The following is a 115,343-nucleotide window of genomic DNA, read 5'->3' on the forward strand; positions in this document are numbered from 1 at the left end:
TCGGCTAGTCGCCGCTCTGTTTCATTGCGCGGCTCTCCCCCGCCGACAGAATCAGAATAAGTCGGTTGCGGAAGCCGGTTACGGTCAGTCTTACCGCTTGCACTCAGCGGTAGCGCACTCATGAAAACAAATAGCGATGGAACCATATATTCTGGGAGCGACCGCTTGAGTGTATTCTTCAGTTCACGCTCATCAAGTGTATAAGTTGTCACTACGTAAGCGCACAATGCTATCTCACCTACTCGATCCTTCACTGTTGTGACAACCGCATCAGAGACCGTCTCGAGTTGCAGTAACGCATGCTCTATCTCTCCGCATTCAATCCGAAGACCCCTGATTTTAACCTGATGGTCGAATCTGCCCAAATATTCGATATTACCATCTGGTAGCCAACGCGCACGATCTCCTGTCCGATACATTCGCTCGCCAGGGAAGAATGTATCGGGTACAAATTTCTCTGCCGTCAACTCACCACGATTGAGATAACCTCTAGCGAGACCTACCCCTGCAATACAAAGCTCTCCCGGAATGCCGATTGGCTGAAGACTCAGCTGCTCGTCAACAACATATAATCGTGTATTGTCTATCGGCGCGCCAATTGGCACTGACCCTTGTGAATAGTTGGCACAATCATAAGCGCTGACATCCACAGTTGCCTCGGTCGGTCCATACAAATTAATGAGACTAGTGTTCGCCTCTCCACGTGAAATCATTTGATAGAAACCTTCCACATGCGCAGGCTTCAATGCCTCTCCGCTTGTAAACACATAGCGCATATCACCGAGCGGCTTATCCCGTCCCGATTCCGTTGCATATTGAAGAAATACGCTGAGCATGGAAGGAACAAAGTGCATGACTGTCACGGACTGCTCGTCCACAACGCTCATCATGATCTGCGGCTCCTTCTCTCCATGTGGCTCCAACAAATAAACGGAAGCGCCGACAAAGCTCCACCAGAACAGCTCCCATACCGAAACATCGAACGTAATCGGTGTCTTTTGTAGAATAATATCCTGAGAATCTATAGGATATTGACATTGCATCCAATGCAATCGGTTTATGACCGATTCGTGCTCAATCATGACACCCTTCGGTTTGCCGGTAGATCCAGATGTATAAATGACGTAGGCCAAATTCCGCGAGTTGGATATTGGTTCCAGCACTTCCGACAGAAGTTCCACGTTCTCCTCTAAACCTTCGAGATCAACAATTTCTCCTTCGAACGACAACCGATCCATCCATCTGCGCTCTGCGCACAGAAGCGTGGCCCCACTATCTTCGAGAATATAGCGAATCCGATCCTCAGGAAATTCAGGGTCGATAGGCAAGTAAGCGGCTCCGGCCTTTAAAATACCCATAATGCCAATCATCATTGCAAAAGAACGTTGTGCAACAATCGGTATGATCGAATCTGCCTCGACTCCCTTATTACGGAGTTGCAGAGCGAGCCGATTTGCCCGCTCATTCAGTTCCCCGTAAGTAAGCGTCCCTTCCCGAGATCGGATCGCAATGGCATCAGGGGTCTTCGCTACCTGTGTCTCAAACATTCCATGAATAGTGCAGCCTTGAGGATAATCATTAATCGTATCATTCCATTCCCGAAGTAGGACTTGCTCCTCCATATCCGAGATCAAGCGAATAGAAGAAGAACTCTCCGCTGGATGATCTACCACTTGCTCCAGCAGAATCATCAATCGCTGAGCAAGACGCTCCATCGTATCTCTTCGGAACAGGCTTGTGTTAAATTCCAATTCTCCACGTAGACCGCTGCTGCCATTACCATAAATATCTAATTTAAAATCGAGCTTGGACGTAGCATTCCCGCTAATTGGAACGGGTTGTAATCCCCATGTACGGCCCTTCACCTCAGGGTTAGCATCGAACTGGTTATGCAAAATCAGCATCGTATCAAACAGTGCATTACGCGATGGTTCATACGACAATTGTGCCGCTTCGATCATTCGATCAAAGGAAGTTTCTTGATACTCGAATGCTGCAAGCAATTGTTCATGGGCATCCTTTGCAATCTGAATGAAGCTTTCGACTTCCTCCACTTCAAGACGAATAGGTAGGAATCCATTAAACATCCCGACCATATTCGTCGTATCAGGATGGGTCCTTCCAGCCGTTAGGGCGCCAATGACCAAATCCCTCTGGCCCGTATATTTCTGGAGCAATATCGCATAGGATGCAAATAGCACGCTGTTTAGGCTAACGCCAATGGTGTCCGACAAATCTTGTAGGCGATTAGATAGCTGAGCAGGGATGTCGAATACCACTGTCTCGCCACCGAAAGATTGCCGTTCTCCACGAGGGAAATCAAGTGGCATATCTAGAAGTGGTAGCGGTGCTGCAAGTTGAGACTGCCAATAACGATCACTCTCAAGCAGTCGCTCAGTCACATTCTGTTTTGTTCTCCATACGGCATAGTCCTTGTAATGAACAAGAGGTGGCTCTAGGTTCTCTCCATCTACTAGTTGTACAAGTTGCTCCATGATTAACCCGATAGATATGCCATCAGCGATAATGTGGTGCAGATTAAGGAATAGGTAAGCTTCACCCGATTCACAACTTACAAGACGAGCGTCGAGCATTGGCGCTTGCGCCAAGTCGAGTGGCTGTACGAATGTTCGGAACAACTCTTCTAACCCATTCTCTTCACATTTTGTTTCCTGTAGCTCGAAATGGACTCGTTCATGCACAATCTGACATGCCTCGCCGCCAGTCAAACGGAACGATGTTCGTAACGGTTCATGCAGGCTGATAAGCTCCCTAATGCCCCGCGCAAGCTCACTGCGCTGAACTTGCTTCGTTAAACGCAGTACAAGCGGAATATGATAAGTTATCCCAACATCCCCCATTGCTTCAATAAGGAATATTCGCTGTTGTGAAGGACTCAATGGATAAGATGATGACATAGGTACCTGTAAGATTGGATCAAATGCCTCTTTACTCGCTCCGTCGATCCATGCTGCTTGTTCTCTCACCGTCGGACGCTGGAAAATCTCCTTGATCGGCATTCGAACCTGGCATTGTTTATAAATTTCAGATACGAGCGTCGCCGCTTTCAGAGAATGCCCGCCATGTTCGAAGAAATGATCGCATACACCGACAGCTTCTACCTTCAACACCTGTTGCCAGATCCCCGCAACCTTCTCCTCCGTAAGGGTCGCCGGCGCGACATATGCAGCAGCCACTCCTTGTGCGGTATAATCCGGCTCAGGCAACGCATTTTTGTTCAATTTCCCATTCGCGGTGAGCGGAAGCTTCTCCAGTTGTACGAACGCAGCGGGAATCATAAACGTCGGAAGCTTCACAGCCAGCTCTACGCGCAGCCGTTCAATAGATATCGACTCTTCAGCTACGACATAGGCGCATAGTAGCGGATCACTATCACGGTATCTCAAGACTACAACGGCTTCTCTCATACCAGCGCACTCTAGCAGCTTACTCTCGATTTCTCCAAGCTCAATACGGAATCCGCGCAACTTCACCTGCGTATCCATTCGATCCATAAACTCTAAATTTCCATCTGGCAATCGTCTGACCAAATCTCCCGTCTTGTATAACAATTCCCCAGCCTTGAAGGGATGCGGAATAAATTTAGAGTCAGTCATCTCTTGCATATTTAAATAACCTGAAGCTACGCCATCACCTGCAATACATAGCTCGCCAGGAACAATTGCAGGAACCATATTTCCACTCACATCCAAGACATACGCTTCTGAATGTGCAATCGGCTTGCCAATTGGAATGATTACTCCGTCTTGTTCCAACTCTTCGACCTTATAACAGGTTGCAAAGACGGATGATTCTGTCGGTCCATATACATGTAATAGCACCCCAGGGCCTAGAGTACGTAGCGCTCTCTTAACATGCGGGGCAGATGCCCGCTCACCACCGAACAGAATGTGACGAAGCTTAGGTAACTCTTCCAGTCCATGATCGACCAATGTATTAAACAATGCCGTAGTCGTAAAAAACACACTGACATTATTGTTTCTGACCAACCTTATCAACTGATGGATATCTAGCAGATCGTCTTCATTTACAAGAACAAGCTTGGATCCGTTCAACAAAGCTCCATACAAGTCAAAGGTCGAACCATCAAAGGAATAATTGGATAACTGCAGCAAGACATCTTCATCTGTTAAACGGATATAGTCTGTATCCACAACAACTCGGGAAACGTTGCGATGAGTTGTCAAAATGCCCTTCGGAATACCCGTAGAGCCAGAGGTGTACATAATATAGGCAATATCCTGCGCCGTTGATTCAACAAACAGGTTATGGTTGTCTTCCTTCCTCCACTCCCCGCGTTTAGCATCCATATCAATGACATCGATACTCATATCGGATTCGCACAAAAGCTCACGGCACATACTGGTTGTCGAGGCACCCGCAATAAGTGTGGAAATACCAGCATCCTGAAGCATGAATCGAATACGATCTGCTGGATATTTGGGATCGATTGGTACATAAGCCGAACCTGTTTTCAAGACTGCGAGAATGGCAATCGGCATGTCACAAGATCGAGAAAGCACAAGCGCGACACGCGAATGTTGGGTTACCCCACGATTTGTCATCCATCTCGCTAGCGCATTCGCCGCCTCATTTAGCTCGGCATATGTCATGGACTCTTCTTCCAACACAACTGCGATATGTTCCGGCACAAGTGAAGCTTGCTGTTCAAATATCCGATGTAGTGGAATATCCCTAGGGTACGGCGTTTGTTGTGCTTGGCTATTACCCATAAGCATTGAACGTTCATCCGTATCCAGCAGGTTGAGTTCGATCAGAGGCGCATCGGGATACCGAACCGCTTCTCTCGCCAAGGCGATGTAGTGACGAGCAAACTGCTGCACCGTCTCTGAACTATACAAATCAAGCGCATATTCGATGGAAATATTAATGCCTTCTTCTGACGATACACATTCCCAACTCATATCAAACTTCGCTGTGTTCGTGTCCATAGGTGCTGGTTTAAATGTTACTTCCGTCGCTCTGAATTCCGGAAGCTCCATATTTTGCAACGTAAACACGGTATCGAACATTGGGTTGCGTCCATATTCCCGTTTAGCCTGAGCCAGTTCCACAATCTCTTCATAGGGAACCTCCTGATTACCTAGTGATGCCATCATATCGCCGCTCATTTTTTCCAAACATTGGAATAATGGTAGTGTGTGGTCCACCTGGAGTCTAAGCGGCACCATATTGACGAACAAGCCAACAATACCATCCATCTCCGAGCGCGTTCTTCCAGCTGCGACTGTTCCAATGACGACGTCATCAGCTCCCGTATACTTACTTAGCAATATGTAATAAATCGAAACTAATACGGCATATAGCGTACTCCCCGTTTGAGCAGCCAGTAGCTCCAGCTCTGTTGTGAGCTTCGCATCCAAAATAACTTTTTCTGTTGCTCCCCTATAACTAGGGTTTAGCGGTCGCAAATAATCCATTGGGATATTAACCGTTGGAACACCATTGTCGAATAACTTCCGCCAGTACATTTGCTGTTTAACCTTACGTTCGTCTTGTTTGGATGCTTCCTCCCATAAGACAATATCACCGTAGTCTAGCGTCATTGGAAGAAGTTCCTTACCTTCGTACAAGGCAACAAATTCTCCAATCAAAATACCCATCGCCGTACCATCAGTAATCAGATGATGCATGTCGAACAACATAAGATGGCCCTCATCCTCCAGAGTGATCAGTTCAATCCGGAACAATGGTGCCTTGTCTAGCAAATAAGATTGAAGAAATGACTTCATCCTGCTCTGTATTCCACTCTCTAACCATTCGCGACCATCCACATATGCAATTGGCAGTTCTACATCTGTTGCAATGCGCTGTACTACCCGATCATCTTCCATAACGAATGAAGTGCGTAATCCGGCATGCCGTCCAACAAGTAATCGCCAAGCCTGCTGGAATCTATCCAGATCCAACTTTCCGTCAATGGTAATCGATTGTGGCAGGTGATAGTTAAGTAAGCCCGGATTCATCTCTTCGAGAATATATAATCTCCTCTGTGCAGATGAAGCTGGATACCAGTCCCTCGACTCCACCTTCTCAATACGCCCTTGCGCGTTACTTCGAACGTTACCCTCTACCATATCGTCGATAAAAGTAGCCAGTGATCGGACAGTATGATGTTGGAAGAGCTCACCAAGCGAAATGTCTATAGCGAACGTCTCTTGCAGTTGGGCTGCTACGTAAGTCGCCCGCAGAGAATTACCTCCATTCTCCAGAAAATGACTCTCAATTCCGATCCGATCCCTCTTAAGTACCTTATGCCATATAGCTAATATTTTGTGCTCTGTATCCGTGCTAGGAGGAACAATTATTTCTTCAGTAGGCTCCAGTTCCAATGCTTGCTCCAGTAAGTCCAACTCTGCGAGAACAGAAGCAAACTCACCGCTTCGCATACTATCGGCAAGGATATATCGTTGAATTTTTCCGGAGGTTGTCTTTGGAATACGTCGTACCGGAACAATGAGCTTCACATGAAATCCAGTTCTTCGGTTTAAGAGCCTCTGAATTTGATCTCTTAGCGGCATGAATCCGCCCAGCTTGCCACGATACTGAATGAATACCACAATCTCATCCTGTTTTGATACATCATCTTGAACAGCGCAGATGGCCACTTTTCCGATTTCAGCACCGTTAACTTCACTTACGAGTGCCTCAAGATCATGTGGATATACGTTTTGTCCGTTCACGAAGATAATATCCTTTATACGACCAGTCACATATAAACGGCCATAGCGCATAAATCCAAGATCACCTGTATTAAGCCAACCGTCTGGGGATATCGTTACTTCGTTTACATCCGGTCGATTGAAATAACCTTTTGTCACATTGCTACCCTTGATATGTACAAGACCGACGTTGCCATCAGAGACTTCTTTCCCCTTCTCGTTGCAGACTCGCACATTACAATCCAGCACTGGAAATCCAAGCTCTACAATTTCGATATAATCTGGATCCTCAGATGATATGATTTGTATCTCGTCATCGATATTCATACTCTTCCTGTTCAAGTAGAGTGAATTTAACCTTTCCTCCACATGCGGGAACGTCACAGCCAAACTAGCCTCGGCTAATCCATATACGGGAAAAATGCAATTTTCACTAAGCCCATATGGCTTCATGTGCGCAATGAATTGCCGGATATGAGTTGCTGATATTGGCTCCGCCCCGTTGAAGATGAGGCGTACTGAAGATAAATCCCAATGCAGCGCAGCCTCAGCTTTAAAGTGCTGGAGAAAATGAACATAACCGAAGTTTGGCGATGACAAACAAGTAATACGATGTTTATTTGTCAATTCCATCCACTTCATCGGATGAAGCACGAACATCGACGTAGGCATTTGCCATTGATTCATTCCCCCTAGAATTGGGGTTAGATGAAACCCTATTAAGCCCATATCATGGGTTAAGGGTAGCCAGCTTAGAGATGAATCTGCTTCTGTTGATTGGGACCCAGCCATTATCGCCCGCATATTTGACAACAGATTACCATGCGTTAATACAACACCTTTAGGATCTCCTGTTGAGCCTGATGTGAACTGTATAACGGCTACATCTTCTTCTGTTGAATCATAAATGCTACCCAGTCGACTAAGCCCGACTCCAGCTTCCATCATTTCTTCTATATACATCATTCTGCTCTGGAGCTTCTCTACTGCCTTAGGCTCTTCATTCTTCGAACAATAAGCGAGAACAGATTCCCAAATGTCAGGCTCACACAGCAAATACGGTTCACCAAGCTGCTTACTTACTTGGAGTAGCTTTCTCCGCCCTTCATCCGTTCGTCCCGCCGTAAGCGGAACTGGGATCATTCCGCCTAATACACAGGCCCAGAACAGAACAATAAACCGTTCATTGTCTTCTGTCTGGAGTACGACATAACTTTTAACACCCATTCCTCTTTCTTGCAGTTGGCCTAACACCACTTGGGCAGTCTCGAGAAGCTGTCCGTACGACATGAATCGCTCTCTTCCCGCTTCACAAAACGTTATTCCAGCACCATTTCTTTGACTTGCAAGGAGTACTTGCGAGAGATTGTGGACTAAGCTCATTTAGCTCCCCTACTTTCGTCTCAGATATTAAACCGTAGTGGAGTGCAGCTCTTTATAAGAGTCCGTTACGATACGATTATTTTCATCCATAATGACTACATTAGGCTTATAATTCCTTGCTTCGCTCTCCTCCATCATCGCGTACGAGATAATAATCACCAGATCGCCAGGTTGTACCAACCGAGCAGCAGCTCCATTCAGACAAACAACACCAGATCCTCTAGGTCCAACAATGACATATGTCTCCAGTCTTGCTCCGTTATTGATGTTAACGATCTGTACCTTTTCGTTCTCGATGATATTAGAAGCATCTAGAATATCTTCATCGATCGTAATGCTTCCTACATAATTTAAATTTGCTTCCGTTACAACCGCACGATGGATTTTTGACTTATGGATTTCTCTGAACATAAATACACGCTCCCTATGGAAAATTGAGTAGTTTAAATACCCGAGTTTGACGACGCTTTCTTCCATTCATTGATACAGCGTAGGCTCTCGGGTTTTATTATAAATATGTAGACCCTTAATGAAGGAGGTACTATCTTGTTTCTTAATAAAGTCACCCGTCAGCGCCAAATCCAGCACATTGCGCAATGGTTACGGGATTTAAATAACACCTTCCTATAAGCTAATAATTCGCGCAAGTTGAAAAAGGTCAAAAGAGAAGTTTACGCCTCCTTTCGAAATCTCCGTTGTCTCACTAAAGGGAAAATGCGTACGATAAATCGCTTTCAAATTCAGACAACGGAAAACCGAGCTAGTAGAAATAATCTAAGATGAGTGGATGAGTAGATTAAATAGTGACTGCGAGTTGTATAAGTGAGTTGGTCGGATTGTATGTGTGCGTTGAGCGGGTTATATGTGTAAATTGAGTATGCGAGTGATTGAGTAAGTAGGAAATGTGAGTTGAATGACGTGTAGTCTTACTTGTTGGGGGAGACTGACGATGATGCATGTCCAGATACCACAGATGGATAATTCGTGAGTTTGTGTAATTAATCCAGTAAAAGAATTATTAAATTGTTGCGATCAATGGGTCTATTGAATTATCAAGGAACATATTATGACTTATACTTTAACATTTTTCTCCAAAAAATGATACAATTCAATGATTCGACCTCATACCTATAGTAGATGTTTAGCCCCATTAACGTAAGGGTGATTATTTTGTTAAATAGGGGGAAATTTAAGTTGATATACTGACCATAGGTCGATAATGGTTTTTAAGCAAAGTATGTAGAAACATTTAAAAACCGCAGGTGCAATACCTACGGTCAACAGCATAACTATATTTACTAAATCAAATCTATGATGCGGCATAATTTAGAGGAATGAACCTGATCTAGATGATCATATCGTTTGTTTCGTCATTTCGGATGAAGTTACAAATATATTAGAGATTAGATGATCGAACTCCAGATCACTTAAAGACTGTACTCTGTGATACGAAGAATCAAATTCAAGTGCCTCTGTCAACGGGTTAGGCGTGATCACGCAATGCATTCCTGCATTCTTCGCAGCGATTGCACCATTAGGAGAATCCTCAATTGCTACCGCTTCATTAGCCTGTACTCCTAAGCATGCAAGCGTCTGTATATATAGTTCGGGATCAGGTTTAACATTCCTTACATCATCGGCAGTACGAATGCAATCGAAATAATGATGAAGACCCAATTGATCTAAATGTTTATTAACCCATTCCTTAGAAGAACTTGACGCCAATCCGATACGGAGACCCGCAGCTTTAGCAGAATCTAGATAATGCTGGATCCCAGAACGAATCTGCTCGCTCTCCATTAGCTTAGAATGACAAATGTTTATAGAATCTCTAAATAACTGCCGATCGATAGGTAACTTTAACTCCGTTATTAAATACTCATAGGGATCAAAATTTGTTGAGCTAGTCCCAATGCATTCAGAGTACTGTTCAAGAGTTAAATCCACCCCATGTTCCTTATATGCCTCGCGAAAGGCAACATACCATGCTGTTTCTGTATCAATAATCGTACCATCAAAATCAAATATTAAGGCCTTAATCATAATTACGCCTCCATTCGTTAGGTAATTCCCACTTCCAATAAGATTCAGATTGTATCGAAATCTACTACTCTTTCCCTTGCACACGACGAGCGAAATCTACAAATTGAAACTTATCCAATCGGTGTCTAGATTCGGTATATTGAAAAAGTGTCGTATCTTCCAAATATACATAATTACGTACGACTACTACATGTAAGTAGTGATGCAGGTCAAGGAGCTGAGCATCCTCTTCTGTTGATTCTTCTACTGAAATGACCTTCTTAGCATAGCTTATTTTCACATCCAGCTCTTGTTCAAGATATTCATAAATCGATCCTGCAGCTATGGATGCATCCATGAAAGGGACAACGCTCGGAAGAAAACAATCCTTATCTAGAATGATCCGTTCTCCTTCAATTTCACGAACACGGATAACCTTCCAGATGGAATCTCCTTTTATCAGTTGAAGTTGCCTCGAAATTTCAGGCGGCGCTTCGATCAGCTCTGCTTGATGCACAAACGTTTGCGAGGGTCTTCCAATCCGCTCCGACATCTCTTTGAAACTGACTAAGCCAGTGATAGGGAAATCCATCCGCCCAATATCAAGCACGAAGGAGCCTTTACCCTTAATTTTGTGGATATAGCCATTCTCAGACAGCAGTTGGAGTGCTTTACGGACCGTTTCTCGTGAAGTATTGTACGCTTCCGTAAGCTCATTCTCTGAAGGTAACTTGGCACCTGGACTCAACTCATTATTTTGTATTTGGTCAGTAAAGTCTTTATAGATATGCAAAAATATATTCTTCTTCAATGTGATCACCACGCTTATTGTATCATGATTTCACCCATTTATAACAACGACATCATTCATCTTTCAGATTAACCTTAATAATTTCTTCTCGACGGTTCGAAGCACCGTGTAACAGTTCCTCGACTCGTTCCACTCGATCTTGACCATCTGGAATAATGATCGGTGTAACCAAGGAGTATCCCGCTCCTGAAATAGCATCCCGATCGAATTCAAGTAGCAACTGACCTGCGTGAACGTCTTCCCCAGTCTCCACATGACTTGTGAAGCCATTGCCCTTGAGTGATACCGTATTAATACCCACATGGATCAGCATTTGTACGCCCGTGGCATGTTCTAGCATAATGGCATGCTTCGTCTTGAATATAAGCGCTACCTTACCATCGAACGGAGCAAATACCTTTCCTTCACTCGGTTCAATAGCCACCCCTTGACCCATATGACGTTCAGCAAAGGCAGGGTCAGGAACCTGGTCAAGTGAAAGTATCTTCCCCACAATTGGAGCCACAATAGCCAATACGTCAGTAGGAATTTCATTCCTATTAGTAGTAAGTTGCTCTTTATCGTTAACAGTTTCTACTAGTTTTGCAGAACTCTTAACACTCTTCTTCACAGCTGATGTATGCTCTCTCTTGTTCAGAAGTTTGCCGTATAGCATTGTAGCTACAAAAGGAACCACAAGCACAACAGCCATACCTACAAAGAATATGCCCCATTGATTAGAGAAAATGGATAGAAATCCAGGAATGCCTCCCACACCAATCGAGTATGCAAGAACATGGTTCAACGTAAGTACTACCCCAGCAATCGCGGACCCTAGCATACCAAAGAAAAATGGATATTTATACCGAATATTAACTCCAAAAATGGCAGGTTCAGTTACACCGAGAAAGGCAGAAACCGAGGAAGTAAATGCCAACCCCTTACTCTTTTGTTCCTTAAATACAAACATCATAGCTAATGCAGCCGAACCTTGAGCTATGTTGGATAACGCCAGCATAGGCCATAGGAATGTTCCACCCTCACTACCAATCAACTGAACATCGACTGCTAAGAAAGTATGGTGCATACCCGTAATAACCAACATAGAATAGAAACCACCATAAATGAGTCCACCCAAAGCTGGAAAGGCATCAAAAATATATACTAGGCCTGAGGTAATTGCATTACCGATAGCAAACGTCATTGGACCGATCACTATAAAAGCTAAGAATCCCGTAATGAGTAATGTAATCGGAGCGACAAGTAGTAACTTAAAGGAGTCTGGTATTCGTTTGTTCAGGAATCCTTCTATTCTAGCTAATATATAAGCAGATACAAGTACCGGAAGCACTTGACCTTGATAACCTATTTTCTCAATATCGAAGCCAAATAGGTGCCATACCGGAACGTTACCTGCGCTTACCGCATCAGCATAACCATAAGCACTCAATAAATCTGGATGAACAAGAATGAGTCCTAACACGATCCCTAGCAGAGGACTGCCCCCAAATCGCATAACCGCCGACCACCCAATGAGAGCGGGCAGGAAGGCAAAAGCAGTACTTGCAATTGTATTAATAATCGAAGCGAAATCCTTCCACTGTGGATAGACCTGTACAAGGGACTCCCCTTCAAAGAAAATCCCCGCGCCTGTCAGAATATTATTAATTCCAAGTAACAAACCTGCCGTTATAATGGCAGGAAGAATCGGAATGAAGATATCTGCGAGGGCTTTTATAGCCTGTTGCAAAGGATTCTGCTTCTTACCTGCTGCCTTCTTTACATCATCCTTAGATGAACGTTCTCCACCCGTCAATGTAATCATTTCTTCATATACTTTATCAACCAGACCCGGTCCGATTACGACTTGAAATTGGCCTTGGGAAGAAAATTGCCCTTTAACAAGATCATTGCTCTCCAGTGCCTCCACATCCACTTTACTTTCATCATAAAGGGCAAATCTCAATCTTGTTACACAATGTGTAGCTGCCTCAATATTCTCTTTGCCACCGACAGCTCTAACAATCTGTTCTACACTTTTTTTATCGATTGTCGCCATATCTTCTCACCTCACGATATTATTTTTAATTACCTTATAATCCACATATAAGAAGCGTACGGTGATAAAGGGGTATCTTGTGCTAGTTCCGGTGTATGCATCGTATTACCAATCAAGAGTTCAGAGACTTTGGAATCCATACGTTCATTCCAGAATTCATCAGGGATAGAGAAGGACACATCTTGGTCGCTGAAATTGGACATTACGATGAGTGTCTCCTGTTCGTTGATTCTTGCATACGCATAGACTTGTGGATGACACTCATCCAATCTCTCGTACATACCCTCCGTGAATATTGGCAACTCTTTGCGCAGTGCAATAAGTTTCTTGTAGTGATTATATATTGAATCAATATCTTCTAGTTGGGATTGCACATTAATTTCTGGATACCGCTCATCTACCTTAATCCAAGGCGTTCCACTGGTAAAGCCTGCGTTAACCGTGGTGTCCCACTGCATGGGAGTCCGAGAATTATCCCGAGAACGCTCACGTATGATGTCCAGTGCCTCATCCGGTTTCTTCCCTTGCTCTTGCAAAATTCGATACATATTCTTGGATTCAATGTCACGTAGCTCATTGATATCATTCCATACAGGATTGGGCATACCGATCTCTTCACCCTGATATACGTATGGCGTTCCTTGTAATCCATGTAATGTCGTAGCTAGCAATTTGGCACTTTCAGATCGGAATATAGTATCGTTAGTGAATCTAGAAAGTGCTCTAGGCTGATCATGATTGTTGAAAAAAAGTGCATTCCATCCTCCACCTTTATTCATGCCGATCTGCCACTCGGATAGCAATCTCTTTAATTCTTCGAAATCGTAAGGCATCAATTCCCACTTCTGTCCATTCAAGTAATCGACCTTCAAATGATGGAAGTTAAAAGTCATAGAGAGTTCGTTCTCCTCAGGGTTGGAGTAGCGAACACAATGAGCAAGTGTTGTAGAAGACATCTCTCCTACCGTTACTAGATGATATGGACCAAATACTTGGTCATACATTTCCCGAATAAATTCATGTACTCTTGGACCGTCTGTATAGAAGCGGCGACCATCCCCTGGAGATACACTACCATCATCCTCAGGGAAACTTTGATCCTTAGAGATCAGATTAATGACATCCATCCGAAATCCCTTAACCCCTTTTTCAGCCCAGAACCTTAAAAGATCTACCACTTCTTTACGAACCTGTTCATTCTCCCAGTTCAAATCGGCTTGTGTTTTATCAAATAGGGTTAGGAAATACTGTCCAGTTAATTCATCATATTGCCAAGCGGAACCTCCAAACTTAGACTGCCAGTTGTTCGGTACTCCACCATCTGCTGCAGGATCTTTCCAAATATAGTAATCACGATAAGGACTAACCTTTGATTGTCTTGCTTGCTTGAACCATGCATGCTCTGTAGAGGAATGATTTACGACAATATCCAACATTAATACCATACCGCGCTTATCAAGTTCATTCATAAGCTCATCGAAATCCTCCATCGTTCCAAATTCAGGATTAATGCGGCAGTAATCTGCTACGTCGTAACCGTTATCATTCTGCGGGGATATATACACCGGTTGAAGCCATACGATATTAATCCCTAGATCATGTAGATAGTCCAATTTCATCGTGAGACCTTTGATATCACCTGTGCCACTACCATTTGTATCTTTGAAACTCTTGGGATATACCTGATACACGGTGGACTTCTGCCACCAATCTTGTTCAACCATTTCCTTCAACGACATCTCCTCCAGTACTGTTACTTATTTATAATGTTCACGCTTTCAACGCAACCTGTATATACAAGTATATTCTATCATGTATATACAGGTTGTCAAACTCATTATTTTAGTAAATCCTTATTTTCTTCATTACCCCAAAAAAGCTCTTTCGACTTGGACTGAATCGTTTCAAACCAAAAAAAGAAGTACCGAGAACCTGTTGCATGCTCTCGGTACTTCTTTTCAATGTAATATAATGAACTTATAAGTGGTCTTTTTAGAATTGCTTTACCGTCACTCTTTTAATAAATAAAGAAATAATAAAGCCAACAATGGCTACAATTAAGGCAAATATAAATGCATTCTGAACACCCATAGTTAAGGCATTGACATCATTCGTTGGGTCTGAAATATCAGTAACCGTCTTCATATACTTGACAGTACCCGCAGACATAATACTTACAGCAACTGCTGTACCTATGGCCCCAGCCACTTGCTGTAAGGTATTCATAATCGCTGTACCATCAGGATACAGCTCGCGCGGTAGCTGGTTTAACCCATTCGTCTGTGCCGGCATAAAAATCATGGCAATACCAATCATCAGACATGAATGAAGTACAATGATTACCGCAATGGTCGAAGCCGTTGAAATACCCGAGAAGAACCAAAGTGTAACGATGATGATAGCAAGCCCTGGAATAACAAGCCATTTCGGACCATACTTATCAAATAATCGTCCCATGACTGGAGATAACAACCCGTTAATAAGACCTCCTGGGAGAAGCATCAATCCAGCTGTTAATGCGGACATTTCAAGACCTTTTTGTAAATACATAGGTAGAATCAACATCGAGGATAAAATAACCATCATACTAATAAATACCATCAGTAATCCAATAACAAACATAGGATATTTAAATACCCGCAAGTTCATCATAGGCTGTTTCATGGATAGTTGACGTAGGGCAAATAATACAAGAGCAACAATCCCAATAATTAAAGATATTATCACTCGTTGGGTCCCCCAACCTCCATCTTCACCAGCACTACTGAAGCCGAATACAATTCCCCCAAAACCAAGAGTAGAGAGTAGAATGGATAACACGTCAAATTTCGGCTTTGTTATGGTAGATACATTCTGCATAAACATAATACCGAAGATTAGTGCAATAACTAAGAACGGAAGTGACAACCAGAAGATCCAGTGCCAGCTCAAGTTCGCAAGGAGTAATCCGGATATTGTAGGACCTATGGCTGGGGCAAACATAATGACCAATCCAATAATCCCCATGGCAGCACCACGCTTTTCAACTGGAAAAATAAGTAATATCGTGTTGAACATCAACGGAAGTAACAAACCCGTTCCTATTGCCTGAATAACACGTGCTAATAGGAGAAATTCAAAGTTCGGAGCCACAGCGGCAACAAGCGTCCCTAATATAGAAAAACTAAGCGATGCGATAAATAATTGTCTTGTTGTAAACCACTGCAAAAGAAATCCGGTAATTGGAACTAGAATTCCTAGTGTTAGTAAATAACCTGTTGTTAACCATTGAACTGTAGAAGGTCCAATATCAAGAAGTCTCATCAGATCTGTGAGCGCCACATTTAGGGCTGTCTCACTGAACATTCCAATAAATCCGGCGATCAATAACGATATCATAATCGGTAAAACATTGAATTTTTTCTCCTCATTATGATGACTTTGAACATTTGTAGTATGCATTGTTGCTTCCAATTTCCCATCCTCCTGAATAATTCTCTATATATTATTTGTACCTACATATAAAGCTGGACACTGCTTCACTAAAAATGGAATAAATCTAACCGCTGTAAGCAGGGGTTCACTACTTTGTTTGGTGAGAGCTAGAATCAGTGCTCCTTCCAGTAAAGATACCAACACCATAGCGATTTCTAAAGCTTTAGTAGATTCCATTCCTTCGACTCTTAATTGATCAGAAATAATAGTCTGCCAATCCATAAAGACACCTTGGCAAGCCTCTCTTAATTTATTACTGATACATGACGTTTCTACCGCCACCCAAAAACTAAACGGCATAAAATTCGTGAATTGGCTCTCCTCAGCATATGTAGCCATTTCTTGAATGAAGCGCTGCATAGCTTCTGTTACATCTTTGGCATTGGCAAAGCTCGTCTTCAACTTTTTAATAACAATTTGATTACTACTCTCTATACATTCAAGGGCCAGTTCCTCTTTGCCATTAGGAAAATAATAATACAAAGAACCCTTAGGTGAATGACTTTCATTAATAATCTGATTTAAACCCGTAGCATGATACCCTTGTGTGAAAAATAGCTTCATCGCCGTCCGCAGTATCGTATCTCGCGAATTATGTCTATCCTTCAATTCCTCACCTCCTCTTTTTTATAACAATCAGTCTACATAATAAATCACAAATTTTATGTCATTGTCAACATAAATATATTTTCTGTGTCCTACATAAAGGGCATATTCCATCTCGACTTGTATAGATAACAAGTATACCTACCTTAAAGATTATGTAGAGTAAAAAACAAGCAGGAGGCTTATTATAAGCTCTGCTTGTTTTTCTGTTATCACTTAAACCTAACCTTGATTAAACGATAGTAAGTCCAGCACTTGCATAACCTGAAATAGTAGTTGCAACGTCCAGTCCTGCTGTAACAGTCACAGAGAAGACTAATAACAGACGTGTTTGTGGAGTGACTGCTATATTCAATCCAGTGGTTATGCCATTACTAATGGTCCCTAGTCCAAGTATTCCTGTAAATGGCGGCGCTAATGTTACCACGGCACCTGGTATTGCTGTAAAGGTATTATTAGGTGTAGTTGAACTAAATAATTGTGCAGTAATGGTTACTGTTGATCCTATCAAGGATAGTGCTACTGTAGTACTGAAATAAGCTGCTATTGAAGTAATAGCGCCAGCACGTGGAGCAGAGAATGCAAAGTTTAAAAGTGTTCCAGGAGCACCTGTAAGATTGATTGTACCACCCGTAATAGTTATACCCGTAGCGTCATTACCGAATCCTACAAGACTTGAAGTATTCAACAATCCACCTAGCACAGTAGTCAGTGTCGTAGGAAGCCCTGAAGCATATGGAATGATTGCTCCCACGCCGGTTACGCCAGTTGCTCCGGTTGCTCCGGTTGCTCCAGTTTCACCCGTTGCTCCGGTTGCTCCAGTTCCACCCGTTGCCCCTGTTGCCCCGGTTTCACCTGTTGCTCCAGTTTCACCTGTTGCTCCTGTTACGCCTGTTGCTCCAGTTTCACCTGTTGTTCCGGTTACGCCTGTTGCTCCGGTTTCACCTGTTACGCCTGTTGCTCCGGTTACGCCTGTTGCTCCAGTTTCACCTGTTGCTCCAGTTACGCCAGTTTCACCTGTTGCCCCAGTTTCACCTGTTGCTCCGGTTGCTCCGGTTACGCCTGTTGCTCCTGTTTCACCAGTTACTCCTGTTGCTCCTGTTACGCCTGTTGCTCCGGTTTCACCTGTTGCACCCGTTGCTCCTGTTACTCCGGTTTCACCTGTTGCTCCTGTTACTCCTGTTGCTCCTGTTGCTCCTGTTTCACCAGTTACTCCTGTTGCTCCAGTTGCTCCAGTTTCACCTGTTGCTCCGGTTACGCCTGTTGCTCCGGTTTCACCAGTTACGCCTGTTGCTCCAGTTTCACCTGTTACGCCTGTTGCTCCTGTTACGCCTGTTTCACCTGTTGCTCCGGTTGCACCCGTTGCTCCTGTTACTCCGGTTTCACCTGTTGCTCCTGTTACGCCTGTTGCTCCGGTTTCACCAGTTACTCCTGTTGCTCCGGTTTCGCCTGTTACGCCTGTTGCTCCAGTTTCACCCGTTACTCCGGTTGCTCCGGTTTCACCCGTTGCTCCGGTTGCTCCGGTTGCTCCAGTTTCACCTGTTGCTCCTGTTACGCCGGTTTCACCAGTTACTCCTGTTACCCCGGTTACACCAGTTACACCAGTTTCACCAGTTACACCAGTTTCACCCGTTGCTCCTGTTACGCCTGTTGCTCCAGTTTCACCAGTTTCACCAGTTACTCCAGTTTCACCCGTTGCTCCTGTTGCTCCAGTTTCACCTGTTGCTCCGGTTACGCCTGTTGCTCCAGTTTCACCAGTTGCTCCAGTTACGCCTGTTGCTCCTGTTACGCCTGTTGCTCCAGTTTCACCCGTTACTCCTGTTACGCCTGTTGCTCCGGTTTCGCCCGTTGCCCCTGTTACACCAGTTACTCCGGTTTCACCTGTTGCTCCGGTTGCTCCTGTTTCACCCGTTACTCCTGTTACGCCTGTTGCTCCGGTTTCGCCCGTTGCCCCTGTTACACCAGTTACTCCGGTTTCACCTGTTGCTCCGGTTGCTCCTGTTTCACCTGTTGCTCCGGTTACGCCTGTTGCTCCTGTTGCTCCAGTTTCACCTGTTGCTCCGGTTGCTCCTGTTGCTCCGGTTTCACCAGTTACGCCTGTTGCTCCAGTTTCACCTGTTGCTCCTGTTACGCCTGTTGCTCCGGTTTCGCCCGTTGCCCCTGTTACACCAGTTACTCCGGTTTCACCTGTTGCTCCGGTTGCTCCTGTTTCACCTGTTGCTCCGGTTACGCCTGTTGCTCCTGTTGCTCCAGTTTCACCTGTTGCTCCTGTTGCTCCTGTTGCTCCGGTTTCACCAGTTACGCCTGTTGCTCCGGTTTCACCTGTTGCTCCTGTTTCACCAGTTACGCCTGTTGCTCCCGTTTCACCTGTTGCTCCTGTTTCACCAGTTACACCTGTTACACCAGTTACGCCAGTTACGCCAGTTACGCCAGTTACGCCAGTTACGCCAGTTACGCCAGTCACGCCAGTCACGCCAGTTGCTCCTGTTACGCCGGTTTCACCAGTTACGCCGGTTGCTCCAGTTTCACCTGTTGCTCCGGTTTCACCTGTTGCCCCGGTTTCACCCGTTGTTCCAGTTACCCCGGTTGCTCCCGTTGCTCCAGTTACGCCTGTTGCTCCGGTTACGCCTGCTGCTCCGGTTTCACCAGTTACGCCTGTTGCTCCCGTTGCTCCTGTTACACCAGTTGCTCCTGTTGCTCCTGTTATACCTGTTGCTCCAGTTGCTCCGGTAACACCAGTTGCACCCGTTACGCCTGTTGCTCCAGTTACTCCTGTTGCCCCAGTTACTCCTGTTGTTCCAGTTACTCCAGTTGCTCCAGTTACACCAGTTGCTCCGGTTACGCCAGTTGCCCCAGTTACTCCAGTTGCTCCTGTTACTCCAGTTACTCCAGTCACGCCAGTTGCTCCTGTTACTCCTGTTGCTCCTGTTACTCCTGTTGCTCCAGTTACTCCTGTTGCTCCTGTTACTCCTGTTGCTCCAGTTACACCCGTTGCTCCAGTTACACCCGTTGCTCCTGTTGTTCCAGTTACTCCTGTTGCTCCAGTTACTCCTGTTGCCCCTGTTACTCCTGTTGATCCGGTTACGCCAGTTGACCCAGTTACACCAGTTGCTCCTGTAGCTCCTGTAATGCCTGCTTCCTCTCCTAACAATTCTGAAGATACAATACGATGAGCCGTCACTAGTTGACCTGCTGAATTTTTTCCCCAGACTGAAATTTGAGTCTCCTCTTCTGCTGCACCTCCTGTTGTAAAAACAAACTCAAATGCATTGAAATTAGCAAAATAATCCTTCGTAATGACTTGATTCGGATTTACAGTAATTAATTCAAGAATATATAAGGTTCTTGTCCCGTTTAGAGAGTAGCCTTGGATTAATACCGTTGAGGAATTAGCTGAATTTCGATTATCAATCCTTACCGTTACGCGTTGAGTAGGTCTAACACCGCCAACGGGACTATTTTCTATGGGTCCTGTGGATAAAATTGCCATATATCTGATTCTCCTTTTTTAAAATTATGAAATATAAAAATTCACACTTTTATGATTTTGAAATACTATTTTGATATTTATGAGCCACCCTTCAATCAGCTAAAATACTGAACGTTATAGATTGCACTCTCCATCTCTCCATAACTTCCTACTCTGCTCCTAACTCTTCCGACGCTACAACACGATGAGCATCTATCAGATGGCCAGCGGCATCTTTCCCCCAGACAGAAACTTCCGTCTCAACTGCGGCAAGGTTTCCAGTTGTAAAAACGAACTCATAAGCATCAAAATTAGCAAAGTAATTTTTTGTTACCACTTCATTAGGACTAACATTGAAAAGCTCACTTACATATAACGTTCTGATTCCATTTAAATAGTATCCTAGTATTAAAATATTGGAGATATTGATAGCATCGCGATTGACAATTTTAACTGTCACCTGCTGTGTAGGTCGAACACCGCCTACAGCATTATTATCAATGGGCCCTGTAGATAAGATCGCCATTCAATTCATTCCCCCTTCCATTAGTTTATCGAACGTAAAATCTTGACGACAAAACTATTATTTATTAAAAAATAATCACCTCTGTATACCAATATTCAAAAAAATAGTTAGAGGTGTGGACGTAGTAATAACAAAAGCTCAAAACATTAGCACATTTATATCATTACAATCATCAAGTGCTGTTAAAACTAAGGTTGAATACACTATTAAAATTTTATTAATAGATTAAAACTGAATCTTCGTATAATGAATATCCCTTTGTCACATACCGGATCTAGATTTGGTAAACCAAGGATTCAAAGCAATGAATCCCAATTAGAATATTAGAAAGGTTGGTAATCGCGGTCCATCAACACTAGAAAACTATCATTTCATGGAGAAAAATTCCCACTTTGATCGGCGAACGTTGGTCATAGTAGAGGAGCCGATGCCATGGCTATTTCGAAGATTATGGCAAGCTCGGTAACGAATCGATTGCGAAGTAGAGCGCGCAAAGTTATTTCAGGAAGCAGGCAAACAGACGCCCGTTTTCGTGAGATTCTTTAGTGTTATCCTAGGCGGTCATTCACCGATACGCTTCGTGATCCGCGAGGGTTCGCCACGAAATTGTATACGGAGGACGGAAACTGTGATTTGGTAGGAAATACTTGAAAATATTTTTTTGTCCATGATGCCACCAAATTTCCTGATATGGTGCATGCCTTTAAGCCCGATCCGATGACCAACGTACAAAGCATGGAACGTTTTTTCGATTTCGTAGCTAATTCTCCTAAAGGCTACGCATATGATCACATTTCTGTTTTCCCCCTCGCAACCTGACACAGAATGAAGCAGAGAAACTGCAGGAAAAAAACTTCAATCATGCAATACAAAATTTATATGAAGCGATTGAGCGCGGCGATTATCCTGAGTGAGTGCTTGCAGTGCAGTGGATAAGTGATGATGAGCATCTTGAGCTCGATTTCAACCCGCTTGACGATACAAAGCTCTGGGACATCGACTTATTCCCGAAGCTACCGGTGGGTATAATGATTTTGAACAAAAATCCGAAAAACTACTTTGCCGAGGTTGAACAGGCAGCATTCGGTACCGAAGTTTTTAGTTGATGTCCTCGATTTTCCGATGATAAAATACTGCAAGGCCGAACGTTATCCTATTCGGACACACAACGTTATCGGATCAGCACCAATTACCTGCAACTGCCTATTAATGCACCAAAGAAGCATGTGGCAACTAATCAGCGTGATGTTGTACCCGGTCAAAATCCCCCCGTTAATTATGTGCCTTCCTCCTTAGCGGACTCATGGAAGCTGATCGGTCAGGCACACCGCACGAGCGGATTTTGAGGATACATTGTTCCTAAATGAGTTTCTTTAAGAAGATAATAAAAGAAGCAGCTCTAATGAGCTGCTTCTTTTATTATCTTCTTATTTTAACAACAGCTAGAACCGCTATTAATCTTTAATCCAGTACCATATTCATCTTGCTCAATATCCACAATATCATTTTCTTGAGGTTCATTCAGCATCAACCAATAACTTGGACGGCAAAATCCACCTTCTTCTGATGCAAATCGAAGAAGTCGAAATGCCTGCCTCTTTCATCATTTGTCGAAATTCGACCTTCGGGTTTTACCAACTCTCAGTTACTCTAAATACCACATCAACTGTGTTTATACCCACCCCACCAATATTTGCCACAGCTAATGTCACGACCTGATTTTCAGGAAGAGTGAAATCCAAAAGTTCTGAAGAAGCTAGTATTCTGGAATCACCTGCTCCACCTCCTGTAACACCTTGAAACACCACTTGCCCCCCAGTAATTGTTGCGGAGGTATTGTTTACCAAAAGAGCCGTTTCGCTATCAGGAATGATCGTGGTAGCTGTCGGATAATTAACAAATGCTCCATTTAGCGTTCCGCCCACAAGTACTTGATAGCTTAGATCTACGGATGAAATAATGTTGATTTCTTCTAGATCCACTTGAACTGAATTCGTTCTAGCTGAACCAGTTGGGAAAACCACTTTTCTTGTAAATGAAATGACAGGAGTTAGAGTTGATGTAACATTTGTAATTCTCCTTCTTTCTGAAGTAACTCTAAAGGTAGGATCATATTTTCCTATAATACTATATTGTCTTCCTCCGACAAAAAGGCTATAGGCAGTAGCGGTTCCATTATTATCGATTTGTGCTCTTAAAGGAAGATTTGGATCAATAAAACTAGTTTGACCTGTTGGGGAGAATCGATGAACGGTAATAACCTCTTGCGCTGAAGTCGTAGGATCAGGGATGACCACTCTAAATTCGATCACTCCATACCCATACCAAGTAAACACGATTTGAAATATATTCCCTTTAGATAAATTAAGTGTTGCTCCGCTTGCTCCTGTTCCGTCTAATCGATCTACGTTCCATGAGCTTTGAGGAAATGTTGTATCGGTTCCTCCTCTGCGTATTGCCACAAACACATTTGCACTATTGACTCCAAAAAAGGCTCCGTTCTGACTGTCAAATAACCCCCAGCGTCCAACCTGATTGCCTGTGGGCAAAGTAGGTATACGGACACCTATTCCTGCTTCCCCTGCGAAGCCTGGTTCATATCTACCTCTTAATACACTTTCTAAAATGGCCGAATCTATTCCACTAGCGGTATTACTTAAATTATATTCAGTTGCATTATTTGTAACCGTCCCGCCCCCAGTAGTCGTAACAGCATCTCTTAAACTCGATAGACCGTATACAGAAGTTAACTCCACAATTGGGGTTTTTTGCGATACTCTTAGCTCATCAAATTGCGAACTGACATTCGGGCCAATATTCGAGATAATAATATCTGACACGATATTTCCTCCTTTGCAGAAAGTGGGAGAAAAAACATATATTCTTCTCCCTATAATGTTATTTTTTTACCATTCTTCTGTAAGGCTAAAGGTTGCAGTAACAGGATTAGTACCGCCACTTAAATTGGCTACCGCTAGAGAGACAAATTCAGTATCTGGCAATTGGAAATCCAATAATGAAGCAGAAGCTAAAATTCTAGCACTTCCGTTAACTCCAGCTGCTAAGCCTTGTAATAGTACTTGACCACCCGAAATTGTCGTTAGAGTACTATTAACTTGAAGAGCTGTCTCCGAGGATGGGATATTAGTCGTCGCAGTTGGAAAGGTTGCAAATGCTCCATTAATCGTTCCACCTAGTATAATTTGATAGTAAATATCATCTGAGGTTACAAGGTCGATACCTTCTAGTTTTACACTAACTGAATTCACTCTACCTGAACCTGCCGGAAAGACTGACTTTCTTTGGAAGGACAAAATTGGTGTCAGAGTTCCTGTTGCAGTTACTGTTCTTCTTTCAGATGTAACCCTGAAAACTGGACTATATTTGCCCAAAATGCTATATTGTCTTCCTCCAACAAATAAATTGAGTCCAGATGCCGTGCCACTATTAACGATTTCTGCACGAAGAGGAAGATTAGGATCAGCAAGACTGGTTTGCCCATTCGGTGAGAATCGATGAACGGTAATCACTTCTTGTGCTAAAGTCGCAGGATCAGGGATGACTACTCTAAATTCGATTACTCCATACCCATACCAAGTAAAAACGATTTGAAATATATTACCTTTAGATAAACTAAGCGTCGCCCCACTTGGCCCTGTTCCATCTAATTTATCTACATTCCAAGCTGTTTGAGGAATAATAGTGTCAACATTTGCTCTTCTGATAGCTACAAATATTCCATTCGCTACACTCTGGCCAAAGAATAAGCCATTTTGATCGTCAAAAACACCCCATCTCACCACTTGGGTTCCTGTTGGTGCAAGCGGTAAACGGATACCTATTCCTGCTTCTCCAGCAAAACCTGATTCATACCTTCCTCTCTCCGAGCTTTGCAGGATGGCAATATCTCCTCCAGCTGCTGTCGTAGTTAATTGAAACTCCGTATTATTACTTCCAACTGTAGCACCGCCCAATGTGGAAACAATGTCTCTTAGGTTAGATAAACCATATACCGAAGTTAATTCAATGATCGGTGTTTTTTCATTTGTTCTTAACTCGCTAAATTGAGAGCTAACATTGGGTCCTACTCCCACTATGGTTACAGTAGGATCAATAGTACCAGTTGCTCCTGTAACTCCAGTCGCTCCCGTAACCCCAGTTGCTCCTGTAACTCCAGTCGCCCCTGTAACCCCAGTTACACCAGTAACCCCAGTTGCTCCCGTAACCCCAGTTACTCCGGTAACTCCAGCTTCACCTGTAACCCCAGTCGCTCCAGTAACCCCAGTTGCTCCCGTAACCCCAGTTGCACCTGTAACCCCAGTTGCTCCTGTAACCCCAGTTACACCAGTAACCCCAGTTGCTCCCGTAACCCCAGTTACTCCGGTAACTCCAGTTTCACCTGTAACCCCAGTCGCTCCAGTAACCCCAGTTGCTCCCGTAACACCAGTTGCTCCCGTAACACCAGTTGCTCCCGTAACACCAGTTGCTCCCGTAACCCCAGTTGCTCCCGTAACCCCAGTTGCTCCAGTCTCCCCAGTCGCTCCGGTAACTCCAGTCGCTCCCGTAACACCAGTTGCTCCCGTTACTCCAGTTGCTCCTGTAACACCAGTCGCTCCCGTTACTCCAGTTGCTCCGGTAACCCCAGTTGCCCCTGTAACCCCAGTCGCTCCCGTTACTCCCGTTACTCCAGTTGCTCCCGTAACCCCAGTTGCACCTGTAACCCCAGTTGCACCTGTAACCCCAGTTACACCAGTAACCCCAGTTGCTCCCGTAACCCCAGTTACTCCGGTAACTCCAGTTTCACCTGTAACCCCAGTCGCTCCCGTAACCCCAGTTGCTCCCGTAACCCCAGTTACTCCTGTAACTCCAGTTTCACCTGTAACACCAGTCGCTCCAGTAACCCCAGTAACCCCAGTTGCTCCCGTTACTCCAGTTGCTCCTGTAACACCAGTCGCTCCCGTAACCCCAGTTGCTCCTGTAACCCCGGTCGCTCCCGCTACTCCAGTCGCACCGGTAACCCCAGTTACACCAGTAACCCCAGTTGCCCCTGTTTCTCCAGTTGCTCCGGTAACCCCAGTTGCCCCAGTAACCCCAGTTGCTCCGGTTTCTCCAGTTACCCCTGTAACACCAGTCGCACCTATAACCCCTGTTGCTCCAGCAATCCCAGTTGCTCCTGTTTCTCCAGTTGCTCCGGTAACCCCAGTCGCCCCTGTAACCCCAGTCGCTCCAGTTACTCCAGTTGCTCCCGTAACCCCAGTTGCTCCTGTAACACCAGTTGCTCCAGTCTCCCCAGTCGCTCCGGTAACTCCAGTCGCTCCCGTTACTCCAGTTGCTCCCGTTACTCCAGTTGCTCCTGTAACACCAGTCGCTCCTGTAACACCAGTCGCTCCCGTAACACCAGTCGCTCCCGTAACACCAGTCGCTCCCGTAACCCCAGTTGCTCCTGTAACCCCGGTCGCTCCCGTTACTCCAGTCGCCCCTGTAACCCCAGTAACCCCAGTTGCTCCTGTTTCTCCAGTTACCCCTGTAACCCCAGTCGCTCCCGTTACTCCAGTCGCACCGGTAACTCCAGTCGCTCCCGTTACTCCAGTTGCTCCGGTAACTCCAGTCGCTCCCGTTACTCCCGTCACTCCGATAACTCCAGTTGCTCCGGTAACTCCAGTTGCTCCGGTAACCCCAGTCGCACCGGTAACCCCAGTCGCACCGGTAACCCCAGTTGCTCCCGTTACTCCAGTCGCTCCGCTAACTCCAGTTGCTCCGATAACCCCAGTCGCACCTGTAACCCCAGTTGCTCCCGTAACTCCAGTTGCTCCCGTAACCCCAGTCGCTCCGGTAACCCCAGTTGCTCCCGTTACTCCAGTCGCACCGGTAACCCCAGTCGCTCCCGTAATCCCAGTTGCTCCGGTAACTCCAGTTGCTCCGGTAACCCCAGTCGCTCCCGTTACTCCAGTCGCTCCGGTAACTCCCGTTGCTCCGGTAACCCCAGTCACTCCCGTAACCCCAGTTGCTCCCGTTACTCCAGTCGCTCCCGTTATTCCCGTCACTCCGATAACTCCAGTTGCTCCCGTAACTCCAGTTGCTCCCGTAACTCCAGTTGCTCCCGTAACCCCAGTCACTCCCGTAACCCCAGTTGCTCCCGTCACTCCGATAACTCCAGTTGCTCCGGTAACCCCAGACGCACCTGTAACCCCAGTTGCTCCCGTAATCCCAGTTGCTCCGATAACTCCAGTTGCTCCCGTAACTCCAGTTGCTCCCGTAACTCCAGTTGCTCCGGTAACCCCAGTCGCACCCGTAACCCCAGTTGCTCCGGTAACCCCAGTTGCTCCGGTAACCCCAGTCGCTCCGGTAACCCCAGTTGCTCCCGTAACCCCAGTTGCTCCCGTAACTCCAGTTGCTCCCGTAACCCCAGTCGCTCCCGTAACCCCAGTCGCACCTGTAACCCCAGTTGCTCCGGTAACCCCAGTCGCTCCCGTTACTCCAGTTGCTCCCGTAACTCCAGTTGCTCCCGTAACCCCAGTCGCTCCCGTAACCCCAGTCGCACCTGTAACCCCAGTTGCTCCGGTAACCCCAGTCGCTCCCGTTACTCCAGTTGCTCCGGTAACCCCAGTTGCTCCGGTAACTCCAGTCGCTCCCGTTACTCCTGTTGCACCGGTAATCCCAGTTGCTCCCGTAACTCCAGTTGCTCCCGTAACTCCAGTTGCTCCCGTTACTCCCGTCACTCCGATAACTCCAGTTGCTCCGGTAACCCCAGTCGCACCTGTAACCCCAGTTGCTCCCGTTACTCCAGTTGCTCCGGTAACTCCAGTTGCTCCTGTAACTCCAGTCGCTCCCGTTACTCCAGTCGCCCCTGTAACCCCAGTTACACCAGTAACCCCAGTTACACCAGTAACCCCAGTAACCCCAGTAACCCCAGTCGCTCCGGTAACCCCAGTTGCTCCCGTAACCCCAGTTGCTCCCGTAACTCCAGTTGCTCCCGTAACCCCAGTCGCTCCCGTAACCCCAGTCGCACCTGTAACCCCAGTTGCTCCGGTAACCCCAGTCGCTCCCGTTACTCCAGTTGCTCCGGTAACCCCAGTTGCTCCGGTAATCCCAGTTGCTCCCGTAACTCCAGTTGCTCCCGTTACTCCGATAACTCCAGTTGCTCCGGTAACCCCAGTCGCACCTGTAACCCCAGTTGCTCCCGTTACTCCAGTTGCTCCGGTAACTCCAGTCGCTCCGATAACTCCAGTTGCTCCGGTAACTCCAGTTGCACCTTTAACCCCAGTTGCTCCCGTTACTCCCGTCACTCCGATAACTCCAGTTGCACCGGTAACCCCAGTCGCTCCGGTAACTCCAGTTGCTCCGATAACTCCAGTTGCTCCGGTAACCCCAGTTGCTCCCGTAACTCCAGTTGCTCCGGTAACTCCAGTCGCTCCCGTTACTCCGATAACTCCAGTTGCTCCGGTAACCCCAGTCGCTCCGGTAACCCCAGTCGCTCCCGTTACTCCGATAACTCCAGTTGCTCCGGTAACCCCAGTCGCTCCGGTAACCCCAGTCGCACCTGTAACCCCAGTTGCTCCCGTAACTCCAGTTGCTCCGGTAACTCCAGTCGCTCCGATAACTCCCGTTGCTCCGGTAACCCCAGTCACTCCCGTAACCCCAGTTGCTCCGGTAACTCCAGTCGCTCCCGTTACTCCAGTCACTCCGATAACTCCAGTTGCTCCGGTAACCCCAGTCGCTCCGGTAACCCCAGTCGCTCCGGTAACCCCAGTCGCACCGGTAACTCCAGTTGCTCCGGTAACTCCAGTTGCTCCGGTAACTCCAGTTGCTCCGGTAACTCCAGTTGCTCCGGTAACTCCAGTTGCACCTTTAACCCCAGTCGCTCCTGTTACTCCTGTAATACCTACTTCCTCTCCTAATAATTCTGAAGATACAATACGATGAGCCGTGACTAGCTGACCTGTTGAATCTTTCCCCCAGACTGAAATTTGAGTTTCATCTTCTACTGCACTTCCTGTTGTAAATACAAACTCAAATCCATTGAAATTAGCATAATAATCCTTTGTAATCACTTCATTAGGATTTACTACTATTAATTCAAGTACATATAAAGTTCTTGTCCCGTTTAGATAGTATCCTTGGATGAGTAACGTCGAAGGATTGACAGCATCTCGATTATCAATTTTTACCGTGACTCGTTGAGTAGGCCGAACACCACTGACAAGATTATTTTCTATAGGTCCTGTTGATAAAATTGCCATATTTTCCGATTCTCCTTTTATCTAAATTAACGAAGCCATACTGTTCCACGCTCCTATGAATTTGAATTATCTATTATTACTTAGTGAATTCCACACATTTCCTATGTCTGTTACAGCATCTTCATAATGATTCCAACACCAATGCTACCTCTCTTAAATGACATAACTGTGGGATAGAGTCATTACCTTTGTGTAGAACGCACACCGCTTAAAGGTGTATTGTGGATAGGGTGTACCCAATATCTACTTCAAACATTCTCCTCATCCTTCCAATTACTAGACGGGTAAATTTTCAAGAAACAAAAGAAATTAGTATTGAAATTTGAAAATTCACTCCTATTTATACCTATATTCAAGATCTATATAAACGCGTGGACATATCATATGTAATGTAAAAAAGATTACATTTAACACATAGATTAATAGATTTAACTTAGAGGATTGAATCAGGATAAATAGATTACATCCGTTATTTGAGGTTGAACGATACTCGTGTCATTGCTGGCAAACATATATCCTTACAAAAACACCTATAGAAAGCTCTGCAAAACAAATACAGATTTCGTAAAAAATAACCCAATACCCCGTAGGCATTGGACGTTCATATTTTGGCTATCAATGATTTATTCATACATAATCAGACACATATTCATAATCTTCGTCTTGCTTAGGTTGCAACTTAGGACGGTCTTGCTGATATATTAATTAGCGAATCGGTGTAAATCAGGAGCTTCTCGCCATTCATACCTCTGTATATAATGCAAAAAGTTTTCTTCTCCTCCTATCATTCTCCATATATAATAACTTGTTGGTTTTCTCCCTTTATAATTGGTATCATTATTTCCCTTCATCGGGGTACTTTTTAAATCTTCAAAATACTCTTCCATATCATTTCATTCCTGTTAACATCCTTAAGATCTTTCCAGGTTTTCTTATATTGGTGGAGTTGAACGTACCGAGGAAATCATAACGATTGTAAATATTCAAAAAATTACAGATGCACTTTATATCCCTTTAAATGACTTATTCGTTTGCTCAGCCGCAATGTTTTTTGGGGTATCACGAGCCGTAATCAGACTATATCCTTGTAAGACTCTTGTTCTACCAAATACTTTTTCGAAAAAGATGGCCTTATTATGTGTCACATTATTTATTTCTTCATGTTCCGATAACTGTGCCCTTCCCCATTCATATTAATTATAGTTAAAAAGTAAAAAAAGAAATGCGGCTTCTAGTAGTCATATGTTCTTGTCATCTTACAAGCTGGCAAATGCCAGCCCTCATATTTTACTGAACCTGAATAATCGAAACAGAACCATCAGTCGGATTGGCTGGTGCCGAACCATTATAAAGAAAGTCCAATGTAATAGCACCTGCAGTAGCGTCAGCTAAGAACGTACCAGATACGCTTACATCAGCTACTAAAGTACCAGTAGCTGCTTTACCTGAAAAATCACCCTTAAATACCGCATTTAATCTTGGTGTAACAGTAATGTTTCCACTTATAGAACTAGTTGCCCTGAAAGTATACGAAACCATATAAATGTGCCCTGTTGCTAGTGAAAAGGTTGTAGCTGTTGGATGTGAAATGTTAGAGCCATTAATAAATGAGGTTGCATACGAAATGTCTGTCCCATCTGTAATAGGTGATACACTAACAATAAAGAGTCCGTTTTGTGTTGTGGCAACTGCTCCAGTAGGGCCTGTTGCTCCCGTAACCCCTGTCGCACCTGTAACCCCTATTGCTCCTGTAACCCCAGTTGCTCCCGTAACCCCAGTTACTCCGGTAACCCCAGTTGCTCCGGTAACCCCAGTTGCTCCTGTAACCCCAGTCGCTCCCGTAACTCCAGTTGCTCCTGTAACCCCAGTCGCTCCCATTACTCCAGTTACACCAGTAACCCCAGTTGCTCCGGTAACTCCAGTTGCTCCCGTAACCCCAGTTACTCCGGTAACCCCAGTTGCTCCCGTTACTCCAGTCCCTCCGGTAACCCCAGTTGTTCCTATAACCCCAGTCGCTCCGGTAACCCCAGTTGCTCCTGTAACCCCAGTCGCTCCCGTTACTCCAGTCGCCCCTGTAACCCCAGTTACACCAGTAACCCCAGTTGCCCCTGTTTCTCCAGTTGCTCCGGTAACCCCAGTTGCTCCGGTAACACCAGTCGCTCCCGTTACTCCAGTCGCCCCTGTAACCCCAGTTACACCAGTAACCCCAGTTGCTCCAGTTGCTCCTGTAACCCCAGTCGCTCCCGTAACCCCAGTCGCTCCCGTAACCCCAGTCGCTCCCGTAACCCCAGTCGCTCCCGTAACCCCAGTCGCTCCCGTAACCCCAGTTGCTCCCGTTACTCCTGTAACTCCAGTTGCTCCGGTAACTCCAGTCGCTCCCGTTACTCCTGTTGCACCGGTAACCCCAGTCGCACCTGTAACCCCAGTTGCTCCCGTAACTCCAGTTGCTCCGGTAACTCCAGTCGCTCCGGTAACTCCAGTCGCTCCCGTAACTCCAGTTGCTCCGGTAACCCCAGTCACTCCCGTAACCCCAGTTGCTCCCGTAACTCCAGTTGCTCCGGTAACTCCAGTCGCTCCCGTTACTCCTGTTGCACCGGTAACCCCAGTCGCACCTGTAACCCCAGTTGCTCCCGTAACTCCAGTTGCTCCGGTAACTCCAGTCGCTCCGGTAACTCCAGTCGCTCCCGTAACCCCAGTTGCTCCCGTTACTCCTGTAACTCCAGTTGCTCCGGTAACCCCAGTCGCTCCCGTAACCCCAGTCGCTCCCGTAACCCCAGTCGCTCCCGTAACCCCAGTCGCTCCCGTAACCCCAGTCGCTCCCGTAACCCCAGTTGCTCCCGTTACTCCTGTAACTCCAGTTGCTCCGGTAACTCCAGTCGCTCCCGTTACTCCTGTTGCACCGGTAACCCCAGTCGCACCTGTAACCCCAGTTGCTCCCGTAACTCCAGTTGCTCCGGTAACTCCAGTCGCTCCGGTAACTCCAGTCGCTCCCGTAACTCCAGTTGCTCCGGTAACCCCAGTCACTCCCGTAACCCCAGTCACACCCGTAACTCCAGTTGCTCCCGTAACCCCAGTTTCACCCGTAAGCCCAGTTTCTCCGGTAACCCCAGTTGCTCCTGTTACTCCAGTCGCTCCCGTAACCCCAGTCACACCCGTAACTCCAGTTGCTCCCGTAACCCCAGTTGCTCCTGTATCCCCAGTCGCTCCCGTAACCCCAGTCACACCCGTAACTCCAGTTGCTCCCGTAACCCCAGTCGCTCCTGTGACACCAGTCGCACCCGTAACACCAGCTGCTCCTGTAACCCCTGTTGCCCCTGTGACCCCAGTTGCTCCTGTAACTCCAGTTTCACCTGTAACCCCAGTTGCTCCCATAACCCCAGTTGCTCCCGTAACTCCAGTTTCTCCCGTAACCCCAGTTTCTCCCGTAACTCCAGTCGCTCCCGTAACCCCAGTTGCTCCCGTAACCCCAGTTACTCCGGTAACCCCAGTTGCTCCTGTTACTCCAGTTGCTCCTGTGACCCCAGTTGCTCCCGTATCCCCAGTTGCTCCCATAACCCCAGTTGCTCCCGTAACTCCAGTTGCTCCCGTAACACCAGTTACACCCGTAACACCAGTCGCACCTGTAACACCAGTCGCTCCTGTAACCCCAGTCGCTCCCGTAACTCCAGTTGCTCCCGTATCTCCAGTTTCACCTGTAACCCCAGTTGCTCCGGTAACACCAGTTACACCCGTAACCCCAGTCGCACCTGTAACACCATTCGCTCCTGTAACCCCAGTCGCTCCCGTAACTCCAGTTTCACCTGTAACCCCAGTTGCTCCCGTATCCCCAGTCACACCCGTAACCCCAGTTGCTCCCGTAACTCCAGTTGCTCCCGTAACTCCAGTTGCTCCGGTAATCCCAATCGCTCCCATAACCCCAGTCGCTCCTGTAACACCAGTTGCTCCTGTAACTCCAATTTCACCTGTAACCCCAGTTGCTCCCATAACCCCAGTTGCTCCCGTAACTCCAGTTGCTCCCGTAACCCCAGTTTCTCCCGTAACTCCAGTCGCTCCCGTAACCCCAGTTGCTCCCGTAACTCCAGTTGCTCCCGTAACTCCAGTTGCTCCCGTAACTCCAGTTGCTCCCGTAACTCCAGTCGCTCCCGTAACTCCAGTCGCTCCCGTAACTCCAGTCGCTCCCGTAACTCCAGTCGCTCCTGTATCTCCAGTTGCTCCCATAACTCCAGTCACTCCCGTAACTCCAGTTGCTCCCGTATCCCCAGTTGCTCCGGTAACTCCGGTTTCACCCTCTACACCAGTTGCTCCGGTAATCCCTGTTGCTCCCGTAACTCCAGTTTCACCCGTGACCCCAGTCACACCCGTAACTCCAGTTGCTCCCGTATCCCCAGTTGCTCCGGTAACTCCAGTTGCTCCAGTATCCCCAGTTGCTCCCGTAACTCCAGTCGCTCCCGTAACCCCAGTTGCACCCGTAACCCCAGTTTCTCCGGTAACCCCAGTCGCTCCCGTTACTCCAGTTGCACCTTTAACCCCAGTCGCTCCCGTAACCCCAGTTGCACCCGTAACCCCAGTTTCTCCGGTAACCCCAGTCGCTCCCGTTACTCCAGTTGCACCTTTAACCCCAGTCGCTCCTGTTACTCCTGTAATACCTACTTCCTCTCCTAATAATTCTGAAGATACAATACGATGAGCCGTCACTAACTGACCTGTTGAATCTTTCCCCCAGACTGAAATTTGAGTTTCATCTTCTGCTGCACTTCCTGTTGTAAATACAAACTCAAATCCATTGAAATTAGCATAATAATCCTTTGTAATCACTTCATTAGGATTTACTACTATTAATTCAAGTACATATAAAGTTCTTGTCCCGTTTAGATAGTATCCTTGGATGAGTAACGTTGAAAAATTGGCTGAATCTCGATTATCAATTCTTACCGTGACTCGTTGAGTAGGCCGAACACCACTGACAAGATTATTTTCTATAGGTCCTGTTGATAAAATTGCCATATTTTCCGATTCTCCTTTTATCTAAATTAACGAAGCCAACAGCTCCACACTTCTATGAATTGAACTGTCCATTTCAGTCAGTAAATTCCACATATTCCTGATGCCATCTGTTACAACCTCTTCTATATCACAATTACTAAACGAAAAATTTTCAAAAGAACTAAGAAACGAATATCAAAATCCGAAAAATACACACCTTTACATACCAATATTCAAAATACATATAAACGTGTGGACATATCATATGTAATGTAAAATGAAATGCATCCGTTATTGCGTAAGTTGAATTAAACTTATGATCATTGCAAACAACTATATCCCCATACAAAAAAAACACCTCTACTACAGGTGCTCAATTAAACAACAAGCTGAGCAGCTGTCGTTTTGTTTGGAAATGGTTCTCTAGCCATGAAATAGAGACATGGTGAGTCCCAATCATAGATTCGAAGTCATCTGACGATTGTTCTCTTTTTGTTCATTTTCTACGCCCCCCTCATTCATAGCTATATCTTGTGGTGCAAATGTAGTTTGCTGCCGTGTGGTACCACTGACAATACCCGCTACTCCCACAAGAACACTCTTGAACCATCCTGTGGAACCAAGACCCATGGAAATAATTACTCCACTAGAAGATTGTTTTCGACCCTATCATTCAGATTAAACTGGAATCGGGCCGACACATACGTTTTACGACCTATGAACAAATCATTCACACCAAATAAATATTGACCATCATTAAGCTGTACCTTGTGTAATTCAAAATTTGCGTCGTCTTCCGATAATCAACGATCCGATAAGCTAACTACCCTTGCACCATTACCGTCTGGTAATCACTCGTGATTTCCTCAAACATGAATGGGACATCCATCGAGGATACCGGCACTACGACAACTTTTAAATAGATGATCTTCCGAGGATAAATTTATATAATTCCACATGGAACTATACGATTATTTGTTTCGCTAAGTGTAGCAAACTTGTTCATCTTGCTTTACTTTTCTTCCAGTATCAATAAACCCAATGCCTATGCGGCATTGGGTTTATTGATACTGGATTAATATTAGTTTCACAAAACTCCCTGCAGTAGTGGCCCTGTAATGATCATCCGGTTATTCCTATTAAAATAGTGTCTCTAGTTCATCCACCAATTCTCCAATATACTTAACAGCGCTGCGAATTGGAGTAGCATCTGACATATCCACACCCGCGAGCTTCATAAGGTCCAACGGGTTCATGCTTCCGCCAGCTTTAAGTACATCCAACCAGCGATCTACAGCAGGCTGCCCCTCTTCCTTAATAATCTGAGCTACAGCAGTAGAAGCCGTTAACCCTGCTGCATAGGTGTATGGATATAACCCCATATAATAATGAGGTTGGCGCATCCATGTCAGCTTAGCATCCTCATCTATTTCTACTTCGCTACCCCAGAAAGAGGACAGGATTTCACCCTTAAGTTCCGACAGAAGCTTCGCTGTAATCGGTTCATCATTCATCGCAAGACGGTACACTCTACGTTGCAATTCCCCTTCGAGCAAATGTGTTACAAAGTTATGATAGTAAGTATTAAGTAATTGTAATATGACCCATCGTCTCATACGTTTATCATTCGATTTGGCTAGCAAATGGTCAGCCACTAGTAGCTCGTTCATCGTAGATGGCGCTTCAATAAAATACATGGACGGACGAGCATTCGTTAACCTTTGATTTCGTGCCGCAAGCATGAGGTGTCCTGCATGCCCTACTTCATGAGCCAACGTGAAGACGCCTCGCATGTTATCTGCCCAAGTTACAAGGATATATGAATGCGAACCGTAAGCAGAAGAGCAGAATGCCCCTGTAGATTTCCCAGCGTTATCCGCATAATCTACCCATCTTTCATTAAAGGCAGAATGCACAATCTCTCCATATTCCGGTCCAAGAATCCCAAGTGCATCTTGGATTAGATCACAAGCTTCTGCGTATGAAATACTTGGGTTAAACTCAGGATCAAGAGGCGCTTTCAAATCGCAGAAGTGCATACGATCAAGACCCAATTCCCGTTTCTTCAGAGCGGCCAAGCGACGCATATGAGGTGACAACTCTTGCTGAATGGTGTCCAGAATTTGATCATACATTTGTGTGGTAACTTGCTGTGGCTTCAGCAACATGTCTGTCACAGAGTCATACCCACGTAACCGTGACATCACCACTTGCTTTTTGACCTCTGTCGCATAAGCCTCTGCAAAAGTATTACGATAGGACTGAAGCGATCGGCTAAAAGATGAGAATGAAGAACGTCTTAACTCCGTATCTGATGACTGCTCATAGTTATTCTCATAAAGTGGAAAAGACACCGGCCGAGACTTACCTTCACCATCCGTCGCATGATCAAACTTCATATCAGACAACTTAGCCCGCAGATATACTCGATAAGGGGAATCCATCACCTCACTTATAGAAGCAAGTACACTTTCTGTTTCAGAACTCAAACGGTGCGGCTTCGTTTCAAGTATTAACATGAGACTTCTACGATAGTCTGCAAGGCCAACCTCCTCTTCCAGATAACGCACAACCGTACCTTCTGGAAGTTCAAGAATTTCAGATTTGACAAAAGACAACGCCGAAGCGACATTTGATACCATATCCCCTGCTTTAGCAGAATTCACTAGATTGTCTGAATTCGTTCCATCTTCCGATTGACGTAAGCGAGAGAATGAAGCCGCCCGTGATACCCGTCCATGCAACTCCTCTTGTGCATTCAGACATGCTAATAGAATTTCAGCACCTTCGCCTAGTTTGCCTTTGAACTGTGTTACCTTGCTTACATCCGATCGAATTGCTTTCAGCTCCGTTTCCCAAGCTTCCACGCTAGGAAAAAGATCATCTAAATTCCACGTTGCTTCTTCACGAACCTCCGCACGAGTTAAAATTTTGTCCATCATCATTCTCCTCTCTACTCCCTAAATTATCCTATTCATCATATCGAAATAGTTGACCTATGGTCAATATCACATCTGACGTAAACAAAAAAACAACCAACTTGATTCAGAATGAAGTTAAAGAATAACCTCATTCATTCTGAATCCTGCTAATTGTTTTTGCTTTGCTTTCTAAAGCATAAATTTAACCGGTTTAGGCGGAATGTTCTTTTTGATAAAATATCTAAACGTTGTTGTTTCTTTCTCAGATATAAAGGAATTTTTCGGAATAATGAGCGTCCTATTCGTAGAAACGAAAATTAAAAACAAATTTTTTGTTTCCGTAACTCTGAGAATTTCAGACCATTTAATGCTTCCTGATCCAGATTCAGATTCATAGTCGATGCTATTCTCAGATATGAGATACTTTTGTTCCATTTGTGCTAATTTATCCGTTGAGTATGCTTTTCCAGATCTTCTTTCAACACTTTTTTTATTCAAAAACCATGACACAAAACTTATCACTGCTGCTATACCAGCAAGTATTAGTATATATTCCGTATCTCTTCTATCGCTTACAATAATCATAACTGCCAAATAAAATATGAATAATATAACGCCCATCAGGGCTCTTGATTTACTGCTATAAGCCAGATTGAACTCTTTAACATCCTTTGCTTCTAGCTTCGTTTTGACATTAATTTCGTTGTTCAACTTTATTTCTCCTTTTGCGTATTTTACCTTTTATCAGAAATAACAAGAAAGAAAGTGGCCACAGGCCCCAGAATTAAAGAGAGTAAAAACCAATTCAGACCACTGCGATTCTTCCCTTGTGCAAGCCCAGCGTTAACAAGCGCCAACGTACCCCAACCTGCATAATAGCCTCCATCCATGGTATCACCTTACTTTCATAATATTTCTCATACATCTCTAGAGATCATAACAATTTTAAATCTAAATGGGTACCTTTTATTACAACCACATGCTATTTTCTTTGTTATTCTATAATCTTTTAACCATATGATCATATACTTGTCCATTGATTATGATCTCTTTGTCTGCTTCATAACCTTTTCGTTGATACAAAGCATAGGCTCTCGGGTTATCTTTATATACGACCAAAGCAATTTTATGAAAAGATTTCTTCCTAGCCACATTCTCAACCTCTTGTATTAATTCCGATCCAATCCCTTGTCCTCCACAATCTGGGGACACAGAAAGGGTATCAATATAATATTCATCCTCATCGGATTCCTTATCCAACTTAAAGGTTGGATCGTTGTGAAGCTTACGTAAACGTTCTAATATCGGTTGATCAAGCATATCAACATCAGCCCCTGCATAAGCAATGACGATGCCAACCACTTTACCGTCTATTTCCTTCACCATAGCCTGCTTATAGCTTAACCGTCCATCCTCTTGTGTGAAATAATACTCCAGAACGTTTACCGCATCCGCCTCAGTTTCTTCGCCTGTCAGTTGGTGAGCAACGTCATGTAATGCGTCGTACAACAGTCTAGCTGCGTATTGTGCATCTTCTTTTATTGCGAATCTTATTGTCATGATAGCCTCCATATCTCCTTGTACATGTATTTCAATACCTTAAACGTACTGATCATCATTAATTCTGCGCAGCTTCCATCACTTTAGACAGGACTGTCTCCTGATCTAATGTTAGCCGCTCATCACGATGACGTTCTTTAAATTCTACAATCCCGTTAATAGCATCCTTACCTACTACGATGCGAATCGGAATCCCTAATAAATCTGAATCCTTAAACTTCACACCTGCTCGCTCATCACGATCATCAAGTAATACCTCAATCCCTGCGGCTATCATTTGCTTATATAATTGCTCTGCAATTGCAACTTGCGTGCTATCTTTAATAGAAACGGGTATGATGTGAACTTGAAATGGTGCCAATGGTTTCGGCCAAATAATACCATGCTCATCATTATTTTGCTCAATAACTGCGGCTAGTAAGCGAGAAATACCGATACCGTAACAACCCATGATCATCGGTTGCTCCTTACCTTGTACATCTAGATACTTTGCTCCTAGCTTTTCACTATACTTCGTTCCAAGCTTAAATACATGTCCTACCTCAATTCCACGATCGAATTGTAAAGGTGCTCCACAATGAAAACAAACATCCCCTTCTTGCGCCTCACGATATTCTCCTTGGCGATTAGCAGAGAAGTGTACACCCGGTACGACATGCTTCAAATGATAGTGTTCTTCATTCGCACCCACAATACCGCCGCCCACTATTTTGGCCTCTTCATGATCCATATAGATAGGAATCGTGAGTCCAATCGGTCCCACATAACCATGCGGAGCATCCGATACACTTAGAACCGTGACATCATCAGCTAGTTCTATTGTCGTTACTCCAAGATCGTTTAATAATTTAGTTTCATTCACATTATGGTCTCCCCGCATAACAACGGCTATGGGATCTCCATCGGCTACATAGATCAAGGTCTTCAAAATATCCTTCGCCTGCACCTTCAACAGCTTAACAAGATCTTCCACTGTCTTGGTATGAGGTGTATGTAGCTTTTCTACAGATTCAGAGTGTTCCCCTTGGGATTGCTCATCACTAGAAGGCGCTGAAATAGCCTTTTCTATATTAGCGGAATAATGACAGCTAGAACATGTAACTACTGTATCTTCACCTACATCAGATAGAACCATAAACTCATGCGTCTCGCCTTCTCCACCAATGGTACCCGCATCGGCCTCCACAGCTGTGAATCTCAGATCGCATCGACTAAATATTTGATGATAAGCTTTAAACATAGCCTTATATGTAATATCTAATCCTTCCCAATCCATATCAAAAGAATAGGCATCCTTCATTAGGAATTCTCTACCTCTAAGGAGTCCATATCTGGGTCTTCGCTCATCACGAAACTTAGTCTGAATCTGAAAAAGGGTGATCGGTAGCTTACGATATGACTTAATATCATTCGCAACCAAGGCCGTAATTACTTCTTCATGCGTAGGTCCAAGAGCGAATTCCCGTCCGTGTCTGTCCTTGAGCCGAATGAGTTCTGGTCCATAATCCGCATATCGCCCCGACTCATGCCACAACTCTGTAGGCTGCATAACAGGAAGGTGTAGCTCTTGCCCTCCTGCACGTTCCATTTCTTGCCGAACGATGTTCTCAATCTTTCGGAGCACTCTCCAGCCCATAGGTAAATATGAATATACTCCAGCAGCAAGTTGTCTGATTAACCCTGCTCTTAATAATAGTTGATGGCTAATTGCATCCGTCTCAGAAGGGGTATCTCTTAGTGTTGGCATAAATAATGTATTCTGTCTCATCCTTATCTCCTCCCAAACATAATAAAGAACACATTCAACCCTGTAAAGGGACGAAAGTATTCACACTGCATACTTGGACTTATGATCTTGATAAGCTTTTTAAATAATATAGTTCACAATACCTTACATCAATAAGTTGAATAAAGTCAATAACATCTGTTTTATTATTGTTGGGTACACTATAATAGACAGAATGACATTTTTGGAAGGTGAACCACTACATATGAAAAGAAAGAAAATATTACGATTTTTATTAACGCCTCCCAAAATATTAGTACTGGGGTTTATGTTAATTATACTAACGGGGGCCATATTGCTCTCCTCACCCCTAGCGACTTCAGAAGCTGAGCCGTTATCCTTTGTAAATGCACTATTCATGGCTACATCGGCTACGTGTGTAACAGGACTAGCTGTAATAGATCCGGGAATTCACTTATCCACCTTTGGAGAGCTGGTATTATTATTTCTTGTCCAGATTGGGGGAATAGGTTTCACAACTATGGCAACCCTTATTGCACTGTTGTTTAATAAACGCATCTCACTTAAAGAGCGCTTAATCCTTCAACAAGCGATGAACCATGGCAGTATGGAAGGTATTGTGAGGCTCATCCGAAAAGTGATTCTGTACTCATTATTAATTGAGCTTATCGGTACGATTCTCCTTGCTATCCGATTCTCCTTGGACATGCCTTTCTGGAAAGCCGCTTATTTCGGTATGTTCCACAGTATCTCTACGTTCAATAACGCGGGATTCAATATATTTGGTAACATTCATGAATTTTCGGATGGCTTTAATTCCTATGTAAACGATCCTTACATCAATCTGATTCTAATGGTCTTAATCTTCCTCGGAGGAATCGGCTTTATCGTTATTTCGGACTTACTAAGCTATCGCGAGACTAGAAAACTCTCACTCCATAGCAAAATTGTCCTATCCACCTCAGTCTGTCTTATTGTGTTGGGTACGATCGTTATCTATTTGAGCGAATATAGTAATCAGGATACTTTGAAAGCCCTGAGTGAACCAGGCAAATTAATGGCCTCTTTACTCCAATCTGTCACAACACGCTCCGGAGGAATTACAACACTGGATACTGCTTCTTTGAGACAATCAACGCAATTTTTCATGATCATCTTAATGTTCATCGGTGCTGCACCTGGTTCAACAGGAGGTGGGATCAAAGTAACAACCTTTGCCATTCTCATCGGAGCCGTGATCAGTATGGCGCGTGGCAAAGAAGATGTTGTCTTTTTCCGCAATCGAATCTCCAAGGAAGTCGTATATAAAGCCATCACACTAACATTATTATCCTTTCTACTCGTTATCGCCTTTACCATGCTACTATCTATAACCGAGGATCAACAATTTCTGAGTATATTATTCGAAGCAACCTCTGCATTTGGTACATGTGGTATTTCGATAGGGTTAACGCAACAACTCTCTCCTATCGGCAAAATTGCCATTACATTTCTCATGTTCCTAGGCCGGCTAGGACCTTTAACCTTAGCTTACGCACTGACTCCGAAGAAACAAAAGACACCTTTCCGTTATCCAGAAGGTAAAATAACGATAGGTTAGTGTAGTGGGTAAATTCCAGTGAGTCAGTTCATGGATGATAAGGCAACATAATAAGGCTTCGCCTTCTACTTAAATGGAAATATTCCACTGAAGTTAGACTGCGAAGCCTTTTTCTTGTTCAATTCTTGTGATTTGAAGCTACTTCCATTTATGAAACAGTCCATTTTTTCTACTGACTAATCCTTTTTCCATTGCATAACGAGTTAATTGGACCCGGTTCTCGAGGTGTAACTTTTGCAATATATTTTTCAAATGATTCTTCACGGTTTGATCCGAAATAGCAAGCTCTAGCGCAATCTCTTTATTCGTCATCCCTGAAGCGACCCAGTTCAGAATTTCTCGCTCTCGCGCGGTTAAAGGAATGTGATCTTCGCCTGCTACAGACACAGGGAATTCCTTCAATATTCTAAAAGCTAACTCACGACTGAGTGGAGCTTCATCGCTCATAATTGCCTGCAAATATTCTAGCCACGTTGACGGTGATAAATTTTTGAGCAAATACCCTTGCGCGCCTTGCTTCAAAGCTTCAAATAGATGTGTTACATCATCCGATACCGTAATCATGACAATTTTGACGTATGGGTATTGCAACTTAATGACTCGGGTAGCCTCAAGCCCCCCCATCCCTTGCATTTGGATATCCATAAGAATTAGATCCGGCATCAATGTCTCTGTACAAGCCACAGCTTCTTCTCCGCTAGAAACCACACCCACAATTTCAAACGAAGGTTCTTCAGCTAGGATATTGCCGATCGCCTCCCTTGCTTGAGGTGAATCATCCACAACTAGCACTCGATATATACTCATAAGGGTTGATCCTCCTTCCGAATTTCAATCGCTGTACCTTGATCCACAGGAGGCATTGTAACATCCCATCCCAGCTCCTGTGCTCTTTCTTTCATAATTCGCAGACCATATCGATCCTTACGTTTCGGTGCATCTTCTTGTATACCTGTACCATTATCCTTTATAGAGACAACCCAGGCAGCCTTTGTTCCCTCTCCTGTAATCGAAACAACCGATGCCTGAGCATGTTTGGTTGTGTTCATCAAGGCCTCACGAATACAAGCAAGTAGTTCTACTTTTTGTTTAGAACTCAGATCCGTATCTGGAATGTTCCACTGAATAAGTAGGTTCATTATGGAAGCTTCTTCAGCCGAATGCACAATTCTAGACTTCATAGAATCTTCGTATATATCTTCTGAGGATATGACAGGATAACGTAAATTTGCAATGGCTTGACGAGCATATCGATTAACTTCATGGACTGTTTTACGAATTTCTTGTAAATCCACTTGTTCCTCACCGGAAGTTTGTTTAGCTTCGGCTCTGTCAATTTGGACAGATAATAAAAACAAGGACTGTGCAATGCCATCGTGGAGTTCTCTTGCCAAATGGTCTTTCTCCTTCAGAGAAATCTTCTCAGCACGTTCCTGATTGAGTTCCTCCTGAATCTGTTCCAATGATTTAAAGAGTTGATTCAATAGCGTCATGCTAATTAGAAATACGATAACTGGCGTTAGATAATTTCCTAGATCCATTGAAATATATGGCATTAGAAAACGATGTCGTACATATTCCCATATCCCCACTACTAGTGTAGGTAGAATGAGAATCATCCATTTAATCTGTTTGTAGGACATGTTAACCTCCTTATGATATCCAAGAGCATTATATCGAAGTTAAATCTAAAATACAGCCCCTTCCTTAAGAAGTGACTGCATCTGTCTTTCATAACTTCAGTTCAACTTTCATCTCCGATATGGTTAAAGCTAGCCTTCTGCTTATAAGAATCAGTACCAATTTTAAACCTTATCTTTAGTCAATAGTACTTTCATACTCAAGATCACTTGGGTAATATCTAATGGTTTACTCAAATAGTCTGATGCCCCTGCACTCAAGCATTTGTCCCGATCTTCCTTCATAGCTTTTGCTGTAAGAGCAATAATCGGTAGCTCTGTCATTTCTAGCGTCTGGCGAATATTCGTCATCGTCTGATAACCATCCATCTCAGGCATCATAATGTCCATCAGCACAAGATCCACGGGTGTATCGGACTGTAAAATATCTAAGCATTCGTAACCATTTTTCGCCGTCATTATTTGCATATTAAACTTCTCAAGTGCGTTCGCTAACGCGTACACATTTCGAATGTCATCGTCTACCACCAATATTCTTTTCCCGTCAAACAATTCTGAATTCGATTGTAAAAGATCAGATTCTGGTGATTGGCTTTGATTCTCCCACAGTAATTTTCCATTGTAATCATTTCGATATTCCTGAGTAGATGCAGCCTCATCTAATAAGAACAATGGAGGGCGAATTCCCGAATCTGGGTCCGTAACGGGTAGGTATAGTGTGAATACACTTCCTGTACCAAGCTCACTTTCCACATGGATATATCCACCTAGCAATCTAGCGAGCTGTACTGATATCGATAACCCTAATCCTGTACCGCCATATTTACGAGCGGTCGCTCCATCTGCTTGTTTGAATGCTTCAAATATAAATCCTTGTTGCTCTGGAGATATTCCTATTCCTGTGTCTCGCACAGTGAACGCAATCACTTTAGACGCAATTGAAAACTCAGGTGTATTGATGGCTTCTACTTGATAAATCTTTAGAGATACTTCTCCTCGTTCAGTAAACTTAATCGCATTCGATAACAGATTTCGTAAGATCTGATGAAGACGAAGCTCATCCGTATACAGGGTATTAGGTGTATTTTCTCCTAATTCTATTTTTAAGTTAATCGATTTATTTTCAGCCATTTTGAAGAAAGTACAATGCATGATTTCCGGAAGTTCCGTTAAGTTTAGTGTACCTATATCCAATTCTATTTGCCCTGCTTCGACTTTCGACAAGTCTAGAATATCATTAATTAAATTTAAGAGGTCACTTCCTGAAGAATGGATGACAGCTGCATAATTCTGCTCTTCTGGTAAAAGAGTGTTATTGCGGTTCTCCGATAACATTTGAGATAAAATAAGCATACTGTTTAGAGGCGTTCTAAGCTCATGGGACATATTCGCTAGAAATTGAGATTTATAACCAGAACTAGTCTGCAATTGTATAGTATACTTTTCTAACTCTAACGCAGTCGTCTCTGCTTCATTTATCTGGCCTTCTAGTTTCTCATTTAACGCTTGCATTTCAGCAGCTTGCATAAGTAGCTCCTCAGATTGAACCTGAAGTTCCTCTGACTGAACTTGTAACTCCTCATTCAGAGCTGAAGATTCATTGTACAGCTCTTGAATTTCCATCTTGTTAATCACTGAGTGCATCGTAACACCAAGTGTGAGTAATAACTGTTTGAGAAGATCAAGCTGCTGAGGAGTACAACTCACAAGGGATCCTAATTCAATGACAGCTAATACCTTACCTTCAAATTCTACGGGAGCAACAATAATCTCATTAGGAATCGCATGTCCTAAACCTGAATGTATGACCATATAATCATTAGGGATCTGATTTAGTATCAACATGCGTTTTTCTTTAGCGGACTGACCCACAAGCCCCTCACCCCATAAGAAACTATCTTTACCTAATCCACTATTGTCTTCAAAAGAACCCGCATAAGATGCGACCTTCTCTAACTGTTTTTCTTTAGTCACATACAAAATACCAAAAAGAATATTTAATAGCCCAGCAATATTGTCCAGAAATATTTGACCTAATGAACTCAAATTAGAAGCACTTTGAATTATTGTGGACATTCGCGCAATCTGATCCTTCGTCCAATTCTTTCGATCCATCACTGCTAGAAGCTCATTCGTTGAATCAGCCAGTCTAGAAGTCTCATCTTGTCTCCTAACTTCAATACGTCTAGTTAAATTACCCCCAGCAGCAATTTCATTGATCGCTTCAATGACCAGTTTAATAGGATTCACGATGTTTCTTGAAATCATGAGCGCCGCAGCAATGGACACTATAGCGACTAGAATCCAAAGAGAATATATGGTAATCATTAAGTTCTTGTTATTCTCAGCTAACGTAGCCACTCGTTCATCAGTCAACGTCTTCTCAATTTCAAGAAAAGTTGCAAACTGATTACGTAAGAAATCCATCTTATTTTTGCCGGAGTCACTATTAAAGGAACGAAGTAACTCTTCCTCTTGATTGTTCTTCTTCAAAGATATTAGAAGGCTTCCTTCATTATTAATCCATTGCATAATATTCTGTTGTATATCTTGCAAGTTCTTCTGTTGAACAGGGTTATCTGATACCAATTGGTATAATTGATTATATTCGAGAGGCCATTTAGAAAGAGCCGTATCATACGGTTCAAGATAATTCGTCTCACCCGTGATAATGTAACCCCGTTGACCTGTTTCCATATCAAGCACGTTCTTCTCGATACTATGGGTTAGATCATGTACTTGTATATCATGGTCACTAATAAAATCTGTTTCTCGTTGCAGCGATTGAACCCGTTCCGATATAATCCCGAGAAATGCACCCAAACAAAATAGAATCAGGACGTAACCAAGAATAATTCGAGTGCTTATTTTATTGAACAAAACTTTCTTAAACAACCCTGCCAACTCCTATCACTAATCCTATTTATTAAGATGAATATTCACTTTCTCTTCATCCTTCTAATCATTTCACTGCTTTATAGCTAGTAACTAGATATGTATATGTATATGTATATGTATATGTATACCCATGTCCGTAACGATTTGATTATGCACGAATACAAATATACCACACATTATATAGATCTATTTATACAAAAGAAAAAGCTCTCACCATTTATAACAAAGGGTACTCCATCTTATATTTATTCTAAGTTTAGTCTAGAAACTGATAAGTGATAACCTACCTACTCTGGCCGCTTCAAAAATATTAGAATTATTCATATTCATGAATAATAACGGCTAACTATCAAATAATAATATCAACTTTCACTCAACAAGGAGGACAAATATCCATAATCATTCTAAAAGAAGCGTATCTTGTATACTCATGGTACTGTTATTGATCTCCGTCATCACATTAGGCATGATCTACGCTGATCCAGCGTATGCCAAATGGGGTAACCTTGCAGTCCATGAAGCTCATAAGAAATATGAGGCCTCGGTTGTTGATTATCTCCATTTGGGGCGAACAACGATATCTACGAACACAGCTACAGAAAAATTTAAACTCATACTTAAAAAAGAAGATAAAGAATTCGGCGTATTTGTAACGATTACCTTCAATCCTCTAAATGATAAATTTCAGTCCATTCAGTTTAGTGAAACTGAGCAATAAAGCATACCTCCACAGCTACCGATCAATCCCCACTAAAATACATGTTAAGATATAACCTAAACAAGACATTATTAACATAACACAAACCACATATGAAATTTCATATGTGGTTTGTGTTATGTTTTATATTTTTTTATAAAAGTTGATCCTCTACGCCATCCAGCCAATTCTCAATCTGCCCAATAACAGAAGCTAAACATCCATTCTCGAAAGGAGAGATTAGACCTGCAACCTTAACTAGTCCTGTAAAAGACTGACTTCCTCCAGATTGACACAATTTCAAATAATCTACCCATGCTAATTTCCAATCCTCGTTCATACGTTTCCAGAATTGCATTGCACAGATCTGAGCAAGCGTGTAATCAATATAATAGAATGGCGCTTCAAAAATGTGAGACTGCTTCTGCCAGAATCCACCACGTAATAGATAATCATTGTTCTCCTGATCACGGTAAGGCAAGTATTTCTTCTCAAGAGAACGCCATGCACTCTTACGTTCCGCTGGTGTTGCCTCTGGATTTCCATATACAAAGTGTTGGAATTCATCCACCGCAACACCATAAGGGATAAATAATAATGATTCTGCGAGATGGTTGAACCGATATTTCTCTGCATCCTCCTTGAAGAAGAGATCCATCCAAGGCCAAGTGAAGAATTCCATACTCATGGAGTGTATTTCTGCTGCTTCAAAAGTAGGCCAATTGTATTCCGGCACCTCATAATGTCTACTCTCATACACTTGGAAGGCATGACCTGCCTCATGGGTTAGAACGTCAATATCTCCTGAAGTTCCATTGAAATTGGAGAAAATGAACGGTGAACCATACTTACTTAAGAACGTACAGTAACCTCCACCTTGTTTCCCTTTCTTACTAACGAGATCCATCAATTCATTATCGACCATATACGTAAAAAACTCGTTCATTTCTGGTGACAATTCACTGTACATCTTCGAACCATTCTGAAGAATCCATTCAGGATCTCCTTTAGGTGTAGCATTTCCTGATTTGAAGCTAAAGGCATCATCGTAATAGTACATTTGCTCTACACCGATACGATTCTTCTGACGTTCCTTCAACTTAGCTGCTACAGGTACAATATGTTCCAACACTTGGTCTCTGAAATTAGCGACCATCTCTGCATTATAATCTGTTCGATTCATACGTGCATAACCTAGCTCAATATAATCATCAAAACCAAGCTTATGAGCCATTTTCGTCCGTACTTTGACCAAATCATCATAAATACGATCGAAGGTCTCTTCATTCTCAGCCATAAATCCAAATCTCGCTTCCGCAGCGCGACGTCTCATGTCTCGATCCGTCGACTGTTCGAACGGAATCAGTTGAGGTAATGTACGTTCCTCGCCTTCAAACATAATTTTGGCAGATGCAATAAGCTGCGTATATTCTGTTGTTAGCTTATTCTCAAGCTGTAGATCTTCTATGATCTCAGGTTTGAACGTCTTGAGTGAAAGTTCAGCTAACTGAAATAGTTGTATTCCCCATTTCTCCTCGAGGTCCACTCTGAACTTAGAGTTGACAAGCCCTCGGTAGAATTCCGTTATGTATTGCTGAATGACCGGTTCAGTCTCATCCATATGATCTTGTTCTGCCTTATAGAATGCATCATTGGTATCGACAGAATGACGTATGCCTACGATTTCTCCTTGTGTCTCAATTTCGCTACGAAGTTTATTAATAGATGTCATAATCTCATCCTGCTCTACGAAGCTACTGGCATTGTTAAATTCACTGAGCAATGATTTGAATTTCTGTTCCACTTCTTCTAAGTTAGGGCGTTCATAACGATATTCGCTAAATTTCATGAGTACATACATCCTCTCTTTAGAAACAATCTATCTCCTATTATAATGAATAGTGACTCCGAATTTCCATAACAATCAAGTATAATTAATCTTTCCTCAGTTTAAACCCATACCATGTCTAGTGAACGCTACGCACATTAATGATCCAAATGATTTTATGGCTAATATATCCATTTTAGCACATCCCCGATTATCATTCAGTAAAACAAAAAAAGCAATGCACAAACAGATGTGCATTGCTTTAATATTTATAACTCTAATCTCTTGTAAGCCTATGCGTGCGTTCTTCTTTTACTAAGAATGTGATTGCCGTTCTGTAGAAATTGTTTACGTGAATGTCTCAATGCTTCGATACGTTCAAGTGCCAAACGATCTGCTGCCACATAAGTTGGCACATTGTCCCGTTTAGAAATATCAAACACACGGGTAATACTATGGTAAATATCCCCTACCTTACTCATCGCGCGCTCAGCATTGTAACCATTGAATTCATCAGCAATGTTGATAACGCCTCCGGCATTGATGACATAATCAGGTGCGTAGAATATACCCCATTCATGAATGGCATCCCCATGACGAGCTTCTTTCAATTGATTATTTGCAGAACCTGCAATCACTTTTGCTTTTAACAAAGGAATAGATTCATCGTTAATCGTGGCTCCCAATGCGCATGGAGAATAAATATCACAATCCACACCTATAATCTCATTGGGATCCACCACTTTGGCAGGAAATAGCTCCAGCGCACGTTTAACAGCCTCTTTATGTATATCAGTAATAACTAGCTGTGCCCCTTCTTGATGTAAATGCTTGCAGAGATTCAACGCTACATTCCCTACCCCTTGGACAGCCACGACCTTACCTTCTAGTGAATCCGATCCAAAAGCTTCTTTAGCTGCGGCTTTCATACCTTGATATACCCCGAAAGCTGTTGCTGGGGAAGGATTACCTGAAGAACCAAATGTAGGAGAGATCCCCGCTACATAATCGGTTTCCTGATAGACGATATCCATATCTGCGACCGTTGTACCCACATCTTCTGCTGTAATATAACGACCATTCAACCCTTGGATATAACGTCCGAAGGCACGGAACATAGCTTCATTCTTATTTTTACGGGGATCTCCAATAATAACTGTTTTACCACCGCCGAAGTTCAGACCCGCGACAGAATTCTTATAGGTCATACCTTTGGCTAGTCTGAGCGCATCCTCAATAGCCGCCTCTTCTGTAGCATATGTCCACATTCTCGTACCACCAAGTGCAGGTCCAAGAGTAGTGTCATGAATAGCGATGATCGCTTTTAACCCCGACTGCTTGTCTTGACAAAAGACTACCTCTTCATAGTCATGTTGTTCCATAGCTTCAAATAGCTTCATTTCTCTGATCCTCCATCTGCTCATTCTGCTGATTAGCTTTACATTAATATGAGCTGTACTTAATCATAGGTTATCCAAGAACCAAATCTGTACAGCAGTAAAATATCCAGTCTCGCAATTAGAGAGACTGGATTGCTTGGAACCAACAGTAATATAGTCACATTTGATTTCCTTTAAAAGAAAGAACAATATACAAAAATTAATAAATATGTAAATTTAAAGAAAAAACAAAGATGGCATATAGATAAAAAGTAACCCATTTAACAATCCCTGTCAATTAGAAAAACCATAATAGATTATATTCGTTCAAAACAAAGTAACACCTAAGTATATAACATAATGCTTAACATGAAAATGACATCGAGAAGGTATGTAAAGGCCTTTTAGCTACATATGTCCTTATTAGGACTACCAATAGTGATACTTTCTAGACCTTGCCCGACATATATAATCATTGCTATATTGAAATGTCTTAGAAACACAAAAAAACCTTGATATTCAAGGTTTTTCCGTAAGTAATGCGCGTAGAGGGACTTGAACCCCCACGTCGTAAAACGCTAGATCCTAAGTCTAGTGCGTCTGCCAATTCCGCCATACGCGCGCAATATTGTGTAACAATAATCTAATATGTATTTTACAACGTGAAGAGGACGATTGCAACTATAATTTTATAGTCGCAATTCCGTTAATTTAGCCCTCTATACACACCCGTTCTAAGCTCTTTCATAATAAGCTTCTAGTCAAGGCATACCACCTCTATGAATCAGCATCCATCGAACGTATAGTTGCTACAATCGTATCTGTAAATATCCTGAGTTGATTATCTTCCACTATTCTAAAATAAAGGCTTCTCAAGAAACATTTGACATTTTTATGCAGAATGTCATCTTCGGGATGCTTCCCAAGTTTCCCTGCCTCACTAAAACTATAAATCCAACCGTTAATGTCCGTATCTTCAAGTACATTACGCTTGAAAATACTCACCGTAGCTGTTACCATTCTTTCATCTTCACCATTGATATATAAATAATCATTCACAGTAATTGTTTCATGTATAGCATGTAGAATTTCTATTAAGCAAGTTTGATCCATATAGGTCGATTGTGAGAGATCTTCGAGTGCATCTGCTGTATGAGCTATAGCATGTGCCCAACCCTTATTCTCAACATATCCTCTCCTATCTTTCTCAAGTATAATATAGTTCAACAATTTGTCCTTAATCATCTCAACTTCTTCTTGAGCTAGAAAAGAGTATTTTCTATCCATATCAAGAACGAGCGGAATCATCAGCATGGAAAAGGAACGCGTAAATACCGAATCCGTACCTACCTCTCCTATTTTCCAAAATAAATGGTGTTCATCAAGACTTATATTTAACAACTCTCGCATCTGCTGAGTATTAAATACATCCTGAGTTGCCCAATTTAAAATTGTAGAATAAATAAGATTGTCACGTAGTTCAGAATCAACATCGCCAATATGTTTCATCATATCTACAGCTAGATCAAATACATTCAGATTTACAGGAACCTTATATTGATTTGCTTTAATCTTACTTAATTCGTCTTTCAAAGTATAACAGCTGATCATATTTCTTTCTCCCCCATTTAACTATAGTGAATAATCTATCTAATACCTCTTGTCACTTTTCCATCCAATTCAATTAACTATATAATAAATCAGCCACTATTCTATCTCCCTTAGAGTACCGTTGGTCGTCATAATGCACTCAATTTCTGTTTAATCAGATTTACAAATTCCTGCTTCTCTTTCTCAGGTATCCATTCGGTTAAACGAGCTTACAATAGGTAGTATCCAATGTTCTATTTCGCAGGATTGCCACTCATTCCAGTCATCCAATCGATCTTCCATTCCCTTTCATCTATCATAATATTATCTGGATGGAAATCACCATGACATAACTTCTAGTCTTCCTTAAGACTTTGCAGATAATGAACAATGATTTGTTTCTCATCTCTACTGAGTAATGGAACACTCTTTCATAAACAATACACTTTCGAGCATAATAATCAACGATCTGAAGCGGTTGGGGAGTTGAAAAACCTAATTCATATACGCTTACACTTATACGAAATTATTCTTCCGCCAAATTTGCTAGTATCCTTATTATAAATAGCTTTAACACACAATTATTATGATAGGCTAACAATTCTACAGTTCTAGAATGATTTCATCAAGCTGAACTGTAATCCAGATGATTAGCGCAAATCCAGAGTATAGTGAAACTGTCCATGACCAATGTTTATCCTGATACAGATTCAACTTCTTAGCTACTACCCAATTCCATCGTTTCTTTAAATGCCAATCCACCCATCACAGCACCTATACCTAGAAAAAGATGAAGAGCCACTTACACGTTAGAGCTCTTAGATGGTTTATTTAGCATATTCAATTATACAACCTCCCATAAAAATATTCTAACAAACTATATTCGGGAGACCGAGAATTTATCCTGATAAATCAAAGAATACATTTGTACAAACGACAACATTATGTAAAACAACGCCAATCTCATTCAATCGGTAGCGCTGGGGTAATTCTCTTGTGCAATTAGAAAGAAGATAGAAAATATGAAGTATCTTTACTACAGACGGCCCGGACCGGCACTACAACGGCTCTAAAGACAACAAAACGTCTGATAGAGTCCGATAAGCTACGGACTGGTGAAATTGTTAACATTCGTGGACCATGAAGCCAGAAACGTTAGGCTGACGATCCGGACCAAAACTGACAATTCTAGTTATCGGGTTTCGCCTGATTCTATAGAGGTGAAGGTCTTAGGGGGGTTCAACAGATTTTGAAATGGCTGCTTGTTCCAGAAGAAGTGAGAGAGGAGTTCATTAAACACGAGTATCACGGCGACACTTTTGTAGTTATATTTATTTCAACACTATGTCGGTTCATTGGGCCTGAGCCTGACGTACCAAGTCCTTAATTTTCTCTTTAAACTGAGTCACATCCTCACCGCTAACAAGCGCCTTCGTTTTTTCATCCTGATTCACCGAAAACACCTGTTGATCTTGGATTTCGTATTTTCCTTGGTATTTTCCTTGGTATTCACCGGCCACATAATAAAGGGGTCCAACTCTTTCGTCCTTCCCAGCTTTCAGAAATAAAATGTAGCTGTTTCCCGATTGCATGATGGGGTTCTCTCGGTCCATCTGTAGCTCTCCCGTTTTCTCCCGTTCTTCCTCAATGCCGACTTGGGTCAGAATAATCTCTTTCCCTTCAGTGCCTTTCAACACATCCGTTACGGTGGCATTGTAGAAGGTGGCGTCATTCACCGGATCGGTACTATGAACGTCCTTGATGTTCACTTCCGCGATCAAAACAGAAACCGCTTCTAATTCTTCTAAGCTTTTATAGGAGTGTGCTAAACTTACCGACGATCCGCCAGTAACAGCCTTCGACACAGGATCGACTTTAGCACCAGTAACCTGTCCGGATGCCGGAGTAGACATTTCCTCTTGGTCGATCTGCGAAGGGGTAGCTGAACAGCCAGCAATCAATGCAGCGCCCCCTACTGCACCGATAATCACTTTCAAGGATTTCATTGTTCATCGCCTCGCCTTCTTTATTTAGTAAAGTGCATTAATTCCGTTAATATCATCCGTTTGTGGTCCACCAATGCTGCACACATCATACCGGTCATACGTAGCTCCCGACCTCACTTTTCATGCACTTCAATAAACTGACTGTTAATCTCTTTCTTAGGTCGGCCAAACGTCACACCTTCATTCGGGCTACCTCAATACCCTCCGCTTACCGCTACCGATTGCTTTTCCGTTCCTGTTCGGCCACATATGCTAAGAGACTCAAAAATTGATCTTCCATAATTATGTAAAACAACGCCAATCTCATTCGATCGGCATTATTCAGTTAAATTTATAGATTATTGGATTATTCTCTTTATGAAATGATCTGTGCCACAAATTGAACAATTTCCAGAATAATTGGCGTACCTGAATAAATAATATCTCCATTCACATTCACATTCAGATTCAAAGTATTTTCAGTTAGAATGTATAAGCTGCTCTCTTGTAAAATCCCATTAATAGTTACATTTGAATAACTATTCAGGCCAATGCCCATAAAACTATCGCTTAAATTTCCCTCATCGTCAAAGAATTGATTAGCTTGGATGACTATGGGTGACTTAATATCGGAAGTAGCAAAATAAAAATATCTTTGCGCACTAGGAATAATGGAGATTGCCGATATCGAACCCGGTGGCCCTGTAGGACCCGAAGGACCCGGAATACCTTGTGGACCTTGTATCCCTGCGAAACCTTGAATGCCTTGTGGGCCCTGAGCTCCTACAGAACCCGTAACCCCAGCGATTCCCTCAGGACCTATAGGTCCTTCATTTCCTTGAGAGCCAGTAGCTCCTGCAATCCCTTGTTGACCTTGCAATCCTGCTGGACCTTGATCTCCTCTCATACCCTGACGTCCCTGAGGTCCTTGAGGTCCTTGAGGTCCTTGAGGTCCTTGAGAATTTTGAATCCTTAACCTACATCTAGGTTTAACTACTTTACAGCAGATGAGCCCACCTTTTACCATTATTTGTGATTTTGGTTTTGGTTTTGGTTTTGGTTTTGGTTTTGGTTTTTTTGAGATTCTCCTAGTACATATCTTCACGCTACTATTTGGTCGATGCTTAGGACTATCTTTAGTTTTCACTTTATTTTTTTTTACTGTTTTTTTGTTATTGTTCTCACGACCTGCCAATTCGAACACCTCCTCATATCTTATTCATTCATAATATGTTGTTTAACTATGTGGAGGATTGGACATCATCAAAATCCATATGATCTAAATAAATAAATAATAGTAGATACGCCGTTTCAAATCGTTCTTTTTCACATTAACATTGTATAACCGAAAAATCTTATGTTTATTTATAAATGAGAGGGGGTGATCCCATGCCTGTTATTAAACCGGTCTATACGGCTACATCTAATACTCCGGTTGCGACTGGAGGAGTTATTACTACCAACGTGAACCCAACCGTATCTCGTTACTTCGCAACCATAACTGCTGGAATGATAACGACAAATACAACCATTCCTGCAGCAAGCTTTGCTGACGATAACGATGCCCCTATCGTTGCTCTGCCCGCATTAACTGTAGATGACTATTACAATGTCTACATTAATGGTGTACTCCAACAAGATGCGCTATCTACGCTAACAACAGCTAGTTTAGTATTAGATACAACTGATGTTTCCGTAAATGTGCCCATTTTGCTAGAGATAGCAAACTTCGGAAATGCAGCATCAACTATAACCACTCAACCTACGATTTCTACTCCAACTATCACTATTATTACTTAATGACTTAGTGAATAGTAACTATTACAATGTTGTATGCTATGCAATAGATTCGAATTAAGAGGTTACATCCCCAAACGGGAGAGCACTGAAATTCGTTTACTGTTTCTGGAAATACGTTAGAGCATGCTAACGGTTATTTTTCAGGTATTTTCCTTACATACAACATAATGACTCAAATTGCGTTCCTTCCTATCTATCCAGAGGACAACCATCTTTACTCTCAATTTGATGCGTCCATACTTTTCGAGGAGGAAATGCCCCTCATCATTCCTGCTGGGCATCCCTGGGCTAGCAGAAAATTGCTATATACGAGGGATTTACACCGCGAGACGATCTTAATTCCACAAAGTAAGTATATTTGCCAATATATCCAAAGTCAGCTCAAACTTAACCATGTCAAGGTACGTTATCTACAAATGAGTACTTTCAATATGATTAAACAGTCCATCAAGGTGGGTTTAGGTGTTTCATTCCTTCCTTATGAAGCAGTGAAAAATGAATTGGACAATGGCGAGCTAGTAACCATTCCAGTGTCTTCCCTACAAATCAGGCGTAAAAACGGCTTTGTCATTCGCAAGAATACACAGCTTAGCGCAGAAGAACAGGCATTCTGTCACAAAGTCGAATCTTATTTCTCTTCATCCGTTAAATAGCAACATACAAGAAGAAACGGTTACCATCCTTAAAGGGACAGTAACCGTTTCTCGTAGAATTATAAGCAAAATATAGTGGAAACTTAACCTTTCTTATATTTTAAACAAGGACATTCCTGATGGTAATGGAATGTCTTGTTCATAAAGCTTTCATTATATTAGGAATAAGAGCATGCCTCCAGCAAAGCCTTTGTATAATCTGAATTCGGATTTTTCAATAAGGCATCTGTATATCCTTCTTCCACAATGGACCCCTCCTTCATCACGGCTACACGGTCAGCGAACCCGCTGATCGTCTCCAGACGGTGCGTAATGTACAGAATTGACATCTTCTGTTCACGCTTCAGTGAGAGAAGCAAATCTAATATCTCTTGCTCCGTCTTTGGATCAAGTGCTGATGTAATCTCATCGGCAATAAGTAAAGTTGGTGAGAGAGTAAGTGCCCGTGCGATTGCTATGCGCTGTTTCTGCCCTCCAGAACACTCAGAGGCTCTGCGCTCCAGCAAATCCTTCGGTAGTAGAACCTTCTCCAGCATCTCTTCAACACGCGTAGAGACTGCAGAACGTGAATAATGCTTAAGAACAAGCGGCTCGGCAATAAGATCTTTTACTTTCCAATAAGGATTAAGCGATCGGTCGGGATTCTGAAATACCATTTGAATCCGTGCAGCCTGATGAGAAAGAAAGTCCCCTTCTCCTTGCCATATCACTTCTCCTTGCGTCGGTCTTTCCAAACCGACGATGATTTCTGCCAGAGTCGATTTTCCTGATCCACTCTCGCCAATCAAGGCGAATATTTCATTCTCAAGCAGTGTTAAAGTAACGTCCTTTACAGCTACAAGCTTCTTTCCCCTCTTCCCAAATTCCTTGGTCACATTCTGCACGTTCAACATCCTATTTCCTCCGCTATTCTTTCTTCTGATGGCCCATTTATACCGATATCTTTCTTACTCTGAGACCAGTCTTCATTAATAGAATAATCAATCACCTTTCCATGCTGGAGTACCATGATATTATTGGCAACATGCTTAGCAGCTAACATATCATGAGTAATTAGTAGCAATGTCATTCCATGCTCCCTGACTTTAGCCACGAGCAGCTCTAAGATTTCCCGCTTCACAATCGGATCTAGCGCCCCTGTTGGTTCGTCTGCAATCAGCACCTCAGGTTTGTTAATCAGTGCAAGTGCGATCAAAGCCCGACTTAACATCCCGCCACTGAGTTCGTGCGGATAGCAGTCTAGTACCCTCTCGTCAAGCTGTACCTCCTGCAATCCTTGAACAGCCCGCATTTTTTTATCATGAGCTGATTGTTTCTCAGGAATAGCCTCTATAAACTGCTTACCGATCGTTAGAAGCGGATTGAAGCTAGTTCTAGGATCCTGGAATATGTAAGCCGCATCCACCCACCGTTGCATGCGTTCCTTACCTACACTGTCATATATATGCTTCCCTCCAATATAGACATCTCCCTTTACCTCACCCTCCAGCAATAATCCGTAAATCGCTTTTGCTAGTGTTGTTTTGCCCGATCCCGACTCACCTATCAACACGGTAACACTTCCAGCAGCTACAGAGAATGACATGGGATGCACGATCGGACGATCCCCATACGTTACACTCAGTTGATCACATACAATAGCTGCACTTGCAGTCCATATTGGCTTCGGGTCTGTCTTTATCTTATTTCTTGCTGCCTTTACTACCTTCTTATGAGAATCACTGGTTTCTCCCAATAATGCCAAGCCGACAGTAACTAATAATATTCCCACTACTGGTGGAAGTACTGTCCACTGCCATACATTGGTCATCCAGGTTTCACCACTTCCGAACGCTTGCTGGAGCATTTTCCCCCATGAAGGAACATTCGGATCGCCGATACCGATAAATGAAAGACTTGCCTCCATGACAACAGCTTGTCTGAATGACATCACAAATTTTGTTCGCAGAAGGGGCCATATGAAAGGGAGCACATGTTTACGTAGAATATACAACGTATTCCCTTGAAACAGTTGCGCCGATTTCACAAATTCTCGTTCCTTCAAAGACAATACCGATGCACGAATTAAGCGCATATATGCCGGCCATGTTAGCAGACCCAGTGTAAAGATCAGTTGCCATATGCCCCCACCGGTGAAAGAGGCCACAATTAGAATAAGCAGTAGTGAAGGAAGCACTAACAACATATTGGCAAACGAGTTGAGGATCAGATCGAGCTTCTTCAGGTAACCCGACAGTAAACCCAGAAAGCCGCTTAAGAACGTACTTAGTAGTGATACGAACAATCCAACAAATAACGTTGTGCGTGCCCCATGAACAAATCCACTGAACACATCCTGTCCTAGCATGTTAGTACCTAACCAATGTTCTTTAGAAGGCGTCAAGAAACGCTCACCACTCAGGGCAAACGGTCCATATAAAGTTACCGATGGTCCGAATATGGCTACTGCTATAAACACAGTCAGAATGGTTCCTCCTACTGCTTTGCTCCATTTCATGACTGTCCCCCCTTATGTGCGCCACGTATGCGCGGATCAAGATGAGGATAAATGAGATCTGCTAACATATTCAAGCAAAGTATGCTCACTGTCATCATTAGGAATAGCCCATGGAGCAAAGGATAGTCCCTTGCGAGAATAGCCTCTTGCAGTAACTTGCCAATCCCAGGATATGAGAATACCGTCTCCACAATGACAGAACCAGACAACAGTCCACCTATTCGTATGAAGATAATAGTTACGAGCGGAAGTGCCGAATTACGAGCTACATGCCTAAGCAAGACAGCACGTTCTCCAATGCCCTTCGCAGCCGCGAATTCAATAAATGGCTCTTGAAACACTCGAATGGCTTCATTACGCATTAATAGGTATAGACCTGCAAGACTACCCACCGTTAGTGTAGCGATGGGTAGCAAAGCATGCTTGGCTACATCTAATATACGATCAAGTCCATTCTCTGACGAAAGGAACGCTGTCTCTGCCCCACTGAGGGGGAGTAAACCTCCATTTACAGAGAATACGATGAGTAGAATCATTCCGATCAAGAACTCTGGGACTGCGCTGAGTACCATCATAACGATAAAAATCAGGCGATCAATACGTCTAGGATGCTTCCACGCTGATAATAGTCCCAGAGCCAATCCAATAATAATGGAAAGAAGAGTGGATATACCCACAATAAGCAACGTCCAAGGCAATCGGATCGAAATAACGTCATAGACTGGAGATTTATAAGTAAACGACAATCCAAAATCAAACGTGAACAATCCCTTCAAATACTGTGTGAATTGTACCCATAACGTGTCGTTCAGATGATAATACTGGAGCAACGCCTGCTTTTGAACTTCAGAAACAAATACCGCTCCTTGTTTTCCACCACCGATGAGGAAATCGACGGGGCCACCTGGCAAAATCCGTGGGAGCCAAAAGTTGAGTAACACGACGAATATCAAAACACTAACATACGTAACTGCCTGTCTAATTATCCTCATCGATCAGCGCTGCCTTGTTATCCCATAGTGGAATTCCATCTGCTATACCACCCGCTGTATTGAACCACCCATTGAAGTCACTTGATTTAAACAAGTAATAGAATGGACGATGATAAAGAACGAGAGTAGGCAGTTCCTCTGCCAGGATGTTCTGCATTTCTCCAACCATTTCTTTCCGCTTATCTTCATCTAATTCTGACATCTGCTCGATTGCTAGCTGCTGGAACTCGGCATTATCAAACTGCTTCTCTCTTGCTGCCCAAGTATTGCTTGCCTCACCAAGGAACCATAACCGCAAATAATCAGGATCTCCACTTAATCCAATATGCCCGGTGATGGCCATATCATATTTATTCTCTCCCATAGCTGTAGTGAACGTTGCCGAATCTATTTGCTGAATATTCAGTACAATGCCTACCTTCTTAAGCATTTCCTGCATCACCTGTGCCTCCGGTGAATTGGAAGATACCATTACATTCAGCTTCAACCCATCGCGTTCTCCATTGGCATTCTTGGCATATCCAAGCTCATCAAGAATACGCTCTGCTTCCGTAATATTATATTCATATTGTTTCACAGAAGAGTTATACCATGGTGAATCAGGAGGAATGATACCAGCGTTTCCAACTATTGGATCGCCTCCGCTAATCTTCCGTGCCATTTCAGCGCGATCGAGCGCATAAGCCATTGCCTGACGCAGACGCTTATCCTTCAATTGAGGATGATCTAGATTAAACGTTAAACGTAACGCACTGCCGGTCGGTGCGCTCTTGATTACATCAAATCCCTCTTTCTGTAATTGTTGAACCTCAGAATAATTGGTCAACATAGCTGTGTCTATTTCTCCTTTTTGCAATGCAAGTATCTTATTCTCAGGGTTTAAGTACGCCACTTCCTTCACCAGTACTTTTCCTTTGAAATAATGATCATTTGCATTGAACAAATATTGTCCAGACTTCTCATCATACTGCTTCAGTGTGTAGGGACCTGTACCGACAAGAGCCGAAGGATCGCGGAAATCTAACGGACTTTCCACATTTGTCCACACGTGCTTAGGAATGATAGGCACGATACCTACCAAATCGCTCAAAAAGGGTGCATAACCATTATTCAATGTGAATTGAACTTTATGATCATCGATAGCCGTTACAGATTGGATCTGACTGATGTCACCTGTCCACATAAAGGGATGTATTTGATAATATTCAAAGCTGAATACGACATCATCCGCTGTGAGCGAATTACCGTCATGCCATAGGACATTCTCCTCCAATTCAAATGTATATTGAAGGCCATCTTCCGAAATACTCCATGATTTCGCTAGCCATGGAATAACTCCATTCTCATCCTTCCAAGTTAACGTATCGAATAGGAAGGAGTTACGTAGGAAGCCACCAGGTCCTGATGAACTAAAGGCAAAGGGGGAAGGATAGCCACTGTTACCCCAAGACATACGCAGCCGGGAAATGGGATCAGAAGTTGCCGATGTATCCTTGATTGTATCCGCTGTTGTAGTTACTTCGGTTGTAACTTGTTGAACCTCAGAGGTCTTGCCATTCGACGAACACCCCGTGACGATTGCTACTATACAGAACAAGATCAACAGGCTGAATTTATTACGATTTATCATGATGTCCACTCCTTGAATTTGTTATCTGTCTATTAAGATCACTATTGATATTGCTAATTCTTATAGTTTCCCTTCTGCAAGCCACGGAAAAAAACCATCTAGAAACCGCTCCGTTGCAGGCATGAAATAAGATCCATAATGATACTCGGGATCTAATGTCGTCATAATAAATGTACCCGCCGTACTCACTTTATCCACATACATAATGGCACCGCCATCTTCGACACTGATAATAATATCTGATCCTGCGGGAGGGAAGAACACACCATGATAATGCCAAGTGGCATCCTTAATTGTTAGATAACGAAAAAAGTCATGGTCGGGTCGTTCTGCAACTAGTCCACTTCGCGTACTAGATTCCAGCCACCACCAAAAATTGGTTGGTCTAATTTCCCAATTATGCCCGGGAAGCCATGGGTTCGGTTGAGCTCCTAAAGCAGTCACAATGCCCCCTCGGTTAATAAAGGCATCAATGATATGTTGTGATTCACTTACGAGAGACTTGTGAAGCTGTGACGGAATGAGTAGAACATCGATATCATCGAGAGACGTATATTGAAGTTCAGGCAAATAAATAATATGATGAATATAGCGATGATACTTAGGCTCATAAAGCGTACGAAACTGATGAGAATTCCCTCCGTATAGAACAGCAATCTTTCTCATATCGGTCTTTTCCCCTCTTGAATATTCCTATATTCCTCGCCAATCCAATTCTGTAACTGGCTGCCGATTCGACCCACTGTGTTGCTTGGGTTCCTATATGCAAATAGGTTATTTCCAGAATGGACAAGAATCGTCCCCTCAGTGCTGTGTCTATCAATATAGGTGATTGGTTCTCCTCCAGGTAATGTCAACAACACTTCGGCATGTGGCGGAAGAGGATGATGTCCTCTTGCAAAAAAACCTGAAACACCCTTCGTATAGGTCATATCTTCAGGCTTTACGCTGTCAAATATCGGATGAGGTTGTGCAATCGACACTTCATAATCACGATGACTATGAATCTGCTTAGGTACGAATATCGAAGCCCCTGGAAGCCAAGGAAGAAATAAATGTCCACTAAAGATTAGTACTTTCCCCTGATTCAGGAATTTCCATATCCGTTCACTCTCACGATACAGCAGCTCCTGATCGACATAGCTATCGATAACCAGACAAGCATATGACGACAAATCGAATTCCGGCAGATCGTAGAGATCCAGTACGAAGCAATCATCCTGTCGCTTAGCATCTTGAACCATCTGTTCACTGAAATAACACCCTGAATCTAAAATGACAACATTAGCTGTCCCACGTGCAGTCATTGTATCCTCCGTGTCGTGAAGAGCTCTCCAAGTGGGGTAACCAATGCTCGCTCGGCTAATGCCCGCTTAAGTTTACCAAATGTAGCGACATCTGCCTCTGTCATTGTCTCTTCCCGTCCCTTCTTCAAATAATCATAAAACGTCATAGGCAGGAAGTTCTCATTCAGAACGATCTCGACGGAGGCTCCTGTCTCCGAGGTAATCACAAACGCGTAGCCTTGAGGTCGGTATGGATCATACTGTCCTGCTGGATAGGCTGTATCTACCTGATATGCACCACGAGTAACCGCGCGTGTCACGAATTCGAATGCATCACGAAAACCTGGTCCCCCATGCCCAGAACATATCGAGATAGCTCCACGCTCAGGAATCTCGTCACCGAATAATTCTTTGAAGGCTGCCTGTAAGCTACGATAACCTACGGCGACAGCCATAAGCGCAATTCCTCCATGATACTTACAGATATCTGAAAATCCGATTTCTAAAATATCTTGTCTATCTCTTATATGTATTACTGACATTTCTACTTACACTCCCTTTGTTGTTATGGTCAGCTGTTGATGCTGTTAAGATCATATACTAGCTTATATGATAATGATTATCAATATCACACAAACTAGTATATGACAAAAATAACCTACCATCAAGCCTTTAGGCTGGATTATTAAAAATTTTGAATATTTCAAAAAAAATTCCTTCAACACGAAAAATCCGCCCTATTGAAGTTACCCCTTCAAGTGGACAGCTTAAATAAAGACTTTATGAGACGACTTGTTATTGTACTGGACTAAGGTCGTTTAATTTTGCATATAAAAATCCCCTCCAAGTAAACTGTAGTGCGCTTTTTTTACACACTGTCTACTTAAAGGGGATCCTATCCGATGAATATGAATTGAGGTTCTTTAATAACTATTAAATTTTAAATTGTGATAGTTTCTCTAGAAGCTCCTGTACCAACATACTGAGCGAATCTGCCGACGCAGATATTTCCTCCATAGAAGCAAGCTGTTCTTCGGAAGCAGCGGCAACGTCATGCGAATTAGAAGAGGATTCGTGAGCGATTTCTGCCAACTGCTCTACACTCCCCGTAATTTGTTCAGAACTTGCCAGCATTTGTTCCGCAGCCGCAGAAACTTCATGAACTTGGCTCTTGACATCCGCCATCTCTGTCATGATTGAGGTAAACAAGTAACCACTATCTGTTACGGTTTGTACACCACTGTTCACCTCGGTAGAGCCAATTGCCATTGTATGCGCTGCAAGTTCAGTGTCACTACGTATATCCCCAACTAATTTAGTCACTTGATCAGCAGCCGATTTTGTCTGTTCTGCCAATTTCCGTACTTCAGTAGCTACAACCGCAAATCCCTTTCCTTGTTCTCCAACTCGGGCAGCTTCAATCGCTGCATTTAATGCCAATAAATTGGTCTGTGTACTGATGTTAGTAATGAGTCCAATCATTCCACCAATCTCTTCGGATCTTTCACTCAATCGGTGAATGGCTTGTTCTGTAGCTCCCACAGCCTCTTGAACTTGATTCATTTGACCGACAGCTTCACTAATACGTAGATGACCTTTCTCTGTTTGCAAAGTTACATCATCCACAGAAGAAGAAACAGCAACCGATGATTCAGCAATTCTTTTTACTCCTATAGCCATCTCAGTCATGGCTTCGCCCGTTTCTTTGGCATAATGCTTTTGTGTTTCTGCTCCCTCTGCCACTTGCTGAATGGATTCAGCAATCGTCTCTGCAGCCTTACTAGATTCTTCAGAACTAGCCGTTAACTGTTGAGATGCAGCCCCTACAGTCATTGATAAATCATTGACTAAGTGAAACATTCCCCTCAACTTCTGTGTCATGATATTAAAATACCCAGACATCACACCAAATTCATCTTGATTGTTCACAATGAGCTCTTGCGTTAGATCGCCATCAGCCATTAAACGAAGTTTATCCGATAGTATTCGGATATTACGAACGACCATATAACGTATCATTAGCACCGTGAGAGTCCCAAGAATTAACATAGCCACAATAGCAATACTAATGGAGACGATTCTATTTTCTAAGTAAGATTTCAGGATCATACTTTTTTCTGCAACCGTTTGTATGTACCATACATCATCAGTTCCGGGTAAATAAAAACTTTCAAAAGATCTCATAACCTCAGCATCTTTACTGTTCAACGTATACCCGACTGTACTTGTTCCATTCATTACCTTCTTTAATAACTCTTCTTTATCTGGCTGATCCCCAAAAGATTTCAAAATAGATTCGGGATCACTCGGATTAGCCACATAAGTACCTTTAGAGGATATAAGAGAAACATATCCTCCCAGGGGCTTATATTTCTCAGCCTCTTTTTGCATATCCTCAAGTGAAAGATCAAGTCCCACCATCCCTATATAAGCGCCATCCTTGTCCAATATCGGTTGGACTAGAGACATCATCATAAGGTCTTTCCCACCAACCTGATAAATATAAGGTTCAAGAAATGCATTTTTTTTGGTTTTCTTAGGCACTGAATAATAATCTCCAGTTCCCTCATAATCTTTTTGCGCTTCAACAGTCACCTTTCCATTACTTCGAACAACATAAGGAATAAATCGTCCCGTTTTATCATCATAAGCTGTTTTTGAAATATGTTCTTTATCGTTATTATCGAATGCATTGGGTTCCCACAAGGTTGAAATACCTAGCACTTCTGGGCGCTTATCCAGCATACTCTTCATCATGGATACAACATCTTCACGTGACATTGTATTGTTTATTTTTGCTTCCTGGAGCACTTCCAACAATACCTGCAACGTCGCTTGAGCATTCACCAATTTATTTTGTAACGTCTCAGAATATTGTTTCCCAGCATTTTTTGCTTCTAATTCTCCCTTTTCAATACTCACTTGGTAAAGTTGCTGAAGATTTAAAGGAATCATAACTCCAAAAATCATTAGCATGAGTAATCCAAGGACAGAAACAAGCTTAGTAGATAAAGACAGATTATTAAAGTATTTCATTAAAATGTCGTCCCCTTTTTTTCTTTAGTATACGACATTTATCGACACAAAATGACTTTTTTTGTATAGATAAAAAGACTTTTTCAATGATTTGCATTACATACCACCCTACTCCTATAAAAAAATCCCTTTATGCTATCCTCACTCACGTGTGAAGAAACTGCATAAAGGGACGCTTTATCATATAAGAATATGTAACCATCTCTAGTCAATATATAAATGTTGTTCAGGACTCACTTTAGTTTTTAATTCTTTGATGTTGTCCTCTAATTTTATAATAATATTCTCTAATTGCCTTGGATCTACTTTGAATGAATCTGTAATATCTGGTTTAACTCCAACTTTCAGATCACGCATGACTATCTGCTGCTCTTGCCATTTATCCATTAAGTCTGCAATCGTGGCATAGAAGCGCTCATAATCTTTAATAACCTCATCTAAGAAGCTATTTACCTCATCTGGATCATACCCACGAAGCTTATTATTGAATTCCTTCTCATGGATCGAAAGCGCATCCAGATGAATTCCCAATTGATTAAATAATTTCTTCTGCTTGTCTAGGCGGCGTTGCATATGCTCATCCAATTAAATACCTCCAATAATCTGATGCCTTAAAATGTGTTAGATAATCTTCATATTAGTATCGTTCCCATACACGGGTGTATACATTTAAGCATACTTATTATAGCTGTATTCCAACTCATATTTCAATATTTCAATACTTTTTATGGATCTGGTCTAATGCATACGCATAAATTAAAAATAATCATAAAATGATAAAAATGTTTAAGCGGGTGATCATTTGTCTAAAAGAAACAACATAAATAAATTGAACATTGAAGACTTAGATTTATCAGCCTCAGATTTAGCCCTTATCGCATCTATCTTGACTATATTAGGTGATACCTTTGCATTACTTGCTGTTCTAAAGACAAAAGAAGAAGAAGCAGCGGCAAAGAAGAAAGCTTAATGAGCATTTCATCATCTGCCTGCTTTCTTTCACTATACTTAAGGGGGCCCCGCCCCAATAGACCTAATTGGTCTCGGAGCTGTACCTGTGTGTTCAACGGATTCTGTTCTTAATCTCCTATTAGTAGTTGTCACTTGCTGCTTTATTTAATATCCCGAGGCAACGATCAAGGTCAGTTTTAATTTGCTTCTTATATAAATCTGCCTTCTCTTTGCCACTATCTGTGAAATGATAGAGGACAATTTCTTGGAAATCGACTCGAGGATCATTACCCTTTAATTGCTTTGTACGATAAAATACTCCTTCTTGCACCAATTCATGTAAAGCACGATATATTTCACTTTGAGGTGGAGCATATCCAAAACTGCTGAATTCTGCTCGGAGCTCTTCTAGCATTTGATATCCATATCCTCTCTGCTGCTCTACCATTGTAATCAGATATACTTTGATAAAAGCACGTTGAGCTATCATAAACGCCATTTCCTTAGTCCTCCCTCTTCTATCTTTTAACCTTCTTCATTATTATATACTACTATTTTCCATATTGCACAATAGTATATATTCATGTGCATTGGTACTCTTGTAACATGTCAAATATAATGATCTAAATACATATAATAAAATCTTTAAGCAGGTATGCTCTAAAATTATTTATTTGAATTTTCTATTGTGAATTTTTCATATAATGAAATATTAGGTTAACGCTTGTTTTATAGCTTTCGTTGTCGATCGATAAGATCCTTTCTCTATGACAAAAAAATCCCCACTGAACTTCTAGCTTCAGAAGTTCAGTGAAGATTTCGCATCAGCTACATCGTAGCTAAGTCTTTTTACTTGAATTGGAGATACCTACAGTCCATTTACCGAACGGCAGTCTAGAAAGCAATAACACAAGTACGTAAGAGAACAACACACAAATGACAAAGGATATGATCATTCGAATAATAACGGGCCAGTGAATAAACAGGCCTATATCGAAATAGTAGCTATACTTGAGCATGAGCGCATGTACTAAATAAGCTCCGTAAGAATACTTTCCGATGGACAGTAATACGTTATTCCACCTTGACCCCTGATGAGCTTTCATCCTGCTTGCCAGATTGTAGAACACAAAAATTGAACTCAGTAGAAAAATGACCATCATCGGTCGCAGCAAAGATGCACTGTTGAAGCCCATCTTCATGCCATCGGGTGTTGTTTGGAAACTCTGGACAACGATATACACGTAATATCCGAACAAAATAATAAAGACACTCCCGTACAGCATACTTCCTTTATGAATCCATTTTTTCCATAGATCTGGATACAGGCCAGCATAGGCACCAAGCACAAAATACAAAGAAAAATACAAAAAATTACGATCTGCATATTGTGTAAACCACGCTGTGATCATCGGAATGGGATAGGCAGATAAAATCCCTCCAATCGTAAAAATATTGGCAGTGATCCATATAAAGAGAATTCCCCCGCAAATTATAATAAATGTGTGTATTTTAACGGTACAATGACTTTTCACCTTATAAATAACATAACGAAATACAGGAAATAACAAATAAAATTGAAAAATCATGACCACATACCACAAATGATAGCTATTTTTACCTGTGAATAACATCTGAAACCATTTTATACTTTGCGGAATTAGCCCTTGCTGCCAACCATAAGAAATGGAGAAGTAAACGAATGACCAGAGAATATAGGGTACAAGAATATCTGTAGCTCGTTTCTTTAAAAAAGATATGTAGTTAAACCTCTCCCTGTAATTATAAAAGAGGACCATACCTGTAATAAATATAAACACGGGCACTGCGAATTTAGATAACATGAGGATAAGGGTCATCAGTACCCCATCTTCCAACCTAATCCCATCTACAATAGAGTAATGCGCGATAGCATGTTGAAGTGCAACAGCTAGAAAGGCCAATCCTCGGAGTAGCTCAATCTCAATGATTCTTTCTTTTTTAGACATCATAATCTCCTGTAATATAAATATATCCTACCCTGTAGAAAACAAAAATTCAGCTTCTATACTGGCTGAATTTTTGTTCTTCTTTATATCCATAAGTGAAGTATATACCTATGAGTTCCCTCTTAAACAACTTAGCGTTTATTAGAGCAAGAATGAAAGCTAGTATTTCGAATTCGAGTTATATCGGCTCGAGTTAAGTGACTTATTCTCACGGAACACTTCATAAGCACCTGTTCCATATTAACCTGAATCAACGAGCACTAGTATTTTACCATGATTCACATAGGAATTCATATTCCTTAGCCTCGTCGGTAATGGTGACTTTACTTCCCCCTATTCCACTAGATACAAACGCCATAAAGTAATGGGTTATAACCCTTATTTATGTTGTTGTGGCTTTGCACGGCGAGTTGGAGTAGCTTCAAGTGGATCGTCTGGCCAAAAATGCTTAGGATAACGCCCCTTTAAATCTTTCTTCACATCAAAATATGTTTCTTTCCAAAAACTTGCAAGATCTGCTGTTACTTGCACGGGACGCTGTGCTGGTGACAACAAGTGAAGCGTTAACCTCTTTGTCCCGCCGGCAATCCGAGGTGTATCCGAAAGACCGAACATCTCTTGCAATCTAACAGATACAATAGGCATTTGAGGATCGCTATAATCTATAGGTATTCTAGATCCGCTTGGTACGATGAGATGTGTCGGTGCTTCTACATCAAGCTGTCGACGTTGCTCCCAAGTCAAACTTTGTTGTAGAACTTCAATTAAATGTAGCCGTTGCAGATCATTGCGATTCCTCATCCCATATATCGAAGGTAATAACCATTCATCTAACGTAGCTAACAGGGCTTCCTCAGTAACATTAGGCCAATCTGATGCAACTGTTATATGCATGAATTGAAGTCGTTCTCTATATTGATTAGCAGCTTTACTCCACGGTAATATGTTAAGCCCCTCCACCTTAACTCCTGTCAGTAAGACCTGTGAAATATCCTCAGGTGACGGCTTCAATAGTGGCTGTTCACGAATAACAATAGCTCCAAGTGTGAGTCTCCTTCTAGCTTTGACACCTTGGAGTTCCCGATCCCATATTAGTTGATCATTTTCCTTGATATGAGACTGATGATACCGATGTAGGAACTCTTCCGTCAGCAACGCTCCCATCATGATTCTACCATCGACACCCTTATCATCTACAACTGCCGCCACCATATAGGATGATCTACTTAGAGGTTGGCTTACCGATAATTCAACGCCACGTCCACTAGTAAGAAGAAATCTACCATTTCCTCTGTTCTGTCCAATTCTATCAGGGTAAGCGAAAGATAAAAGCAAACCATACCATTCTGTATACTCTTTTACTTCCCCTTGAATATGTAGAATAGACTGCAAATTGCGACTTTCTTGTAGTATGCGATGCATGGTTGTTATATCTACCGAGGAATCAGGAATATCCGCCATCGCTCCCCGCTCCCATTGAAAGATCGAATCCATTCTTAACGTTACATCACAGTCTTGTATCGCCTTATTCCCACGATAAGGATCTCTCTCTTGAAGCAAAGCAGCCAATCTGCAGGCTAACGGCCCACATCCCAGCTTCATCGACTCCAACATCATATGAGCTAGTCTAGGATGCATTCCCAGACGCACCATCTGGCGACCATATTCCGTAATATGACCATCTGGATTTAATGCGCCTAACCTTTGAAGAAGATCAACGCCCCGACTGAAATCCTGGGCTACCGGAACGTCAAGCCATTCTAAATGAGTTGGATCATGTACCCCCCATGTAGCTAGTTCTAGTACGAGTGGTGCAAGATCACTACCTATAATCTCGGGTGTAGTTGCATCCTTAAGGAAGTCATGTTCTTCTTGACTCCATAGCCTGTAACACCAACCTGCTTCTGTTCTTCCGGCTCTCCCCTTTCTTTGATCTGCAGCTGCCTTGGACACCTTTACCGTCGTTAAACGAGACATGCCACTACGAGGAGAAAAAGCTTCTGTTCTCATCAGGCCACTATCCACTACAACCCTCACACCTTCAATGGTTAGACTTGTTTCAGCAATAGAAGTAGCTAGAACAATTTTACGTCGTCCATCAGGTTCAGGTTGAATCGCAGCATCCTGTTCAGCTAATGACAATTGGCCGTATAATGCTCTAATGGCGGTGTTACTTGGAGCGGTGGTTGATTCAAGTAATCGTGCTACCCGCCTTATCTCACGAACGCCCGGTAGAAATACAAGCACATGACCAGGGTGGTTAGTTAAGCAACTTAGAATAACTGAAGTTACGGATTTCTCCAGCAACGAATTCGTTGTCTGAGGAATATAGAACGATTCTACGGAAAATTGGCGTCCGGGACAATGAACAATAGGTGCATCATGAAGTAGCGCAGCAACGGGCGCTGCCTCTATCGTAGCTGACATGATAAGAATTCTAAGATCTTCTCTCAGCATCTCCTGTGATTGCAGGGCAAGTGCTAGCCCTAAATCTCCATGAATATTTCGTTCATGAAATTCATCGAAAATAAGAAGACCTACATTCATAAGTGCTTGATCATGCTGCAACATCCGGGTCAAAATCCCTTCAGTAACAACTTCTATTCGTGTTGCCTTGGAAGTCTTACTATCCATTCTAACGCGGTAGCCAACCGTTTCTCCGACACTCTCTCCAAGCTGTCTCGCCATAAATTGTGCGGCAGAACGCGCCGCTAATCGCCGTGGTTCTAACATGATGATTTTCTTTCCCTCAAGCCAAGGCTCTTCTAGTAGAGCTAACGGTACTTGTGTCGTCTTTCCAGCACCCGGCTCTGCAATTAGCACTGCGGAAGATTGATTAGTCAATATTTTTTTTAATTGAGGTACTATTTGAGTAATGGGTAGTCTCTGCATATCATCTTCTCCATGTGATCTTCATCACTTATTATGTATTACTATCAATCTCATTATAGTAGGAAGAACAGTGTTGTCCAACTCAGCCTAGTTAAACAGCTTAAAAAGATCCTGTTCACAATGAACAGAACCTAAATCTTGAATATGAAAATTTACCGTTAACACAAAAGTGATTCAGCGCCATCGATAAACATCTCGGTACCTGTAATATGAGATGCTTCTGTTGAGGCAAGGAACACGACCAGATCTGCAACATGCTCTGGTTGTCCTGGAGCGTGCTTAAGTGGTTGACGTCCTTCAGGGAACTCCATGGGAATAACTATGTCTTTAAGCTGGTCTGTTTTCTCTGTACTCTGATCAATATTCGTGGCAATCGCCCCTGGGCAAATCACATTAACCCGAATTTTAAATTTAGCTAGCTCCAATGCTGCCATCTTAGCAAAAGCCACTTGCCCCGCTTTTGACGTACTATATGCCGACATGCCAAAACTTGAAAAGGTTCGATTTCCGTTAATTGAGCTAGTAATGATAACACTCCCCCCATTTTTCTTAAGGTGTGGAATCGTATATTTAACGGTTAAAAAGGTACCGTTCAAATTAACATTAATCGTCTGTTGCCAATCCTCAAGCTTCAAGTCTTCAATCGGTGAAAGGACACCGTTAATACCCGCATTAGCGAATACGATATCTATTCCCCCGAACAATTCTACCGTCTCAAGTACGGCCTTCTCTACCCGTTCTGCATTAGAGGTATCTACATCGAAGGCGCGTGCAGCCCCCTCACGAATGCTATTAACTTCAGCCTCCGTCTCCAAGGATCGTTCATCCTTTAGATCGAATAATGCCACATTGGCTCCTTGCTGAGCTAGCTTGATCGCTGTTGCTCTCCCAATGCCTGAACCCGCACCGGTTACAATAGCTGTTTTTCCTTCAAATCGCTGCTTGTTTATCTGTCCCTTGCTCATATATATCTCTCCTTTTTTTGTCTTGGATGTAAATATAGTTATACAGTTGGTTTAGAACTTCAGTCTGCACCATGTATCTCAAGATTACCCAAAAAGGAGGGATGCTTAATCACTTACTTAAATAAAAAAAGAATTTGTAAGTTAGTCTATGTATAGAAACAAGACAAATAGACCATACACAGTAAGTAGTCGGTCTATTGTTGTACCTCTTCTGATTCCTAGGATCTATCACCAATTAAGTTCTAAAAAGGCTGCATCATCCGTGAGTCCATAAGTATGCGGCGCATCAAATAGAATTTGGATTTGTTCATCAGGAAGCCGTTCACGTATAGCGTCTAGATCATGAAGTCCATCGGTATATAACTGAAGTCTCATGGGTATTCCATACTCTAAGCGGCTTTGATACACGTGTGGAGCACTACCTAATACACCTTGAGCTGTTGACCAGTGCTCATTCGTCTGCATGGTTCTTTGAAAATACTCGCTGATCTCTTGATCATCACGCCAAAATCTCAACCGACAATCCCCCTGCCAAGCCATCCATATTCTTCCTACTTGTGTGGAGGTAGGCAATTCTATACGTCCGCATATATACATCGTATGACTTCCCAGTCGTCGCTTATCTGTCAGTACCTCTTTTAGTAATGCTGGTAAATCATCTGGAATATCAACTAGATTTAACTCTTCAGTCGCCGTTCTGGTTAAATCCTGCATATAAGAAGTAAAACCTACAGATGTCCAATCTTCCGTTGTATCTAACCAATTCAACAGTGTATTCCCAACAAATCTCGAGGCAAAATCTCCTTGATAACTCATTCCTACACCATCACATAATACGAAATTACAAACATCACCTGTTATATGTACACCAACGAAATCCTGGCCTTTCTCACCATGAGAAGCCGTTTCTGAGGCACGTCCATAACCATAGCGGCATTTGAATATACCGTCATAGCAAGAGACCAACTGTTCTTCGGACTGTGAACTAACATAACGAAATGTATCCAGCCATTGTAAATTCATTGTCATCATATCCCCCTATGCTCTTACCGGTGTAGCTGCCGACATCTGAAAACCAATAGTTACTAACTCTGAGTGGCTGCCTGGCAACATCATCATTGCTCCTTGGCTGAGCTGATAATCTTGATTTAACTAACATTTCACGATAACTTTCTGGTAATCCAGAAGACATCCCACGTAATTTAACGGCATGTTCGTCTGGATTCGGCTGAAAAGACATGGTCATTACTCTCTCTATAACATGATCGATACAAGGATAAGCTTATTCTATATACCATTGCTTTATCTGAAATATCAGAAAGTACAATAGTGACTTATACTTTCTGATATTTCAAGAAAACCGGGAGTAGTGATCGCACCCGGTTTTCTTAACTATAGTTCATTCATAATAAGAAGATAATCATTTCGATTAACGATTTTGGTCAACCGTACGGAATTTCGTTGAAATTGCGGTCAATTCTTGGTTAATGCTATTTAAAGTTTGAATAAACAATTGCATTTCTTTGCTAGCTTCTTGGAATTGTTGGAAGAAACGTTGTTTCGTCATCCCTTCCCATTGTCCTTCCATACCTTGAATCGCCTGCGTCAAAGTAGCTACGATTTGCTGACTTTGCTCTCCACTTAGCTTAAACTGATTCGCTACTTGATCTACTTGTTCTGGGGAGATAAGTATACGTCCTGTCATTCTATAATTCCTCCTCGTAGTTGCATTCAAAGGGTATCCCAACTTACTATACATGAGTCTTCAATAATTTCCAAAAGACCATTGTCCTGATTCTAAATACCCTACTCTTCTGCAGATGAAATGTGCTCCAATAATATTTGAAAATCTTTCTCTTCATCATTTAAATAACCTACATATTTCACCACTTCAATGTCTTCGTGGTTGAATAGAAAAGAGTAGTCGGGGTCTATATAACCTTCAGGAAACACCACACCTATATAGTCATAGATCTTGTTAGTATCTATATGTACTTGTTTACGACCATAAACCACTAGGTTCTTATAGGCTCCCTTCAATAAAACCACAGACCCCAGTGGAAGCAATCCCTTGTATTGTTCCTCGTTATTCATAATATGTCCATCCCTCTCGTTTGACACTATGTAAGTGATTAGTTTAGAAGAGACAATTGAGGCTTCTTCTGATTAGAGATTTCTTCTAATCAGAATATATTTGTGTAGATTGCTTGATATCAGCATATAGATAAGAGAGAAGAAGCACAATAGAATGATAACTACTATTAATGGTAGAATTATATTGTAACCAATGAATGACTACATTCCCTCCTACAATTCCTAATCCATCCAATACATACTCTCGTTATAATCTCTTTAGTGATATCATGATAGGTAAAACTACAAATCTATTACGAGATTAGGCAACAGTAATCGCTCCTTTAAGAGAACAACATGAACATACTAAAAAAGCCTAATCGTTCTTTAACTCTAGTCACGCTTCTACTCACTCCGGACGAGACCGTATCTACAGTACCTGCTACGGCTTCCGCAGCTTCGGTTCCTGTATCACTCATTCCATCAACTGCTGTTTCCTCTCCACTAATAACGCCTTCAATAGCATTATCAACGCCAGCTACAGCATGCGTCTTTAGAGATTTACCATTAATTTTGATCTCCGTTACAGCTGATACTGTAACTCCTACACCAAGGCCTACAGCTGCTCCGACAGCAGTTCCGACGATGGGAACCGCAGAGCCAATCGCAGCTCCGATCGCAGCACTGCCAGCCATTGTCCCGAGACCAATTCCACCATTAACAACTACGAAAGCTGTATCTTGAGTTGCGCCACCTACTCCCTTAAAAGAGACGGCTTCTCTTGCTGCAATCTTAGGGTCTATGAATTTCCATACTTGGGGATTCTGAGCTGCATTATTTAACGTGTACCGAGTACCTCGTGTAAAACCGCTTTTAAGCATGGTTCCGATCATCAGACTTCCATATCCTAATGAGTTCCCACCCGTAGCAGATGGCCCTTCCCACCCCAATCCGACTTCTATATCCTCTTTCATATTCTCACCAACGATGGCTGCTACAGCTGAACTGGGATTTGAGATGACAGTAGACTCTTTCCCCAAACCAGACAACAGTTGTAAATTCTTCTTACTCATTTCAAACATCGCCACAGGAGAATGATTAGAGATCGCTGAACTATGGAAGGTAGAGAACGGTTGTTCATCCACAATTTGAAATTGATCTCCCTTATTCTGTAATGTAGTCGCCATCTCCATGAGTGCAGAAACCATTTCTACACTCTGTAAATTAGCTAATCTCCAAGTGTTCATCACGATCTCCATTGTCTCTGCATCATTAAGAAGAGAATCCACTGCCTGATTGAGCACCGCTCTAATCTGATTGATCTGCTCCCCACTTTGCTGCAGTTGACGACTTAATGCCCGGAGTGCATCCGGTTCAACAGAAATTCGCATGGCACATCACCTTTCGTCAGATTATGTAGACTGCTTCAGCCAACCAAGCAGCATTTCTTGAAATTGATTCTTACTCGTTGGACTCGCAATAATCCAATCCTGATCCCCAGACATACTTTTACGAATTAACCAGTTCATCGAATCATTGACAAGAAATGCAGCACTTTGCGTTTCCCACTTCTGACCATCCCATATAGACAAGTGCATTTCACCTTCAAGTGAACGAAATTGTAAGCACTTAGCCAAGGTAATTGCCCCTTCTACATCATCTGTAGCCTCAGCAAGCTGATTACTTAACGTTTCAAGATCAAAACTCAAAGAATTCTCATACAACTCATTAAATTTATGCTGCGAAAAGAACAACGCTGGCACTTCCGTAGGAAATCCTTCTTTAAAGCCTAGTTCCTCAACCAGTTTGTTGCAGACCTCATCCACAGTCCCTAATTCATCTAATCTATAACATGAAGAATTTGGTTCACACTTACATACTTGAACAACACGTTCATTGGTCACATGCAGATAACCTTCAAAGATCTCACCATGATGACTATATTTCAACCAGCATGCACACTCCGACAGACCCGCAATAGCTACTCTAGAGAACACTGCAGGCGGCATAGAAAGCTGCATCTCATTCTCTTCCTGAATCAATAAACCTTTATCTAATAAGTTGGCTTTAGCCAATTCCCATTCTACAGCGATTTCTTCCGCTAAATACCCCCGAAAAGGATCTTCTACTCCTAATAAACGATCAGAACCTAAAATTCCTGCCAAGAAAAAGAATTCCTTAGCTTCTAGGGTAATCGTATCATGCTCATAATCATGAATCGTCAACATTATGAGCTACCTCCCCTCAAACGACAACATGCCATCGGTCACAAATTTCTTTTACCCAACGTTCTTTGTTCCATTGATTATAGGGAATTGCGCCTTTCACCCTAATAAATTTTCTTTTTATATAGTAACCTTGACCCACAGGAAAGACTTTCATTCCCCCTGTGCTTTGAGTTGCTTCCGTAAAAGGTATTCTAAAAAACGATAAGTCATTAGGGTCTAAAGTCCCGAACAAAAACCCACTCTGGCTTGATTTCACATCACAAGGCTCAAGATCATCTACCAAAAGACCTACAGGTACATTATATAATAAATGATATTGCAAAGCTCTCTAGAACGCTCATCCTCATCTACCCTTTGAGATGGGTAAAGCAGCCTGAAATTATAAAGGAGGCATATGACCTTTAACAAGGCCTTATGTTCTGATACCTTCTCAGCATATTTCTTTTTGTTACCTATTATAGATAAAAAAGGCAATATATAGGACATCAGCATCATGACGGTCGTAATCATTTGAAACATAATGAAATTACTATTACCCATCTTGCCTGAGTCATATAAATGTAGAATCCTACTGTCACCATAATCATCACTATTGGCAAAATAATAGATATCATAGAGAAGGAGGGTTTAGTGGCCCGAATTGAACAACCTTCGAACAGTCCAATTTCAGTCACACTTTGTGAGTCATTTATAGTAAACCACAGACCTTCAGCAATTTACCTTCTAATATGTATTGTAAATATCGTAATCAATGCAAAATTTCTGCTATATTAATGTAACATTCATGCAAAATGCCGTCAATTTCCCACATTCATTGAGGAAAACAAGGTTAGCCTTGTCTTCCAACATCATTGAAACCTTTGTTTATGTAATTCATAAAAATACCCTTGACAAGATATCTTATGACGTCACGGGTTAGACATAAATCTTAATAAATATGAATACTTCACCTATTTATAATCTATTTTTAAGGAAATTTTAATAATGGTTGTTTATTATTATGTGTAATAAATAATACGATTAGGGGTGTTTTCTATGACCATGTTAATTACTTTTCAGAACAAATTGGTACCTGTATACTTTAGTACAGACAGTAAACAACCTGTACAAAAAACGATGAAGCTACTTAGTAATATATTAGAAGTTAAAATTCAAAATGGAAAAAGAGCATTAAAAAAATGCTTAGATTCACTTATAAGTATTGAAATTGAAGGATCAGAAGCTATCCTTCATAGTAAAAGCGAGAATGATACACTAGCATTGTCCCTCTATTAAGAGGGATTTTTTTTGAATAGAGTCTAGCATTTATACATAGAAGAAACCTAACCACGATCAATGGACATTCCCACGTCTCTCCTTATAAAAAACGAAGTTATGAGGATCGATTTACCATTTACCAATTTACCCTATATACCTCATTACCGAGTTTAATTTCTTCCAATCAAAACTAAGTTCTTATTAGTAATCCATGTAGTATCTTGCATTATTCAGTAGTGCGTGATACACTTTATTCATCCAATAGTGATCAATGTTCAGTACTGAATATAGTTAAATCCGAATAACAATCTGTAATGGGGAGGAATCCGCTTTGAGTGTAAGCGTACAGTTTAAAAAAGGCGTTCTTGAGTTCTGTGTACTCATACTTATCAAGCGTAAAGATCAGTATGGATATGAGTTAGCTCAATCCGTGTCCAAACATATTGAAGTTGCTGAAGGTGCACTCTACCCCCTTCTTCGAAGATTGGTGAACGACGAATACTGTACAACGTATTTACAGGAATCTACAGAAGGACCACCACGTAAATATTACCGAATAACACCACAAGGAGAATCTTATATGACGGGTATGGTCGCAGAATGGAACTCCTTTGTACAAAATGTGGCTAATTTAATTGAGGAAGGAAACGAATATGAATAAACATCAGTTTTTATCTACATTACATCATCATCTTGCATCGCTTGCACCAGAAGAAAGAAATGAGCTCATGGCGGATTATGAATCTCACTTCATCCATGGACTGCAGAATGGAAAGACCGAAGCTCAAATTGCAATCGAGCTGGGTGATCCAATTGAACTATCCAAAGAAATGGTAGATGATCGTGCAACTATAGTTATACATACGGCAAAACCATCATCAATAATACGCAGCCTGTTCGTTTATGTTGGACTCTTTTTTGCAAACATTGTCGTAGTACCTTTCTTTATCGCACTCTGGGCGGGTTGGATTGGCATATGTGCAGGAGCACTCGGTTTACTACTATCCCCTCTATTGATAAGCGTGGAGTATGTTATCAATCATGTCTTCTTCGTTTCTAAACTATTCGCCTCTATAGCCATGATGGGGATTGGTATCTGGCTCTTTATCGCAGCTAAGTTCATTAAGGCAGGATTACTTTCAATCACTAAATCGTATGGACACTGGAATACAACCATCGCAAAAGGAGGGAACGCGGAATGAGTACTACGAAATGGCGAGGTCTTGGATTTATTGGTTTGATACTGGTTATAATCGGGTTTGCCGGGATGGCATTTAATCGTTTTGAATTTGGAGATGATCTAACTGTATACAATAAGAAATGGACCTTTGAACCTAATACGCTCCATACATTGAATATTAACAGTGATTATTCTGCAGATGTGAACTTCATAGAAAGTACAGATGGCACAGACTCCATTGCGTTGGACGGACCTTTAGAGAACCAAACCATTACCTTCATGGAGCAAGCAACCCTAAATAACGGCACCTTTGATATGAACCTCACAGATGGGGACACCATTAGATTCTTTAATATCTCCTTCCAACCTAAAAAACTTAAAATCACAGTATCTGTAACTGATCCGAATCAACTACAAAAAGTTGCTCTTCAATTCAATTCAAACAATGCAAATATTAAAAATTTAACAGCTAAAAACACTTCTATAATCACTCATTCAGGAAATTTATCCCTTGAGTCTATTACATCAGAACAATTACTACTAGATGTTAAATCGGGTAATATAACAGGGCATATGATTAATGGTAACACTACCGCAGCATCAAATTCTGGAAATATTAGATTAGATGACTTAAGTGGTAATAGTACAATAAGTGCTAGTTCAGGTAACATTCGAATCATTCAAAAAGGGGCTGCTTCCCTTAATCTTTCGGCAAGTTCAGGTAATGTCACGCTAACCCCAGATGTAGACTTCAAAGGTACCTATGATCTCCAAGCTAGTTCTGGTAGTGTACAATCCCCTGAATCTTTAAGACAGTCCGATGATCTTATTAAGATCAGGACTCATTCTGGTAATATTACCGTGAAGTAAAATCAAATGAGAATATCCTAAAACCCATCCCCTAAAAGATGGGTTATTCTTCATGAATAACTTTTTTCCTTTGTACCCGATTGGTTTGTTATGTCGAATGACAGCTTAAGCCAATACAGTAAAATGGTATTGACCGTAACTCTCGTTATCGGACACTGTAACAAACGTGTTGACAGATAAAACTTATGTTACTATAATAATGTAAGTAAGTAGATTAAAGTACAGAACAGGAGATAAACATACTATGTCTAACGTTTTATTTATCAAAGCTAATAACCGTCCTCTTGAAATGTCCGTAAGTGTTAAGCTATACCATTCATTCTTGGAGAGCTACAAACAATCGCATCCGAATGATCAAATTGAGGAACTTGATTTGTTTGCAGAGAACCTTCCTTATTACGATAATACGGCTATCATGGGTATGTATAAAGCAGCCAATGGTATGGAATTAGCACCAGAAGAACAACAAGCCGCTGACAATGTAACTAAATATTTGAATCAATTTCTTGCAGCTGACAAAGTTGTGTTTGCATTCCCATTGTGGAATATGACAGTACCGGCTGTTCTTCATACCTACATTGATTACCTTAATCAAGCAGGCAAAACATTTAGATATACAGCTGAAGGTCCTGTTGGATTAGTTACAGACACCAAAGTAGCGATTCTAAATGCAAGAGGTGGCCTGTATTCCGAAGGTCCTGCAGCAGCAGCTGAAATGTCAGTTAACTTTATTACGTATAACATGAACTTATTCGGTGTTAAAGACTTAACTTCTGTTATTGTCGAAGGACATAATCAATTCCCAGATCAAGCAGCAAACATTATTGAGACTGGACTTAAACAAGCATCGGAAGCCGCGGTAAGCTTCTAATTCAATCCTTAAATATTGTAAACAACAACCTCTCTTATGGATACATTAATCCATGAAGAGAGGTTGTTTATATACAGAATGTATTCTACAAAGTCAATCCTCCATTTGTTTCATTAGATAATCTCAACTAGCTCATTTAACTCATGAATCGTTTTCCACGGTTTCACATTTAGCTCATCATCCCATACATGGTTACGACGCAGCCAAATACCACGAATTCCAACTTGATCAGGTCCCCAAATATCGTTACGTGGATGATCTCCTATGAATACGGCCTGATCTGCTGTAACTCCCAATTGATCTAGTGCCATTTGATAAATTTGTGGAGCTGGCTTTTGTATCCCCGTATTCTCAGATATGACAACAGTGTGGAAATGCTCAATCAGTTGTAGCTTATTTATCTTCCCTTGCTGAATATGTTGTCTCCCATTCGTGATGATCCCCATTGCATAACCACGATGATTACAGTGCTTAAGGGCTTCTTCTACATAGGCCATTCGGCAGGCATGAGTCATATAATGTATGTTGTAAAATTGTTCAATATCAACAGCTGTAACTGTATTCTTCCACGGAAGAACATCTACTAACTCTTGAAAAAATTGTTGTTTATTACGATATCCATCAGCATCTCTAATTTTCATATCAACCACAATCTCAGCCTGCGCGGATTCAATAAGATGACTCAGATGTTCTGATACGAACTGCTCAGAAAATTTGCGAAATGTTGTATCTCTATCCATTAATGTATTATCTAGATCGAAAATGACTGCTTTTAAATCCATCTTTGCACCCCTTTTATACTAAACCTGTATTCACTTTGCCAAAAGTTTATTCTAGTATATCAGACGAATCTATATATTGATGATCAACTTTCTCTATTCGACGTCTCAGTTCTGGCATTTCCATAATAATTGGAGTAGGATTATATTGTTTGATGCATAAGCAACTAAGGAGGTTCCATCATGCAAGATGTTATCATTATTGGGGCAGGTCCCTGCGGTCTATCAGCAGCTATAGAATGCAACCGCCGTGGACTTTCGACACATATTATCGAGAAGCACCACATTGTCCGTTCCATTTACTTGTATCCTACATATATGCAGTTCTTTAGTACCGCTGAGCTGCTAGAGATCGGGGATATTCCATTTGCTACACCTAACGATAAGCCATTTAGGCATGAAGCACTTTCCTACTACCGTAAAGTCGCTTCACATTATCAATTAAACATTACTTCGTACGAAGAAGCTTTCTCCATTGAACGACATGACAATGGGCTATTCACCGTTCATACGAGAGATCGAAGTGGACAGGAGCTATGTCATGAAGCTCGTCAAGTGGTTATAGCAACTGGTTATTTCGACCACCCTAACTATATCGGCATTCCTGGAGAAGATCTTCCTAAAGTGACTCACTACTTCCGTGAGGCTCACCCATATACCGGAACGAAAGTGACCGTCATTGGGGGAAGTAACTCGGCCGTTGATGCGGCTATGGAACTTATCCGTGTGGGCGCTGAGGTCACGATGGTTTACCGTGGAGAGACAATCTCGGACAATATTAAACCTTGGGTTCGTCCAATCTTTGAAGGCTTGATTCAAAAAGGAAACATCCATCTTCATTTGAACGCTAAAGTTACTGAAATTAGAATGGATTCCGTTGTAGTAACAACTAACGATGGGCAAGAATCCATCATTGACAACGATTTTGTCTTAGCACTTACAGGCTTCCACCCTGATAGACAACTACTTGCTTCCTCAGGCGTACTACTTGACGGTGATATGGAGAAACCTATATTCAATCCAGAGACCATGGAAAGCTCTGTCCCAGGGCTTTATGTAGCTGGTGTTATTGCATCAGGAAGCAATGCGAATGAAGTGTTCATCGAGTCGGGTCGTTGGCATGGCCGTTTGATTGCAGAACATATACGACCTTTATCGAGCTAAAGGAGATGACCACATCCATGGATATCACTTCACTGATCTTGTTAGCGATAGCTGCGTTAGGGGTCATTAGTAACAATACAGCCATCACCATCGCAATGATTGTATTGCTGCTACTCAGAGTTACCCACTTCACGCAAGCTTTTCCATGGTTAGAGAAGTACGGACTAACGATCGGTATTATTATCCTGACCATTGGAGTCATGTCTCCACTTGCAAGTGGTAAACTGAGCCTACCTACGATCGCTAGCTCATTCTTGAGCTGGCAATCTCTACTCGCAATAGCTATAGGAATGCTTGTTGCCTACCTTGGCGGGCGTGGTGCGACGCTCATGACTAGCAATCCTACGATAGTTGCAGGCCTTCTAATTGGCACTGTGCTAGGGGTTGCTTTATTCCGAGGCGTTCCTGTAGGACCTTTGATCGCTGCGGGTATCCTGTCCCTCCTTATCGGCAAATCTTAAGTTTCACTGAACGTAAGCAGAGAGACGTCGTTAACTTATAACATAACAAAGAACCGGAGAAATGGTTAAACTGTACCCTATAGAGTAGACACTTTAATAAGTCTATCTATAGGGGTACAGTATAATTCTTCTTTCGGTTCTTTGTTGAATGCTGCACAGATGCCCTCGATACTAAGAATAACTTAGGTATCTAAATTCTGAACATTATATAGCCTTGCATAACTTCCACCAAGCTCGATTAAATGTTGATGATTACCACTTTCGGTGATACTCCCATTCTCCAATACGACAATAACATCCGCATGAGTAATTGTTGATAATCGATGTGCCACGATTAATGTAGTCCGATTAGAGGAAAGGTCCTGCAACGATTGTTGAATCAGATGTTCAGACTCTAAATCTAAAGCTGACGTAGCCTCATCCAGAATAAGAATATCAGGATTCTTCAGAAAGACGCGAGCTATAGCTAAACGCTGCTTTTGCCCCCCAGATAATTTAACCCCTCGTTCTCCAATCTCGGTATCATAGCCATTCGGAAGGTTCATAATGAACTCGTGCGCATTGGCAGCGATAGCCGCAGCTATAACTTCTTTATTATCCGCATGTGGATTGCCAAGCAAAATATTATCCTGTACAGATCCACTAAACAAGAAATTGTCCTGCAGAACCATACCTATGCTTCTGCGTAAGCTATCTTGTGTGAGGTCACGAACATCGAAACCATTAACTTGAAGGCTACCCTCTTGAATATCGTAAAACCTTGGGATTAAGCTAATAAGAGAAGATTTACCTCCCCCACTCATACCCACGAACGCCACCGTTTCTCCTGCCATAATCTCTAGATTGATATCATTTAGAATCCAATCCTCTTGATCGTTATATTTAAAGTATACATGGTCAAATCTAATATGTTTCGCAGGACCCTCTAATGTCTTAGCGTTAGGAGAATCTACAATATCATAGGATTCATTCATCAGCTCCATCACTCGATCGAGTGATGCTGACGCTTGTGTCAACGTTGTCGAAGAATTAATTAGACGTCTTAATGGGGCATATAACCGATCTAAATATCCAAAGAAAGCTACGAAAGTCCCCAGCGTAAGATCCCCCTGTATGACTCGATATCCTCCATACCCAATAACCAGAATCGGTGCTATATCCGTTAATGTATTAATCACTGCAAAAGTCATTGCATTCCAGCGCGTTTGTGCCATCGCTTTATTGAGAAAATTCCCGTTAATACCTTCAAATTGTTGCTGATCGTATTTCTCAAGTGTGAAGCTACGAATGACAGAAATACCTTGGATTCTTTCATGTAAGTAGGATTGGATTCCTGCAAGTGCTTGTGATCGATCTTTACTTAATTGCTTTAGTCTCTTGTAAAGGATTTTTACCGCAATGGCATACAAGGGGAGAATCGCAATAGAGACTAACGCTAACATCGGATTAAGATAGATCATTACCCCTAACACAATTAAAAGGGTAAACATATCAAGCCATATATTCATCATTCCAACTTCAACGATATTTTTAGTCTGCTCAACATCATTTATAAACCGTGAAATGGCTTCTCCGACCTTCGTATTCTGGTAATATCTGAGTGATAATTTTTGCAGATGGGCATATAATTTATTCCGTAAATCGAACAATATTCGACTTGTAATCAACTGAGCGAAGTACTGCCTGAAATACTCAACAGGACCTCTTACAATGATAAACAGGATCAACGTCCCACCCAGAATGAGCACTAATTGTGACATTTGCTCCTGAACACTAAGTGTTGAACTTGTTAACAAATCATCGACTACATACTTCATAATCATAGGCAATGTAAGTGGGATGGTAAATTTAATCATTCCTATAATCAGGGTCAATAAAATCCATTTTCTGTATGGCTTAATAAATTTATAATAGGCCTTCCATTGATTCAAGCTTACACTTCCTCTTTTATGATCTAATAACTTCAATCTTAATCTTTACAAAGTTGACTTTTTCCTCCTACAATGGTTTTATATTGCTAAGTCAGATTCAGGAGGAAGTACATGTCCAGACAATTTATAATGGAGGCAGCTATGCTCGCCATTTATGGTGAATTGCTACAACCACCAAGTCACGTTGAATATATCATTCCATATACAAGCATCATGGAGTTATATGAACTACAGAATAGCTCCGAACAGATTATGAGTAATAACGAGGATGACCAACACGTTAAGAAGCAAATGAGGGAATTAACAATTTATTTAGAACAACCACTTAATCAAAAAAAAATTAAGCGTGCGCTTATCATACCTTGGGCTAAAAGTGCTGCCATCCCACTCGGAGAATTAACGACAATCACCATTATCAATGCTCATGATAATGAAGCCTACGGCGAGTCTTTCGACCCTGTAGAAACTGAACTCTTATTGATCTCACAGCGCGAGTCACTACCTCTTCTTACAGATCAATTCGAACTAATCGAACGAATTATTGAAGGTGGTGTACAAGTACAGGTATACGATATTGAAGATTTTCAATTTGCAATGGAAGAAAATATATTTACCCAAACGCAATCAAAAACTCCTTTCCTCACGGAATAGGAGTTTTTGATATAAGAAACCCCAGAGCTTATAGACCTGAGGTTATTTCTTCAATTTCCTCATAAATATATTCAATATCATCGAGTGGCTCCACATAATTCACAATTAAATCATACCCATTTAAATACCAGAGATCTTGATCTTCTATATAAAAATGAATTTGTTCAATATGTTGATATATGCCCTCATCACGAGGCTGTTCAACGGAAATCCCTAACGAAAATCCCGGATGGAGCCCTCCTCCAGAACTATATCTTGGAAAGAAACGAACCGCGTCTCCTTCTTTCAAATTCAGTTCCTTAACATACCAACGTGCAGCCTCACTGCTCATGCGAATATTCATTCGTGTCAACTCCTTTATGCATTGTCAGAGCTTGCTTTGATCTCTATCATACCTGAAGCTAAGCAAAAAATACAGAATTCTACGGATTATACCTATATCTTATCATATCAAAATCATAGATCCGTTCAAAAATAAAAATTGACAGCTTAGCAAGCACGATGTTAGAATTCATAGCATACAAGAATCCAATTGGATTAAATTTCCTAAGAAAGGGTGAGTAAAGTGTTCAATCCTACATTTCAGATGGTTGATTTCGTCGCAACACATCAAGTTCATGAACTACAACAATTGAATACTGGAGTAACCCTGCTGGTGGAAACTTTCTAACAAGAAAGCAATTACGCATCTTGGAACCATTTACAAGTAAACCCTACCATGTCTCTACGGTTGCTCTTCAATAACCGTACGCATGATAACTTTAGCATTTAAAAGGCATATCGTCCGTTCACGGATGGTGTGTCTTTTTTCTGTTTACAATGGATTCAAGGATTCACCAGACAGGTTCTAATTGAAAGGAAGTGAGTGTTTTGTTTTCTGTTCTTACTAAATTGGGATGGTTCTTTCGCCAAGAGAGAAAGCGCTACATGATCGGCTTGTTCGTGCTGATTGTGTGCGGAATTGGTGAGCTACTCCCACCTCGTTTACTTGGAAATGCGATTGATGATATTGTGACGGGCTCGATTACAGGTCCCTCACTAATCGGCTATATCCTATCCATTATTGTTATTCTAATCGTTATCTATATCCTCACTTACATATGGATGCATAGACTATTCGGTGGTGCCAACCTTGTAGAACGTATTCTCCGCTCGCGATATATGAATCATTTACTCGGAATGACTCCTCCGTTCTTTGAACGGAATCGTACGGGTGACTTGATGGCAAGAGCAACAAATGACCTTCGTTCCGTATCGGCTACTGCTGGTTTCGGTATGCTGGTTATGACAGATTCAACAGTATTTTTACTCGTCATTTTGTTTGCAATGGGCTTTCTGGTCAGTTGGCAGCTCACATTAGCTGCCATCATTCCCCTTCCATTCATCGCTATAGCGATGAAGATTTACGGGAAAATCATTCACGAACGTTACTCTTTAGCACAGGATGCCTTTGGTGATATGAATGACCAAGTACTGGAATCGGTAGCAGGTGTTCGTGTTATTCGTGCATATGTTCAAGAAAGATCCGACCAGGAACGTTTTCAGAAGATAACAGATGATGTTTATCGCAAAAATATGCATGTCGCCAAGCTCGATGCTTTATTCGAACCTACCATTCGTCTTTGTGTGGGACTCAGTTATGTGATTGGTCTTGCTTATGGGATTTATCTCGTATTCAAGAATGAAATTACGCTTGGAGACCTTGTCTCGTTCAATATGTACCTTGGGATGATGATCTGGCCTATGTTCGCCATTGGAGAACTCATTAATATTATGCAACGCGGGAGTGCATCACTTGATCGTGTCGACGAAATTTTATCGGTTGTTCCCGATGTTAACGATGTCGCTCACCCTATTCATGTAGATAATCCTGAGACGATCGAGCTACGGGATGTTACCTTTCGTTATCCAGCTTCAACAGTTGATAATCTAAAACATATTCAGTTCACGATGCAAAAAGGACAGACGCTCGGTGTAGTCGGTCGTACCGGAAGTGGTAAAACTACTTTGCTTAAACAGTTGCTTCATGAATACCCAACAGGAAGCGGACAACTGCTCATATCTGGAATTTCCATTAATAATATAGCTAAAGATCAACTCTATAGTTGGATCGGATATGTTCCACAAGAGCAAATTCTATTCTCTAAGTCTGTGAGACAGAATATTCAATTCGGTCTGAAAGATGCAAGCGACGACCTAATCATGGAGGCTATTGCTACAGCAGCTTTTGAGAACGACTTGATAACCCTATCCGATGGTCTAGATACGCTTGTTGGGGAAAAAGGTGTTGCCCTCTCGGGAGGTCAAAAGCAGCGTGTTGCGTTAGCCAGAGCTTTCATTGGTAATCCTGAGATTCTTATTCTAGATGATGCGCTATCCGCGGTTGATGCTAGAACAGAAGCACGAATTATTGAGAATATTAGGCTCAAACGTGCTGGCAAAACAACCTTAATTTCTACCCACCGTTTATCAGCTGTAGAGCACGCTGACTGGATCGTCGTGATGGAACAAGGAAGTATTATTGAAGAAGGAACACATCAAGATTTACTGGCTCATGGTGGCTGGTATCTGGAACAATTCGAACGTCAACAAGTGGAGAATAAACTTACGACTTAAGGTGGTGTCTTAGATTGAATATAGGTAAACGCTTGTTCCAATATGCTCTGACTGCTAAAGCGATGTTTATTGCTGCTATTATTACATTGTGTATCGGCGTAGCGGCAGAGCTAGCGGGACCTTTTATAGCCAAGGCCATGATTGATGATCATATGCTTGGCATTGAACAACCCTTTTTTGAGACAAATTCTTCTGATTCTTTTGGAGCTGTCCCCTATGAAGGTCATTATTATAAGCGAGGTGATCGATTCGCTGAGGATGAGCCTAAAGGGAATGAAATTCGTGTTCTCCAGCAGGGACGTAGCTTCTACTTCATTAATCAGCCCATTGATGTAGCCGTTGGCAAAAGAAGCTACGCAGAGGGGCAATTAACGATTACGAATGGTACAATTCAGAATTCTTACCCTGCTAAGGCTTTAACAGCGGAGCAGCTGTTTACCTTCTATAAGCCCGAAATTCCAGGCATTATGAAGCTGGTCGGATTATACCTTCTTCTATTAGTGGTTACAATTTTCACTGAATTTGGTAAAACCTATTGGCTACAAGCATCTGCAAACAAAGTAATTCAGAAACTTCGTACGGATGTATACGCTCATATTCAGCGTCTACCCGTACACTTCTTCGATAATTTACCCGCGGGTAAAGTGGTATCTCGTATTACCAATGATACAGAAGCCGTCAAGGACTTGTTCGTAGCAGTCCTTGCTAACTTTAGCTCTGGTATTATCTATATTGCCGGTGTCTATGTCGCCCTATTCATGCTCGATGTCCGATTGGGGCTTGTATGTCTCTTTGTTATTCCGATCCTGTTCGTTTGGATCTATTTGTACCGAAAATTTGCAACGAAGTTCAACACCATTATCCGTTCGCGGTTAAGTGAAATCAATGCAATCATTAATGAATCTATTCAAGGAATGTCAATTATTCGTATCTTTAGACGTCAGAAACAGACCAATGAAGAATTCGAAGCACTCAATCAAGATTATATGAAGCACCAGAATAAGATGCTTAATCTTAACGCCTGGACAACACATAACTTAGTTAATGTACTGCGTAGCTTGTCATTTGCAGTATTACTAGCCTATTTCGGATTCGGTTCATTGAATGGTGCTAATGCAGTGTCTCTCGGTGTACTTTATGCCTTCGTAGATGTATTAGGTCGTCTATTTCAACCCATCACTGGCATGGTAAACCAACTAGCTGCACTCGACTCCTCAATGGTCTCTGCTGGAAGAGTCTTTGAATTAATGGATGAAGAAGGAGAAGCTGTTACGGATGGCCAAATGCCTCGTTATAAAGGAAATGTTGAATTCAAAGATGTATTTTTTGCTTACAAGAAAGACTATGTTCTCAAAAATATATCTTTTGAAGCGAAACAAGGACAGACGATCGCACTCGTAGGTCATACCGGTTCGGGTAAAAGTTCAATCATCAACCTTCTCTTCCGCTTTTATGATCCACAACAGGGAACCATTACGATTGATGGTCAAGAAGTAAAGAGTATACCGAAGCAGTGGCTTCGCCAACATATGGGAATTGTGCTTCAGGACCCCTATCTCTTCACAGGTACTGTCGCCTCTAATGTTAGCCTAGGAGATGAGAGAATCACACGAGAGCAGATTGAGAAGGCACTTCGTGATGTTGGGGCTGATAGAATTCTCGCCCATCTTCCACAAGGGTTCGATGAGCCTGTCGTAGAGAAAGGAAGTACACTCTCTGCCGGACAACGTCAACTCATCTCATTTGCCCGTGCTCTTGCATTCGATCCAGCTATTCTAATCTTAGATGAAGCAACAGCTAATATTGATACAGAAACAGAGAGCTTAATACAATCAGCACTCGAAGTTCTGAAGAAAGGTCGGACGACGTTCATTATCGCCCATCGCCTCTCTACCATCCGGAGTGCAGATCAAATCCTAGTATTGCACCGTGGCGAAATTGTTGAGAGAGGTAGCCATGATGAATTATTGAAGATTGGTGGCCGATACCATCAGCTATATCAGCTACAGCAAGGTAATACTATCGCTTCACCAATGGCATCTTTACAAGGTCAGCCCATAGCAAATGGAGCGTTATAACAAATAAGATCCATCTGGAGTTCCTCCCTTCTCTCATGTGTTTAGTTGTAATCCTAAGCATATGAGATTTAGGGAGGAACTTCTTTTTTGCGTGTTCTAAAAAATCAAACGCAATCATGCTCTAAATCATAAAATCGATAAGTGATAATAAATTATTATAAAAATTATTGTAAACGCTTCCTATTAATGATAATATGTTATCAAGATGATAAATTATCATTAAATCTCGACAATAATATGTAGTTCAGAGAATTTGGAGGTACTTCATGGAATCAAATAACGTTCATCTTTTTCTGGAGAAATATTTCCCAATGGCTTCTTTCATAGCCTCAATTGTTGGACCCAAATGTGAAGTTGTTGTACATGATATTAGTAATCCAGAACGATCGATTGTTCATATTGAAAACGGTCACATTAGTGGTAGAAAAGTGGGAGACGGTTCGACGGACCTTGTATTGAAACTCCTTAAAGGTGGGGCTTATCACGAGCAACAGTTTATCACGAACTATAAAGGGAAAGGATCACTCGGTCAAATCTTTCGCTCTTCTACTTACTTCATTAAGGATGAAAGCGGTGTATTGGTCGGTATGATGTGTTTGAATATCGACGTCACCCATTTGGATACCGCTGCTCAGTGGATTCAGGATTTGTTAGAAGGTGGTGGAGCTTTTCCTTCCGACCCGAAAGTCCCGGTTGTGACTGCTGCTGAGAAACCTGTATCTGAATACTTACAAGGAAATATGGATGACTTATTAGCACACATGATTGAGACGGTAATGTCCAGAACAACCGTTTCGCCTAATCGATTATCTGCCCAAGAGAAAATGGAATTGATTAAAGAATTCAATGACGAAGGGGTTTTCCTACTCAAGGGCGGTGTCGTACAAGTGGCGAAAGCTTGTAATATGTCTGAACCCACCGTTTATCGTTACTTACAGAAAGTTAAGGATTAGATGGGAGGGAATGATATGAGTACAAATTTTGATGAAGTAATCAACCGATTCGGGACAAACTGTGCCAAATGGGATGGGTTAGTCACAGAATATGGTCAGGAGGTTATCCCGTTGTCTGTAGCGGATATGGACTTCCGTGCTCCCCAAGCCCTCGTTGATGAGACGATTCGAATAGCACAGCACGGTATATTCGGCTATACGGAGTTATACCCCCCTTATTATGAGGCCGTTCAGGGATGGATGAAGCGCGCCTATGCGTGGGATATCCCTCAAGAGTGGATTGTATTCAGTCCGCGAATTGTGCAAGCCTTTTCAATTATTCTACAAAAGTTTACGGAGATCGGTGATCGCGTGCTCATTCACACTCCAGCTTATCAACCGATTGCGAAGGCTGTCTCAGAGAATGACCGCAAGCTAGTTGAGAGTCCGTTGATCTATCGGAATGGTCGTTATGAAATCGACTTTGAAGACATGGAACTCCACATGAAACAAGGGATAAAAGTACTCCTGTTATGTTCACCGCATAATCCAACTGGACGCGTATGGAACATCTCAGAATTAGCCCGATTAGCAGACTTGTGTAACCTGTATGATGTCCTTCTCGTATCAGATGACGTTCATGCGGATTTTATTCGGCCTGGCCATGAGCATACCGTGATTACTAAATTATCTGAGCAAGTTGCACAACGAAGCATTATTTGTACTTCTCCAAGTAAAACATTCAATCTGGCAAGCTTGGAAATTGCCAACATTATTATTCCTAATGAGGATCTACGAGCGAAGTTCAAGAAAGGTCTGGTTGAAGCTGGAATTCACAACCCAACATTCTTCGCAGTGCCGATATGTGAAACTGCATACACGGTTTGTGATGGATGGTTGGAAGAAGTGAAATCGTATATTGAAGGCAATATTCACTTTGTGAAGCAATTCTTTGCCGAGCATTTTCCTGAGTTTCATATTGTGGAATCGGAAGGCACCTATTTACTTTGGATTGACTGTACGTCCTTCGATAAAAATGATGAGAAACTGAAACGCTGGTTACTGGATGACTCTAAAGTTAGTGTTAGTTTCGGTACAACTTTCGGTCAGCAAGGTGAAGGCTTTATTCGTCTAAACGTCGCCACATCGCGGGTGACTCTTGAAGAAGCTCTACAGCGTATGGCCACTGCCTACCCAAGCATTTAATAAATAACAACATTGCACTCATACAATACTATTCCGAGGTGAACATGATGGGAATTAAGCAAACCAGACAACCAAAGGAAGTACAACAAAAGATCATAAAGCCACCTACCCTACTATTAGCATTAGTACCCGTTTTTACGATGATTGTATTACTGAGCTTAGGTTATGTACTATTCGAACTTCCTCCTGAGCCGTTGATTATTCTCTCTGCCATTGTGGCGGGGATCGTTGCTATTAAGTTGGGTCATTCGTATGATGACATACTCAGATCGATATCAGAAAAGATAGCTAAGACGATGCCCGCTATCCTCATCTTGATAACGGTTGGGTTCATGATTGGTACTTGGATGGTTGGCGGTACTATTCCAATGATGATTTATTATGGGTTGCACATTATTAATCCTCAATTTCTCATCATTACTGCGTTCTTAGTTACTGCCATTGTGTCGATCTGTACAGGTACGTCATGGGGATCTGCCGGAACGATCGGTGTTGCGTTCATGGGTGTTGCAGCAGGTATGGATGCTAATCTAGCTGCTGTCGCCGGTGCAGTTGTTGCAGGTGCTTATTTCGGAGATAAACTTTCTCCGTTGTCAGACACAACCAATATCGCCTCTCTAGCAACTGGAGTTAATTTATATGAACATATAGGTCACTTGCTATACACGACCATCCCTTCCTTTATTGTTGCTGCGATAGTATATATTATCACAGGATTGAATACAGGTGGCGCGGGCGTTAACATTCCGGAAAAAGTCGGTACGATTATGAGTACGTTAGATACGATTTTCAGTTGGAACTTGTTACTTATTCTTCCTGTTCTTATCGTCTTGTTTGGTTCTCTTACCAAGAAACCCACGATTCCTGTTATGCTTATTTCATCTATTGTGGCCATGGCCAATGCCATGATATTTCAAGGATTTACGATTCAAGATGTCATGGTTTCCGCAGTAGGTGGGTTTAATTTATCTATGGTGAATGTGGCTGGTTTCGATCTTGCAACTGTCATTCCGGATATACCTCGTTTGCTAAACCGCGGGGGTATGAATTCGATGATGGGAACATTACTTATTTGTTTCAGTGCGATTACATTCGCTGGAGTCATTTCCGTAACGAAATCACTAGATCTTATTATTAACAAGTTGATGAGATTAGTTCATTCTACAGGTTCCTTGATCGTAACAACGATTATCGTGGGTCTATCGATGATTGGTATTACAAGTAACGGTCAGATTTCAATTCTTATGCCTGGAGAAATGCTGCGCGAGACTTATATTCGCAAAGGTCTACATCCTAAGAACCTATCAAGAACCATCGAGGACTCTGCAACGATTATCGAACCTATCTTACCGTGGACAGCTGCCGGTGCCTATATGGCAGGGACACTCGGTGTGGCGACATTAGATTACTTACCTTGGGCAGTACTTTGTTGGACAGGTATCATATTCGCAGCACTTTGGGGCTTCACCGGTTTCGGTATAGCGAAGCTTTCGCCAGAACAGCAACAAGAAATGTTGAAAGAGTTCGATACTGAACAGAACGTTTCATAATAAATAATAACGCTATTTAAAACTAGAGATAAGAAAAGTGGAGGAGATATACGATGTCTAATATTAAAGAAATTGTACAAACAACTGGAGCACCTCAAGCAATTGGACCTTATTCACAAGCAGTCAAAGTAGGTCATCTACTCTTTACTTCGGGGCAGCTCGGGATGGATCCAGAGACGGGATTGTTCCCTGTAACCGTGGAGGAGCAGACAAAACAATCTTTGAATAATGTAAAAGCAATTATAGAGGCAGCAGGCGGCAACATGAACCAAATCGTGAAATCGACGGTCTTTCTAAAAGATATGAACGACTTTCAAGTGGTGAACGAAATATATAGTGGGTATTTTGTAGAACCTTATCCCGCTCGTAGTGCAGTACAAGTAGCACGGTTACCGAAAGATGCTCTAGTAGAAATAGAAGTGATCGTAGATTTGTAATATTCACTAAGAGATACTAATGAACAAGAAGAAACGGCTTCGCCGTCCTTAAAGGGACGGTAACCGTCTCGTAGAAATATAAGCAAAGTATAGTGAAAACTTATACTTTCTTATATTTTTATAAATATTAAAGAGCCTCATTCCTAATCATGGAATGAGGCTCTTTATTTAGTATAGACACTAGAGATTGTTAGGATATTTATTTCGTTGTGAAATCTTTTTCCAGTTCTAACTTAACGTACAGCTCTCGAGAATAACCTTGAAGTTTTTTTTCAAGTGCCTGTGCTTGATCCTTGAAACTTGTCAATTCACGTATCATTCTAGAACGCCCTGCTGGACTGAAAGTCTCCTGAATTCGTTCCTTGAAATAATCATGAACAATATAATTCCGCTGCTTCCATACTTTTTTAAGTTGAATTGTCTCTTCCTCTGAGAAGGGGAAGTAATGTTGAATTTCCTGTACCAATTGGCCCAGAGAACTATTTAATTTACTTTGATATAATTCTGTGAAATCTTCTTCTGATGGTATCTTCCCTTGCGATAGCTTCATAAGCATTAGTAAATTGGCGAGTTGTTGCTCTAAAGCTTGCGAATAATATACAGCAAGTCCAAAATAGGCAAATACATCCTTGGAATGATCACTATCGAGCAGCTTATCTTTTCCCATGCGTTCCGCTCCATTCACTATTTAAGACCTACACCTAAGGTGTAAGCTAATCTGCTTTATTACTCCTTCTTATGTTAAAGGAATAAGCGGAATCAATCAACATGGATCTAATGATTGAGTAATTATACCTATTCACAACATAAAAATATAAATATATATCCACATATACAAGGATGTAAAGCATCTTGAGACCTATTCTAGATCGGTCACTTATTTACATTCGATTCGGAGTACCAATACCTAATATATGCAACGTTCTTTGTAGAGAATCTCCTGTTAATTGCGTCAATGTCAGTCTTGCTGTTCTAAGATCTTGATTCTGGTCAAGAATTCTTTCCTTATTATAATAATGATTAAATGCTTGGGCCACATCCAGAGCATATCTGGCGAGTACAGACGGTTCATTATTGTGAATTCCACGTTTCAGTGCTTGTGGGTAGCGAGTAAGCACTTTGAGAAGTTCCCATCCAGACTCTCCGAGTGGATTTATTATCTGATCTGAAGGAGTGCTACTGAGAAGCTCTTGCTCATCTTCATTCAGTTTACTTTTAAGAATTAAACTCTGTGTTCTTGTGTAAGTATATTGCAGATATGGACCCGTCTCCCCTTCAAAATTCAGTGCATCTTCCAATGAGAAATCTACCTCATTCACCCGGTTATTCTTAAGGTCGCCGAATACAATTGCTCCAATCCCTACAGCTTCTGCTACATCATGCTTATTAGGCAAATCTGGATTTTTATCATCGATGACTTGTAGTGCTCTAGCTATAGCTTCATCCAGTACTTCCTCAAGCTGAACAATCTTTCCACGACGCGTAGACATTTTCTTACCCTCGAACTTCATTAATCCGAAGTGAACATGTGTGCAATGTTTTACCCATTCCGCTCCCATTTTCTCTAATACTGCAAATACCTGACTAAAGTGAAGTTTTTGTTCTCCACCCACGACATATAGTAATTGATCCCCCTTCATCACATCATGCCGATAGAACGCAGTCGCTAAATCACGGGTCGGATAAATGGTCGATCCATCGGACTTCATAATTAGACAGGGAGGCATTCCCTTCTCTTCCAATCTTACGACTAGCGCACCTTCACTTTGCTCCAATAGCCGCTGGTCTTGTAAATCTTGAACCACAGCCGCCATCTTGTCATTGTAGAAGCTCTCTCCAAGTACATGATCGAAGGTCACATCAAGCCTCTTATACATCCGATTAAACTCTTCCATACTGACTTCTACAAAGTATTTCCACAACCGAACTGCTTCCTCGTCTCCTGATTCCAATCTACGGAACCAATCTCTCGCCTCTGGCTCAAGGGTTGCATCATGTTCAACTTGATCATGAAAAGTAACATACAAACGTAACGATTCCTTGATTGGGTTTTCTTTCAATGCTTCATCATTTCCCCAACGCTTATAAGCCGTGATCTGTTTACCAAATTGAGTTCCCCAGTCCCCTAGATGATTAACACTTACTACCTCATACCCTGCCATCTCATACATATTATAGAGTGCAGCCCCAATCATCGTGGACCGAAGATGCCCTATTCCGAATGGCTTGGCAATGTTAGGCGAGGACATATCAATAATCACTCTTTTTCCTTGCCCTACATTCAGTTGACCATAATCAGGCTGCTGAATTTCTTGCATAAGAATATTCGAATAATAACCACGGTCATAACGCAAATTGACATAAGGCCCTACTGCCGAAGCCTCTACTCCATGTAATTGAATTTGATCCGCTAACTGCTCCGCAATTTGATGGGGTGCTTGTTTCTGAATTTTGGCCAGCGCGTAACAAGGAAATGCCACATCCCCCATCAGTGCTGAGGGTGGTGTTTCTAACAGGGCTCCAATTTGTTCAACACTTAAAGATACATGGGGCTGAATGGCTTCTATAGCTATTTGTAGTAACATAATACGTTCTCCTCCTCTACTGTATACAACAAAAAAGCTCCCGTCTCTATAAAAGAGACGAGAACTACAATTCCCGCGGTACCACTCTAAGTGAACAGATAGAATTAGGCTATCTGTTCCGCTTGTTGACCACTTAACGGCTGTCAGCCGGACTACTCTACTAAGAGAATGAAATCGTAACTCTCGCTTGGAATAGTCGTCTCATCAGGTGCGCTTCATGTAGGATGATCATGCCGGCTCACACCTTTTCCGGCTCGCTGAAATGCTCATTACCTTCACTACTCTCCCGTTCATCGACGTTTGATTTCAATAAGTATACCTGCACACCACACCGGATGCAATACTTTACATGAAAAGAAGTATGTAGAAATTAAGCGACCTTTTGTTTACATGCTTCGGCACATCTACGGCAGGCGAATCAGGATATCTTCAGTTTACTATTCCTCTTTTTTCCAACGCATTCAAACCGTTCATTAGATCCGACTTAGAGAAATGTTCACCTATAAACACAGCTACATCAGGAACCTTGCCTTGAGGTGTAATCTTCAAGAAATCTGATTCTCTGAACGCATATTGAAATAAGAATCGGCTCGAAGTATCACTGAAGGATATAATCCCTTTCGCACGATACACTTCACGAGGTAGCCGAGAGACCCATTCTTCAAATTGTTGGCTATCTATAGCGTGTTCGAAATAGTGCGTGTACACCATAACATGATCATGCGAATGATGCATATGCTTGTGTTCATGTTCTTCTGATTCTACCTTTATCAACAAGGATGGATCGAATGTAGCCTCCTTGTATAATAGATCTATATCTATATCACAACGAACAGTCGGGAAAATGGGTGCAAACTCATTCCATCCCGATATAATATTTCTTAATTGTAGTTGCTCTTCTTCGTTCACACGATCAATTTTGTTAAGAATCAGATAGGATGCACATCGAATCTGCTCTTGCATGAGTCGATAGGTCTGTCCTTTCTGCTCCTTATACAATTCCAACAAGTGAACCGCATCAACAACCGTAATGACGCTTTTTAGATCAATTTTGATATAGAGAGCCGCTTCTGTAACCCCATCTAGAATTTCCATTGGATTGGCGATGCCCGTAGCTTCCACTACGATCACATCCGGAGACTCGGTATGGATCAGATTTGCAATTTCTAAACTTAAGTCGCCTCTTATAGAACAACAGATACAGCCACTAAGCATCTCTGTCATGGGCACTGTTTCCTCTATTAGAACGCCTTCTAGATTTACATCACCAATCTCATTCATGATCACAGCAGGACGCAATCCTTGTTCCTGCCAATGAGATACCATCTGCTGAAGTAATGTCGTTTTACCACTTCCCAAAAATCCTGACAAAATATATATAGGTGTTGCCTGCTTCTGTAAGGGGTTATTCATGATTTCTCCTCCATATAAAACCTTCTGTGTTTAGCCGATTTTACTATAGGTAGCCTCTTGGAGCAAGCGTTGACTGCGATCAACCTTCACACTTTCTTGCACTAATATAAATGATGACTTATGCTAAAGTATACACAACAACCATCATTTGAACATCTAAGGAGTATGATGAACAATGAATTCAGTAGATCAGCATCGTAGTGAAGCACCCAGTTCTGTATCTTGTATGATCGTTACGGTGTCAGACACCCGAAATGAAGAGACTGACGTAAGTGGACAACTGATGAAGAGTTTACTAGAAACTGCTGGTTATACCGTTATTAACTATGTTATCGTCAAAGACGAATATGAGGGTATCAGAGAGCTTATTTTTGAAGCATCCAATAACAATACCATTGAAGCTGTATTGCTGACCGGTGGAACAGGTATTTCGCCAAGGGATACAACTTATGAGGCCGTGGCTTCCTTATTAGATCGAACACTTCCAGGCTTCGGTGAAATCTTCCGGTTCTTAAGCTTCACAGAAGACATCGGTTCCGCAGCTATTCTAAGTCGTGCAATTGCAGGCACCGTAGGAAATACAGCCGTGTTCTCCATGCCAGGCTCCAAGGGTGCTGTCAAATTAGCGCTGGAGCGAATTATCATCCCAGAACTGAAACACGTTATACGAGAAATTCACAAACCTAGATAATATGAAGTAAGATGAACAAAAAAAGACGATGCTCTATATAGAATGAACTAAAGACGAACCCCCATATTCTTGGTTTTTCAGAATTCTGTAGAGCATGAGGGTGTAAACTTTAGTTCATTTTATTTCATTAGATATCGGCTTCATATAACAAATAAAGAACTTCTGTTCACTTTAATTCACTGTACCTTGTCCACTCTGTTTAGCAACGTGTTAAATACCTGTCTCACTTCTTTATCATATCTTCCCTTTTGCTTGCCCGCAGAGGTGTAGACTAAGCTTGTACCTTCTAAACTATAAATTTCAGTACGCGTAGCGGGAGTCTCTACTACACTATTATTCCCGTATAAATGTTCAATTCTTGCCATCCGTTCTTGTTCATCCGTAAATACATACATTGTAATATAATTCTCCGGATCACCGTTTATCAAATACGAATAATTAATATTACCTCTTGTATCTACCGTATATGCCTCATTAGTTAACAGAAGATGTTGATCCGCAAAAGACCTTTTCATCTCTGTCAGGAATTGTCCGTTTAGCCCCTTCCCTTGAGATTTAGCACGTATATTTCCCTCTTTATTAGATTCCATATTATATAATTTGACTTCTTTTTTGATGACTTCTTTAGAACATCCCGCCATACTGATACTTATCGTGCACAAACAGATGATCATGCCCACCTGCCAATGTTTCATGTGCTTTCATCCCTTTCCTAATCCCTGTTATTCATTAGGAGTATGTTAGGTTTAGAATGCCATGAAATTGGATCAGCTATTCATGCTACTCGTTCTAATTTATTGTTCGTATTGACCCTATAACCATGCCCACATTCGCTAGAGTGCGAAGTGGGCATGGTTATATTATCTATTACGTTGATGTTCTAGCCTGCTTGTGTTGTACCTGGTCTTTGATTGATACTTGGCTTGCGCTTCGGCTTCGGAAGATTACCAAATATAATCCATGAGTACGGAATAAATCGTGCCGTTAATGAGACTACAATCCACGAACCTATGAGAGCAGTAACAATTCCACCAAGATACCATAGATGGATGAGCCAAGCCGTACCTGTCACTGGTGGGAATTTACGATACATTAACAGGAAGAACGGATGAATGAGATAGATCCCGAAAGAAAGCGCTCCGAGTCTTTCCATCGGCCGAACCAATAAAGATGATCCTTTATAATATATAATGTGCGCTACTTGAAGCGACACTAGAGCGAACGTATACGTGTGAACATTCCATAATAGCTCATACAAGATAGAGTTATATTGGACGCCATTCAAGCGAGTCTGATACCAAATATATACGTGTGATATACCTGCTACCAGCCAAACAAGCCATAGAACAAGCCATATCACTATACGAGTAGGATTAGCATTCTCGCGGTTCATCATAATCCAAGCTTTCAATTTCGGATAATAGATTCCGATGAATGCTCCAAGAAAGAAATAGGAAGCATAAGATAGTGACCAACTTCCTTTATTCTGAACAGGTGTTGTCAAATAGTATTTATTAATGAGTACGAACGCCCACTGTATAGTAAACCCAATCGGAATAGCCCATTTGGATATCGCCGGTCTGCTCTTGAACAGCCAGAGTACAAGTGGGAAGAGAAAATAAAACTGTATACTAATAAATACAAAATATAAATGCGTATATGCTTTCCCCGTAATAAGCTTCATTCCAAAAGTAGTAATCGTATCTACAAACGAACGATCAGGATAATATAAATATTGTAATATAGCAAAATAAAATACAGAGAACAAAAAATAAGGAATAATAATATATAACAGTCTCTTCTTAAAAAAGCCTGTAATGAGGCTTTTGGTCAGTGGACGGGAATAATAGTTGTAGAAAAGTACAAAGCTACTTAGAAATATAAATGTCGGTGTACCTAGTTTCATAAAAATATTAAAAAAGTTATAGATAAAGAAATACCCTGAACCCGTCATCGCGGATACCGCATCAGACGTAGAGTGAACACATAAAACACCCATAATCGCCATGGCCCTTACCAGTTGCAGCTCCGGAATTTTTTCTTTTTGCTGTTTGTTTACAACTTGCGTCTGATTATTCACAACATAGTGCCCCTTCCTAAGTTCACATTCATCAGAAAAAATAGAATGGAATTCAATACTATCACAACATACTGAAGATTCTCTGAATATATAAATATGCTTATCAACAACGAAATACTCACTACTCTATGTAATTTGAATCTATTCTGAATCTATTATCTAAAATATTCTTTCTATAAAATCGACCAACAAATCAAATCATAGTATCATTAAATTATATTGTCAATGAACTTATAGATAGCTTTTTTCTCAATTCTCGTAATGAATGTTGACCTGAAAAGAGAATGTCCATTGGCTTTTCCGCCGCGGACATCCCCTTTATGTGTGCTTTGTAACCGTAGAAAGTTTGCAGGAATACAAGAACAAGCAGTCTAGCCCTGCTTCCCTTCGATCGCGCAGAGCAATACGCTTGCGGCAAGTCCTAATCGGCGATCAAGTGTCTGGCCCGGGTCCAGTGAGAAATCGATATTAACTTTTGTGACGAACGGGTTGAAATTTTGCTTAAAAGTACTGACTGTGTTCCCACTAATCTGAACGTTGTACTGCTGAGGAATAAGGTCCGATAAGAAACGACGTAACAAGGCAAGAATTTTGTTATCTTCCTTGATCCGTCCAATTTCGGCTTCACTCGCGTTCAAAATGAGCCATTCATCCTTGAGAATTGATTTAAGTCCCTTTCTGCGCAGGCTGCCGATATGTTCTCCGGTTCTCGCATCCTTAACGTCATAGATAGCAGAGAAATCAATGATACTGCGGGCCGTGATCGTAAGTATCTCCTCAGACATACTCTCATCGCTGTACAGCCGAATGTCCTCCTTCAATTTGAAGGCTTTCATTTGGGAGAACATAACCAGTTCCTGATTGGAATTATAAATATGGATCTTGGCACCGACGATCGAAAGTACCTTTTTTCTAACTAAATATTGAGTATAGCCAAATTTGTCTTGCACTTTGTTGAAAACCCTCCTAGTAGGATAATATTAACTATATCTTACGACAAGAGAGACATCCTGTATACTCGTTTAGTAACATTTGATATCACCCACTCGTTCTACCATGATCGCCTGAGGTATCCATCTTCTTTTGAGAATATAATAAGGATAAGGTGTCCTCCATAACCGACCTCTTGGTTGACCATGTTGTAAAACTCGATGGTTCTTTTCATTCTCAACCACAATGTTAGTGTTTTTCAAGCGCTAGCGTTGAGCCGATTTTATTTTCAGATAATAAAAAGAGCTTCCTAGTACAGTCAATACTGAAATAAGTAAAACTGCAACAAACGTGGGTATAACAACCTTCGACGGCAATAGAGTGACCAATAACATCCCTAAGCCTCCAACTACGAAAATACGTCCAAAAACAAGTTGGATTTTACGCCTTACGTCTTCTCTAATCGTCATATTAATCTGCCCACCAACATGACCATTCTGCTTGAATCGTGGCATGTAATTTCCTACCACAATAAAAGTTACCCCTGTGACTAAAGGTCCAATTAAGTCCAAATTCATAGGATGACCCAATCCATCAGCAATCAGCATGCCATGAACAAAGACGAGAATGACTAAACTAATCGTCACAATTACATCCATTGAGCTTTGAATCCTCAGGTGATTATTGTTATTCGTAGCTATAAACGGCAGTAACTGCATTAGAACAAACATGAATGCCATGACCGCTGGAATAAACAAAACAATAAACCATCTGGATATCTCGTTATTGTTCATCACCATTTGCTCAGGTAACTTTTGAAAGCTCCATATACTTAGCACAATTGCAACAACCAGAACTAGCACCGATAAAATATTTTTCTTCCATGTCATATTTACTCATCTCCTTAGTTTTTATTAAATTGTAAAATCCACTTCAATAAATCTTGAAAAACTGTCATGTTCAAAGAGTAATGAATAAACTGTCCCTTTCTTTCATCCCAAATGAGGTTAGCTTGCTTAAGCAGATTCAGATGATGTGAAATAGCTGGTTTGGTCATTTGAAACTGTTCAGCGATCTCACCGGCCGTCATATCTTGCTCCTGCAGCATGTCTAGAATTTTACGTCTTGTTGGATCAGATAACGCTTTAAAGGCATCGTTAAGTGACATTCGCTTCCTCCTTTCTTCTTTACTTTAAATCATGTTTTAATATTTAAATAATTGTTTAATAACTTAATAATTAAATTAAAACATTTACCACCTCATAAGTCAATATATTCCATAAAAAAAGGCACCCAGCCATAACAAACTGGCGGATAGCCATAGTCTATAATTCACTAATAGCAATATTCATACTTTTTTTACTATTTTCCCTTTACTAAGCTTTGATCTTTCATCAAATTGAATCGCTACTGTTTCACCGTGGATCGTAATTACCATTGTGTGGTTGTCCTCAAGCCCCAAAAACTCCAGATCTCATTTTCATTAAGACTGCATGAATTTTGAATTCCACGATGATATCACAAAAAATAGGAAGCCTTATGGCTTCCCCTTAAACTTTTGAAAATTTCAACTAATCGAGTTTAACCAGTGTTCGACCTACAGCCCCACCCTGTAAAATAGTCTCCAATACAGAAGAAAGATCATCAAGTTGAACCTCTGTAATTCCTTGCTGAAGTGCAGTGACTGGTTTCCAGTCGGAAGCTAAATTATTCCATATTATCTGTCTACGATCCATTGGACAATTAACAGAATCTATACCTAACAATTGTACACCTCGCAAAATAAATGGATAGACCGTATTATCAAATGAAGCTCCACCTGTAAGTCCTGATAAGGCCACACCTCCGCCATACTGTATACTTTTTAATATTCCAGTAAGTTGCGCCCCTCCGACAGGATCAATCACCCCAGCCCAGCGTTCTTTAGCGAGAACTCCCTTAACAGGAGCTTCAATATCTCCCCTAGTCACAACTGCAGTTGCTCCCAGCTGCTTCAGGAAATCTGTATATTTATCCGCTTTACCTGTGCTTGCTACTACTTCAAATCCGAGCTGAGCCAGAATGGAGACTGCAATACTGCCGACACCTCCTGTAGCTCCAGTTACTAACACGGGGCCATTCTCTACTCTAAGTCCGTTAAGTAAAAGACTATCTACAGACAAAGCTGCTGTAAATCCGGCTGTCCCAATGCTCATCGCTTCTCGCGAAGTCAACCCCTCAGGGAGTGCAACGAGCCATTCACTATTCAGCCTTGCATACCCACTGAATCCTCCATAGTGAGATACACCAAGACCGTACCCTGTACACAAAATGGAATCCCCGATCTTGAATTTGGGGTTACTTGACTCCACAATCGTTCCAGCTAAATCAATACCCGGTATGAATGGATATGTTTTTACGATTCTTCCATTTGCTGAATTTGCCAGCCCATCCTTATAATTTACTCCCGAATACTCGACCTTAACAGTAACGTCTCCCTCAGGCAGTTGATCTATAGCTAATGTCTCCACCCCACTACGGAATCCCCGCTCATCTTTATGGATCATATATGCTTGAAATTTGTCCATTCTAACCTTCCTTTCTTCAGCTTAATTTTCATGCGAAATTATAGATCTATCTAGATAGATTGAAAAAAGAAGATCATGTCCATCTAAGGAAAGTGATCTTCTTTATATACTACTCCTAATTCTACAAATAAGGATTATCGTGCTTAGCCTTCAATACATGCCAGCGACGATTGACCTCACTTTGAAAACTTTCATATGCGGATTCATTCTCAGGCTTGAGAAGATGTTTTGTTTTGCCCATCCATTTCAACCATTCCCGCAGCTCCACCTGTTTATTCTTGTCTTCTGGGTTATAGGTGATTTGCGTACAACCATGTTCCACCTCATATAGTGGGAAGAAGCAAGAATCTACAGCGGCGTTCACGATCTGTGTACCTTCATTATCATTGGATAACCAATTCAGTGGACAAGCAATTAATATTTTACCATATACTAATCCTTCATGCTGTGCATACCATTGTGCCTTAGCAGCCTTCTTCACTAAATCTTGTGGAAATGCTTCTGAACCCGTAAATACGTAAGGGATATTAGTCGCTGCCATAATCTGAGCTGTATCTTTATGATGCGTTGTTTTCCCTTGCTGAGACGATCCCAGATTCGATGTGGAAGTTCGATTGCCCATCGGTGTGGAGTAAGATTGCTGTGCACCCGTATTCATATAACCTTCATTATCGTATTCAATAATAATCATTTTATGGTTGCGTAGTGCTGCACCGATAGCCGGCCCCATACCAATGTCCATTCCGCCATCGCCAGTGACCATGACAAATGTGAAGTCATCCTGTAGACCCAAATGCTCTAATTCACCGCGACGTTTGCGCTCCCAGAACATCTCCACGACACCCGACAACGTTGCCGCACCATTCTGAAATAAATTATGAATATACGTTGCCTTGTGAGCAGAGTATGGATATCCCGTAGTAACGACCATTGCACAGCCTGTATGATACAACGCGATAATATCGCCTTCAATTCCTTTAAAGAATGTCTCAAGTCCTGAAAAAATACCACAGCCAGGACAAGCTCCATGACCAGGAGCGAGACGTTTGGGTTTCTTCGTCAGTGAACGAAGAGGAGGAATCCGAACACTTAACTTCCCTGTAGTCTCATCCTTCTTCACCGTAATAAGACCTGTCTTTAAATCCTCGAACTTCATCGGTTTCAATACTCTCTTAGGTGCTTTGTCAGGTTCTCCCACCGTGTGACCATAATAATCAAAAGGAATCTCCACCTCGCCCTTAGCAACAGCCTCTAATGCTAGTTCGAATAAGTGGTGACCATCCTCAGCATAGAACTCCTTACCTCCCAGTCCAAAGATCCGGCTAATGACCTGAGTTGTGGTATTGCCATATGTGAATAAGGCCGCCTTAATTTCATTCACCATATTGCCACCATGGGCACCATAAGAATCGGCACGATCCCCCACGGTTATGGCCTTTACATGCTTAAGTGCTTCCGCTATTTCCTTCTGTGGAAATGGCCGAATCATATTCGGTGCTATTGAACCCGCCTTGATACCCTGACTGCGAAGCTGGTCTACGACATCTTTAATAATCTCTGAGGCAGAGTTCATTAGAAATACTGCGACTTCGGCATCTTCCATTTGGTACATATCCAGCATTTCATAATGTCGACCCGTCAATTGCTCATATTCGCGGGAAATAACCTCGAATACCTCACCCGCACAATACATGGCTTGAGATTGTTGATAACGGTTATTAATATAGTCAGGTTCATTCATATAAGGACCGACTGTAATCGGATTCTCTCTATCTAATGTATCTGGGAATCCTTCAGGAGGCTTCTCCCCTACGAACTTCAGAACATCCGCTCGATGAGCGAATGCTTGCACTCGGCGCTTCTGATGAGATGTGAAATAACCATCCGAAGCGACCATGACGGGTAAGCGTACATCTGGATGTTCAGCAAGTTTGAGTGCGATTAGATTCATATCATATACAGCTTGTGGATCACGACACATTAAGATGGGCCAACCTGTATTCAAGGCAAAATATAAATCAGAATGATCCCCATGTATGTTAAGAGGTCCAGAGATGGAACGACAGACAAGATTTAATACCATGGGAAAACGCGTCCCGGACTGCACTGGCATCTGTTCTAACATATACATGTAACCATTAGCACTTGTTGCATTAAACACACGTCCACCAGCTGTAGAGGCACCATAACAAATGCCTGCCGAGCTATGCTCTCCATCTGAGGGGATCAGCTTAATGTCATGCTCACCGTTAGCCTTCATCAAATCCAGATATTGCGCTACCTCTGTTGATGGGGAGATTGGGAAATACCCCATCACATGATAATTAATCTGATGAGCTGCATAAGCGGCCATTTCGTTACCAGATTCATACACTACCAATTGCTCCACCTTCGAGCTCTCTATTTCTTTATCATAATTTATAGCCATCAAAATGTTCCTCCCTTCAATATTACTCTGTTACTAAGTCGAAATGATGCTTTACCCCTTGCTCATCAGCAGCGCCATCCACTTCAATAATGCCTGAAAGGGCAGTGGTTGGGCAAGCTTCTATACATTTCAAGCAACCTTTACAATACTGAAAATCAATACCTTGTAGAAACATTTGTGGCCGTCCCTTCTTATCCGGCTTCTCTTCCCACACAAAGCAAAAATCAGGACAAACCGTGTCACACTGAGCGCAGTGAATACATTCATCCACAGCAAAAGAAGGCATCATTCCTGAACGTGAAATACTCAGGTTCTTCAAGAAGCTGTTCCCGGGATTGGTAATCACTCCCCCTATAGGCTGGGTCCCGTAACCTAATACGGGTAAGTCAGAACGTACGAACTCAGGCATAGACTGTCCCTCTTGTAATGCAAATTGTTGAATAACGACTTCTTGATAACCACGTTCAAATGTATTTAGAGCCGAAGCCACACTTTGTGGATATTTCTTCTCAAGCGATTTGCGAATGACTTCTTTCATCGTCTCAGGATCTAAGAAAGGACAAAACCGAAACATCGCACCAAGCATCGCCATGTTAACTCGATTCTTCTCGGTTAAAGCAATCCCTGTGGCATCAATTACAGCAACTGTACCACCTAGCATCTTCATATCATTTTTTAATTGTTCGGGTGACTTTTGTGAGTTAATTAGAACGATGCTATCTTCATATATTCCGCTAGTTACATTGACGGTCTTAGCCAATGCCTCATGAAAGATACTTACGACATGGGGCCGTTCAACAGGAGAAGTATCCCGAATAGACGTAGTCAAGTCGCAAAAACGAATATGCGCCTTTACCGGAGAACCCTTTTTCTCTGATCCATAAGATGAGAAACTAACCCCATTCAACCCTGCTCCCTCAACACCAGCTTCAGCTAGCATTTTGCCAGCAAGGTTTGCTCCTAGACCTCCAATTGACTCCAACCGGATTTCAAAGAAACCTAGCTCATTTTTTTTGGGTAAATGTACCACCGACACGACCCCTTTCAACATAATTTCTACAATCTTTATTCTTACATTTAACGCAATATCTCAAATTTTAGATATGAAAAATATCATACTCAAACAAACACAATAACTTATATCACCTTCATGTTCTTATCCCTATATAACTTGGCATAGCATGACAAGCTATTGTCGAATGCCGGCACCTCCTGCGCTTTCCCGAGAAATAATTTCATCATAGGAAATGACCCTCGCTAATGTTATGCCAAAGAACAAGGGCTGTCCTAAAAATAGTTCATTCTTCTGTGGAGACACTCTACCGCCATCGTAATGCACCTGTGAAAAAAGGGCCAACCAGAAGTTCTGGTTGACCTTATAATACGAATTACTCATCCTACTTACGGGATTCATAAGGTGCATCCCAATCTACATTTATGTAATATTCTTATGTGGCTCTTGCATACCATTATTATTCAACCTGAGCTTTTTTATTAGCAATCGCAACCTTAATCTGCTCGAATAACTCTTCTTGTGTCATCCCCGTAATCTTGTCCATTGCTGGGATATTGAATTCTCCTACACTAAATATGGCCTTGTCTCCCTTAGTATTTACATCTTCTCCAGTGGTGATTTGATTGTAATTTAATGTGGCTGTGCCGCTATCATCTAACTCAATATGATTGGGAAGGACTGCTGAACCATACATGTCTATGTCTTCCACAAACCTAAGGAATAAAACATATTTTTTATTAAAGTCAGGCTTCACGTGATTGGGCAGTCCTACCTTGGCCTCATAATCATAACCTTCAATAGTCTGTTTCATAATCTGGTAATTAGCAATAGAGACCCGTATACTTCCTTCAACATCTCCTAATAGCGAATCTTCTACTTTGAACGAATAAACCTCACCCATATGTTGGCTACCCAAATCCATATCTTTAATAAACTTCTCGTAATGTCCAGTTACAATATAGTCTGCTCGTTCAACTGAACCTTTCACATTACCGCTCGTTGCATAATCTGAATATGAATTAACATTGTAGGTTTTCGGCTCATATTTATTGTTGTTCAATAAAAACACCCCAGCAAAAATGATTCCAATGAACAGAATTGTGATAGAAACAAATGTAGTCTTTCTTTTATTAATTACGTTCAAACACAATCACCTCTTAACCATTATTTATTAATACGGATAACGAGCGTTTACTCCCATTAATATCGTCCTGTTTAGGAGAAAAAATAGAAAGCTTCGTAAAAGAAATTTATTGTTTGTGATCCGTCCCGAAAAAGTATACTGAAATTTACACTTTTATACAAAAAAGCATGTTACTCGCCCTAAAGGTAAGTAACACGCTTCTCATATCTCTTAAATTTCTTCTTCTTGCATATATTGTGCCATCATATTCTTCTTGAGATCCCAGGCCTCTTGGCTAATGTTGACTCGATATATTTCCGGGTTCAACTTACGTAAATATTCAGGCCAGAACATATTCATTTGCTCTACATGATAGCTACGTATATCTTCAAGTGTAGGTAATGTATACACCTGAAGTCCGTCAACAAAGATCGGTTCTAACATGGGAATAGCCTCATAGTTGCGAATGCTCTTTTGTACATAAGGATGTTGCGGATTAAATAATTTAATCTTTCTTCCATCGCTAGGCTGTTCCTCACTTGGGAAACAAATATAATCAGCCATTGCTTTGTTATTGACCTTATCTATAATCCGATATACTTCCTTCTTACCTGGTGTGGATACCTTCTCTGGATTAGCAGAAATTTTGAGCGTTGGTATCATTTCGCCATCAATCTCCCGCTCCACAAGCTTATATACTCCGCCTAAAGAAGGTTGATCTGAAGCGGTAATAAGCTGTGTTCCAACCCCCCAGATATCAATCCTTGCTCCCTGAGCCTTCAAATTTAGAATTGTATTCTCATCTAAATCATTAGAAGCCACGATCTTGACATCTGGGAATCCAGCTTCGTCTAACATTTTACGGGCCTTAATGGAGAGATAAGCCAAATCCCCACTATCCAAACGAATAGCGCTCATTTTTTTACCCATAGACTCCAGCATTTTAGCTGTGTGGATCGCATTTGGAACACCGCTCTTCAGCGTATCAAATGTATCTACGAGCAAAGTAACTTGATCGGGAAGCACTTTAGCATAAGCATCAAAAGCTTCCTGCTCCGTTTTGAAACTCTGCACCCATGAATGAGCATGTGTACCTTTGGTCGGGATACCGAACTTCTGTCCCGCTAACATATTTGATGTAGCATCGAAACCAGCAATGTAGGCAGCACGAGCTCCCCATACGGCAGCATCTGCCTCTTGAGCTCGTCTTGTCCCGAATTCTAATAACGTGTCTTGGCCTGCAACTTGTTTGATTCTTGAAGCCTTCGTCGCAATTAAAGTCTGGAAATTCATGAAGTTCAGAAGAGCCGTCTCAACTAATTGGGTCTCCATCATGGTACCTTCTACACGAATAAGTGGCTCACTAGGGAACACTAGCGCCCCTTCCTTCATCGAGTGAATCGTTCCACGGAAATGGAACTGTCTCAATTCTTCAAGGAATGTGGAATCATAATTCTCTTCCTGTTCAGATAAATATCTGATATCCTCCTCTGAGAATCTAAGGTTCGCAATGTAGTGAACAATTCGTTCAAGACCCGCAAATACTGCATACCCATTACCGAATGGTAACTTACGAAAATAAGCCTCGAATACAGCTTTGCGTTGGTGTGTTCCTCCGTACCAATGTGCATACATCATATTAATTTGGTATTTATCGGTGTGTAATGCCAGACCCATTGTTTGCATGACTGATTTCTCCCCTTGTCTTTGAGCCAAGGCAGCGTTGTTTAGAAGATGAACCGAAGAACATCAACTTTTACTATTTATGATATGTGCTCCAAGACTACCTTTGAAATGCTGTAATGCCCATTCATGTCCATTCTGATTGAAACTAGCTACAGCGTCCTCATACACCGTCACATGATACCCCTTGTTATAAGCATCCACTGCGGTATGCAAGATGCAAATATCTGTACACACACCCATCAAATGAACATCCTTAATCCCTCGTTCTTGAAGCTTTATATCAAGATCTGTTCCACAGAAAGCACTATACCTCGTCTTATCCATCCAATAAATTCGATCTTGGTGACGCTTGTATACATTCTCTAACTCTCCATAAAGCTCTCTTCCCCGTGTTCCTCTGATGTTGTGGGGCGGGAAAAGAACCGTCTCCGGATGATAAGGATCATTCTCCTCATGTAAGTCAACAGCCATCACCACGAAATCCCCTTGATCTACATAATTCTGAGTTATGGATGCTATTGTATGCTGAATAGCTATACCAGGCTCTCCTACGGGAAGATTACCCTCTACGAAATCATAGGTATAATCAATTACGATCAGTGCATTCATTATGCTCACTCCTCACAATATAGATCGACGACGGGTTGTAATTTACGTATAGATTGATAATAATGGCACATTATCAGTAAACGTATACAGCTGTGCAGAACGCTGTGAATATTGATTCGAGCTGAGCTTCTTGCCAGACTCATCTTTCACTTCTTGCAGAATGCCCTCCCGGCTACGGGTTGAAGTTATTTTCCTAATAAAGTTAGGCTCCTTAAATTCAGGGACCACAGTCTGAATGACCTGATATAACTCACTTAGTGTGAAATGTGCAGGCAAAAATTGCTTAGCAATAGTAGTCTGTAACATCTTCTGCTGGATTTTAACATATGCATCACGAATAATTTCACGATGATCAAACGCCAGTTCCAATTGCTCAAGCGCTTCTTCAATACCAAACAATCCTACTTCATTAGCATCATCTGCCGCTTGTCTGTGTTCAAGCATCCACTCTTCCACAAGAGCAAAGAAAGCGTTGCTGATAATCCAACCTCGTGGATCTCTACCAGGTTGACTATACACACCTAAATATTCTAGATGTCCACCATCCACCCCAGTCTCCTCTTTAAGCTCACGCTTTGCTGCATCATATATGGATTCGCTTTCCTTACAAAAACCTCCAGGAAGTGCCCACATGCCTGCGCATGGCCAAGCTTTGCGCCGAATTAACATTACTTTCAGTTCACGAATAGGTAGTGTCTTTGTAACCGTCTTGCGTTCTCGCTTCGTCAGTGTGAACATCACGATATCCGCAGGCACTCCGTCTGGAGTTCGATAATTTTTAGCACTATACTTTTCCTGTTGGGCTTCTTTATTATCCATTCTCATCACCACATAATATTCTATTTGATATTATCATTATGATATATTAATGAAATTTGTCAAGTGATATGCTTAATTATTTCTCAATGACTAAGACTATCAACGACTGACGACTCGAAAGGTTCCAGTCGATATACAACCTAATATACCCTCACTATCGTGAATACGAGCTTCAAGCGTTAAACTACGACCCGCTTCATGAAGGACAATTGCTGTAACGATTAACCGTCCCTCTTTCATCGGAGCTAAGAAATGAACATTAAGATTCGTTGTTACAACATTATCTATATTCTTAGCAGCTGTTGCGACCATTCCCATAGTCTGATCCATTAATGAAGTTAATACTCCACCATGAACAATACCCATAGAGTTCAGATGATGTTCCTTGGCATCTAATGCAATCTTAACTTCCGTACCATCACCAGAAATAAATTCACATCCGAGAAATCCCCAGAATGTATCTTTCCCTTTTGCAAGCATGCTTTCTAGTCCATCCATGATGTTAACCTCCGTAATTATCTGTATAAGTTGCTTCTGATCATGATTTACAACATCTCTAATTGAACAAAAAGGCGCGGATATAGTATCCGCAACCTAGTTTGTCTATTATCCGCAATGGGTTGGAGGTGAGTCTGTACCCACTTCCACATTTACTTTCTCAGACACCGTATCTCGAATGACAGAAATGACTAATTGAAGTAAGTAGTTAATATCCGTCTGAGACTGTTGAAATTCCACTACAATTGGAATACCGTCAATTTCATCCTGATATTCGGCAATTTCTCCTTCAATCTTGGCCACCATTTCTTTATTTTCAAAAGATTCAAAAGCAACAATTTCCTTTTGCTTCTTCTTCATTACTACGATCAAGTCTTGAACACGTTGATGGTTGCGAATTTTTTCCTCAGCTTGTTGGAACTGCCTAACTTCCTCACTTCCAGATATAAGATCAGCTAATTCTTTGGCTTTAGCCATAATATCTTCTTGAATGACCAAATCCCGTGAATCATATGACATCATGCCATATTTATTTATATGACCTTGTTCTTGTGACAAAATTATCACTCCCATTCATCAATTGACTGTTACGGATTCCATAATTTCACCTTTAATGTACCATGTCATCGCATCACTTATTTTCACATGGACGATAGAGCCAACTAGATCACTGCTTCCTTCAAAATGAACCAGCTTGTTGCTACGCGTTCTTCCTGCTAGGACAGAATCATTATTCTTACTCTCTCCTTCTACAAGAACCTCTACCACTTGTCCACACATTTTCTCATTGTTCATACGACTATTGTCTTTGATCGCTTGGTTTAGACGCTGCAGACGTTCCTTCTTCACTTCCATCGGCACATTATCTTCCATAATAGCAGCTGGCGTACCTTCCCGTGGGGAATAAATGAAGGTAAAGGCAGAATCATAACCAACTTCGTGAACTAACGTCATTGTATCTTCAAACTGTTCGTCACTTTCACCAGGAAAACCTACGATAATATCAGTTGTCAATCCGACATTAGGAATGGCTTCTTTTATTTTGCCAACAAGCTCTAAATAGCTCGCACGCGTATATTTACGACTCATTTTCTTCAATATTTCTGTACTTCCTGATTGCACGGGTAAGTGAATATGTTCAACTAAATTGCCACCTTTGGCAAGTACTTGGACTAGTTGATCATCAAAATCCCTCGGATGTGAAGTCGTAAAGCGAACTCTAGGGATATCAATCCCTCGAATATCATCCATCAGATCCCCAAAACTATAAGTAATATCACTGAAGTCCTTACCATACGCATTTACATTTTGCCCCAGCAGTGTCACTTCTTTAAATCCTTGGCGAGCCAAGTCTCTTACTTCAGCAATGACATCTTCCGGGCGGCGACTGCGTTCTTTACCACGCGTGAATGGAACGATACAGTAGGTGCAGAATTTATCGCATCCGTACATAATGTTCACCCAAGCTCGCATGCCCTCACGTTTTTTCGGTAAATTCTCAATAATGTCCCCTTCTTTGGACCACACATCAACCACTAATTCCTTACTAAACATCGCCTCTTTAATAAGATGTGGTAATCTATGAATATTGTGAGTACCAAAAATCATATCGACAAAGCCGTGTTTTTGTAAAATACGATTAACTACATTTTCCTCTTGCGCCATACATCCACATACACCGAGTAACAAGCTTGGCTTCTCTGTCTTAAGGTGCATCATATGACCGAGTTCACCAAATACTTTATCCTCAGCATTCTCACGAATTGCACAAGTGTTCATCAGAATGATATCAGCAACTTTACGATCTTCCGTGCTGCGATACCC

The 115,343-nt window shown here is 41.9% G+C and carries 90 protein-coding genes, 1 tRNA gene, 4 pseudogenes and 1 other annotated feature (2 of these 96 only partly in view); of the genes and pseudogenes, 22 read left to right on the top strand and 73 right to left on the bottom strand.

Annotation, left to right across the window (positions count from 1 at the left end):
- The 10 genes from UB51_RS11760 to UB51_RS11815 form a co-directional block, all read right to left on the bottom strand.
- Positions 1-8,087 carry the 5' portion of a non-ribosomal peptide synthetase gene (locus UB51_RS11760; protein ID WP_044877451.1) on the bottom strand. Its footprint begins 3,991 nt before the window's first position, so only the first 8,087 of its 12,078 coding nucleotides appear in the window; it begins with the start codon at positions 8,085-8,087; its stop codon lies off the left edge, out of view.
- Positions 8,088-8,114: 27 nt separating this feature from the next.
- Positions 8,115-8,498 (bottom strand): aspartate 1-decarboxylase, encoded by a 384-nt coding sequence (gene panD / locus UB51_RS11765; protein ID WP_044877452.1) that lies wholly within the window; start codon positions 8,496-8,498, stop codon positions 8,115-8,117.
- 942 nt (positions 8,499-9,440) lie between these two features.
- Positions 9,441-10,130: an HAD family hydrolase gene (locus UB51_RS11770; protein ID WP_044877453.1), complete on the bottom strand. Its 690-nt coding sequence runs from the start codon at positions 10,128-10,130 to the stop codon at positions 9,441-9,443.
- 64 nt (positions 10,131-10,194) lie between these two features.
- Positions 10,195-10,920 carry a trehalose operon repressor gene (gene treR, locus UB51_RS11775; RefSeq protein WP_044877454.1) on the bottom strand — a complete coding sequence of 242 codons (726 nt, stop codon included), beginning with the start codon at positions 10,918-10,920 and terminating at the stop codon, positions 10,195-10,197.
- A gap of 52 nt (positions 10,921-10,972) precedes the next feature.
- Positions 10,973-12,958 (bottom strand): PTS system trehalose-specific EIIBC component, encoded by a 1,986-nt coding sequence (treP, locus tag UB51_RS11780; RefSeq protein ID WP_044877455.1) that lies wholly within the window; start codon positions 12,956-12,958, stop codon positions 10,973-10,975.
- A gap of 29 nt (positions 12,959-12,987) precedes the next feature.
- A complete protein-coding gene (gene treC, locus UB51_RS11785) occupies positions 12,988-14,682 on the bottom strand; it encodes an alpha,alpha-phosphotrehalase (protein WP_044880086.1) in 1,695 nt (564 codons plus the stop codon).
- Positions 14,683-14,950: 268 nt separating this feature from the next.
- Entirely contained in the window at positions 14,951-16,399 is a 1,449-nt protein-coding gene (locus tag UB51_RS11790) for a DHA2 family efflux MFS transporter permease subunit (protein WP_044880087.1), read from the bottom strand.
- Positions 16,400-16,435: 36 nt separating this feature from the next.
- Positions 16,436-17,041 (bottom strand): TetR/AcrR family transcriptional regulator, encoded by a 606-nt coding sequence (locus UB51_RS11795; RefSeq protein ID WP_234405616.1) that lies wholly within the window; start codon positions 17,039-17,041, stop codon positions 16,436-16,438.
- Positions 17,042-17,270: 229 nt separating this feature from the next.
- Positions 17,271-20,528, bottom strand: a complete 3,258-nt coding sequence (locus UB51_RS29445) for a hypothetical protein (protein WP_082063126.1) — start codon at positions 20,526-20,528, stop codon at positions 17,271-17,273.
- A gap of 148 nt (positions 20,529-20,676) precedes the next feature.
- Positions 20,677-21,033, bottom strand: a complete 357-nt coding sequence (locus UB51_RS11815; protein WP_044877456.1) for a hypothetical protein — start codon at positions 21,031-21,033, stop codon at positions 20,677-20,679.
- 606 nt (positions 21,034-21,639) lie between these two features.
- Here UB51_RS11815 and UB51_RS29740 point away from each other — a divergent pair.
- Both UB51_RS29740 and UB51_RS29745 read left to right on the top strand, forming a co-directional pair.
- Positions 21,640-21,852 (top strand): annotated as a pseudogene (locus UB51_RS29740) (catalase).
- Positions 21,853-21,899: 47 nt separating this feature from the next.
- Positions 21,900-22,379: pseudogene (locus UB51_RS29745) on the top strand (catalase).
- Positions 22,380-22,664: 285 nt separating this feature from the next.
- On the opposite strand, the gene UB51_RS11825 reads toward UB51_RS29745, so the two are convergent.
- The 10 genes from UB51_RS11825 to UB51_RS11870 all read right to left on the bottom strand — a co-directional run bounded on the left by UB51_RS11825 (position 22,665) and on the right by UB51_RS11870 (position 40,505).
- Positions 22,665-23,873, bottom strand: a complete 1,209-nt coding sequence (locus tag UB51_RS11825; RefSeq protein ID WP_044877457.1) for a hypothetical protein — start codon at positions 23,871-23,873, stop codon at positions 22,665-22,667.
- A 66-nt stretch (positions 23,874-23,939) separates the two neighbouring features.
- Positions 23,940-29,273, bottom strand: a complete 5,334-nt coding sequence (locus UB51_RS29450; protein WP_082063127.1) for a beta strand repeat-containing protein — start codon at positions 29,271-29,273, stop codon at positions 23,940-23,942.
- A 701-nt stretch (positions 29,274-29,974) separates the two neighbouring features.
- A complete protein-coding gene (locus UB51_RS11835) occupies positions 29,975-30,160 on the bottom strand; it encodes a hypothetical protein (protein ID WP_044877458.1) in 186 nt (61 codons plus the stop codon).
- A 400-nt stretch (positions 30,161-30,560) separates the two neighbouring features.
- Positions 30,561-34,277, bottom strand: coding sequence for a beta strand repeat-containing protein (locus UB51_RS29010; protein WP_082063128.1), 3,717 nt, complete (start codon positions 34,275-34,277; stop codon positions 30,561-30,563).
- Positions 34,278-34,712: 435 nt separating this feature from the next.
- The gene (locus tag UB51_RS28275) at positions 34,713-34,886 is read right to left on the bottom strand and encodes a hypothetical protein (protein ID WP_160297262.1); all 174 of its coding nucleotides are present in this window, start codon (positions 34,884-34,886) and stop codon (positions 34,713-34,715) included.
- A gap of 509 nt (positions 34,887-35,395) precedes the next feature.
- Positions 35,396-37,195: an oligoendopeptidase F gene (gene pepF, locus UB51_RS11855; protein ID WP_044877459.1), complete on the bottom strand. Its 1,800-nt coding sequence runs from the start codon at positions 37,193-37,195 to the stop codon at positions 35,396-35,398.
- A 171-nt stretch (positions 37,196-37,366) separates the two neighbouring features.
- On the bottom strand, positions 37,367-37,888 hold the full coding sequence (locus tag UB51_RS11860; RefSeq protein ID WP_044877460.1) for a YcxB family protein: 522 nt from the start codon (positions 37,886-37,888) through the stop codon (positions 37,367-37,369).
- Between the two features lie 23 nt (positions 37,889-37,911).
- Positions 37,912-38,067, bottom strand: coding sequence for a hypothetical protein (locus UB51_RS28525; RefSeq protein WP_199925007.1), 156 nt, complete (start codon positions 38,065-38,067; stop codon positions 37,912-37,914).
- Positions 38,068-38,176: 109 nt separating this feature from the next.
- A complete protein-coding gene (locus UB51_RS11865) occupies positions 38,177-38,737 on the bottom strand; it encodes a GNAT family N-acetyltransferase (protein WP_044877461.1) in 561 nt (186 codons plus the stop codon).
- A 58-nt stretch (positions 38,738-38,795) separates the two neighbouring features.
- Entirely contained in the window at positions 38,796-40,505 is a 1,710-nt protein-coding gene (locus UB51_RS11870) for a proline--tRNA ligase (RefSeq protein WP_044877462.1), read from the bottom strand.
- A gap of 223 nt (positions 40,506-40,728) precedes the next feature.
- Here UB51_RS11870 and UB51_RS11875 point away from each other — a divergent pair, with 223 nt between their 5' ends.
- Positions 40,729-42,084, top strand: a complete 1,356-nt coding sequence (locus UB51_RS11875) for a TrkH family potassium uptake protein (RefSeq protein ID WP_044877463.1) — start codon at positions 40,729-40,731, stop codon at positions 42,082-42,084.
- Positions 42,085-42,222: 138 nt separating this feature from the next.
- On the opposite strand, the gene UB51_RS11880 is transcribed toward UB51_RS11875, so the two are convergent.
- From UB51_RS11880 to UB51_RS11890, 3 genes are all read right to left on the bottom strand, one after another.
- Positions 42,223-42,891 (bottom strand): response regulator, encoded by a 669-nt coding sequence (locus tag UB51_RS11880; protein ID WP_044877464.1) that lies wholly within the window; start codon positions 42,889-42,891, stop codon positions 42,223-42,225.
- Positions 42,888-43,727 (bottom strand): sensor histidine kinase, encoded by an 840-nt coding sequence (locus UB51_RS11885; protein ID WP_044877465.1) that lies wholly within the window; start codon positions 43,725-43,727, stop codon positions 42,888-42,890. Before UB51_RS11885 ends, UB51_RS11880 begins: the two co-directional genes overlap by 4 nt.
- A gap of 162 nt (positions 43,728-43,889) precedes the next feature.
- Positions 43,890-46,619, bottom strand: a complete 2,730-nt coding sequence (locus UB51_RS11890) for a CHASE3 domain-containing protein (RefSeq protein WP_052675891.1) — start codon at positions 46,617-46,619, stop codon at positions 43,890-43,892.
- Positions 46,620-47,052: 433 nt separating this feature from the next.
- Between UB51_RS11890 and UB51_RS11895 the strand changes: the two genes are divergently transcribed.
- Positions 47,053-47,340, top strand: a complete 288-nt coding sequence (locus tag UB51_RS11895; protein ID WP_044877466.1) for a DUF3889 domain-containing protein — start codon at positions 47,053-47,055, stop codon at positions 47,338-47,340.
- A gap of 133 nt (positions 47,341-47,473) precedes the next feature.
- Here the strand turns inward: UB51_RS11895 and UB51_RS11900 are convergent, their stop codons facing one another.
- The 8 genes and pseudogenes from UB51_RS11900 to UB51_RS11925 all read right to left on the bottom strand — a co-directional run bounded on the left by UB51_RS11900 (position 47,474) and on the right by UB51_RS11925 (position 55,296).
- Positions 47,474-49,168, bottom strand: a complete 1,695-nt coding sequence (locus UB51_RS11900) for a M3 family oligoendopeptidase (RefSeq protein WP_044880097.1) — start codon at positions 49,166-49,168, stop codon at positions 47,474-47,476.
- Between the two features lie 272 nt (positions 49,169-49,440).
- Positions 49,441-50,547, bottom strand: coding sequence for a Leu/Phe/Val dehydrogenase (locus UB51_RS11905; protein WP_044877467.1), 1,107 nt, complete (start codon positions 50,545-50,547; stop codon positions 49,441-49,443).
- Between the two features lie 519 nt (positions 50,548-51,066).
- A tRNA-Leu gene (locus tag UB51_RS11910) sits at positions 51,067-51,148 on the bottom strand.
- A gap of 155 nt (positions 51,149-51,303) precedes the next feature.
- Positions 51,304-52,137 carry a DUF2785 domain-containing protein gene (locus tag UB51_RS11915; protein WP_044877468.1) on the bottom strand — a complete coding sequence of 278 codons (834 nt, stop codon included), beginning with the start codon at positions 52,135-52,137 and terminating at the stop codon, positions 51,304-51,306.
- 233 nt (positions 52,138-52,370) lie between these two features.
- Positions 52,371-52,457, bottom strand: a pseudogene (locus tag UB51_RS29750) (phosphotransferase); the annotation flags it as partial.
- Between the two features lie 262 nt (positions 52,458-52,719).
- A complete protein-coding gene (locus UB51_RS28280; protein ID WP_160297263.1) occupies positions 52,720-52,878 on the bottom strand; it encodes a hypothetical protein in 159 nt (52 codons plus the stop codon).
- Positions 52,879-53,468: 590 nt separating this feature from the next.
- Positions 53,469-54,122, bottom strand: a complete 654-nt coding sequence (locus UB51_RS11920) for a hypothetical protein (RefSeq protein WP_044877469.1) — start codon at positions 54,120-54,122, stop codon at positions 53,469-53,471.
- 355 nt (positions 54,123-54,477) lie between these two features.
- On the bottom strand, positions 54,478-55,296 hold the full coding sequence (locus UB51_RS11925) for a DUF4183 domain-containing protein (protein WP_052675892.1): 819 nt from the start codon (positions 55,294-55,296) through the stop codon (positions 54,478-54,480).
- Between the two features lie 194 nt (positions 55,297-55,490).
- Here UB51_RS11925 and UB51_RS11930 point away from each other — a divergent pair, with 194 nt between their 5' ends.
- Positions 55,491-55,901 carry a DUF4183 domain-containing protein gene (locus UB51_RS11930; RefSeq protein ID WP_044877470.1) on the top strand — a complete coding sequence of 137 codons (411 nt, stop codon included), beginning with the start codon at positions 55,491-55,493 and terminating at the stop codon, positions 55,899-55,901.
- A gap of 167 nt (positions 55,902-56,068) precedes the next feature.
- Positions 56,069-56,554, top strand: a complete 486-nt coding sequence (locus UB51_RS11935; protein WP_082063129.1) for a LysR substrate-binding domain-containing protein — start codon at positions 56,069-56,071, stop codon at positions 56,552-56,554.
- A gap of 158 nt (positions 56,555-56,712) precedes the next feature.
- Here the strand turns inward: UB51_RS11935 and UB51_RS11940 are convergent, their stop codons facing one another.
- The 9 genes from UB51_RS11940 to UB51_RS11980 all read right to left on the bottom strand — a co-directional run bounded on the left by UB51_RS11940 (position 56,713) and on the right by UB51_RS11980 (position 66,580).
- A complete protein-coding gene (locus UB51_RS11940) occupies positions 56,713-57,447 on the bottom strand; it encodes an ABC transporter ATP-binding protein (RefSeq protein ID WP_044877471.1) in 735 nt (244 codons plus the stop codon).
- Entirely contained in the window at positions 57,441-59,051 is a 1,611-nt protein-coding gene (locus UB51_RS11945) for an ATP-binding cassette domain-containing protein (protein WP_044877472.1), read from the bottom strand. The genes UB51_RS11940 and UB51_RS11945 overlap by 7 nt, the downstream gene beginning before the upstream one ends.
- Positions 59,048-60,043 (bottom strand): ABC transporter permease, encoded by a 996-nt coding sequence (locus tag UB51_RS11950; RefSeq protein WP_044877473.1) that lies wholly within the window; start codon positions 60,041-60,043, stop codon positions 59,048-59,050. The genes UB51_RS11945 and UB51_RS11950 overlap by 4 nt, the downstream gene beginning before the upstream one ends.
- Positions 60,030-61,673 carry an ABC transporter substrate-binding protein gene (locus UB51_RS11955; protein ID WP_044877474.1) on the bottom strand — a complete coding sequence of 548 codons (1,644 nt, stop codon included), beginning with the start codon at positions 61,671-61,673 and terminating at the stop codon, positions 60,030-60,032. Before UB51_RS11955 ends, UB51_RS11950 begins: the two co-directional genes overlap by 14 nt.
- A 60-nt stretch (positions 61,674-61,733) precedes the next feature.
- Complete coding sequence (locus tag UB51_RS11960; RefSeq protein WP_044877475.1) at positions 61,734-62,339, bottom strand: hypothetical protein; 606 nt, start codon at positions 62,337-62,339, stop codon at positions 61,734-61,736.
- On the bottom strand, positions 62,336-62,980 hold the full coding sequence (locus tag UB51_RS11965) for a hypothetical protein (protein WP_052675896.1): 645 nt from the start codon (positions 62,978-62,980) through the stop codon (positions 62,336-62,338). The genes UB51_RS11960 and UB51_RS11965 overlap by 4 nt, the downstream gene beginning before the upstream one ends.
- Positions 62,977-63,501, bottom strand: a complete 525-nt coding sequence (locus tag UB51_RS11970; protein WP_044877476.1) for a hypothetical protein — start codon at positions 63,499-63,501, stop codon at positions 62,977-62,979. The genes UB51_RS11965 and UB51_RS11970 overlap by 4 nt, the downstream gene beginning before the upstream one ends.
- A 391-nt stretch (positions 63,502-63,892) precedes the next feature.
- On the bottom strand, positions 63,893-65,995 hold the full coding sequence (locus UB51_RS11975) for a methyl-accepting chemotaxis protein (RefSeq protein ID WP_044877477.1): 2,103 nt from the start codon (positions 65,993-65,995) through the stop codon (positions 63,893-63,895).
- Positions 65,996-66,199: 204 nt separating this feature from the next.
- Positions 66,200-66,580, bottom strand: a complete 381-nt coding sequence (locus UB51_RS11980; RefSeq protein WP_044877478.1) for a DivIVA domain-containing protein — start codon at positions 66,578-66,580, stop codon at positions 66,200-66,202.
- Positions 66,581-66,797: 217 nt separating this feature from the next.
- Between UB51_RS11980 and UB51_RS28285 the strand changes: the two genes are divergently transcribed.
- Positions 66,798-66,965 carry a hypothetical protein gene (locus UB51_RS28285; protein ID WP_160297264.1) on the top strand — a complete coding sequence of 56 codons (168 nt, stop codon included), beginning with the start codon at positions 66,798-66,800 and terminating at the stop codon, positions 66,963-66,965.
- 120 nt (positions 66,966-67,085) lie between these two features.
- Here the strand turns inward: UB51_RS28285 and UB51_RS11985 are convergent, their stop codons facing one another.
- The 11 genes and pseudogenes from UB51_RS11985 to UB51_RS12030 all read right to left on the bottom strand — a co-directional run bounded on the left by UB51_RS11985 (position 67,086) and on the right by UB51_RS12030 (position 77,414).
- Positions 67,086-67,445: a replication termination protein gene (locus UB51_RS11985; RefSeq protein WP_044877479.1), complete on the bottom strand. Its 360-nt coding sequence runs from the start codon at positions 67,443-67,445 to the stop codon at positions 67,086-67,088.
- 340 nt (positions 67,446-67,785) lie between these two features.
- Positions 67,786-68,937 (bottom strand): acyltransferase, encoded by a 1,152-nt coding sequence (locus tag UB51_RS11990; RefSeq protein ID WP_082063130.1) that lies wholly within the window; start codon positions 68,935-68,937, stop codon positions 67,786-67,788.
- Between the two features lie 375 nt (positions 68,938-69,312).
- Positions 69,313-71,826: an ATP-dependent helicase HrpB gene (hrpB, locus tag UB51_RS11995; protein ID WP_044877481.1), complete on the bottom strand. Its 2,514-nt coding sequence runs from the start codon at positions 71,824-71,826 to the stop codon at positions 69,313-69,315.
- Positions 71,827-71,984: 158 nt separating this feature from the next.
- Positions 71,985-72,791 carry an SDR family oxidoreductase gene (locus UB51_RS12000; protein ID WP_044877482.1) on the bottom strand — a complete coding sequence of 269 codons (807 nt, stop codon included), beginning with the start codon at positions 72,789-72,791 and terminating at the stop codon, positions 71,985-71,987.
- Positions 72,792-73,019: 228 nt separating this feature from the next.
- Positions 73,020-73,814, bottom strand: a complete 795-nt coding sequence (locus UB51_RS12005; protein ID WP_052675898.1) for a protein phosphatase 2C domain-containing protein — start codon at positions 73,812-73,814, stop codon at positions 73,020-73,022.
- Between the two features lie 15 nt (positions 73,815-73,829).
- Positions 73,830-74,019, bottom strand: a pseudogene (locus UB51_RS26460) (hypothetical protein); the annotation flags it as partial.
- 201 nt (positions 74,020-74,220) lie between these two features.
- Complete coding sequence (locus tag UB51_RS12010; protein ID WP_044877484.1) at positions 74,221-74,496, bottom strand: WXG100 family type VII secretion target; 276 nt, start codon at positions 74,494-74,496, stop codon at positions 74,221-74,223.
- 101 nt (positions 74,497-74,597) lie between these two features.
- Complete coding sequence (locus tag UB51_RS12015) at positions 74,598-74,885, bottom strand: DUF4176 domain-containing protein (RefSeq protein ID WP_044877485.1); 288 nt, start codon at positions 74,883-74,885, stop codon at positions 74,598-74,600.
- A gap of 323 nt (positions 74,886-75,208) precedes the next feature.
- Positions 75,209-76,255, bottom strand: a complete 1,047-nt coding sequence (locus UB51_RS26465; protein WP_052675901.1) for a WXG100 family type VII secretion target — start codon at positions 76,253-76,255, stop codon at positions 75,209-75,211.
- Between the two features lie 21 nt (positions 76,256-76,276).
- Positions 76,277-77,092, bottom strand: coding sequence for a hypothetical protein (locus UB51_RS12025; RefSeq protein ID WP_044877486.1), 816 nt, complete (start codon positions 77,090-77,092; stop codon positions 76,277-76,279).
- Between the two features lie 16 nt (positions 77,093-77,108).
- Positions 77,109-77,414, bottom strand: coding sequence for a hypothetical protein (locus tag UB51_RS12030; RefSeq protein ID WP_044877487.1), 306 nt, complete (start codon positions 77,412-77,414; stop codon positions 77,109-77,111).
- A gap of 713 nt (positions 77,415-78,127) precedes the next feature.
- Between UB51_RS12030 and UB51_RS12035 the strand changes: the two genes are divergently transcribed.
- The 5 genes from UB51_RS12035 (at position 78,128) to UB51_RS12055 (ending at position 81,270) form a co-directional block, all read left to right on the top strand.
- Positions 78,128-78,367, top strand: coding sequence for a hypothetical protein (locus UB51_RS12035; RefSeq protein WP_044877488.1), 240 nt, complete (start codon positions 78,128-78,130; stop codon positions 78,365-78,367).
- Positions 78,368-78,680: 313 nt separating this feature from the next.
- Entirely contained in the window at positions 78,681-79,010 is a 330-nt protein-coding gene (locus UB51_RS12040; RefSeq protein ID WP_044877489.1) for a PadR family transcriptional regulator, read from the top strand.
- A complete protein-coding gene (locus tag UB51_RS12045) occupies positions 79,003-79,551 on the top strand; it encodes an HAAS signaling domain-containing protein (protein WP_044877490.1) in 549 nt (182 codons plus the stop codon). The genes UB51_RS12040 and UB51_RS12045 overlap by 8 nt, the downstream gene beginning before the upstream one ends.
- Positions 79,548-80,399, top strand: coding sequence for a DUF4097 family beta strand repeat-containing protein (locus UB51_RS12050; RefSeq protein WP_044877491.1), 852 nt, complete (start codon positions 79,548-79,550; stop codon positions 80,397-80,399). The genes UB51_RS12045 and UB51_RS12050 overlap by 4 nt, the downstream gene beginning before the upstream one ends.
- A gap of 244 nt (positions 80,400-80,643) precedes the next feature.
- The gene (locus tag UB51_RS12055) at positions 80,644-81,270 is read left to right on the top strand and encodes an FMN-dependent NADH-azoreductase (protein ID WP_044877492.1); all 627 of its coding nucleotides are present in this window, start codon (positions 80,644-80,646) and stop codon (positions 81,268-81,270) included.
- A gap of 113 nt (positions 81,271-81,383) precedes the next feature.
- On the opposite strand, the gene UB51_RS12060 is transcribed toward UB51_RS12055, so the two are convergent.
- Positions 81,384-82,052, bottom strand: coding sequence for an HAD family hydrolase (locus UB51_RS12060; RefSeq protein ID WP_044877493.1), 669 nt, complete (start codon positions 82,050-82,052; stop codon positions 81,384-81,386).
- 180 nt (positions 82,053-82,232) lie between these two features.
- Here UB51_RS12060 and UB51_RS12065 point away from each other — a divergent pair, with 180 nt between their 5' ends.
- The gene (locus tag UB51_RS12065; protein WP_044877494.1) at positions 82,233-83,213 is read left to right on the top strand and encodes a YpdA family putative bacillithiol disulfide reductase; all 981 of its coding nucleotides are present in this window, start codon (positions 82,233-82,235) and stop codon (positions 83,211-83,213) included.
- A 17-nt stretch (positions 83,214-83,230) separates the two neighbouring features.
- Positions 83,231-83,674 (top strand): DUF441 domain-containing protein, encoded by a 444-nt coding sequence (locus UB51_RS12070; protein ID WP_044877495.1) that lies wholly within the window; start codon positions 83,231-83,233, stop codon positions 83,672-83,674.
- A gap of 182 nt (positions 83,675-83,856) precedes the next feature.
- Here the strand turns inward: UB51_RS12070 and UB51_RS12075 are convergent, their stop codons facing one another.
- A complete protein-coding gene (locus UB51_RS12075) occupies positions 83,857-85,605 on the bottom strand; it encodes an ABC transporter ATP-binding protein (RefSeq protein WP_044880102.1) in 1,749 nt (582 codons plus the stop codon).
- 111 nt (positions 85,606-85,716) lie between these two features.
- Between UB51_RS12075 and UB51_RS12080 the strand changes: the two genes are divergently transcribed.
- Complete coding sequence (locus tag UB51_RS12080; protein WP_044877496.1) at positions 85,717-86,256, top strand: hypothetical protein; 540 nt, start codon at positions 85,717-85,719, stop codon at positions 86,254-86,256.
- A 28-nt stretch (positions 86,257-86,284) separates the two neighbouring features.
- On the opposite strand, the gene UB51_RS12085 is transcribed toward UB51_RS12080, so the two are convergent.
- Positions 86,285-86,599: a HesB/YadR/YfhF family protein gene (locus UB51_RS12085; protein ID WP_044877497.1), complete on the bottom strand. Its 315-nt coding sequence runs from the start codon at positions 86,597-86,599 to the stop codon at positions 86,285-86,287.
- A 527-nt stretch (positions 86,600-87,126) separates the two neighbouring features.
- Here UB51_RS12085 and UB51_RS12090 point away from each other — a divergent pair.
- From UB51_RS12090 to UB51_RS12115, 6 genes are all read left to right on the top strand, one after another.
- Positions 87,127-88,872 (top strand): ABC transporter ATP-binding protein, encoded by a 1,746-nt coding sequence (locus UB51_RS12090; RefSeq protein ID WP_044877498.1) that lies wholly within the window; start codon positions 87,127-87,129, stop codon positions 88,870-88,872.
- 62 nt (positions 88,873-88,934) lie between these two features.
- Complete coding sequence (locus tag UB51_RS12095; RefSeq protein WP_082063304.1) at positions 88,935-90,950, top strand: ABC transporter ATP-binding protein; 2,016 nt, start codon at positions 88,935-88,937, stop codon at positions 90,948-90,950.
- Between the two features lie 266 nt (positions 90,951-91,216).
- Positions 91,217-91,903, top strand: a complete 687-nt coding sequence (locus tag UB51_RS12100) for a helix-turn-helix transcriptional regulator (RefSeq protein ID WP_044877500.1) — start codon at positions 91,217-91,219, stop codon at positions 91,901-91,903.
- Between the two features lie 15 nt (positions 91,904-91,918).
- Positions 91,919-93,088, top strand: coding sequence for a MalY/PatB family protein (locus UB51_RS12105; RefSeq protein ID WP_044877501.1), 1,170 nt, complete (start codon positions 91,919-91,921; stop codon positions 93,086-93,088).
- A 44-nt stretch (positions 93,089-93,132) separates the two neighbouring features.
- A complete protein-coding gene (nhaC, locus tag UB51_RS12110; protein ID WP_044877502.1) occupies positions 93,133-94,638 on the top strand; it encodes a Na+/H+ antiporter NhaC in 1,506 nt (501 codons plus the stop codon).
- Between the two features lie 53 nt (positions 94,639-94,691).
- Entirely contained in the window at positions 94,692-95,075 is a 384-nt protein-coding gene (locus UB51_RS12115; protein ID WP_044877503.1) for a RidA family protein, read from the top strand.
- A gap of 199 nt (positions 95,076-95,274) precedes the next feature.
- On the opposite strand, the gene UB51_RS12120 is transcribed toward UB51_RS12115, so the two are convergent.
- The 3 genes from UB51_RS12120 to UB51_RS12130 form a co-directional block, all read right to left on the bottom strand.
- Complete coding sequence (locus tag UB51_RS12120; protein WP_044877504.1) at positions 95,275-95,742, bottom strand: hypothetical protein; 468 nt, start codon at positions 95,740-95,742, stop codon at positions 95,275-95,277.
- 214 nt (positions 95,743-95,956) lie between these two features.
- Positions 95,957-97,660 (bottom strand): arginine--tRNA ligase, encoded by a 1,704-nt coding sequence (gene argS / locus UB51_RS12125; protein WP_044877505.1) that lies wholly within the window; start codon positions 97,658-97,660, stop codon positions 95,957-95,959.
- A gap of 50 nt (positions 97,661-97,710) precedes the next feature.
- Positions 97,711-97,963, bottom strand: a binding site (T-box leader).
- A 126-nt stretch (positions 97,964-98,089) separates the two neighbouring features.
- A complete protein-coding gene (locus UB51_RS12130; RefSeq protein ID WP_044877506.1) occupies positions 98,090-99,073 on the bottom strand; it encodes a CobW family GTP-binding protein in 984 nt (327 codons plus the stop codon).
- Positions 99,074-99,248: 175 nt separating this feature from the next.
- Between UB51_RS12130 and UB51_RS12135 the strand changes: the two genes are divergently transcribed.
- Positions 99,249-99,764, top strand: coding sequence for a MogA/MoaB family molybdenum cofactor biosynthesis protein (locus tag UB51_RS12135; protein WP_044877507.1), 516 nt, complete (start codon positions 99,249-99,251; stop codon positions 99,762-99,764).
- A 176-nt stretch (positions 99,765-99,940) separates the two neighbouring features.
- Here the strand turns inward: UB51_RS12135 and UB51_RS12140 are convergent, their stop codons facing one another.
- From UB51_RS12140 to miaB, 16 genes are all read right to left on the bottom strand, one after another.
- On the bottom strand, positions 99,941-100,459 hold the full coding sequence (locus UB51_RS12140) for a hypothetical protein (protein WP_044877508.1): 519 nt from the start codon (positions 100,457-100,459) through the stop codon (positions 99,941-99,943).
- A 185-nt stretch (positions 100,460-100,644) separates the two neighbouring features.
- Positions 100,645-101,844, bottom strand: a complete 1,200-nt coding sequence (locus tag UB51_RS12145) for an acyltransferase (RefSeq protein ID WP_267884748.1) — start codon at positions 101,842-101,844, stop codon at positions 100,645-100,647.
- A gap of 371 nt (positions 101,845-102,215) precedes the next feature.
- A complete protein-coding gene (locus UB51_RS12150) occupies positions 102,216-102,794 on the bottom strand; it encodes an LURP-one-related family protein (protein ID WP_044877509.1) in 579 nt (192 codons plus the stop codon).
- A 246-nt stretch (positions 102,795-103,040) separates the two neighbouring features.
- Positions 103,041-103,664, bottom strand: a complete 624-nt coding sequence (locus tag UB51_RS12155; protein ID WP_044877510.1) for an SdpI family protein — start codon at positions 103,662-103,664, stop codon at positions 103,041-103,043.
- A 14-nt stretch (positions 103,665-103,678) separates the two neighbouring features.
- Complete coding sequence (locus UB51_RS12160; protein ID WP_044877511.1) at positions 103,679-103,942, bottom strand: autorepressor SdpR family transcription factor; 264 nt, start codon at positions 103,940-103,942, stop codon at positions 103,679-103,681.
- A gap of 403 nt (positions 103,943-104,345) precedes the next feature.
- Positions 104,346-105,341, bottom strand: a complete 996-nt coding sequence (locus UB51_RS12165; RefSeq protein ID WP_044877512.1) for an acrylyl-CoA reductase family protein — start codon at positions 105,339-105,341, stop codon at positions 104,346-104,348.
- A 121-nt stretch (positions 105,342-105,462) separates the two neighbouring features.
- Positions 105,463-107,769, bottom strand: coding sequence for a thiamine pyrophosphate-dependent enzyme (locus UB51_RS12170; protein WP_044877513.1), 2,307 nt, complete (start codon positions 107,767-107,769; stop codon positions 105,463-105,465).
- 22 nt (positions 107,770-107,791) lie between these two features.
- Complete coding sequence (locus UB51_RS12175; protein WP_044877514.1) at positions 107,792-108,799, bottom strand: 2-oxoacid:acceptor oxidoreductase family protein; 1,008 nt, start codon at positions 108,797-108,799, stop codon at positions 107,792-107,794.
- A 159-nt stretch (positions 108,800-108,958) separates the two neighbouring features.
- Positions 108,959-109,183, bottom strand: a complete 225-nt coding sequence (locus tag UB51_RS12180) for a hypothetical protein (RefSeq protein ID WP_044877515.1) — start codon at positions 109,181-109,183, stop codon at positions 108,959-108,961.
- Positions 109,184-109,241: 58 nt separating this feature from the next.
- Positions 109,242-109,928 (bottom strand): hypothetical protein, encoded by a 687-nt coding sequence (locus tag UB51_RS12185; RefSeq protein WP_044877516.1) that lies wholly within the window; start codon positions 109,926-109,928, stop codon positions 109,242-109,244.
- A gap of 210 nt (positions 109,929-110,138) precedes the next feature.
- Positions 110,139-111,593: a nicotinate phosphoribosyltransferase gene (locus UB51_RS12190; RefSeq protein ID WP_044877517.1), complete on the bottom strand. Its 1,455-nt coding sequence runs from the start codon at positions 111,591-111,593 to the stop codon at positions 110,139-110,141.
- Between the two features lie 63 nt (positions 111,594-111,656).
- A complete protein-coding gene (locus UB51_RS12195; RefSeq protein WP_044877518.1) occupies positions 111,657-112,202 on the bottom strand; it encodes a cysteine hydrolase family protein in 546 nt (181 codons plus the stop codon).
- Positions 112,203-112,244: 42 nt separating this feature from the next.
- Entirely contained in the window at positions 112,245-113,021 is a 777-nt protein-coding gene (locus UB51_RS12200; protein WP_144407009.1) for an NUDIX domain-containing protein, read from the bottom strand.
- Positions 113,022-113,120: 99 nt separating this feature from the next.
- Complete coding sequence (locus UB51_RS12205; RefSeq protein ID WP_044877520.1) at positions 113,121-113,519, bottom strand: PaaI family thioesterase; 399 nt, start codon at positions 113,517-113,519, stop codon at positions 113,121-113,123.
- A 108-nt stretch (positions 113,520-113,627) separates the two neighbouring features.
- Positions 113,628-114,041 (bottom strand): YlbF/YmcA family competence regulator, encoded by a 414-nt coding sequence (locus tag UB51_RS12210; RefSeq protein WP_445322379.1) that lies wholly within the window; start codon positions 114,039-114,041, stop codon positions 113,628-113,630.
- 54 nt (positions 114,042-114,095) lie between these two features.
- On the bottom strand, positions 114,096-115,343 hold the 3' portion of the coding sequence (gene miaB / locus UB51_RS12215) for a tRNA (N6-isopentenyl adenosine(37)-C2)-methylthiotransferase MiaB (RefSeq protein WP_044877522.1). The gene runs 300 nt beyond the window's last position; 1,248 of the gene's 1,548 nt are visible here — the last part of the coding sequence; the start codon falls outside the window, past its right edge; it ends in the stop codon at positions 114,096-114,098.

Source organism: Paenibacillus sp. IHBB 10380, assembly GCF_000949425.1.
Taxonomy (GTDB): domain Bacteria; phylum Bacillota; class Bacilli; order Paenibacillales; family Paenibacillaceae; genus Paenibacillus_AQ.

Excerpts from the sequence above, each read along its gene's own strand:
- panD (WP_044877452.1), bottom strand. The coding sequence starts at position 8,498 with ATGTTCAGAGAAATCCATAAGTCAAAAATCCATCGTGCGGTTGTAACG.
- UB51_RS11770 (WP_044877453.1), bottom strand. The coding sequence starts at position 10,130 with ATGATTAAGGCCTTAATATTTGATTTTGATGGTACGATTATTGATACA.
- treP (WP_044877455.1), bottom strand. The coding sequence starts at position 12,958 with ATGGCGACAATCGATAAAAAAAGTGTAGAACAGATTGTTAGAGCTGTC.
- treC (WP_044880086.1), bottom strand. The coding sequence starts at position 14,682 with ATGGTTGAACAAGATTGGTGGCAGAAGTCCACCGTGTATCAGGTATAT.
- UB51_RS11790 (WP_044880087.1), bottom strand. The coding sequence starts at position 16,399 with ATGCATACTACAAATGTTCAAAGTCATCATAATGAGGAGAAAAAATTC.
- UB51_RS29445 (WP_082063126.1), bottom strand. The coding sequence starts at position 20,528 with ATGGCAATTTTATCCACAGGACCCATAGAAAATAGTCCCGTTGGCGGT.
- UB51_RS11815 (WP_044877456.1), bottom strand. The coding sequence starts at position 21,033 with ATGGCGATCTTATCTACAGGGCCCATTGATAATAATGCTGTAGGCGGT.
- UB51_RS29450 (WP_082063127.1), bottom strand. The coding sequence starts at position 29,273 with ATGGCAATTTTATCAACAGGACCTATAGAAAATAATCTTGTCAGTGGT.
- UB51_RS11835 (WP_044877458.1), bottom strand. The coding sequence starts at position 30,160 with ATGGAAGAGTATTTTGAAGATTTAAAAAGTACCCCGATGAAGGGAAAT.
- UB51_RS29010 (WP_082063128.1), bottom strand. The coding sequence starts at position 34,277 with ATGGCAATTTTATCAACAGGACCTATAGAAAATAATCTTGTCAGTGGT.
- UB51_RS28275 (WP_160297262.1), bottom strand. The coding sequence starts at position 34,886 with ATGGGTCTTGGTTCCACAGGATGGTTCAAGAGTGTTCTTGTGGGAGTA.
- pepF (WP_044877459.1), bottom strand. The coding sequence starts at position 37,195 with ATGGACAAAATTTTAACTCGTGCGGAGGTTCGTGAAGAAGCAACGTGG.
- UB51_RS28525 (WP_199925007.1), bottom strand. The coding sequence starts at position 38,067 with ATGGATGGAGGCTATTATGCAGGTTGGGGTACGTTGGCGCTTGTTAAC.
- UB51_RS11865 (WP_044877461.1), bottom strand. The coding sequence starts at position 38,737 with ATGACAATAAGATTCGCAATAAAAGAAGATGCACAATACGCAGCTAGA.
- UB51_RS11870 (WP_044877462.1), bottom strand. The coding sequence starts at position 40,505 with ATGAGACAGAATACATTATTTATGCCAACACTAAGAGATACCCCTTCT.
- UB51_RS11875 (WP_044877463.1), top strand. The coding sequence starts at position 40,729 with ATGAAAAGAAAGAAAATATTACGATTTTTATTAACGCCTCCCAAAATA.
- UB51_RS11880 (WP_044877464.1), bottom strand. The coding sequence starts at position 42,891 with ATGAGTATATATCGAGTGCTAGTTGTGGATGATTCACCTCAAGCAAGG.
- UB51_RS11885 (WP_044877465.1), bottom strand. The coding sequence starts at position 43,727 with ATGTCCTACAAACAGATTAAATGGATGATTCTCATTCTACCTACACTA.
- UB51_RS11895 (WP_044877466.1), top strand. The coding sequence starts at position 47,053 with ATGGTACTGTTATTGATCTCCGTCATCACATTAGGCATGATCTACGCT.
- UB51_RS11900 (WP_044880097.1), bottom strand. The coding sequence starts at position 49,168 with ATGAAATTTAGCGAATATCGTTATGAACGCCCTAACTTAGAAGAAGTG.
- UB51_RS11905 (WP_044877467.1), bottom strand. The coding sequence starts at position 50,547 with ATGAAGCTATTTGAAGCTATGGAACAACATGACTATGAAGAGGTAGTC.
- UB51_RS11915 (WP_044877468.1), bottom strand. The coding sequence starts at position 52,137 with ATGATCAGCTGTTATACTTTGAAAGACGAATTAAGTAAGATTAAAGCA.
- UB51_RS11920 (WP_044877469.1), bottom strand. The coding sequence starts at position 54,122 with ATGAAATCCTTGAAAGTGATTATCGGTGCAGTAGGGGGCGCTGCATTG.
- UB51_RS11930 (WP_044877470.1), top strand. The coding sequence starts at position 55,491 with ATGCCTGTTATTAAACCGGTCTATACGGCTACATCTAATACTCCGGTT.
- UB51_RS11935 (WP_082063129.1), top strand. The coding sequence starts at position 56,069 with ATGACTCAAATTGCGTTCCTTCCTATCTATCCAGAGGACAACCATCTT.
- UB51_RS11940 (WP_044877471.1), bottom strand. The coding sequence starts at position 57,447 with ATGTTGAACGTGCAGAATGTGACCAAGGAATTTGGGAAGAGGGGAAAG.
- UB51_RS11945 (WP_044877472.1), bottom strand. The coding sequence starts at position 59,051 with ATGAAATGGAGCAAAGCAGTAGGAGGAACCATTCTGACTGTGTTTATA.
- UB51_RS11950 (WP_044877473.1), bottom strand. The coding sequence starts at position 60,043 with ATGAGGATAATTAGACAGGCAGTTACGTATGTTAGTGTTTTGATATTC.
- UB51_RS11955 (WP_044877474.1), bottom strand. The coding sequence starts at position 61,673 with ATGATAAATCGTAATAAATTCAGCCTGTTGATCTTGTTCTGTATAGTA.
- UB51_RS11960 (WP_044877475.1), bottom strand. The coding sequence starts at position 62,339 with ATGAGAAAGATTGCTGTTCTATACGGAGGGAATTCTCATCAGTTTCGT.
- UB51_RS11965 (WP_052675896.1), bottom strand. The coding sequence starts at position 62,980 with ATGACTGCACGTGGGACAGCTAATGTTGTCATTTTAGATTCAGGGTGT.
- UB51_RS11970 (WP_044877476.1), bottom strand. The coding sequence starts at position 63,501 with ATGTCAGTAATACATATAAGAGATAGACAAGATATTTTAGAAATCGGA.
- UB51_RS11975 (WP_044877477.1), bottom strand. The coding sequence starts at position 65,995 with ATGAAATACTTTAATAATCTGTCTTTATCTACTAAGCTTGTTTCTGTC.
- UB51_RS11985 (WP_044877479.1), bottom strand. The coding sequence starts at position 67,445 with ATGGCGTTTATGATAGCTCAACGTGCTTTTATCAAAGTATATCTGATT.
- UB51_RS11990 (WP_082063130.1), bottom strand. The coding sequence starts at position 68,937 with ATGATGTCTAAAAAAGAAAGAATCATTGAGATTGAGCTACTCCGAGGA.
- hrpB (WP_044877481.1), bottom strand. The coding sequence starts at position 71,826 with ATGCAGAGACTACCCATTACTCAAATAGTACCTCAATTAAAAAAAATA.
- UB51_RS12000 (WP_044877482.1), bottom strand. The coding sequence starts at position 72,791 with ATGAGCAAGGGACAGATAAACAAGCAGCGATTTGAAGGAAAAACAGCT.
- UB51_RS12005 (WP_052675898.1), bottom strand. The coding sequence starts at position 73,814 with ATGAATTTACAATGGCTGGATACATTTCGTTATGTTAGTTCACAGTCC.
- UB51_RS12010 (WP_044877484.1), bottom strand. The coding sequence starts at position 74,496 with ATGACAGGACGTATACTTATCTCCCCAGAACAAGTAGATCAAGTAGCG.
- UB51_RS12015 (WP_044877485.1), bottom strand. The coding sequence starts at position 74,885 with ATGAATAACGAGGAACAATACAAGGGATTGCTTCCACTGGGGTCTGTG.
- UB51_RS26465 (WP_052675901.1), bottom strand. The coding sequence starts at position 76,255 with ATGCGAATTTCTGTTGAACCGGATGCACTCCGGGCATTAAGTCGTCAA.
- UB51_RS12025 (WP_044877486.1), bottom strand. The coding sequence starts at position 77,092 with ATGTTGACGATTCATGATTATGAGCATGATACGATTACCCTAGAAGCT.
- UB51_RS12035 (WP_044877488.1), top strand. The coding sequence starts at position 78,128 with ATGACCATGTTAATTACTTTTCAGAACAAATTGGTACCTGTATACTTT.
- UB51_RS12045 (WP_044877490.1), top strand. The coding sequence starts at position 79,003 with ATGAATAAACATCAGTTTTTATCTACATTACATCATCATCTTGCATCG.
- UB51_RS12050 (WP_044877491.1), top strand. The coding sequence starts at position 79,548 with ATGAGTACTACGAAATGGCGAGGTCTTGGATTTATTGGTTTGATACTG.
- UB51_RS12055 (WP_044877492.1), top strand. The coding sequence starts at position 80,644 with ATGTCTAACGTTTTATTTATCAAAGCTAATAACCGTCCTCTTGAAATG.
- UB51_RS12060 (WP_044877493.1), bottom strand. The coding sequence starts at position 82,052 with ATGGATTTAAAAGCAGTCATTTTCGATCTAGATAATACATTAATGGAT.
- UB51_RS12065 (WP_044877494.1), top strand. The coding sequence starts at position 82,233 with ATGCAAGATGTTATCATTATTGGGGCAGGTCCCTGCGGTCTATCAGCA.
- UB51_RS12070 (WP_044877495.1), top strand. The coding sequence starts at position 83,231 with ATGGATATCACTTCACTGATCTTGTTAGCGATAGCTGCGTTAGGGGTC.
- UB51_RS12080 (WP_044877496.1), top strand. The coding sequence starts at position 85,717 with ATGTCCAGACAATTTATAATGGAGGCAGCTATGCTCGCCATTTATGGT.
- UB51_RS12085 (WP_044877497.1), bottom strand. The coding sequence starts at position 86,599 with ATGAATATTCGCATGAGCAGTGAGGCTGCACGTTGGTATGTTAAGGAA.
- UB51_RS12095 (WP_082063304.1), top strand. The coding sequence starts at position 88,935 with ATGTTTATTGCTGCTATTATTACATTGTGTATCGGCGTAGCGGCAGAG.
- UB51_RS12100 (WP_044877500.1), top strand. The coding sequence starts at position 91,217 with ATGGAATCAAATAACGTTCATCTTTTTCTGGAGAAATATTTCCCAATG.
- UB51_RS12105 (WP_044877501.1), top strand. The coding sequence starts at position 91,919 with ATGAGTACAAATTTTGATGAAGTAATCAACCGATTCGGGACAAACTGT.
- nhaC (WP_044877502.1), top strand. The coding sequence starts at position 93,133 with ATGATGGGAATTAAGCAAACCAGACAACCAAAGGAAGTACAACAAAAG.
- UB51_RS12115 (WP_044877503.1), top strand. The coding sequence starts at position 94,692 with ATGTCTAATATTAAAGAAATTGTACAAACAACTGGAGCACCTCAAGCA.
- UB51_RS12120 (WP_044877504.1), bottom strand. The coding sequence starts at position 95,742 with ATGGGAAAAGATAAGCTGCTCGATAGTGATCATTCCAAGGATGTATTT.
- argS (WP_044877505.1), bottom strand. The coding sequence starts at position 97,660 with ATGTTACTACAAATAGCTATAGAAGCCATTCAGCCCCATGTATCTTTA.
- UB51_RS12130 (WP_044877506.1), bottom strand. The coding sequence starts at position 99,073 with ATGAATAACCCCTTACAGAAGCAGGCAACACCTATATATATTTTGTCA.
- UB51_RS12135 (WP_044877507.1), top strand. The coding sequence starts at position 99,249 with ATGAATTCAGTAGATCAGCATCGTAGTGAAGCACCCAGTTCTGTATCT.
- UB51_RS12140 (WP_044877508.1), bottom strand. The coding sequence starts at position 100,459 with ATGAAACATTGGCAGGTGGGCATGATCATCTGTTTGTGCACGATAAGT.
- UB51_RS12155 (WP_044877510.1), bottom strand. The coding sequence starts at position 103,664 with ATGACATGGAAGAAAAATATTTTATCGGTGCTAGTTCTGGTTGTTGCA.
- UB51_RS12160 (WP_044877511.1), bottom strand. The coding sequence starts at position 103,942 with ATGTCACTTAACGATGCCTTTAAAGCGTTATCTGATCCAACAAGACGT.
- UB51_RS12165 (WP_044877512.1), bottom strand. The coding sequence starts at position 105,341 with ATGGACAAATTTCAAGCATATATGATCCATAAAGATGAGCGGGGATTC.
- UB51_RS12170 (WP_044877513.1), bottom strand. The coding sequence starts at position 107,769 with ATGGCTATAAATTATGATAAAGAAATAGAGAGCTCGAAGGTGGAGCAA.
- UB51_RS12180 (WP_044877515.1), bottom strand. The coding sequence starts at position 109,183 with ATGAATCCCGTAAGTAGGATGAGTAATTCGTATTATAAGGTCAACCAG.
- UB51_RS12190 (WP_044877517.1), bottom strand. The coding sequence starts at position 111,593 with ATGCAAACAATGGGTCTGGCATTACACACCGATAAATACCAAATTAAT.
- UB51_RS12195 (WP_044877518.1), bottom strand. The coding sequence starts at position 112,202 with ATGAATGCACTGATCGTAATTGATTATACCTATGATTTCGTAGAGGGT.
- UB51_RS12200 (WP_144407009.1), bottom strand. The coding sequence starts at position 113,021 with ATGGATAATAAAGAAGCCCAACAGGAAAAGTATAGTGCTAAAAATTAT.
- UB51_RS12205 (WP_044877520.1), bottom strand. The coding sequence starts at position 113,519 with ATGGATGGACTAGAAAGCATGCTTGCAAAAGGGAAAGATACATTCTGG.
- UB51_RS12210 (WP_445322379.1), bottom strand. The coding sequence starts at position 114,041 with ATGATGTCATATGATTCACGGGATTTGGTCATTCAAGAAGATATTATG.